This is a genomic window from Desulfotomaculum defluvii (assembly GCF_054657375.1).
In genome coordinates, this window is record NZ_BAAHYV010000006.1 from 575,993 (window position 1) to 691,335 (window position 115,343).

Sequence of the window (115,343 nt, forward strand, 5' to 3'; positions counted from 1 at the left end):
GTAATGTCAAAGTTAATAGGTAAAATCAAAATTGTAAATGGTAAGGTCCAATTGATTAGAATTGGTGAAGGTGAAAATAAAATTAAGATTGGCTGCTGCTACAAATTTTATGCGGCTTTAAGAAAAGCAAATGGAGCATAATACGATTATTAAGTTGGAAAATAGTTTCCAACTTTTTTATTTAGGAAGAAAGTTCAGTAGAAGAGAATGTCTGTTTTCTGAGAACAGCAGCGAAAGATATGTTACACAGACAAAAAGTAGCATACAGACATCTGTACGCATAGCATATTCTAATTAGATGATTGATAATTAAGAACCCGTCATTATGGGGGAGGGCTATGGGTGGAGCTATTATTTATCCGGAGATTATAGGAACGTTGGCGGATACCGTTTTTTTAGTGGTACCCGCCATTAAAAAAGAAATGGCGCGATATGCTGAACGTCGTGCAATGGGGGAGGAAGTGGAGTACCACTTAGAATGGAATTTGATCATTAACAAGGCTCTAGAAATATGTCTAATTACAATGGATATAACTTGGGATGATGGAAACATTACCGTAGTCGGTTTCCCATCTAAAGCATGGGAACAGGTAGCCCAGTTTATGCTTTATCGGAACTTAATGTTGCTCCCGGATAGAGGATTAATTGGTGATGATAATCAGCTAATAAGTCCCTTAGCAGCCCAAGAAGGTTTCTTATTGAAGGGAATTGATAAGGGATTAAAAAAACTGGCCAATAAAGCGGCAAATATACCACCTGATTTAAACGTACGAGGAATGATGAGCTATTTAAGTGATATATTAAATTTCAATCGAAAAGTGATAAAATACGGTCATTTTCTTAGCTAATGGAGGTGACATTAGGTTGTTTCAAATCTTGGTCGTTAGCTATAATATACGTCATGCCCAGGGGGTGAATGGAACAGTTGATATTCACCGAATTGCCAAAACCTTGGCTTATACAGGAGGACAGCTGATCGGTTTGCAAGAAGTGGATAAACATATGCCGCGCAGCCATTTTATGCATCAGGCAAAGGTACTGGGGCAACTATTAAGGAAACACTGGGTTTATGGACCCAATTTAAACTGGGGGGTTGCCCAGTACGGAAATGCCATTCTTTCTCATTGGCCAGTTCTCATGTACAGGCAGTATATGTTGCCTTGTAAAGGGGAACAAAGGGGTTTGCTAGAAGCAATTATTAATTTAAAACATAGAAAGATATGCATTTTTTGTACTCACCTAGGTTTAAATCGCGAAGAGCGGTTAGATCAGGTGAGGGAGATTTTAGATATCATTCAAAAATGTCCATATCCCCATATTTTAGTGGGGGATTTTAATAATGATCCTACATCTGAAGAGTACCTTTTACTTACCACTGTTCTAAGAGATGCTTCTGGGATGGAGGGGCTGAAAAAAACCTATCCTTCTCAAGATCCAAAGGAACAAATCGATTACATTTTTGTGTCTTCTGAATGGAGCGTTTTATCAGTAAAGGTTTTTCAAACGCTGGCCTCAGATCATTTGCCCTTAGAAGCAGCTCTTACATTACCTATGGAAAATGCGGAAACATATAAAAATATTCACTTTATGCAGAAATAAACACGCACTGGCAGAGTCAGTGCGTGTTGTAATTCTATTCATTTTAGTATTTTAATTGCTACTATTTAGCCATTGCATAAACCATTTTGCCATAATTAGCAGATACAGGTAGGGAAAGAAGGAAGGAATTGGTGGCTGAGCGATCAAAGAAATACAATGCACCGTTAGTAGGATCACTACCCTGTAATGCAGCTTGAGCAGCCTTTATGGCATTAGATGTGGCAGGTTTATTTATCCAATTGTTTCTAACTGGAGAGAATTGGTTTGGGGCATAGATTACGTCGCGAATAGTATTGGGAAAAATTGAACTTTGCACTCTGTTTATAACAACTGCTGCTACGCCGATCTGGGCTTCCAGTGGCTCTCCTCCTGCTTCAGCAGTGACAAGACGCGCTAATAGATCCAGATCTTGATCAGTGTAGGAAATAACTGGCCTTTGAGCACTGCGACTTACGGTAGCAGCCAGAGGTGTGTTACTCCTGGTATTTGCCCCGGGAATAGAAAGTTGATACCCAGGGTGTATAAGAGAATTACTAAGGCCATTGGCCTGCATTAACGAGGCTAAGCTTATACCAAATTTTTGGGCAATGGCATAAAGACTGTCACCAGCTTTTACAGTATAGCTCGTCCCAGTAGGTTTTGCCGGAGAGCTAGGGGCAACGACTGAGGTCTTATCACTTGGTATGGAGAGAACATATCCAGGGTCAAGGATATCGCTGGAAAGACCATTGGCAGACTTGATTTGGTCAACGCTAATGCCTACTTTTTCACTAATCGAATTAAGAGAGTCACCAGGTACTACTGTATACTGATAAGCTAAGGCTGTGGATGGCATGAGCAAAGCTAATAGGCCTATAGCTACAAGGCCCCGTTTAAAGCGGTCAGAAAACTTCATATGTACTTTTTGCCCTCCTTTGGCCTTCGAGGTTAGTTGACGGGTTCGGGTTGAGGGCACCCTACCGCATTTTTAAACACCTCCATAAAAATTGCGGATTCACCCCATAGATTTTATCCCCCGTACTCCGGAATATCGGAGATTCGGCCTAGTTAAATTTGTTACAAACTATTGTACATGTTTTCCAAGATTACGTCTATCCACAAAATTTGGAAAATAAAAGGGACATAGGTATTTACTTACTGGAGATACTAAACTACACGTAATAAGAATTTATCCAGAGGTGAATAATGGTGAAATTAAGTAAGGGAGCTAAAATAGCAATCATTGGTGCTGGGCTTGTAGGGTCATCTGCAGCATTTTCTATCATGTCCAGTGGGCTTGCCAGTGACCTTGTGTTGGTTGATATCAATCGAGCAAAGGCAGAGGGAGAGGCAATGGATCTAGGGGATGCTGCTGCCTTTATTAAGCCGACGAATGTATATGCAGGTTCTTTTGAAGATTGTCAGGATTCAAATATTATTGTATTTACAGCCGGAGCTAATCAAAAACCTGGTGAAACTCGATTGGATTTAGTACACAAGAATGTCAATATCTTAAAGGAAAGTTTGCCTCAGCTATTAAAATATTGTCCTAACGCCATTTATTTAATTGTGGCTAATCCGGTTGATGTTTTAACCTATGTAGCCTTAAAAATATCTGGTCTACCTTTTAACCAAATATTTGGCTCAGGTACAGTTTTAGATACCTCAAGATTTAGGGCAGAAGTGGCAGATTATTGTAATGTGGATCCGAGAAATGTTCATGCTTATATTGTCGGTGAGCATGGAGATTCGGAAGTACCCATATGGAGTACAGCTGATGTGGCAGGAATCCCATTAGAGCAATTTTCTAAGCTACGGGGTTTGAAGCCTATCTGTAGGAATGAAATAGCTAGGCGGGTGAGTACCGCAGCCTATGAGATTATTCAACGAAAGGGGGCCACTTATTATGCCATAGCGGTATCCATTAAAAGGATTTGTGAAACAATTTTAAGGGATGAAAATTCAATCTTAACGGTATCGGGGATGGTAAATGATGTCTATGGAATTCAAGATTGCTGTCTCAGTTTGCCTTCAATTGTAAGTGGTTTCGGGCGGGAAAAGGTACTTACCATAAGTATGACAGAGGAAGAGGAAGCAGCCTTAAGGAATTCTGCACAGGTACTAAAAGAAGTCATTAAACAGGCAGGTTTTTAATCTAACAGCATACCCGTTGCTAATTGCAGCGGGTAACTTTGATTTTATATGTATCTTTGGCACAGTGTTGTAATGTCTCCTATCAGTGTTTTATGCGCTGTTTATGGGTAGTTTTAATGAATTTATAACATGATCTTGAACAAACCGTAAAGTTATGATATTATTTAAAAGTTGTTGCTGATAATCATTTGCACTTGCAAAAAAACTTATAGTTGTTATAATATAAAAGCGTAATTGTTTATGCGCCTGTAGCTCAGGGGATAGAGCGCCGGCCTCCGGAGCCGGGTGCACAGGTTCGATTCCTGTCAGGCGCACCAATAAAGGTTTAATAAAAAAACCTGCAACCCTTGGAATATCTAGGTTTGCAGGTTTTTTGTATTTCAGGAGTGGAGCAAATTTTTATTAAAAGATGGCCCGAAATAGCCCTAATATTCCCTAAGTGTCAGACCAAACGTCAGACTAAACATTGGTTCTAAACATCAAGTTTTATAAGGTAGAAGAAATGTTGGTAAGCCGTTTTGCCTTTCCGTCTGGTAGATTATAAAGGTTTTTAAGAATAACATATTTGAAAACTTTCCCGGGTTACTGCCCGGGATTTTATTTTTTAAGAATGTACTATTTAGGTGCAATGGAAATGAGAATACCTAAGAGCCCTCCTTACCCATCCCAATAATATTTATCAAATAACCACAATTCCGAACTATCTGAAAAAGGATTTTATCTTGAGACGTTGAATCCACCTTTGTAAGAATGTTAAAGGTGGTTGTAGGTATATGAATATAAGAGATTGTGATAACATCACGATAAAGAAAGTAATAGTTCATGTCATTGACAGGCAAAATTCCGTCGCTGCGGAAAAAAGCCAAAGTGACATTGATGTTGCTTCATTGGAAGCTAAAGTAAGAGACTTTATTGAGAATCATATTCGTACGTCTATCACAAATAATGAAAGTAAAATGGCTTGTTTTGAACAAAGAAATACTAATGTTCAAGTACTTGTTAATGAAATGATTCAAGATCCTGACAGGAATTTTGTTAGTAATTCCCAAAGAATTGCGGATATTTTGTTTTCTGTGACACCGACCACTGCATCTATAGGATGTATTGTAGTTGTCTTGTATAATAATAATACGGAAGATCTATTAGCAATTATTAAACTGGATAAGAATGATTCCATAACATATGAACGGAATGATGTAGGAACATTTGTGTTTATTTTAAAAGGCACAGCGTTACCCGTACCGTCAAAAAAAAGTAAATTACATAAGTTTGCTGTTATTCGAAATACTGATGCAATCACTGATGATGAATGGAAAACGAAACCAGGATTAATTGTTCTAGATAAGCAAGTAACTGATTTCTCTTTGTTTTTTTATAGGGATTTCTTATTGGCTCAATTTTTGCTGACTGATGAACATAAATCTGAAAAACTCATGGAGGGTGTAAAACAATATTTAAGAGTAGTGCCCGAACTTCAGTTAAAAGATAAACATACAATTATCCAGAGTTTTGGAACTAAGTTAGAAAATGGTGAGGAATTTACAGTAGATGAAGCAGCCCGTCAAATTCTATCTCCTTATTACCAAGAGCCTGAATCGCTTGAGAATGCTGTTGAAGGACTAGAAAGAACTGTTTTGGAGCGTGGGATCGGAGATATTTCTCTCAGAGGGGTAATAACTCCAAAAATTGAAAAAGGGTTTAAGATTGTGAAGATAAATACCTTGGAAAACATATATATAAATATACCACAGGAACACTTCGAAACCAGAGTTGAAGTAAGGGATTCAGAATTTGGCCCAGGAAAAGATATTGTAATAAAAAATGTAAATATAAAATGTTAAAATGCATGTGACAATTATTCCGGGTTGGAGGTGAAACATTGATGAAGGATCTAAAGGAAGCAATTGAAAATATTATTTCTATTTTTAATTTTTCTCTAGATTCCTTTTATGAAGAACCTGAAAGATTTTATTTGTTTGATCCGGAATATGAACTAAAAGCATTGGATGAGGTTAATCTTACTAAGAATATCGCTGTTTTTGGGAATTGTATTAATATTACTATTAGGAATATAGATGCTATCTCTATTTCCGGTTCTTATACTAATGAGGATCTAGAAGCTTTTCATGATTGGGTTAAGGACAATGAATCTCAAAAGGTTCAATTATCAATAAGTCTCGAAAAGAAGCGCTATGTGTATCAAAAATATCAACAGTGTAATGTTGACCTTGTTTTATATATTAATCCAAACGCACTAGCTAAAAATATTTCCTATGAAGGACTAGAAAAGCATATCATAATTAGTAATAGACCTCATGTTATTTTAGTCCCTTTATGGGAAATAGATGTCATATCAAATAATTATTTAACCTTTATTGGTGGAAGTTTTGATGGTGTTATTAATGGCTATTTAGAAAGTTTGTCTATTGATTCAGAGACGATAGCCAATTCTATTCAGCAAAGGTATGAACTACAAAGGCTTTATTGCAATATGGGTAATAGATGGGGTAATATTTTACCCAATCATCTTTATTTTTCGGATGTTTCTTGTCAAGATCCTTATCTTATTATTAAACGGCTAAATCATTTTCTCTTTTTGATAAGTCTTCACTTCATTGCAAATGTCTCAACAGTAAATACTTTCTCCATACATGGTTATAAGAATGTTACAATATCTTTCGCAGACAAAGAATTTATTAACTTTGAACCGAAATATAGTAAAATTATATTTAAGTTATATGATAGTATTTATGAAAGTCAAACTCAGGATAAGCTTTTAATTACTAGAAACGTAATGTCTATTTATTTATCCCCGGAAACTTCTGAAAGTGAATTTGTAAATATACTGCCTGAGCTTTTTTCGTCGTATGATGCAAATTATGATAGCTATATTAAGGATAAAATTAAAGCCTTTTTTGATAAGAAAAAGGAATTGGAGAAATATGTTAGAGATACATCAGAAACATTAAGTAAACAAATCGCCTTAGTCTCCGAAAATGTTAGCAAAAGCCTGTTAACTGTAATTGGGGCATTAATTGTTGGAGCTATCACATACTCAGCGCGGGGTAATATGAAGGTCTTAGCAGTATTTTTCTTTCTGTTTGGATTTATATCTCTAATCACTATGAACTTTATTTTATCGACTGCAAATAGGGAAAAAGAATTGCAAGAAAAGTCCTTCAAACATTTCATTAATCTTATTGATGGAATAAATGAAACAGAAAAGAAAAAAATTATAGGTGATGTTATAGATAGTAAGTATGACTTGTTTAAAGGTATAATGTTTGAATCAAACCTTTATAAATATTTTATTTTTCTTCTATCAATAGTTCTAGCTATTATTACCTGGAATATTGGAATTAACATAAAATAAGAATTCATAAAAGTATATAGTAAATCCCGAATTCAAATGCCCGGTCATCCGGGTTTTTTGGCTTTTTATAAGGGAATAACACCTGGAAAATACCTTCGGGAAATATTTATAAAAGATTTCTTACAGGATATTACGACAGAGAACTTAAATTCTGTTTATCGTCATGTTGTATTCTTTCATCGGGTCATGGATATGGACACAAAGGATACCCTTAACGAACACTCTCAAGAATTACTTAATAATGTTCGTTAAGGGTATCTTTTTGTTTTATACACGTCCGTCAATTTCTAAGGTACTTTACGAACGGGGAGTGGTAAGTTGAAAATAGGATATTGTCGGGTAAGTACCCAAGAGCAAGATAATACCAGACAGATTTTAAAAATGCAGGAACTTGGAATAGAGGAAAGGTTCGTCTTTGTAGATGTGTATTCCGATCAAATAAGACCACCTTCACGGGCAAAGAGGGCCACCTTGACGGTAAGTGAAGGCCACTATCACGGTCGTCAAGGCCACCCTCTTTACACAGCGTTAGTTAATCAAATTACTATGTTTGATTCGGCATCTTAGGGGCCGTTGCTTTCAAACCATGTCTTTCGCGCATAGAGACTTGTCCATCAATAATGATCTCAAAAGCATTATGAATGATACGGTCAATGATTGCTTCGGAGATCGGTCCCTCATTGGACGGGCTGATGCGTTCATACCAGCCTTTAGGAGCATATTGAGCGCAGAGAATCAGAGAACCACGGTGAATCCTAGCTTCAATGATCTCTAAGAGGTCGTAGGATTCTTGCTGGGTGAGACAACGAATGAGCCATTCGTCAACAATAAGCAAATCGGGCTTTTGGTAAGATTTGATCACCTTTCGGAAAGTCCCTAGTCCTTTTGCCACATTCAACTCGGTCAGTAACTCTGGCATTCGAATGTAACGCACACTTTTGAATTTTCGACAGGCAGCAATTCCTAGGGCGCAAGCAATCCATGTCTTTCCGTTACCGGAGGCTCCTTCTAAAATTAGATGATGTCCTTGGTCAATGTAAGAACAGGTGGACAAGCGCAGCATCTGTACCTTATCGAGCTTGCGATCAGGATGGTACTCAATGCCTTCAATAGAAGCTTCGGGATTGGAGAATTGAGCACTTCTGATGTAACGATTCAACTTGTTGGCCTGCCGCTTACTCCACTCGGCGTCAACTAATAGGGCAAGACGTTCTTCAAAAGATAGTTTTACATACGTTTCATGATCCAATAGTTGTTCTTCCAGGGATTGGGCCATCGCTCCCATTCGCATTTGGCGAAGGGTTTCGACTGTAGATTGATTAATCATTCTTCTCACCTCCAAAGTAGGCCGCCCCTCTAGTAAAGCCATAACGGCTTCCCGGGTTGGTTTCGTTTGGCGATGATTGTTGATCTACTTTATCTTGACCGGTTCTAAGTATAGTGTTGATGATTTTAATGCTAGGTGCGGGAGTATAGGCCAATGCACGAGAGCAAGCTCTTTCAAGGCGTGCATGTCCATAACGATCAGCCAGCCTTGTTAGACTAGCACAGGCTTTAAATCCCTGCTCCACAACGGAGCCTGCGGCTAAAAACTGTTTGACTGTGAGAAGTGTACTTGAACCGATACTCGCAGACCATTCCAAAAACGCTGTTTCATTGTACATCAGATATTTCTTATGATTGTCTGGCATATGCTCCACTTTGACAATGGGTTCGCGATGCCGGACTGCTTCACGAGGAAAGGAAGCCACCCTGGATCCATTAAAGAATGCCTCTACGGTGCGACTCGTTAGACGAATATTGACCTCTTCGCCGATTAAATCGAAGGGAACGGAATATTTGTTTTTTCCGTCTGTTATGAGATAATCAGATTGAACTACGGCAGTGGACCATACTGCGAGTTCATACGGGGAAGCAGGCAGAGGCTTTAGAAATGGTTTCTCTTCATCCAAAAACGCCGACAGTCTGCTTCCCTCTCTTTTCTGGAATGGTTTTGCGTTGAATTCCTCCAGTTTAAGGAAGATGGCATCGTTTAATTCTTGAATGGTAAAGAATTTTTCATTTCTCAAAGCCGCACAAATCCACGTAGCTGTGTGATTCACGGTGCCTTCGACATTGGGTTTATCCTTCGGTCGTTCCACTCGGGTAGGTATAATCGCGGTATCATAATGCGCCGCCATTTCATTGTAACTTCGGTTTAAAACAGTCTCGAAACGGGTGTTTTTAATCACCCCGGTCTTTAAATTATCGGGAATAACAATCCGTGTAACACCACCAAAATAGTTGTATGCATGAACATGGGCGGTGATCCAGTTTTCGGTAACCATACTTGGAAAAGCTTCAACATAAGCGTAGCAACTACAGGGCAATACACCAACAAATATATAAGCCTCGCTTTGTTCACCGGTTACTTTATCATAGATTGACATGTTGTTTCCGGCCCAATCCACCTCAAAAGCATCACCTGGCTTCCGCTTAATCCTCATAGTGGCTTTTGTGGCCCGAGCCCACCGTCGATAGTTATCACAAAACTGAGTGTATTGGTAGTGTGTTGCATCTTCTGAATAACACTTTTCGCAATACTCAGCCCACAACAGTGTTAAAGTAACACCTGGTTTTGCCAATTCCTTATGCATCTGTGCGTAATCGGGAATTCGCTTGGCGTTTGAATCAAGCTGTGCCGGAAAAAACATCTCATAAATCATCTGATTGGACATTTCATCTGGCAATGGCCAAGAAAGACCGTGAATTGTCGCTAGCCTAAAGACTTGGCTAACCGTGTCTCGAGAGCTGCGCACGCTAGCTGCAATTTGACGTTGGCTGTAGTCTAAGCTTCGCAGTCTCAAGATCTCTCGATAATTAATCATAATTATCATACCTCCTATAACGTTGTCACACTCAAAGTGTGCACTTTTCATTATAGGCGAGATTCTTCCGTCAATATATAGTGGCCTTGTCGTTTCGTGATGGTGGCCTTCTTGCACCGTTTTACTGGCCTTATTTCTCCGTGATAGTGGCCTTATCTTATCGAAATATACAGTAGACAAAGCCACTGGGAAAAACTTTGACCGGCCGGAGTATCAGTCTATGAAAAAAATTATCCGGGAAGGGGATGTTATTTACTTTGATGCCTTGGACCGACTAGGTAGAAATTATGATGGCATCATAAAAGAATGGAAGTATATTACACGGGAATTAAAAGCCGATATAATCGTGCTGGAAAATGAAGCACTTTTTAATAGTCAAAAGTACCGGGATGAATAATATGACGAGATAGAGCCACCGTTTGAACTGTACCCCAAAAGTTAGACAGATTTATGTTTAAACTCAAACAGGTTTACTGACTGTTCCAGTTATTTAAGTATGCCAAAAGAGGCCCCTTAATTGGAGGATAAGTCTTCTATACACAAAACAAGTTCCCAAGGAAAATCATCATCATTAAGCCGTTTTCTGCAATCTGTATTCTATCGGACTCATGTAATTAAGTTTTTTCTTTATTCTTTTGGAATTATAGTAGTCTAGGTACGCATGGAGTTCCTGGACAAAGTGTTCTACAGAATTAAATTCCTGGTTATAAAGTAACTCAGATTTAAGGTGGCCAAAGAAGTTTTCCATTACGGCATTATCTAGGCAGGTAGCCTTGCGTGACATGCTCTGGCGGATTCCTTTTTTCTTTAAGGCTTCTTGGTAAGCTGCCATGCGATATTGCCATCCTTGATCCGAGTGTAGGATTAGTTCAGTACCATCGGGAATTCTTTCAAAAGCCCGGTTTAACATCGTCATAACTTGATGAAATCGTGGATGGTAAGAAATATCATAGCTGATAATTTCCCCATTATAGAGATCTAATATGGGGGATAGATATAGCTTCTGGCCATAGAGATGAAACTCTGTAACATCGGTAACCCACTTTTCATTGGGTTTTGTTGCTTCAAATTCTCGGTTTAATAGGTTGGGGGCAACTTTTCCGACATTACCTCGGTACGAGTTGTATTTTTTTATTCGTACGAAACAATGCAGATTTAATTCATTCATTAGCTTGAGTACAGTTTTATGGTTGATAGTTATACCTTTCTTTTTTAACTCAGCAGTTATTCTACGGTGACCGTAACGACCCTTATTTTCATTGAAGATCTGCACTATTAACGGCCGAACCGTTGCATACTTATCCGGTTTACATTGGTTTTTCGTGCAATAATAATAAGTGCTTCTTGGAATATCTGCTATTTTAATAAGCTCAGTAACTTTGTATTTATGCCTTAGCTCGTGTACTATTTGAGCTTTATCTTTGGCTGTGACTTTTCCTTTTTCCGGACTAAGGCGTTTAACTTTTTTAGATATTCGTTCTCCATTCTTAGCCTGTTGAGTTCTCTTTTGACTTCATCAGGCAATGAAGACTCGTCAACCTTGGAATTCTTTGATTTTCTTAATATAGCTATATCTTTAGGATCTGAGTCTTGTGGAGGTGGAATTTCACTAACTAGCTGGTCATTATGTTTAGATATATCTCTGTAAAGCGACTTCTTACCTTTTTCAAGATACAAACGCATCCAAGTTTGAATCATCTTATGGGTTACACCATATTTTCGAGCTGTCTCTCGTAGACCCATATGATTGATAAGCACTTCTTCAACAGCACTAACCTTAAAATCCCCTGAATACTGTTTTAGTTTACGGCCCTTTATCCCCATCTTTGGACTCCTTTCGTCTACAAAATGATTATATCATGGTGTCCAACTATTGGGGTTCAGTTCATAGTGGCTCTCAACAATCGGAACGGTGGCTCATTCCCATCATAATATTCACCGGGAAATGGGCGATATTGGAAAACTAATGGAAGATATGTTCCTTGCACTGCTTTCATATGTGGCTGAGCAAGAAATTAAAAAGCGTTATCAGCGACAAATGGAAGGTCAAGCAGTGGCAAGGGCCAAGGGCAAACACATGGGTAGGCCAAAATGTGAACCACCTCCAAATTTTATGGATGTTTACCAGCAATGGAGAAATAAGAAAATTACCGCCGTAGAAGCCATGCGTAGGACAGGGATGAAAAAGACAAGTTTTTATAAAATGGCTAAAGTTTTACCAGAAAGAGTAACTTAGACAAGTCAGGGAAGGGGGTGCTAAAAATTAATTATTATGATAAGCAGTATTGGTTCCGAATTCGGGATTATATACAAAGCAAAAGATCCAAAGATGAACAGACCCGGGAGAATAAAAACTTTGTTGCCAAGCCACAGATATAGTTACATCCCGTCTATCTAAGACGGTTTTTTATTTTACAGAATGCAATATAAGAAAAGGGGGAGGGGTTATGGGTCGCAGAAAAAAGCAGAATAAGCCAAAATCAAAGCGTAAACACATTAATGTAATGAAGCATCGTTCAAGAGTATATTTTCTATTTCCACTTTCCGAGGATTAAAAATATGACGAATACAGCCCGGGGAGATTAATAGTGCAAGCTGAAATTAGGTGAAAAGCATTTTTGGCCAAATAGGGGGTGGTGAGATTTAAAAGGAAATTCTTAATTCTAGTTACATTATTGACTCTATTAATAATTCCACCTAGTCCAGCCCTGGCAGCGTGGAATATCAATGGCGGTCTGATGAATATTTTTAATTTGCTTAAAATAATCAGGCATTAGACCTTGAGTGAACCGGTGAGATATAAACCCACCGGTTTTTTATTTTTAAAGGTATTTCAGGAGGAAACGACATGCCACAATTCCCCATTGCTGCATTCTATAAAAATATTATTTTTACGAAATCCGGCAGGGCCTTTGCCATGTATCGTATACCACCACGCTTATGGCGTTTTTTTTCGGCTGAGAGAAAAACTGCCACTGTAGGGTTTCTAAGTGAAATTTTATCCGGCTTTACCGGCCGAGGGCAGCTATTGCTCCTCTGGCAAGAATTAGCTATCGACGAAGGTGATCTAAAGGGATGCCTGGGACAAAATCCACTGGATTTAAAGTGCAGAGATGAGGCTATTAGGCATGCCAGATCGGCTAGAGCTGCACAATCCCGTGGGGCACGCATTAGAAGGCGGTTTATATTGTTTGAGTTATCATTAAAACAACATATTTCTGATTTACAAGACTTCCTGATGGTGGCACGGGATACTGCATTAAAAACGCTTCTCTCTATCCGTCCCATGCAAATTCCCGATTCGATTAAACTGGTGGCTGAAAACGCTGAGCAAGAACGTTATCTAAATATTCGTCAATATGGGTTAAGCAGAGCCACTTTTAATGATCTGGATTTTACCATCCGCAAAGTGGCAGATCGGATTGGAGTACTACCACCGCCTCTTCCTGAAAGGGATGGAGGGGTACTAACACCGGCTATGGCGGCTGCCTTTACAGATGGTGCTGTCTTAGATGAAAAATTAGATCATATTGTTGTAAGTAATGGAAATGTTGATAGGCATCTTCAATCTTTTGTATTCTTTGTAGATACACCAGAACAATTACCTCCCATTGGCAGAAATATTTTTGACCCTGGGGAAATAAGCTTTCCCTTTGATGTTTCTATTCACTTCGAAATTATTCCGGCCCACACCGCCGAGAGCAAGGTGGATAGCAAAAAGCGCATGCTAAAGGGTCAAATGGTAGAGGCTTTGGGTGCTGATGAATCTCCTGACTCCGATGAAGTGGATGGCATCCAAGACAGTAACAAACTTAAAAAGAAGCTTAAAACGGGATAACCATTAGGGCGTATGGCGGTCTGTCTAGGATTAGCTTCAAAGGAGTTAAAAGAATTAAGATCCCGTGGTGATAGGATTTGTCAGCACAAGGTCAAAAATACTACAAAGTCAATGACACTAAAACAGAAATGGACGCAGCAACCTTTATTGATAAAAGCAGGACTTATGTACCAGTGAGATTCTTGGGTAACTCCCTAGGGGTAGAAAACGAAAATATCTCCTATGACGGTTCAAACGTAGTTCTCATTAAAGATGTTAAATCCCTAGGATTAAAGATCGGTGATAACCAGTTAACTGTTGACGGTAAAGCTACTGCAAAAATGGATGTAGTACCGATTATTAAAGAAGGTCGAACTTACCTACCCGCACGGTTTGTGGCTGAGGCTTTTGGTTATCAAGTTGATTGGGATGCGGATACAGAGATGGTAAGGGTATTCTCCAATGGAGTACAGTTAAAGCCAGAGATTGTGTATCGGGTTGAAAAATACCTGGGTGCGGAAATGACGTATTATGTGGATAGTATGGACAGTAAATACAACCATTGGAAATATGGTTCAAGGAGAGACAATTTTATTATTAGCACGGGTGACAATGATAAAGAAGACATTTCTGAACTCTCTATTGGTGTTTTTGAATATGCTACAGAGGAAGATATTCTGAAATCCTATGCCGTTATGTGGGGATTATATCCAAACAACCCTGAGATAGTTCAAAAAACGCAGTCAATCTTAGTTAAAAAACGTCAACAAAATGATTATGACGAAAAGAATGAATTTGTTGTTAATAACCAAAGGATCTGGGTAAATACATGGTGGAATGATGACACCCAACTTTATGACATTATTATTTTTAAAAGGGGAAAGTAGGCACACAATTGCGTGTGTCTTTTATTTTTGAGGGGGAATGTAAAAAGTGAGAAAAAAGATTATTGCAATCTCATTAGTCTTAGTAATATCTGTTGGTATCGGGGTGGGGGTTAAGTATTACAAAAATACTGAATCTGTTCAAACAAAAGAAGAATCTACGGTTGTGTCCAACAAAAAGCAAGAATTAGAAATAATGAAATATCAAGGTGACGTATTAGATGTTAAGCCAAATCAAATCACAATCAAGACCAAAGATAAAGCAATCACCTATACAACAGATAAAAATACAATTATCCAAGAGGGAACCACCCTGCTTAGCAATCCCGATGGGAAAGGAAACATAGAAGTAGACCTTACAACCTGTTTAAAATTAGGAATGAAAGTAAACATATTAGCCCAAGAAGACAAAGTCTTTAATGTTCAATGGGAGCAACTGTCTTTACAAAAATCATAATCTCATAGAGAAGCCGAAGTAATAAAAAATCTCGGTTGATGGGAGTGGAAGTAGATACGATATATCTTAGAGCTATAAGCCGGGGATTCCCTGGATTTTGTCTTTAATGAACAAAAGCAAACATATTAGTCTTATAAAAATACTGTTTTAGCTCAATAGTAAAAATATTTAAAAAAATCACCTCTAATATATTGTAATTATTACCAATTTATTGTATAATACAATTAAAGGTACATATAAATGTACAATATAGAGGTGAATTACAATGGAGCCAAAACTACTTAATGTTTCTGAGATTAGAAAAAATTTTAAAGAAGTAATTTCAGAAGTAGTTGAAACCAAAATACCCATTCTCATTATTCAACGATCAAAACCGGTTGCTTATTTAGTTGATGCTGAAACCTTTAATAACTTAAAACAACAAAACAAAGGATAAAATATGCGTGGAATTAGGTTTTAAGGAAAGGAGTGATAGGATGCTTAAAAAATTAGCTATTGGAGCGTTGACTACGGCCCTGGTAATGTCCCCGGTACAGCCGGAACTAAAACTGATTAAACCGTCTGCTCAAGCAATACAGGCCCAAAACAAAGCGACATTTGTTGTTGGGGCAGCCTATTATTCAGTGAACGGGGAAACCCAACAAATGGATGCAAAAACCTATATTGATCCTGCTTCGGGCAGAACAATGGTTCCAGTTCGTTATCTAGCTAAGGCATGTGGGGTAAACGATACAAAGATTGCCTACATCAATGGGGCAATTGGATTAACCTTTGATGATACCTCAATTACCTTGGCGGCTGATAATAAGACCATTGTGGTCAATAACCAGTCAAAAGAAATGGACGTAGCCCCTGTAGTAAAGAATGGCAGAACCTACCTGCCAGCCCGATGGGTAGCAGAGGGTTTTGGTTACACGGTGGGTTTTGATAGCAAGAATCAAGCTGTGCTGGTATATCCACCCGGAACTGAGGCACCGACTGTTCCTCAAAAGCCAGTTATTGATTTGACTGATAAGGGAACGGAAAATGCCAAAGCTTTAGGTTTTACTTTTGTGGAAAGTTTGGTAAAGAAAAACATATCAGATTTAGATTCACAATCTTTTAAAATTAACAATGATACCATCACTAACATGGAAGTGACCGAAAAAGGTATTTTCGTATCGCAGATTAATGACGATGGTGTAGCACCAGGTGGTGTAGGTGTACGGTTAATTCAACACGATAACTCAACAAAGGACGACACATATTGGGGAATAAATTCCTTTGCACCACCTTCTACCGAGGTACGAAAGATGTGGTACCCTTTATACCTTAGTAATAACCCTGTAGCAGAACACCTAGATGATATTCGTAAAATAAAATACATTTGGATAGAAGACAATGTCCAGGTTATTCAATTTGATAACCCACTCTATAGGGGGTATTAATATAATGAGAAAAATTAATAGGTTGTTAATGAGGAGTATAAGTTTACTTCTCATTTTTTCTTTTTTCCTTAATTTGACTCAGTTCGTACCCAGTGCTGAAGCCACCCAGGAAAAAGTAATATGTACTTACATCGGATCTGGCTATTCTGCCACATGGAAAGTCGATGGTCAGTTTTATGCCGATTTTGGTCAAGGGATTGCCAAAGTAACTCTTGGGGGCAATTACCATAGCTCTCCCTTTACCTTTGCGGCACCGGTTCCATCATCTACATTCAGCCAGTATTATAAAGTACGTGCTGTTGCCATGACGCTTAGTGACAGCGACATGAAAACATATATGAATGCACTCAGTGATAACCAAACACACGGTTTCACTAAAGTAATTAAGAATCTTAATAACTACCAAAATTATTATAATTATTATTTAGGATTTGAAGCTGATAACTGTAATACGATGCCTACTCAGACTGTGATGAATAGTGACTATAGCGTAACAACCCAGTGGCAATTTGATCTTGGACCAATGGGTAATATGAGTGGGGGAAATAAAAAAGCTATCGACTTAATAACTAACAACACTGGCTTTAATGTTAAAAATTACTACACCCCTACGTGGGAGAGTGCCGCGAACTATGCTGAGGCAACCGAAGCCTATTTATGGTCTTTGCCGATTGTTATAACCTGGTATGGCACCCCTAAGAGTAAACATGACTTGCAATTTACCGAAAACAAGCCGCAGCTTTCAGGTGGCATAGTTCCTGGAAAAACGGTAACAGGCAGTATAGGCATTAAAAACCTCTCAAGTTGGCCAACAATTTCGGAATATACAAAGTTAAGAGTATATACCTGGCAGGAAGGAGCGAGTAAACCAGATTTTCACAACACATATCCTGTCTCCCTAGACGGTCTTAGTGAAGATCGTTTTAATTTTAGCTTTCAAGTACCACCTAAGCCTTTTAAGTTAATCCTTACTGCGAATATTGATATGGCCTCTGGTAGCCAAGTAAACGAATTTTTACAGGTTACTACCGACAGTGGCCCCTTATCTAAACCAGAAGAAGAATACATTCTTAACAAAGTCGAGGTTCCTCTAGCACCAGTAGATGAAAATGACAATACTCAACCAGCTAACCTGGCAGTAACATCAGTCCAACTATATAACTCTTCGGGTTCCCCAGTCTCTGGAACAATAAAAGAAGGTCAAAGCTACAAAGTTAAAGTCACTTATAGTTCCTCTTTTGATGTCTCTGGTTATGCTGAACTTGGCCTTTACTACAAAGACAGCTTGGGGAATGTGAAACGGATCGGGGACAACCCCTTGCGGCAGTTTTCCCCTAACGGAGTAGAAGAAAAAGAGTGGAGCTTTAATGCCAGTTCAGGTAAGGGAAAATTAATAGCTGTTATAAATTTAAAATGGCTGGAAGGAGAAAAGTTTGAAAATCAATTATTTGAGGGACAGACTGAGACTACATACTCTGACAATATAAAGGAGGTATCCACCACAGTATCAGACGGTCCCCTTGAGCCACCTCCACCAGGGAGTATCAATCAACCATTGTACTACCATCCAGTTGTAACAAAAATGTTTCCGGTGTACAAAACAGTTACAGAAACAACCTTCATCCCAGAGGTAAAAAAAGTACGGTTTATTAAAGACAAAGAAAAATACCAAGTAAGGACCCGCATTATTCGTTAAAGGGGGTTTAAAAGAATGAAGCAACCTAGGATAATACTCCTTTTTATTATCTTTATATTGCTTTTTATATTTACTTCAACAGCTTCTGGTGATGAAGAGGAAAAGCAATGGGCCACTCTAGTTGATAACACACAAGTTTATGGGTATTGGAAGGATATTGATGGATCTTGGATATTAATAGAATGTAACCCTGCTGATAATAAGGAAACAGGCTATGCTTTTATAAACTCTGGTAGATATGAGACAACAGAAAAAGAAGTAGTTGACAGTTATGAATATGTAACAAAGGAAGATTTCGAACAGGTTACAAAGCTTGCACCTGTAAATGTAGATAAGGTTTTTGCACCAAATATGCCAATAGGACATAAATTTGACTCTCAATATTATGCTGAGACAGCGGAAGTAAGAAATATAACCACCTCTCAGGTTACATGGCCTGGTAGTAAATTAGCCCAGATTGTTCCCACAGATGATCCAAAACGCTGGTTAATAGTGGCCAGCGTTACCAACCCTAATCCATTTTCAGTAAAGGCTCAGGTTGAAGTAAATATAAATACTGGTAGAAGTTCCTCTATAGGATTTAATAAAGAAATAACATTTCAAGCAAACGAAACTAGATATATAAAGTTAAACGATAAAACTCAAACTGAATTATTTGAACGGAAGGGAAAATGGGATGATGGTTGGCATGATGGTTGGTCGAATGCTTGGATATCTACCTCTATTAAAGAGAATTTAGATCCACGATTGCCAAAAGATCTAAAGCCTAACTATGGGTGGCTAGATGATTGGTATGGATTAGACTATAATCTTAACGATCCAGTTGTATTTAATGCTAATTCGCAATATAGGTTTGAGGTTTTTCATTCTGCTGGTAAGGTGGATAACTGGTGGCGAATGAAAGGATTAGTAAAATACACCGAGGATGGTTGGCAGGTTATATGTAAGGAAATTGACAAGCCAGAGTATGAAACGACCGCCATTAATACAATGAAAAGTTGGGTAGAATCTGTATCACCCGATTTTCCTACTTTAAGGGATGATGACGACAATCCTCTTCTAATTGATGGGACATATGAGTGGCAAGGTACGTATACCCAGTTAGAGAGATTTTATCCCGATGGAGCTATGTTATCCAACAATTCATCAACATGGGAGTGGGATCAGACAGGACCTGTCATAGTTGGATATAACTACAATTACACAAATCTTGATCAATACGAGCAAAGTTGGGATGATCGACCTAGCCCTGTTTTAGATGATCCAAGCATTGTTGGTTGGCATAAGGACAGATTACCAATAATTGAGAAAGAACCGATATTTATTCCAATATATGATTTTATCTCCCAAGAAGATCCTGATATTGGGTACTTAGAAAAAAACTACCTGCCGGGCTATTTCATTACGGATGATGATGTTCCGGTACCTAAATTTAACCACACTGTTTCATACGTAGGCTGTAATATTTCTGGCAACACATATACTTTTACCTATGATGTCAAAATTGAGGGGGTTAATAACTCTCCTTATGATTGCGTATTTAGTTCTACTACCGACAATAATCTAAAATTTTATTTACCAACTGTTAGTTACTTAAAGAATTATATGCAAGAACATAATAATACCTACCAGAAAAATGGGGTTCACTATTACAATGAGCCTGAGATTAGTGACCCAAGTTATGATGTAGTTGATACAGGTATCACTTCCGTAGAGATACCCAAGAACTCCATTGTTACGGTTTATAATCAACGAAGAACAGTTACCTTTATATTAAATGAGGCAAATTCTACTGGGCTAGATAACGAGAATTTTAGTCACTTTTTTACTGATTCCCGTGAAGCTTCATTTGTGTCTAACTTGTACGAATTTATGTTTATACCAGATGAAAATCTTCTAGGTATTGCAAAGTCTGCCATGGGATATGAAAAATTTATGTGGGACAACGGTAGTTATAAGGGAGATAATAGCTCTTACTATGGAAGCAGCTATGGCATACCTGTAATATCAGCAATACACAGGGGATTTTCAATGCTTCCAACAGATCAACTATATGGTCTTATTACTCAATCGACCAAAAGACATTCTATATACTTTCCAAACTCAGATACAAATGTCATCAATAGTAATTTCTGGCCAGTGGCATCTGGATTTGATACAAAGGATGTTGGATCGAGTAATATGAACTATAAGGATTTGTACTATAATGAGTATTTCATATCTTATCATCGTGACTGGTCAGATAGGTTATAAGTTGACAAGGCTTCCGCAAACAGCGGAGGCTTTCAACTTTTTCAGTATACCCCTAGGTTAAATTCTTAAAATAAATGGAGGAGATATGATTATGGTAAAAATCATAAGAAACACGGTATTATTATTTTCTGTCCTTTTGTTTATATTTTTTGCAAAGGTTAACGACTCCGAAGCCGTTGTGATACCCGTAGGATCTGAAACAATAGATTCAAATTATTATGTATCTACATATTGGGAAGATTTACCTATATATACTTATAATGCACCAGATGGTTGTAATATAAAAGAATTTCATATAACAGTTTCTACTGTGGATAGGGAATCGGCAGATATTGATTATATGTATGTGTATGCTAATGGAATTTATATTGGTCAGATTGGTGATTGTTCTGACGATAATATCGGTACAGTTGTCTATTTTCCCCGAACGTTTAATTATTCTTGTATATCTCCAGTAACATCAATACAAATAATTGCAAACACTGGTCGCGGAAATTATTTTAGATTTTCGGGAAGTATAACTCTTAGTGCCGATATTGCAGATCAATTAACTGTTACCCAAGCAAAGGACGCAGCGGATGCAGCATATTGGCAAGCAGCTTGGGCATCAGGGGTTGTAACAAATGGAGTAGATGGAAATGGTAAATCTTTATCAGCAACATATGACCTAGCATACTCTGCTAATACAAATGCATCCGTCGCTAAAACCTCTGCTGATGGGGCTAAAACTTCTGCTGATGCAGCCAAAACGCAGGCTATCACCGCAGTTAACGAGTTACAGAATACCACCTACGGGTTAAGTAAGATCAAAACCGATACTGCGAGTGCCGTTACACAGGCTACCTCCGCTAACACCCAGGCAACTTCAGCAAATACGCAGGCTACGACCGCAGCCAGTAAAGCTACCACAGCAGTTAATGAACTCCAGGGCACAACGTATGGGTTGAACAAAATTAAAACCGATACTGCTTCTGCTGTTACTCAGGCAACCGCAGCTAATACTAATGCCAGCAATGCGATTACAGCGGCCAACAACGCTAAAGCTAGTGCGGATACTGCTTCAACCAGGACTCAAACGGCAATAAATGAGCTTCAGAGCACCACCTATGGGTTGAACAAAATTAAAACCGATACAGCTAGTGCCGTTACACAAGCCACATCTGCCAACACCAATGCTAGTAATGCAGCAACTAGGTCATTGAATAACTACAACATATTAAATGACAGTACAAAGGGCCTAACCAAAACCTACGATATAGCTAATAATGCCAATACAAATGCTTCCACTGCTGCTGTCAGAGTCTGGGATGCTACCGAGAATAAGTCTGCAGCTACCATAGCTAAAGAAGCTAGGGATAAAGCTAACACAGCAGTTACTCAAACTTTATTTAACGGTAAATCCGCCGCAGAATGGGCTGCCATTGCAGCAACCAACACCGGGGATAACCTTGCACCGGATTTAGAGTGTTCTTGGCAGGGGGGTGCTACAATAACTAATGCTTCCCGTCAAGCTACCTTGATGGTTTCTGTTTCGGATAATATATCTGCTCCAGCAAATATAACTCGGGCCTACTCTTTAGATGGAACAACTTACACCATTTTTACAGGCAACACGGTAACGATCACATTTCCGATGAGCCCGAAATACAGGACAGTTTATGTAAAGGCCACTGATGAAGCCGGTAAAGAAACGGTAAAAACGCTAAATATATTTGTTCAATAACCGTTTAAACCCGATTTGAGGAATTTAAGAAGTAACCATAGTTCAGATTGGTGATATTTATTGGTTTAAGGTATATTATCCAGCAACAGGTGAAACTAAAACCCGACCAGTTGTGATTATTGACATAGAAGATGGACAAGTTATACTGCAGCAATCACAGGATCTTCTATAAGAAAGCTTTGATGATCGGTACGACAAATGGCAAGTACCGATTTTTCATTGGGCTGCTGCAGGACTTTTAAAGCCATCCTATGTTAAGGCCAACTGCTTAGCTAAAGTCGATGTCACAGCTTTTAAGAGACTTTTCCAATATCAAAAAACAAATAGAAGAATTCCTTGATTCAGATGAAAACCCTTGGTAGGTAACTATTTTCTTTTTGTTCTAATGTAAAAAGAAGTGGGAACAAAATTATGAAAGTCATGTCCACCCTTTAGGTTGGGCTTTTTTTCTGCCTAAGTGCTTAGGACTTGTCAATTACGGTGATAGCTTGTGAGGAACCACGCAGGTAGCCGTTACTTTGACTGAATGGTTTTCCCAAAGGAGAGATATTGTATTGAGGTACGAAGTGTTGAAGTGCTTTATTTATGCTTTTGCAGTAAGCGTAATTATTATGGGTGGTTTTTCATTATACAAATCGACCCTATTAACGATTAACCAAAACAATAATTTTTATTACCCATCAATTTTTTCTGGGGTATTAATCCTAACAGGCATCTACTTGTTGTATATGAAAAAAACTAAAGTGCTATTTTGTATAGTAATAGTACATTTGTTTTTAACTTTAGTTACATTTATGGTTGTAAGAACAGGATTAGTAAATAGCCTTTCCCCGGGGATTAGTTTTATGACAATATTTATTTCGTTAACATATTTGTTAATTCTTGTAATAACGTTACCAATTGGTTTGGTGTTATATGGTTTTAAAAATATTATTAATAGGTAAAATTAGACACGGAAATATTGATCAAATCTGTAAAAAGAGACATTAAATATTTGAGTAAGGGTAGAATAACAGTAGTATTAGCCATACATAGAGAAATAGAAAGGGCTATTGATGCATATCTATTCTTTAGAAAAAAGGATAATATAAAATTCAGGAAACTTAATAATGAAATTAATATATTAATATCCCTAGACCATGATTGAGACATAGTTGCATTTGATAAGTTCCATAAATTTAACAGCAGTTGTAATAAATCGGAAGGAATGGACAGCAGTTCTAGAAGTGAACCATGAAAAATACTTCGATAAAAATCAGGTGCAGGTAAATTCAATTGTGGATTCAGATTTATCAATACTGAATAATATATTTCAGCCAAATCCTGTAGAATAAGACCAAAAAAATTGACGTATAGAAAAACAGCAAAAGAAATTATAATGGATTTAAGGTTACTAACTGTTTCAGAAACGTGGTTATGGTACATAATTAAAATCTCCTTGTCCCTAAAAATAATACAAAATATTAGGCATTGTTTTTCAAATACCTTTATCAAATGAACCCAGCACTGCCCTCTGCGGCAGTGCTATTTTTTTATAACGAAATTCCAAAACCCTCTGGAGGTGATTTTAAATTAATACTGCAGTACTAAAGAAGATCCCACTTAAAACCATATTTGTTGCCTTGGTGGGCATAGGGGTAACGGTAGGATCCATAGGGCAGTTGCAAACATGGGTGGACACCCATCAAGAAAAGGTAAAAGTCCCTGTGGTAATGCAAAAGGTCCCCCAATATTCCATCATAGGACCAGGTATGATCGAAATGCAGGATAAGCTAAAACTAGCTACCGATCCTTATGCAATAAAAACTCTACAGGAAATTGAGGGGAAAGTAGCTGTAACTGATCTTATCCCCGGGGAACAAATTCGCTCGGATAAGCTGGCTAATACAGATATTCTTTTACAGCCAGGGGAGGCATTTGTAACGGTTAGAATTGAAAAACCGGAACAGGCTTTGGCAGGACAGATAAGAGCAAACTCAATAGTAAATGTAATGTGGACAGCAGGACCCAATAGTCCATCATCCATATTAGCTGAAAAAGCCCGGGTAATGACCTTACTTGATGAAGGATTAAAGCCGGTACATACTGCTAGCATATTTCAAGGCGTAGTGACCAATGCCGCCGAACAGGCTCCTATAGCTAAGTATGTCATGCTTAAGGTGAAGGAAAGGGAGAGTTACGAATTTACAAGACCCCTAACCGGAGGTTTTATCCTGCTTTCTGAAGTCTCCAAGGGGGTGCAAACACCTATTTCGTCTGCACCAAACGGTGAGAATTCCTCAACCCAACAAGGGAACCAACCGACTGACAGCCAGAATAACAGTCCTGGGATAAATCCAAATATTAGTAACCAGTCCAACAAGTGCTATTATCTACCCGTTTAGTCCCGGATGCTATGAAATATATAACGGATAGCACTGGTGATTTTCTTGTTCTTCTCTGCTTTTTATCAATGATTATTAATATTGTCACGGATAAACTTTGGAGTTCTGTGGAGGGTTAGATATGGTAGAGATAGGAAAGGTGCTATTAGTCACTGGTTCATTAGGCCTTGGTATTGCTGCAGTTGCAGTCTCTTCTGAGGTAGCAAATGTAGCAGAACGTATCTATGAAAAACTCAATGGACATATTCATTTGAAAAAACTTAGAAGGATTGAACAACAGCGTGCGGACCCCATCAAATACTTGCAGGGTTTGAAAGATAAAGCTTTAAAGCAACGTGAGACAATACAGGTTTTTACTGTAGCTATGGCTTTAGGTATATTTGGCCTTTGGATTGCCCCCATGTTTAAGTCACTGGGTCTGCAGGGGGGACAAGCCTGGGCTTTTTATTATACTCCTGGTATATAAAGCAACACGAGAAGGGGGTGAGATTAAAGTAGAGAATGCCTATTTAAAAAAGTTGAGAGCCTTAGTCCAGGAATAAAAAACGCATCTAAAGCAGTTAAGGCAGTAGCTGTCTATGGGCTAAGGCACCAATTCAAAATAACTCATTTGTGCAAAATTACAGGTATTTCCAAATAAACATTTTACTACCAATTAAAACATAACAGCATGGACAAGTATAAAATTGCTAAAAAACGTATTCAAGCCATTTATGCTAAGCATAAAGGCAGATATGGCTATCGAAGAATTACAGCAGCTCTACATAGTGAAGGATTAAACATCAACCATAAGACCGTGTATCGGCTTATGAAGGAAATGGAACTAATGTCAAACGTTCGGATAAAAAAGTATCGTTCCTATAAAGGCTCCGTCGGAAAAATTGCTCCTAATCTGCTCGAACGCAACTTCCAGGCCGATCGCCCCAGTCATAAGTGGGTCACCGATGTTACAGAGTTCAAAATCCATGGTCATAAAATATATCTATCGCCTATTCTTGACCTGTTCAACGGTGAAATTATCAGTTATTCCATTTATGAACGACCTGTCATGCAGATGGTGACAACTATGTTGGAAGACGCTTTAAATGGTCTTCCTGATAATACGGGGATTATCTTGCACTCTGACCAAGGCTGGCACTACCAGATGCCACAATATCGTAAGATGTTGCTCGATAAAGGTATTCATCAAAGTATGGTAAAGGTAACTGTCTTGATAATGCTGTCATGGAGAATTTCTTTGGCCATCTAAAGTCAGAATTGCTATACAACAATTTCTTTTTGTCCAAGGAGGACTTCATTGAATCATTACAAGAGTATTTAAACTATTACAATAATGAACGGATTAAGAAAAAGCTAGGTTATTTAAGTCCTGTTGATTACAGAAACCGGTTTGAAGCGGCTTAATAGTTTACCACCAAAAAATATTTCTAAAAAATGGGGCAAATTCAAAGTGGTCAACTTTTATGTTAGCACTACTAATTATTTCGGTTATTGAAAAGAAGCAGTTTTACCTCAATTTGTCCATACCAGTTATGCACTATTTTTTTACCAGCATGCTTTAAAATAAGTCTTTCAAAAGAAGTCGCTTATCTGCAGATTATCAAAATCAAACAACCCAACCCAATATTACCTATCCCAGTAAAACAGATGAATTTGTTTGGAAAATTAATTATTTGTAAGTTCTGACGATGAATGTATAATTGAGTGGAAGGAATATTTTAATAAAAAAATATTCAGAGATTTTATCTTATGTCTTTATAGTAATTAGAACTGACTGGTATTTAATTCCCGTATCACTATATATACAACCTTAAGAACAATAATGTTAGTAAAATCGAAACGATTGATAAATCTTATGTATCATTTGGCTAAATGTTTTTTGATAAGGCAATATTTTTTATCTCAGAATTTCAGTTTGTATTAATTATAGGGGGAGTAATATGGGTGAGTTTGTTGAAAATGGAGAAGTAAATTATTTTAACCTGTGCCTTGAGTTAAAGGAGACAGGATTGTTCTATGATATGTTTGAGCATGATGGTGTTGAAATTTTTTATAAAGGTCAATCTGATGAACAAATAAAAAAAGAATTATTTAACCAGATTGATGACTACATGAAGATATGTATTGAAGCCTCAAAAGAAACTGATGATCTAGATGTCGTTTATTTTGCTTCTGTTAGTCTTATTTATATTTGCTGTAATACATACCCGGGTGGTGATCAAAAATATATCAAGTTTGATGAATTATATGAATATTTAGTTTGTTTGCTAAAACGAAATGATATTCAAATAGATGAATTGGCTCTTAGGTTGTTAAGTAATGGTATGTTCGATTGCTTAAGTTATGATTGGTTTAAATATAATAATGGGGTTAGCCTGCATTATAATGCTTTAGAAAGTTGTCCTTCAACTTGGGTTACAAAACTAGTAAAACTTTTTTATAATTTAAATGGACTATTTGGTTATGGAATTCCAAGTTTTCATGAATTAGAAAATGGTATAAATTCATGGTATTTGTTAATGTATAACTATTTAGATTCCTTGCCACATAGTCTTTATCGATATATTTGGCATTACTCTGAGGAATTGGCCGATAGGAAGGAACGTGTAGTTGGATTTCAAAAGGACGATACAATGGTGCAAATGGATTCTTCCATCGGTATGCTAGGGGTTAGAGATATTCATGTAATACCAATGTTAACTAAATATACAGATCATGTATATCGAGATGACATGAGGGAGTATAGATTTTTTACTGATTATAAGGGATTTGCACAGTACTATAACCTTTTAATAGAACAAATTAACCAAAGATATTGTCTAAATTTAGAGAATGGTAAAGAAAATTTTGAAAGAATTATAAAGCAAATTAACCCCCAGTATGGTGAAAAATTATGTACCTTTATTGAAAAATTAGAGAACTCAAATACTAAAGATTACAAAGAAGTTCCATATCGTGTGAGGTCATACTTTTACTCTGCGGAATCTCTCTATCAAGTTATGAAAGAGGCCAATATAAAATCAGATATAGAAGTATCTTTTATGTGTATAAACTACATTAAAGGTATAGAAACATTTTTGGCTGACTCTATCAAAGTAATTTTAGATTCTCAAAACATTGATTTTACTGATCTTAAATATAGTCGAGGTTCAATTAAAAGTTTAGAGAAACTTGAATGTGCTTCATTAGTATACCTAATCACTGAAAATAAAGACGATCTTACAAATGTACATAATGATTGGGGTTATATTAAACATTATAATAACAATTCAAAGCTTGGTGGGTTTGCCGGAGAGTTTAATAGGGAATGGGTTCAGAAAATTAGGAACGGAAAAATGCATAAATCCCCCGTCTTAGTTAATTACCCAATTAAAGATGCACCTGAGGGTGTTAGAATAGCTACTTATAAATATCTAACTGAAATTTTTTCAAAATTAAAAATAAATGTTTAAAACAATTAGCGGAACTTACAATGCCTTGGGCACAATATCTTACTTTAATAAGCTCAAAAAATAAGAAAGAGCATTTTATGTTTTATAAAGTTATCCATCTTTATTAAAGGTATTGTGTTATAACGGTGATGTAGAGACATTACGCAGAATAATGACTATCAAGTTGTGCTTTGCACTTGTTCAGCATAAGTTAGATATAGGAGAGCTATAATGCGTTAGCATTAACTTTAGGTACTAATTTGGGTTAGTGTTTAAAGAAAGCTTGTGTTAGAAAATAACATTATCAAATAACTAATATAGGATGATTATTTTGGTAGAACAGGACTATATCTCTTGTATACCCTTTCTTATTGGGGCCTTTCTTTATATAATAAAAAAAATGAGTGGGCATTTTTATTAATGGGAGCTTCAGCGGCCATTTCTATTAGAACATATTATCTTCTAGGAGACAAAGTGGACTTGGTAATTAACATAGTTTTTGTTGTCCTCTTTTGTTTTTGCTTTGTCTTCCAACCTTTATATGGTGATCAAGACTGAAAACTCGCAATACCCTTTGAATAGCACCTGATACAGCTATGACAAGTCCGGATTCGATTCATGTCAGGCCGCACCAGTATAATCTAAACCCGTGATGCCTTGATACAATTGGCCTCACGGGTTTAAATTATTGTGGAGGCGAAGCAAAGTAAGCGTCAAATAACATAGTGGATAGAAAAAGAGCAAAAACTCGTGTAAACTGAGTTTTTGCTCTATCGGCAGGTTTTCTGAACTACTAGACTCCACGGAAGGTAATCTTCAAGGAATTCCGGATGCTGGCCGAACTGTACCCCCGGTAATTCGCTGAAGATGAAATACAGATATTTATACGGATTAAGACCATTTGCCTTAGCACTTTCGATGATGCTGTAAACGGTGGCACTTGCTGAAGCTCCTTTTGGGCTTCCGCTGAACAGCCAATTTTTGCGTCCAAAGGGGCGGATACAATTTTCGGCGAGGTTGTTGGAAATTGAGCAGTTGCCATCCTCAAGATAGTTCATTAACTCTTTCTTATGGTTCAGAGCATAAGCCAAAGCCTCACTCAGTTTAGATTTTGGTAGTATTTTACCTCTGGTGAATCTATCCACGCCCAAAAAGCATCTAAAACGGGCTTTTCCAGTTTTAGACGCTCAGATTTACGTTGTTCGCTCGAAAGGTTTTCGAGAGTCTTTTCAATCTCGAAGAGTTTGTTACAGAATATAATGCTCTGGCTTGGAAGGGTTGCTTCCGGGCTATGTATATCCTTTGGAAGGGCATCTACGAAGTTCCTTCGAAGATGCGTCCAACAGAGGCACCTTATGATTTCTGGAATCTTTTTGTACCCAGAGTATGCATCTGAGTGAAGGTATCCTTTAAACCCTTTTAGAAATTCCTGAGGGTATTTTCCACTCCTGCCAGGTTGATACTCGAAAATTCGGATAGGGTGTTTGCAATGCTGGCCGGTGCTGTATACCCACATGTAGGAATCGGTAGTATTTTTCCGTCCCTCTTCATTCATAACCTGGACGGTCGTCTCATCAGAATGCAGATGTTTTTCTTGCAAGAGCTTCTGATGCATTAGATCTATCAATGGCATCAACCAGTCGCGGGAGGCAGCCAAAATCCAATTGGCCATAGTAGCACGACTTAGATTTACACCCATTGTCCGCCACTCCTTTTCCTGACGGTAAAGTGGAAGGGCGTTGACGAACTTTTGATGCATGACCCAGGCCACAGTGGAAGGAGAAGCCATGGAATGCTGAATCACCGGATAAGGCATTGGTGATTTCTCCATGTAGGGTTCCCCATTCTTGCGACAAGTACGGCACTCGAATGTTTCGCGGTAATAATCGATGACCCTAACTTTTGCGGGAATGAACTCAATTTCAGTACGGATGAATTCTTCACCTACAGATACAAGGGCGGTGTTGCATACTTCGCAAAAGCGGTCTCGTTCATCAAGGGTACAGAGACGTTTGACGTGAGGAATATCATTCAATAGTTCCATCCGCTGACCTTTAAATTTCTTTTTTCGGTAACCTTGTACCTCCTTAAGGTCAGGTTCCGGCGCCATCGGATCAGCTTGGATTTCTGCTTCATCAAAAAGAGACATCTGCCCCAAGGAAAGGGACGATGTCTTCTCGGTACTTCTGCCGAAGAGCTTGCGGGTCAGATATTCAACGGAATCGTGGAGCCGTTTGTTTTCTAGCTCCAGTTCGCATATGCGTTTTTCGAGTATTTTTACCTACTCTGCTGCGTTCATAAAATACAGTTCCTTCACTGTTCTCTACTGTATCTATTATAGCAGAAAAAAGCCAAAAATCCCAGTAATTACGCATATTCACGGGGTTTTTGACGTTAAAGGCAGGACATAATATTGAGCTTTTTCACCGCCTTAGGTTGGTCTATGGAAAGCCCTTCTAGAAGTCATCGAAATTCCTGATATGTAATGGCGCGAACGGCCTCAGCATTCATTGGCCGTTGAAAACTTCCACTTTCCAGTCGTTTGTAAAGAAGAACGAATCCATCTCCCTCCCAATAAAGTGCTTTCATCCGATCGCGACGCCGACCACAAAATAGAAATAAACTGTTCTGAAAAGGGTTCAACTGAAAGTTCTGTTGGACAACGGCAGCAAGACCATCAATGGACTTTCGCATGTCGGTATAACCACAAGCGATATAGATTTTCTCTGCTTTTGAAATATCACCGAACATTTTGCAGTGCCCTCAGGGTGTTTTCGATCAATATTGCGGATGCATTGTTGCTAATCTCCAGTGTTACAGCACCAAAACGCATTATAATATCTGACGATGATTTTTGGTCTGTGGGATCGGTATCAGTTGTGGGGCCTGAAATGTTTAGTGGCACGATTGAGTTGTTTTGGGAACAGATTGATGGAAGGGATTCGCAGGCAGCCGTGCGAATACGTTTTAGCCAATAATAGTAACTCGCTGGACTAATGCCATTATTAGCACACCATGCAGAGACAGTTTGTCCACTACTGCGGCATTCTCGGACAATATCAATCCACTTATTTAATCGATACTGGTTGGTCACTTCCCGGGTATCCAACTCTAAACCTCCTTGGAGTTTTTCTAGTGAACTCGAAAAACTCTATAAACTCTAATTTAGAGAATTATCCCACTGAATTAGGGAAGTTTCTATACACCGACTTACTAGACGCTTACGGTGTATGAAGAAGCTAGGCAAAAACATCCTGAAAGATGGTCTCGCTCAACCAGAGACTGGACTCTTGAAGACACCGTTTGGCTCAATCCCGAGCGTGTGGATAAATCTAAATCAGAAGATAATTACTCTGCCTAATTGATATATTTTTTAGAGGTTTGACGACAACTTTATTGGCAAACGCCGATTTTTACCAATCATTTCTAGTTGATATGGTTCACTAGGCACAAAATGACACCAACCATAGACAAATGATTGGTGTCGAGATTTTTATTTTTTCCGCTGTCTACTTGACAGAGGGCAGTTCAAATTGGCACCACGGGTTTTTATTTTTGTGGAGGCGAAGCAAGATGTATTTTAGGTAGCCTTAATAACCGTTAATCACCCTTAGAGTCCGAAATGAGTCCGACAGAACATTGGCTAAAAACTACAAGGCGATACCTCTATTCATTTTTTTCTCCAACTTTTTCTGAAAGAAGCCTAAAATAGACGTGATCAACCAATAAATAAGCAAAATATCCACAAATGCTTCAAAATAACGAAAGCTAGAGGCTGCTTCCAACTGAGCCGAAGCAGTGATTTCTTTAACACCGATGGTAAAAGCTAGGGAACTATCTTTGATAATATTGATAAAACTATTTGATAAAGCTGGTAGGGCCACTCGGAAGGCTTGTGGGAGGATAATTCTTCGCATTGCCTGCAAATAAGACATACCTAAGGATAAGGCCGCCTCCATTTGTCCCTTATCAACAGAAGAAATGGCGCCCCGTAATGATTCTGACATATAGGCCGCAGAATTTAATGACATGACAATGAAAGCAGCGTTAAAGGAAGACAAGTTAGATAGCGAAGGGAATGCTTGGACCAACCCAAAGTATACTAGGAAAAGCTGGGCCAATAGGGGAGTGCCCCGAAAAAAAGACACATAGATTTTTAAAATTCGATACATTATAGGGACTCTGGCATTAATAATTAACGTGATAATAAAGGCAAGAATTAGCCCCGCCGCTATACTGGCCAGCGACAGGGCTAAAGTCACCTCTATATACTTAAACATAATGGGTAATAAGTTTAAGGAGAATTGCAAGTCAAAGAACTTATTCAAGCTAACACCTCAATATAATTATTGTGGTTTTACTGTGGTATCTAGGACAAACCATTTTTCGGATATATTTTTGAGGGTGCCATCTTCATGCATAGCTTTAATAGTGGAGGTTATTTCTGCTGCTAATTTTTCCCCTGCTTCACCTTTTACAAAGGGGTAAGCGTTTGTTTCGTAAATAGGTTTTAGGCCCATCATTTTTAACTGTAAGTTGTTATCTTTAATGGTGGACAAGGTTTTGATTTCTCCCTGCCAAGCAGCTGCAAGTCTACCCAACTCCACCTCTTTTTCTATGGGTGCTCCATCGTAGGTTACAATATCAAGGTTTAATTTATTATCCTGATTTAACTTACGAAGAGTCTTTTCACCGTTACCACCTAACCAACAGCCAACCTTTTGACCTTTTAGGTCTTCCAGAGTTTTGAGCTGGCTATCATTTTTTATTGCAAAGTCATAATAACTGTAGGCGTAGGGTTCGGAGAAAGCATATTTGTCTAATCTTTCAGGGGTAATAGACATTTGGTGAGCAATGGTATCAATTTGTTTGGCGTCCAGCATACCAACTAAACCACTAAATTTGGAAAGTTTAAAATCTAGCTTATAATTATTTCTTTTGGCAATCTCATTCCAAACATCAATCTCAAAGCCTTGTAGTTTATCATCTTTTTGGAAGGCCCAGGGGTAGTAGGAAGCGGAAGTACCAACAGTAATCGTTTTTTGTTCAGCCTTGGCTATAGTTTCCTTTTTAGGTTCCTCTGATCCTCCGCAACCAGTTAGTGAGAATAGAAGAAGAAAGGAAACCACACACAATAACAGTTTTTTCATTTACACAGCCATCCTTTTATCTTATTTTTTAAAGGCATTGGTAAGCCTTAACAAACCTTCTTTCAGCAATGGTAGTGGACAAGCATAATTTAAACGGAAAAAATTCTCATATCCTTTGCCAAAGTGCACCCCCGGATTTAGAATAATTTTTCCTTTATAAAACAAGATTCTTTTTAACTCTTCCGGAGGGAAGTTATAATTACTAAAATCCAACCAGGCCAGATAAGTACCTTCAGGTCTATTAAATTTAATCTCGGGGAGGTGCAGTTTAAGATATTCTTGTAAAAAATTAAGATTATCCTCTAGTTGCCTTAGTAAAAGGACTAACCAATCTGCCCCTTGCTCATAGGCGGAGATCACCCCCACGGTGGCAAATATGTTGGGCTTGTTAATGCCATCCTTCTGTAGGGCTATCTTATATTTTTCTCTTAGTTCGGGGTTAGAGATAATCAAATTGGAAACCTGCAAACCAGCTAGATTAAATGTCTTGTGGGGAGAAGTGCATACAATGCAGTTTTCCTGGGCTAATTCGGATAGCTTAGCAAAAATTGTATGTTTGTGGCCATTGTAGACAATATCTGAATGTGCCTCATCCGAAATGATCAGTACCCCATTGTGTACACAAATATTTACTAGCCTTTGTAGTTCTTCCTTTGACCATACCCTGCCCACCGGGTTATGGGGACTACAAAGGATGAGTAGTTTCGTTTTTTTATCAATAGATTTTTCCAAACCTTCGTAATCCATCATATATTGCTTGTCTTGCTTGATCAGAGGATTTAAGATCAGTTCTCTATTGCTATTAGTTACTGCATCATAGAAGGGAGGGTATACCGGTGGTTGAACAATAACTTTTTCTCCCGGTTGTGTAAAATTCCTTACTATTCTGTTAAGACTAGCCACAATAGTATCACTAGCCACAAACCAATCCACTTTTGTTAGGAAATCGTGACGTTTATCGTACCAGCGCTGCAAAGCGGCATAGTAACGGTCTTGGTAACCACCGGTATATCCAAAAATGCCGTGGGTTGCCCGTTTTATTAGGGCATCTGTAACACAGTCTGGTGACTTAAAATCCATATCTGCCACCCAGAAAGGTAATAAATCAGGGTCTGTTAAACCATAACGCTCCTTCAAACCATCCCACTTCAAAGAGTATGTTCCCTTTCTGTCAATCAATTGGTCAAATTTTGTCAAATTTACACCCTCTTATTGTAGATAAAATACGGGCATCAACCAAAAAAATTATAATAGTAATTGCCTTAAAAATCCAATCACTCTTACTTATATGTGTAATACAAAGCATAACTTATGGTTATGGATTATTAATTTCCTCTAATCTATGACCCATCAAAATCCTCAAAAATAAATAATTAGATATCTAGATTTATTTCAAAAAATTTTCACCAATCTATAACCCTTATTTGATACTTAATTCAGGACTTAACAATACTAATCTAAATCAGGGTTATTCCTGGTTATTATTAGATTTAATTTGCAATTTAAAACTTTATTTATCTTTAATATAAATTGTGGTTATAAGTTGTTGGATATTTATAACAATAATTTAGTTATTTAACATAGGATAAATATAATATTTTATCGAAGAAGGTTCTTAGCAAAATTGTCTGAATTGCTCGAACGATAGGGGGTTATAAGCTGGGAAACTGGAAGTAGAAAGTCTTAAAATAGCCCGGGATCTAAAGGATCGGGGAACTAAAGTGGTAGGAGTTTATTGTGCCTTTATACCAAAGGAACTAAGCATAGCTGCAGGTGGTATTCCTGTATCGAAGGTAGTATCAGCTATTAAAATATCTGCTAAGTCAAAATAAGGACAGGTATTAGTATGTGCGAAGCGTAGCTGGATTTTATAAGGGGACATATTTTCTTGGTAGATTTTTTTCTGCTGCCGGTATCGAATCATTAGATGCACCACAGTGCTCAAGCGGGTGTAACAGGTAGATTATCAACTTGGCCAGTGCCCGTTGGTGTATTTTTCCCTGAATTCTCCGTTGAAGTGGCCAAAGGAATGATTGAAGGCAAAATAGATAAACCTGGTGTAGATCAACTAAAGCCAATAGCAAAAGAAGTTGCAGGTGTTGAAGTTCAATTTAACAAGATGAAGCCTGAATTGGATAACTACTATTTAATCATTATGGATTCAATTATTTATTAGATAAGTAAATAGATCAGGTACAGGTACTCCTGTGCCTGATTTTTTCCTGTTGATATTTAAAGAAATAAGCCAACAAGGGGTTATTCAAACATGTTAAAGCTATGCAATATATCGAAAATTTTTGGCAATAATCAAGCTTTGAATTTTGTAAATCTAGAGCTCGAGGCAGGGGAAATTCACGGCCTGGTAGGTGAAAACGGGGCAGGTAAAAGCACTCTATTAAATATTTTATTTGGCAGCAAAAACGTTAGGGACACCGGAGGGTATTCTGGTGAGATTAAAGTTAATGGCGAAAAAGTAGACATCGTTAATGCGTGTGATGCCGTAAGGTACGGGATTGGAATGGTACACCAGGAATTTGTCTTGCTACCCGGTATGACTGTTGCGGAGAATATAAAACTTACAAGAGAAATTGTAAACCCTATCACAGCTAAATTATTTGGCAATAACTTAGCTTATATAAATAAGAAAGAGAACGAAGATGAAGTAAATAGGGTTTTCAAAGAAGAGTTGGGTTTATCCATTAATCCTAGAATCAAAGTGAAAGACCTTTCTGTTAACATCAAACAATTGGTTGAGTTCTTATGTGAATATTGCAAAGAGAATTTGAAGGTACTTATTTTGGATGAACCAACCGCTGCGCTGGGTAAAGACGATGCAAATAAAATGATGTGTTTATTAGAGAAGCTATCACAAAAGGGCATAGCTATACTTTTTGTATCTCATAGAATAGAGGAGATTGTATCTATTTGCCATAAAGTTACTATACTTCGTGACGGCAAGGTGGTGGCCAAATACAAAAGAGACCAATTTAATATTAATGATATCGCCCAAAGCATGGTTGGTAAGGAAGTTGTAGAAGTAAAGCGGCAAAAGAGAACCAAGTCTCAAACTACTATTTTGCGCTTAGACAACTTTTCTGTGAATATGCCTGGGGAAAGCGTTAGTAATGTTAATTTAGATATTTACCAAGGAGAAATCCTCGGTTTAGCAGGCCTTTCCGGTCATGGGAAGTTAGCTTTAGGCAATGGAGTGATGGGACTTTTCCCCTCAACTGGGCAGGCTTGTTTTGAAGGTACAACTTTGGATTTATCAAAAACGGAGGGTGTTATTGCTAACGGTATCTTTTTAGTTCCTGATGAGCGTCGCCAATCTGGCTTATTGATGCATCAATCTATTCTAAATAATATTATTTTTACAGCTTTACAAAGGAAAAATAAATTTCTTAAGTCTGGAATCTGGAAAGCTCTTAGCTTTGTTAATAAAAAACACGCTTCACAGTATGTAGAACAAAGCATTAAAGACCTGGATATTCGCTGTAAGTGTATAGGACAAAGTGTAAAACATCTAAGTGGGGGTAACCAACAAAAAGTTTGTTTAGCAAGGGCCTTAGCCCTAGAGCCAAAGTTACTATTTATATCAGAGCCCACTCGTGGCATTGATATTGGTGCCAAGGAGTTAATCTTACAAGAGATTCTAAAAATAAATCAAGATTTAGGAACCACAGTAGTAGTTGCTTCTAGTGAATTAGCAGAGTTAAAGAGAATAGCTGATAGGATAGCTGTTTTTTTTGAAGGAAAGTTATTATTTTGATTGGTGGAAGTACGGGTAAGGGAGCATCCCTTATGCAAGTTATTGTTGGTACCTATTTATTTCAATCTATCTATGTGGTTTCAGGCCCTATTACAAACCAATTACTAATACCCGAGGTGTCAGAAATTTTTAGAATGATAGTTACAAATGGAATTATTTTATATGCGTTACTTTATGAAGGGGGGAGAGTTAGAAATGCTCAGAATTAACTTCGTCCCACTTGTATTTATTCTCCTCTTTTTGGTTAGTTGGCACCTTTCAGGTATGTCGATCACTTTTGTAATAAACGAAGTTATAACTAGATTTATCCGTGACGGGATACTAGTTTTAGCTCTATTAGTTCCTATTGCTGCGGGTATGGGGCTTAATTTTGCAATCACAATAGGAGCAATCTGTGCCCAAGTTGGATTGCTATTAGTCATTGACTGGCAAATTGGAGATGTAGGAGGCTTACTGGGTGCAACCTTAATGGCACTATTATTATCTGTCATACTAGGTTACATCATCGGGTATGGATTAAATAAAGTGAAGGGAAAAGAGATGATAACCACCATTATTGCTGGTTTTCTCGGTACAGCAATCTACCAACTTGTGTTTCTGGTTGGTTATGGGACTATCATAAAACCCAACAACTCAGAGATTATCCTTTCAAGGGGTATTGGTATTAGAAATATGGTGGATTTGCAACCCTTTAGGAATATTCTAGATAATTTATTTGTTATTGAAATTGCTAATATTAAGGTTCCCGTATTCATGATTTCGCTGGTATTATTTTTTTGCTTTATCATCTTCTATTTTATGAATACAAGATTAGGTCAACAGATTAAGGTTGTTGGGGAGGATATGGAGAAAGCATACTCACTTGGCATAGATGTAGACAGAATTCGCATTAAGGCAGTGATTATTTCTACTGTAATTGCCTGTTTCGGTCAAATTATTTATTTGCAGAATATAGGCATGCTAAACGTTTATACCGCTCACTTAAATTCTGATATATTTTCTGCGGCTGCTATACTTGCCGGTGGCGCAACAATTAAAAAAGCTAAGGTTAGGCATGTATTAATGGGAATCTTCTTGTTTCACTCATTATTTATTGTTTCGCCTCAAGCTGGTCAAAACTTCTTTGGTAATGCTGCACTAGGAGAGTATTTTAGGAGCTTTGTGGCCTATGCTACAATAGCTTTTGCTCTGATTATGAATATGAAGCAAGATAATAAGTTGCCAGCCAATATAAGATTAAATAATAAGACCATGAAGACAAGAACGTAAAGATCTTTTAAGGTATCCGTGGACAATATTAACATAAAAACTATAATTTTTAGGTTGAAAAGAACAAAAAAACTATGGTAAGATAACAAATGTCGCTGGTGCTGACCAGTGAACATACGATTCAGCTTGGTAGAGCACCTGAAGTCGCGGGATGGATCACCAATAAATGGCCCCTTGGTCAAGCGGCCTAAGACACCGCCCTTTCACGGCGGTAACACGGGTTCGAATCCCGTAGGGGTCACCATATTTATTGTCGCGGGGTAGAGCAGCTGGTAGCTCGTCGGGCTCATAACCCGAAGGTCGCAGGTTCAAGTCCTGCTCCCGCAACCAACAAAGTTATTAATGCGGGTGTAGCTTAATGGTAAAGCTCTAGCCTTCCAAGCTAGCTACGTGGGTTCGATTCCCATCACCCGCTCCAAAATGTGCCCGTGGCTCAATTGGATAGAGCACCTGACTACGGATCAGGAGGTTAGGGGTTCGAGTCCCTTCGGGCACGCCATAACATTATCAATTGCCGAAGTGGCGGAACTGGCAGACGCACTGGACTCAAAATCCAGCGGTGTAACAACCGTGCGGGTTCGACTCCCGCCTTCGGCACCAATATAACAACACCCTACAGTATAATGAACTGTAGGGTGTTGTTATATTGGTTAAGGGTATTAAATGTCTTATTTGTTAGATAAATCCTGTTTGTTCTCGAAAACAAACTAGGCAGTTTTATTCTCTATAGCAATATATTTTTCTCTACAAGTCCAACTGCAAAAGTAATGTTTTTCATTTTCCTTAGCCAGAATATATGCCTTTGATTTCGGTAGAGTACAGCCGCAGATACTATCAGTAACCAATTCTACCTTTTCCTCAACAGCGGGTACTTTCTGGACTGTTTTTTGTTCAGGGTTATTTTCAAGTTGTTGTTGAACTCTTTTCCTAACCTGAATAAGGTTAAATATATTAATTACACCCCTTAAGATTAAGTATATAAATAATATATTTAGAAAACTTTCAACGAAGCTCATTAGCTAGCCTCCTTTTAATAAAAGTGTTTACCCTTGGTTCCTTTGGCATATTTATTCCTTTTTTAGTAATTTTTTAAAGATTTCACAGACTGTATCCAATTCATCCTCCCTTAAACTCTCAAACTGCTTTACCAAAAGTTGAATTCTCTTAACCTCAATTTCCGAAAGTATCTTTCTGCCATTGTCAGTTAGTGTGAGCCATACTATACGACGATCCTTTTCTGATCTATTTTTCTCAATCCAACCATTCTTATATAGCCTATCTAATATAGTGGTGGCAGCAGAAGGAGAAATATCTAATACATGAGCAATATCAGCTGCCTTGCAAGTATTTTGTAAAGCCATTAGTTTAAGCAAAAAATATTGGGTTGGGGTGATTAGGTCTTTTAATAAATCTTTTAGCTGACAACCGTTGTTTTGTACTAACTCATGAACCAGCATGTCAAACTGTAATATCTTTTCTCTCTTATTCAAGGTAACTATACCCCTTTATCCCTTGATAGTTTACATTATAAACTTCATTAATAGTTATGTCCATTAATATTTAATAGTGTTAATAAGGTTACTATCAATATATATCTGGCTAATAAAATATTTAAATTGTTTTACTTTTATGACAGTAAGTTCAAACAAGTTCATTTATGCTCAAAAAAATGAACAAAATGTGTCATATAAGTGAATCAATGCAACCAAAAAATACACAGCATAAACAAAATGCTAATACTTAAATACACCAATTTATTAGTTAAATTAGTCAATATATATAAATAATGTGTTTGCGACAAAAAAGTATAGTCATATTTCGCATTCTAAATATGTCGTGTTGGCGACAAAATGTTTGTCGGAACAGTGCTATAAAGTAATTAGCTTGCAAGTTAAAAGTATAACAAGTGACAGTTTTTTCTTAGTTATTTAATTGTAGCTACATAATGTAAATTAATTTTAGGCTTAAAAATAAACCTAGCGCTGGGTCAATTTTTAATACAAGCCTAGAAAAAACTGTTAACAGTCACATTACCAAGGAGGCATAAACATGGCAGATACTAAACCTACTGGAGGTTGGTCTGATCTTTATAAGAAAGAAGACTGGTGGGCTGTATGGCTAGGATTAGCACTAACCATAGTAGCAATCTTGCTCTGGAACGCAGGTAGTTCCATTAAGGGGATTGCGGTGAGTGTTCCAGAATGGTCTGAATTTAGTAAGGTTTCCACTCATTTTAGTGAAAAGATAGGTTCTTATATGGCCTTATTTATTGTATTCTTAGGTTTGTTTAGTATTTCCTTAAAAGTTATGGGTCATAAAATTAGCAGTTTTATCCCTGGTTTTACATTTGTTTTTATTAGTAGTGTTATCATTTCCATTATTGGTGGTTGGGATTTAGCACAAAAATATAACATTGAAGCCCCCTTACTGGCTCTGGGTTTAGGGATGATTATTAGCAATACTTTACCTATTCCCCAATGGCTCGAAGGTGCTCTTAAGACTGAGTTCTACGTTAAGCTGGGTATAGTGCTGCTGGGTGCCACACTACCCTTCACATTAATTGTTCAAGCTGGGCCAATGGCCTTTGGACAGGCTACTTTGATTGCGGTAACTACCTTTGTAACGATTTATATGGCTGGTACTCGCCTATTTGGTCTAGACAGAAGGTTTGCCGCAACCCTTGGTGCTGGTGGTTCCATTTGCGGTGTGTCTGCTTCCATTGCTATCGGTGGTGCAGTAAAGGCTGATAAGCAACACGTTTCTGTAGCTATCTCACTGGTAGTTGTTTGGGCTATTATTATGATTTATGCGCTACCTATCTTCATTAAAGTCTTTGGTATCCCTGCCGGTCCTGCCGGTGCCTGGATTGGTACTTCTGAGTTTGCTGATGCTGCTGGTATTGCCGCAGCAGCTGCTATTAACGAACAAGCCATTGCTACCTTTACATTGATGAAGGTTGTTGGTCGCGATATGTTCGTTGGTATCTGGTGTTTCCTACTGGCTCTGATTTCCATTACCAAGTGGGAGAAGAGAGAAGACGGAACCAAGCCAGATGCAAAAGAGATTTGGTACCGCTTCCCTAAATTCGTTTTCGGTTTCTTTGTAGCATCTGCTTTGGTAACTTTAGTTCTCACTTCTATAGATGCTGATTCTGCTAAAGCAATGACAGATAGTGTAATAAAGCCTTTGAAAACTTTAAGAACCTGGGCCTTTATTTTCTGCTTCTTTGCCATCGGTTTAACCACCCGCTTTAAAGAATTAACTTCCGTAGGTTGGAAACCATTTGCTGCCTTCACCACTGGTGTACTAGTTAACGTACCCTTAGGTTACATTCTGTCTGTAATAGTATTTGGCAGCTACTGGGCAAGCGTAGGTTTAAAATAAACACATATCAAAAAGTCTCTGGTTAATTAAATAACCAGAGACTTTTTATTTTCAAGGATAATATCTTAAATGAAAGAAGAGCCAAGGTTGTGTGATCTGTGAGACTAGTAAACTCAGCCGCTCTTAGGCAAAAGAAAGAGATTTTTCTAAGGTATCTGTAACTTCGTTAATTTTACTCCAGTTTTTTGCGGGGGTACTGATGGTTACCACATAACTATCACCTTCATAACAATAGAAGTATTGTTTTAGGTGTAGTTCGATCTGAGGAGACGCAAGGATATATTCCAGTACAAATATGCCATCCTTTAAAATTTTGTCCCTGGTGATGAATTCAACTTTGCCCAATTGTTTAATCTCATTGATGCTGGATTTAATAAATTCATCAGTGTCCATTTTCTGAGTCTGTATTTTTTTAACCACATTAATGATAACAAGCTCCTGAAGATCGTAATAGGATAAATTATTTAAGCTTTCTTCAGGGTTGAGGTTGGTAGCTGTAAATAATACACTGCCATTGGAAAGATTCTTCTCATAGAGGTAACCAGGATACTGAAATGTTAGAGACTCAGATGTAAATTTCTTTGACGGTAGTGGTTGGGTAATTGGTTTGTCTGAGTCAGGGAATAGGATGTGATTAGGGGAACAACCCATTAAGAATAAACATAGGCTTAAGCAAAATAATAGTTTAGCCAAAGTAATCACCCCAAATGGCTTTATCCCATTATAAATGCTATGTAAACTAAATTACAATGTCTATTTAGCTTACAGCATACCCCATTTTCTGTCATACTCAACTTTTAGGATATATTCGTCATCACTAAAGCCATGGTCTTTTAATAATTTAATGGCATCGTTAAAATCTAAAGATTGTGTTTCCATAATAATTAAGTCCTTTTTTCCGGTAACCGCCCAATCATTGTGAGCAGTCATTAATAGATCCATCATAGAAGCAATTCGATCTATTCGGTTACCTAAAAATTCCCCTAATTTGCGCACTGCTTGGGGGGAGATTTCTTTAGTCTTGATGATATTCTTAAGAGGTGGCTCCTCATCTGGTAGCCACTCTCTTTTTTCATAGAAATCAAAAAAGAAGCGGGCACGTTGAATACAAGTAATGTTATCTTTATGCATAACCTATCTCCTTTACCTTGTCTAGATAGATTTATTTTATCATTTATTAATTAGACAAGGCAAATAAGGTAGACGACATTCGCTAAATGTTTTCCAAAAATACATAGCCGCATCATTCAAATGTATACTTGAATGATGCGGGTGGTATGGTATAATATATTCAAATAAATGTTTGAATGATAGAAAAGGAGTAGTCATGAGTAAGCTTGATACCTGTGAGATTTATTGTTTTAACGAGGAAAAGGTAAATAGTATTAAAGGGGAGTTAGAGAAAGAAGATATATCTAGCATTGCCCAATTATTTAAAGCCCTTGCCGATGACAATAGGGCAAAAATTGCTTATTCCCTTAGTCTAAATGGTGAGTTATGTGTGTGTGACCTTGCAAATATCATTGGATCATCGGTTGCCACAGCATCCCACCATTTGCGAACTCTTCATAAGCAAGGAGTTGTGAAGTATCGGAAAGAAGGGAAAATGGCGTTTTATTCGCTGGATGATGAACATATTAAACAATTAATTATTATTGCCCTAGAACATAAAAAAGAGGTGAAAGTCAATGCCTGAGCAACAGATGATTAAAACTTATCGCATCCAAGGATTTTCCTGAGCCAGCTGTGCAAAAAAGTTCGAAACGAACGTAAAACACCTGGATGGTGTTACAGATGCAAAAGTAAACTTTGGTGCCTCTAAATTAACTGTCTATGGTACTACAACCATTGAAGCACTGGAAAAGGCAGGGTCCTTTGAAAACTTGAAGGTTCGTAATGAAAAAGAAAAGATGGTAGAAAGGGAACCCTTTTGGAAACAGAAAGAGAACTATAAAGTTTATATCTCAGCAATATTACTTATTGTCAGTTGGTTTTTCAGCAGGCAGTACGGGCAAGATCATCTATTCCCGACTATTGGTTATGCTGTAGCTATCTTAGTTGGCGGTTATTCTCTATTTATAAAAGGCTTAAAAAACTTATATAAGCTATATTTTGATATGCACACGCTAATGACTGTAGCTATCTTGGGGGCTGCTGTGATTGGTGAATGGGGAGAAGGAGCTACTGTAGTAATTTTATTTGCTGTCAGTGAAGCTTTAGAGCGTTACTCAATAGATAAAGCTCGTCAATCTATTGAATCCCTAATTAATATTGCTCCCAAGGAAGCCTTAATTCGTCGTGGGACAGAAGAAATAATGGTTCATGTTGAAGATATTCAGGTGAACGACATTATGGTGGTCAAGCCCGGGCAGAAATTGGCCATGGATGGAAAAGTATGCAAAGGGACATCTACGATCAACCAAGCAGCTATTACAGGAGAAAGTATACCAGTAGTAAAAACAATTGGTGATGAGGTTTTTGCTGGAACACTTAATAAAGAAGGGTTATTAGAGGTAAGAGTAACTAAAAGAGTGGAGGATACAACTCTCGCCAAAATAATTCATTTAGTGGAAGAAGCTCAAGCTGAAAAAGCACCTTCCCAGGCCTTTGTTGATAGATTTGCCCAGTATTACACACCAGCTATTATCGTCCTAGCTTGCATAATTGCTGTTGTTCCCCCGTTACTGTTTGGAGGAGATTGGGCTAAGTGGATTTATCAGGGGTTGGCGGTCCTAGTGGTTGGTTGTCCTTGTGCCTTGGTTATTTCAACACCAGTTGCAGTAGTTACTGCCATTGGCAATGCAGCCAGAAACGGTGTGTTAATTAAAGGGGGCATCCATTTAGAAGAGACAGGAGCCTTAAAAGTTATTGCCTTTGACAAAACGGGTACATTGACTATGGGTGTTCCCGTGGTGACAGATGTTATAACATATGGCGGTAATGAAAAAGAATTAATGACTATAACAGCAGCCATTGAGAAAGCATCACAGCATCCATTGGCTTCAGCCATTATGAGAAATGCAGTAGAAAATGGATTGAAATTTAATGATGTGTCAGTCGAAGCATTCCAATCTATTACAGGTAAAGGTGTAAAAGCAATAGTAAATAATAAAATGTATTATATAGGAAGTCCGAATTTATTTGAAGAATTGCATCCCCAAATTGAACCTAGGATAAAAGAAAACATTACAGGTATGCAAAAAGAAGGAAAAACCGTAATGCTTTTAGGAACAGAAAAGGAAATTCTTTTGTTAATCGCAGTGGCTGATGAGATCAGAGAATCTTCAAAAGAAGTTATCTGTAAGCTTCATCAAGTTGGAATTAAAAAAACAGTGATGCTTACAGGTGATAATCAACGGACGGCAGAGGCCATTGGCAAAGAAGTGGGAGTCACAGAAATTAAAGCAGAATTACTGCCAGAAGATAAATTGAATTTCATTAAAAAATTACGGGCAAATCATGAAAGTGTCGCGATGGTGGGGGATGGCGTAAATGACGCACCAGCCCTAGCAGCTTCAACAGTTGGTGTGGCAATGGGTGGCGCTGGTACAGATACAGCCTTAGAAACAGCAGATATTGCTTTAATGTCTGACGATTTAAGTAAATTGCCCTATACTATTAATTTAAGTAGGAAGGCTATGGCTATAATTAAGCAAAATATTACCTTTTCTTTAGCTATTAAAGCAATGGCTTTACTGTTAGTGGTCCCAGGTCAGCTAACACTATGGATAGCTATATTTGCTGATATGGGGGCAACTATAATTGTAACCTTAAATAGCTTGCGTTTATTAAAAGTCAAATAGTAAAAAGGTGTCGTTTGTTGCATAGTTCAACAAACGACATCTTTGTATTCGAGGGGCTATTGAACTTTTTTTATAGTAAATAAAAGGGTTTACTAATACATATATAGAAAGTAACCATTTGCTATATTTAACGAAAGTTCAGGTGTTGTGTCCATGCGAAAAATCTCAATCTATTTTGTAAAAGGATTATTGGTGTTATTACCGCTCCTTGGAACCTTTTATATTTTAGCCTTTATTTATGACAAAATTTCTGGGGTGGGTAGTGCCATCCTTTACCCTTTGGTGGGGCGGGATTTGCCGGGGATTGATTTTGTCTTTGTGATTTTAATGGTTACATTACTAGGTATGGTTGCTAACTGGTGGATATCGAAAAAAATATTAGCTCTCATCGAGGGTTTTATCTGTAGTATGCCTGGGGTTAAGAATATTTATAATACCCTGAAGGATGCCTTAAAATCCCTTGCAGGTGACAGTAAGAAATTTGATACTGTTGCCCTGGTAAAACTTAACGAAACTACACATAGGTTAGGCTTTTTGACTGTAAAGGAATCACCATTAAAAGATACGACTGGCAGGGAACTGTTGGGGGTTTATTTTCCTCAAACTTTACAGGTAGCAGGAGATATGTACTGGGTTCCCAAGGAAACTGTGACCATCGTGGATATACCCGTTGATCAGGCACTAAGGTTAATTATCTCTGGGGGGGCCACAGGTTCTGACCTTGAGATAAGAAGTAATCAATGGCAAGTAATATCCAAAGGAATCAGTAAGAAAACCATGTAAAATATTATTTTTTGTCAAAGAAGAGATACTTTTCTGACCCTTTGCTGAATATCTTAGTAGCAAAGGAGGGCAGAGGATGAAAATTAAGAATAAATATTTGCTTACTTTTTGTATGCTAGCATTATTAATAACAACTTTCATAGTTCCAGCACAGGCAGGTTATGACTATATAGATATTGTAATCAGGGGCGATTATTTGTTTACCGATGTTCCCCCGGTTATGTATGAGAACAGGGTTTTTGTTCCCATGCGAGCAATATTTGAGGCCTCAGGGGTTTCGGTCCAATGGAATCCGCATCTGGGAGAAATAACAGCGACAGATGGGCAAAACGTATTAATTATGTATATGGGAGCTTATGATGCCTACATTAATGGAGAGATTATCTATTTAGATGTACCCCCAGTGGTCATTTATGGTCGTACAATGGTACCCATTAGATTTATTGGAGAAACCCTTGGTTACCATGTCCAATGGGATGATTACACCCAGACAGTTTATTTAGACTAATTGGAAAAAACAATGACTAGGGTAAACCCCAGGTCATTGTTTTTTTAACAGGAAATATTTTCTGTAATATTATTTCGTAGTTTGACACTAATTGGTCAATGAATTAAAATATTATTAATTTTATATTAAGAACTCATAGCTTTTTACAAAAAGCGATTTATTTGCGCCTTAAATTTGTGATTTTTTTTTCAAGTTGATATAGAAAGGTGGGAGGTATATGTCCTGGCAATCAGCTCTATTAAGTATGGTCGGTGGAATGGGTCTGTTATTATATGGTATGTATGTTCTCAGTGAGGGTTTGCAAAAAATTGCTGGGAAAAAACTCCGGGAAGCCTTAACCAGTTTAACTAAAAATAGAATTATTGCCATGGGATTAGGGTCTCTGGTTACAATTTTATTTCAAAGTAGTACGGCAACCACAGTTATCTTGGTAAGTCTAACCAGTGCCTCTATTATTAGTTTAAGGCAAACTTTAGCCGTTATCTTAGGTTCAGATATTGGAACCACTGTAACAGCCCAATTAATTGCTCTTAAGGCAACAGAGATCTCTTTGCCCATCGTTGGAATTGGTGCCACCATTATTTTCTTTTCTAAGAAACATAAGCATAAGCGCATTGGTCAGGTATTAATTGGCTTTGGTTTACTATTTTTGGGTCTTAAAATAATGTCGGATACTATGTATCCCTTAAGAAACGACCCAGCCTTTGAAAAGTTACTATTACAGATGAGCGATAGGCCAATGTTGGCTATGGCTTTGGCTGCGGTATTTACCTTTTTGGTTCACAGTAGCGCAGCAACAATTGGTATTATTATGTTGCTGGCTATGCAACATATGATCACTTTAGAGCCTGCCATTTATATGCTATTTGGTGCAAACATAGGAACGGCCTTTACAGCTATTCTATCCAGCCTAGGTTCTTCGAGAGAATCTCAGCGGGTTGCAACAGCCCACCTGTTGTTTAAGGTGATAGGTGTATTGCTATTTATGCCCTTTGTTTCCCCGCTTGCAGTATTAATGACAAAGATTACAGCCAATGCAGGCTTTCAGGTAGCAAACGTTCATACCTTTTTTAATATTGCCATTGCAGTATTATTTGTACCCTTTATTTCCCAGTTTGCAAAGTTTTTGGAATATATTGTTCCTGATAAGAAAGAAGCTGGAGCGGAAGTTAAACCCAAGTATCTGGATGAGAGTCTATTTGGCAGTCCTGAACTGGCCATTGGTATGGCTACTAAAGAAATTATGCACATATCAGATCATGTAACTGATATGATGAAGGATATTTACCCACTTCTTAGAAACTTTGATCAAGATCTGGCTGAAAAATTACATCAGAAGGAACATCATATCGACGTCCTATCCACAGCCAGCAATAAATACCTAACACATTTGTTGCGTCAGCAGCTTTCTAAGGATGAGTTCAATAAAACAATGGGGCTGGTTCATATTGTTCGGGATTATGAATATATTGGAGATATTATTGAGAAGAATTTAATGTCCAAGGCGGCGAGCAAATATTTAAATAACTTGGATTTTTCCGAGGAAGGACACAAAGATATTCGAACCATGCATGATAAAATTCTAGAATTACTACATCTAGTGAATACATGCTTTGCTACCAATAGCTGTCAGCTGGCTGAAAAGGCTAGGGCACTGCAGGAAGAGGACATTGTTGATCTGGAGTTTCGTCTTAGGATGACCCATATTGCCCGGATGCAGAGAGGAGCTCAAGAGACCGAAAACACCAGTTTTATCCATATGGATGTCATCAATGCCTACCTGAGAATTAGTGAGCATCTAAAGAACATTGCCATGGCTTTGACCGATGAGGTATCTTGTACTTGGCATGATGAGGCACTAATATTAACCCCACCTTCAGAAATGTGGTCTAGCAGCGGTAATCACAATTCTGTAGAAAGGTAATATTTTATTAGAGTCAGCAACAAACCCTGTGTTAGGCGGCACAGGGTTTTGTTTTATATGTAAGACAATTTCTTTATAGTATTTTGTCATAGTTGTTAAAAGGTTAATATTAAGGTTTGAAGAATAATAAGACATATCAATTTAAAGGTGGGGGTATTAAGTGAAAACCAAAATTGATAAAACAAAACCACCTACTTCAGGCTTATCCCAAAAGTTAGCCATAAAACTGGGGAATCAAAAAATATTCTACCTGCTGCGGGAGAGTAATCGGGCAAAGAACGTCAACTTGAAAATTACTTTAGAACGAGGATTAGAGGTTGTGGTTCCTGCTCGTTATCCCTTGGAGTATATTGAGTCACTTCTCCGGGACAAGGAAGAATGGATATTACAAAAACTTTCTTTAATGTCCCAAAGGATTCAACAGAAAAAGGGAAACAGCCTGGAAGTAAGGCAGGCTGTAAGCTTCTTAGGCAACTCCTATCGTTTGGTTATGGTTTTTCAACAGGGTCGACCGGAGGTAGAATTGGTCAAAGATAAAATAATTGTTTTGCTACCTCAGGATCAGCAAGATAAAGTTGCCCAAATTCTGGAGAATTGGCTAAGGTATCAAGCTCGGAAAATTATTTTGCAAAGACTAGAAATAGCCGCAAAGAAGTTAGGCATTAAATATAATCAGGTGTTTATTAAAGATCAAAAAACCCGCTGGGGAAGTTGTTCCAGTAAGAGAAATTTGAATTTTAATTATAGACTGGTCATGGCACCTCTACCAGTTATCGATTACATAGTGGCCCACGAAATATGCCACCTAGTAGAGATGAATCATTCCAAAAAGTTTTGGACCCTGGTAGAGCGTATTTGTTCCGATTACAAGGTTCATCGAAAATGGTTAAAAGAACATGGCTCAGAATTAACCCTTTAATTTTACCTCAGCCAAGGGCTTATCTCTAGAGTCACAAAGGGTTTGTGTGGTTGCTTTATATTGACCCTGATCCATTTTATAGGTGGTTTTTAGTAACCCAATGGTGTCGGCATGGGATATGCCAATAACCCTTTGAATGGTAATTATTTCCTTGTTACCGTCATCATTATAATCTACCAGGCTATAATCTACTATAGGATCAACCCAAGTAGCAATGTTAGGTAACATATTTTCCATACCGCTGTACTGATCAGGGTCTAATTCAATGACAGATTTAAGGCCCGTTTCCTTATCTTCAAACTTCACATAAAAATCATCCATGTACTTAACCACAAATCTTTGAGCACTAGGCTCAAACTCATTATTATTGGCAAATATCTGCTGTAATTTTCTCTCGGATATTTTATATACATTCAGTCCTGTAGCCCCGGCACTACCACTGGACTGACGGTAAAAAAGGATTTCTTCCCTTTGGTCATTATCAATATCTGCAAATGCTATCTTTGCAAAGGAGAATAGGCCATCCTCATGGAAAAGCTTGATTTTTTCAACGCCTTCTATTACTAAGGACCAAGACTTAGGCATACCCTCTGGGGTCTCCTCAACATACAAAATAATTTTTTCTAGAGTCTTATCCCCGAAGATGTTTTTTTCTATGGTTTGTAATATATGAGTATTGGGTGTAGGAACAAAGGTAGCCTCCTTCGTCACTTGTTTTACCGGCTTAACTTCGGTATTTTGAAGGGAACAACCAGTCATTAAGATAATTTGAGCTACAATTAAAAACATCAAGGCGATTTTCTTCATTTCATTCTCCTATAATAAAAAGTCATATAAATATTTCATAGTCTAAGACGTAGCACTTACGAAAATGTTTCACTGGGAAATGGTGGATAAAGAGGCAAATCTACAATTATCTGAAATATTTAATAAACCTAGTACAACTTAAATGGATATATTAAAATATTGAAAGCGGAGTAGTAAAGAAAAAACTAATCGGCATTTGAGGAAGGACAATGTATGGTACAAGCTGAAAATGATAAAGCACAGTTATCTGGAAGAGAAGGTTTTGGAACTACATTAGGTGTCATAGCTGCAACCCTAGGCTCTGCAGTAGGACTTGGTAATATTTGGAAATTTCCTTATATTGCGGGTGAAAATGGTGGAGCCGCTTTTATTCTAATTTATCTTGCTTGTGTTTGTTTTATTGGCTTACCCGTTATGATTTCGGAATTTATTATTGGCCGAAGGGCTAACGCAACAAGTGTAGGGGCTTTTAAAAAATTAACACCAGGCACTCCCTGGTTTCTAACGGGATTGTCTGGTGTGATTTGCGCTTTCTTTATAATGTTTTACTATACCTCAGTGGCCGGTTGGGTTTTTGCTTACATTTTTAAAGCCCTTAACGGAAATATTGTAACTGGTGATCCTAAAATCGCCGAACAGATCTTTTCAGGATTTATTACCAGTGTTTGGCCGCCCTTAATCTGGCAGTGGATTGTGCTGTTTGTTACTGGGGCTATCATTTTAGCCGGAGTTAAAAATGGTATCGAACGAATAACCAAGACGCTATTACCCATTCTCTTTATTTTATTAATTATTTGTGTAGTACGAGCCCTAACTCTGCCTGGTGCTGCCGAAGGGATAGTTTTTTTATTTCGACCTGATTTTTCGAAAATTACCGAGGTAACTATTTTAGCAGCCATGGGTTTAGCTTTTTTTAAGCTTTCTGTTGGGTTAGGTGTTATGACCACCTATGGTAGCTATATTGGAAAAAGTGAAAATTTGATAGGGACTGGGATAAAGGTTGTTTTGGCAGATACACTTGTTTCCGTGCTGGCAGGCATGGCAATTTTTCCGGCAGTTTTTGCCTTCGGATTTAGTCCTGCTATGGGACCTTCTTTACTTTTTATTACTATTCCAATGGTTTTTAACTCCATGCCCTTTGGTCAGCTATTTTTAATTGTTTTCTTTGTTCTGGCCTCCATCGCTGCTATGGGCGCAATGATTTCTCTTTATAATTCCCCTGTGGCTTACCTAACAGAAGAAAGAGGTTGGTCTAGAATAACAGCAACTATATTTACAGGATTACTCATGGCAACGGTTGGGGGTACGGCGACCCTTTCCAATAGTCTGTTGGCCGATGTAAAGATATTTAACATGAACTTATTTAATTTTTATGGCTATCTAACTGATAATTTGATGATGCCTATTACTGGTTTGTTCATTGCTATTTTTGCAGGCTGGAAACTTACTAGGAGGGCGGTATTTGATGAAGTCACGAATTCTGGAAGTCTAAATAATAGATCAACCATAAGTTTTTACCTTTCTGCCATCCGCTATGTTTCCCCCATAGCCATTGTAATCATTATTCTAAATGGCTTAGGGTTTATTAAAATATAGTATTTTTCTCAAAATCCTCACCTTAACTAGGTGAGGATTTTTTTATACTTTGAAAATAAAATTCAAGAAATCCTGCGGTGACCCGTTGAGCCCGTTGCAGCAAAATCCCTGCAACCCTTTCAACTGGCACTTTTCCCTTGTGCTGAACTAATTCGGGTAGGTAATGGGAGGAGATCCTGGCATTTTCCTTTACCCAGCCACAGGCATGGGTTGAAACGTGATAAATGCCTTCTAACCTAACCACAAAGTCGTGGTAGTTTTCCCGGGACCAATCTTCAAAAAATTTATGACCACTAAGTACCAGACCACAGGCATGATGGGGCACACACAAGTCCTGCAAAATATGGCAGGCAGCACCTAAATAAAAAATAGATTTTTCCGGGCAGCCGGATCGCCAATATCTAATAGCACGTTCAAAGTAATACTGACATTCTGTCGGAGCATCAGGTCCATGCCAGAGCCCAGTATTCTTGGCATGAATGTAATAATGACTAATATTTTTAAAGCCCTGATCACTCCATTGGGATCCTCTGTTTAATATCTCCAAATGGGATTGCAACAATCGTCCTTCACTGTTCAAGCCGTCTTTCTTTAATATTTCAATGGCTTGTTGATTGCAAAAATCATGGGTATTGCGTGGCCTATCTGTTTTTATAATGACCTGAAAAGGTAAGGTTAAGGATAGCATGACCTTGGCACAATTCCAGGTGGCATGGGTTAAAGTCATAAAGTGTTCACCTGATTAAAGTTAATGAATAATATAAATGCTCAAAAACATTATTTCCATTCTTAAGGTAAAATATGAAAATAGTGGTGAACAGTAGGCGGGACTTAAGACTCAATCAGTCATTTTGACAAAAAAGTATTAACTTTTGGCAGGAAACTGGAAACATTCGCCGAATTTGTTAATAAAATATGAAAAACGCCTAATTTCATTGAAAACGGGGGAACCGTTCTAGTGGGGTGAACTACCTTTGGTAGCGGGTGAACTTTCTACCCGAATCCGTCAGCTAACTCCGTAGGCGTAGAAAGTGGGGATAACATCATTGTCGTTGCTTAAAAAGATGGTAGTTCTGGCCGCCTCTGTGTGCCTGGCCACAGTGGTCTGGACTGGTGCTGCAGATGCAGCCCAGGTGACTGTACAAAAGGGTGATACCTTGTGGACCATAGCTAATCGTAACGGAACATCGGTGGAGAACGTTAAACAACTGAATAAATTGAGTAGTGATAATTTACAAATTGGTCAGGTCTTAGAGGTCCCTGATCCATCAACTAATCAAGCAGTGAGACCTCGCACAGAAGAATCCCAGACTTCTTCTAGGGGTGTTGTAGACCGTGCCATAGCTGTTTTGGATTATGCCAAGCAGTATATCGGTGTAGGATACCGTTCTGGTGGAGAAAGCCCTGCAGGCTTTGATTGCTCGGGTTATGTACGTTATGTCTTTAAAAACTTCGGTTTTGATTTAGTTCATACCGCTGCAGGTCAATATAATGCAGGTATGGCCATTAGTAAAGGTAATTTACGTCCTGGTGATCTAGTGTTCTTTAATACTGGTGGGTATGGGATTAACCATTCTGGTATTTATATAGGGAACAGTCAATTTATTCATGCATCTTCCTCCCGCGGTATTCGTATCGATTCTTTGTCCGATAAATACTGGTCTCCCAAGTATCGCGGTGCCAACAGAATATTAAAGTAAATAGGAAAAGCCCTGGATGTGGTGATCCGGGGCTTTTTTATGGTAAATTTAGTTTTCAGCCACCAGCCTTCAGTTATAAGAGAACCTTGGTAAGAGTGTGCCATGAACCATGGCCAGTCGAAACGAAAAGGCACCCCACAGGGTGCCTTTGTCAGTTTAATCTTCAAAAGTAAATTCTATGGCGTCATCTTCCTCAATTTCGAAGCCCTTAACGATATCTTCTTCAAACCAGACAGTGTATTCTTCACCATCTTCTAAGCTGTCATCATTGTCCAGGGTAAGGGTTAACTTACTGCCGCTGATACTGGCAGCATCAATATCCAGTTCGGTATTCCCATCCATTACATGAATTCCGTCACCATTGGTGGAGAAATCAGTACCCTTATTAATTGTCTGGTTAAATTTAATAACAACTGTGGTATCATTGGATGCTGATACCTCATCTACATCTAATTCAACAGCCTCGGAGATAAAGGACCATTCTCCTTTTTTAATTCCATCGAAGGTATTGTCATCTTCATCAGCTTCTACAAGAATACCGCTATTAAAGGTAATACAATACCTAGTGTTGGCATCAAGTTCCTCATTGTCATCCAATTTAACCACCAGTTCGTCCTCATTTTTGGTGAAGACAACGGCGTATTCTAGATCAGCATCAACCCATCTACCATTACTATACTCATAAATGTTCACTGCATCAGCTAAATCCTCGAGGTCTTTGCCATCTGCATAGTCCATATCTTCTTCAAAGTTAATGGTGAACTCTTTGGTATCAACATCAATCTTAGCATTATGGGCAGGGGTTAACTTATCAATGTAGTCCTTAGTTTGTTCTTCTTCATCAGTGACATCGTCTAGATCAGAGACGTCAATAAAACGACTGACCATAACCGCGAACTCACCTCTGGAAATGGGCTTAAAGGGATTTAGGTAGCCATCGGGGGTACCTTTCATAATGCCTTTGTTATACATGGCAGCGGCATAATATAATTCGTCTTTGTTTAGTTGGTTAGCATCCTTAGCAAAGGCAAGTAGCTCATTAAGAGAGACATTCTCATCACCGGAAGCGCGGCTTAACCACATGGCTACTTCTATGCGAGTGGCTGGTTTATTGCCAATCCATTTAGATAATTCCCAATCTGCAAGGATACCAGCATCGTAGGCTTGCAGCGGAGCCACACCCATCCAACTGGGGAAGAGTTTCTTAATTAATTCTGCTTTGTCAGTATTAGTTTCTTTATGGTCTACCACTCTCATAATAATGGCTATTGCTTCGTTTTTTGATACAGATTGCTGAGGTTTAAAGTTATTATCCTCATAACCCTTCATAATTCCCTTTAATTGTAGTTCTTCAATTTCACACTGGGCCCAGTGGTTCTTCACATCTTTAAAATTGGAGGTGTAGGTGTATTGCACGAGCTTCTTTTGTAAGCCAGGTGGTACTTTATTTCCCTTTTTTCCATTGTCAGCCCACGCGGCCCCAGATAATAGTGTTGAACACATACAAATAGTAAGTAAAGTAGCTGTAAATTTAGTAATCTTTTTCAAAACGATTCTCCTTTCAACGGTCCTTTTCAGTGAACCATTATTGGGGCGCCTCCAATAACTGGTGTTCTCTTTGTTTTATAATACGAGATAGACTATTATAAATTAGGGGGTACCTGTTAAAAACATTAAGTTCATGTGACAAAACTGAGGGCCCATCGTCATATCTATAAAAGAGGTCAGTATAGATCTTTTTACTGGTATTTTTATGAACAGTATGTTAAACTTTGACTGATTTGCAAACTATTTAGTAGGGAGGCAAACATATGAAGAGAACTGTTTTTTATTTGATGCTCATCCTGTCTTTGATCTTCACGGGTTGCGCTAGTAATACAAAGGACCAGCAGCCTCAAAATCAAATCGGGACCCAATCCCAAGCTCCGGCAAAGGAAAAAGTAAAAGTTACCTTATATTTTGCCAATGACAATGCTGATGCTTTAGTACCAGTGGAACGGGAAATTGATAAACCCAGTGACATGGTAGTTGCTCTAGTCAACGAGCTTAAAAAACCGGATAAATATGCAGCAGTTCTTCCCCAGGGAACTGAACTTATCGGCTACAAAGCCGAAGGAGACACCTTGATCCTTAACTTTAATCAGTCCTTTGTCAATTTACAGGGTTCCACCGGAGAGTTTATTACAGTAAATTCACTGGTAAACACTCTGACGGAATTGCAGCAATACAAAAAAGTAAAATTGCTGGTTGAGCAAAAGCCCCTGGAAACTGGTCATGCTATCTACGATCAGCCTCTATCGAGAAATGAAAGTATCATCCAGAAATAAAACTAACAACCTGTTATATTGTGTTAACAGCAGAAGAATCACTGTCAATAACATGGTGATTCTTCTTTGTTATCTAACAGGTAATAATTATATTAAAATCGTCTAAGTAGAAAGAAGTGTAAGGATTGTTTAGTTATAAAACTGTTGGCCAAGAAGCAACTGTGGAAACGGTTATTAAAAAATCAAGGTTCATTGCCCATGTTCAGTCAATACAGGCTGAAGAAGAAGCAAATGAATTTATTCGTAGTGTGAGCAAGGTACATCGGGAGGCTACCCATAATGTATATGCATATCGCCTTTCCGACCAGGCTGAGAAATGCAGTGACGATGGGGAACCAAGCGGAACCGCAGGAAAACCAGTTTTGAGTGTGCTAAAGGGAGCAGAATTATATCGGGTAGTGGTTGTGGTTACCCGTTATTATGGAGGTACTTTACTTGGGGCCGGTGGTTTAGTCAGAGCCTATACCCAATCTGCCAGTCAGGGAATTGCTGAGGCAGGTGTGGTAACAAGAATATTGTGCCAGCGTTTACAGGTAGAATTTGAGATGCCTTTGTTTGGCTTAATTAAAAAGGTGATTGAACAGTCAAGTGCTAAGATTTTGCAGATAGCTGTTACGGATAGGGCTATGATTGTGGCTCGGCTACCCTTAACTGAAGTGGAAAGGCTAGAGACCCAGTTAATAGAGGTCTCAGCGGGGAAAGTCATTGTGAAGAAAATGGAACAGGAATATGTGTAATAAAAATTAAGGCCTGATGCTTAGCGTAAGCACCGGGCCTTAATTTTTAACCATTTTCCAGCAAATTGATGTAAAGCACCTGTTTTTAAACGTAGGAATTATTAAAGTGTTGATAATACTGCCATATCATGTTGGGTTGATTGAGGTAATCTTTGATCAAAAAAAGTAAAAAGAAAGGTATAATTCTCTTTTGCTTCTATATTTTAAAAAGAGGGGGTGTTTTTATGTTGTCTCCCAGCTTGGAAGATTATCTGGAAGAAATTTACCGTCTTAGTCAAAATGGTCAAGCAGTACGGGTTACAGATATTGCAGCCTGCCTTACTGTCAGCTTGCCTTCCGTCACTAGGGCCTTGCAGAAGCTAAATGAAAGCCAATACATTCATTATCGTCCCTACAAGGACATTGTCCTTACAAACAAAGGCAAAGAATTAGGTCATTTTTTAGTGGAACGAAATAGGATCATACGAGAATTTTTACGCTTAATTGGATCCCAGTGCGATGTTGCCGCGGAGGCTGAGGCAATGGAGCACTACCTTTCCTTACCCACCTTAACGGCTATAGTTAACTTTGTTAAATTTACCGAACAACATCCTTCCTGGTTAGACAATTTTAAAGAATTCAGCAGTGGAACTTATTAAACCTAACTCAGTAACCTAGCCAACTGAGCAACTGAAAAACATACTGTGCAAGCAATGGAAAGAGGGATGATGGTGGCCAGTACAGTCCATTTAATACTGCCAGATTCACGCCAGATGGTCCAGATTGTTGTGCTACAGGGATAGTGCAATAATGAGAAGAGCATCATGCAAATCACAGTGAGCCAGGTCCAACCGTGTTCAACCACAAACAATTGATGTAAAGCTGAAAGACTGTTTAATTCAATCATAGAACCTGTAGCCATATAACTCATAATAAGAATAGGCAGAACAATTTCATTGGCAGTTATGCCAAGAACAAAAGCTGCTAAAATATAACCGTCCAAGCCAATGAGTTGGCCAAAGGGATTTAGGAAATTGGCACCGTGGGTAAGGATACTAGATTCCCCCACATTGATATTTGCCAGTAGCCAGGTAATGGCTCCAGCTGGGGCAGCTACAGCAACCGCCCTTCCCAGTACAAATAAAGTTCGATCAAAGATGGAGCGGATAATAATCCGACCCAGTTGAGGTTTACGGTAGGGAGGTAGTTCCAGAGTAAAGGTCGAAGGAACTCCCTTTAAAAGGGTGCGGGACAGCCCCCAGGATACCAGTAGGGTCATAAATATTCCTAACAACACTACACCTACTACAATGGATGTGGCACCGAATGAGGTATGAGTGCCCAAAACCAGTAGACTGGCTAGGGCGATTAAGGTTGGAAAACGGCCGTTGCAGGGAACAAAATTATTGGTTAATATAGCAATTAACCGTTCCCGGGGAGATTCAATAATTCTGCAGGCAATAATGCCCGCAGCATTACAACCAAATCCCATACTCATGGTCAGTGCTTGCTTTCCATGGGCTCCAGCCATTTTAAAAAAACGATCTAAATTAAAAGCAATACGAGGTAAGTAGCCAGTATCCTCCAGGAAAGTAAAACAGGGAAAAAAGATGGCCATGGGGGGAAGAATAACTGCAATAACCCAAGCCATACATCGATAGACACCCTCTACAAAGAGTCCATTAACCCAGCTAGGTGCACCTAGATAGTTGCATAAAATAGTTAATTTAGTCTGACCCCAGAAAAGCATCGAAGCAATAACTTCCGATGGATAATTTGCCCCGGTTACCGTGAGCCAAAAAATAAGACATAACAATAAAAGCATAGAAGGAAAGCCCCAGGTCCGAGAGGTTAGCACATCATCCAATTTTTGATCCCAATCTACACCGCTGTTTTTGGCCTGGGAAACTACACGTTGACAGATTATTTCAGCTTGACAATAAATCTGGCTAACAACAGTATCTGAGATGTTTAATGACCTTTTTGGGTTTAAGGAATTAACTTCTTGTAAGATTTGTTCCAGCTTCTTAGACAAAGGCAATTGGTTCATGAAGAATAGCTCCTTCCCCTGGTAAAGAGTCTTTTTGAAGCACCCAGTTATATAAGGTATTAATCACGGTTTGGTCCTGTTCTAGCAAACGAAGTGCCAGCCAGCGGGTATTGAATTCTTGACCAACTAGATCAATAATAGCAGGCTCAAGTTTTTTGATGCTTTCTTCAATTAAGGGAGTATATTGAACGATATAGGGTGTAGGCACAATCATACCCCTGACAATTTTAGACATTACATCTAATAGTTGTGGTATTCCAATACCGTCCCGGGCGATCGTAGGAACTACAGGGACTCCTAATTCGGAGGACAACATATCAATGTTGACATAAATGTTTTTTCGTTTTGCTTCATCTATCAAATTTACACAGACCACCACATTGGAAGTGATTTCAAGAATTTGTAAAGCCAAGTTCATATTTCGCTCTAAACAGGTAGCATCCAGTACAATTACAGTGGCGTCCGGTTTACCAAAACATAGATATTCTCTTGCCACTTGTTCCTCAGGTGAATTAGCTAACAGGGAGTAGATACCAGGCAAATCAATTAAATTATACTTTAGGCCATCGTGTAGAAATTTTCCTTCAGACCGCAATACAGTTTTACCAGGCCAATTGCCCGTATGCTGTTTTAACCCAGTTAGTCTGTTAAAAAGGGTGGTTTTGCCCGTGTTTGGATTGCCAGCTAGAGCTATTTCGTATTGAAACCTAGCTTTGGCTTCACGCAAATCTTTTTTTATGCTGGTACCACAGGATTGATAAGTTAATCCCATTGTTACTCCTCCTTAATATGGACCAAAATTTTTGAACCCTCCTCCTGACGGAATGCAATAACTGCTCCTCGAATCTTATAAGCTCTCGGATCACCCGAAGGGCTAACCCGAAGGGCTGCCACCGTCGTTCCAGGAACTAACCCTAGATCCATCATTCTACGACGGATCAAGCCGTCTGCAAGAATAGAGTTAACAATGGCTTCTTTACCAATAGGTAAATCATGAAGACAAATAATATTTGGCTCAGAAAAATTGGGAGGGGTATTGTTCATGGTTAATTCCTCCTAACATTGTTGTTAGATGTGATTAACTAAATTAGCTCTGGCTAACAATTGGACAAAGAAAAGAATAATGCAGATTCTTTCTCAACCATATAGTTAGGTGTGACTAACTTATCTCAAGATCTATCATCATGCTATGTGGCTTAGTAGAGATGTGTTACAAAACAATACATAATGAATAATGAAAAAAAGTCTGGTCTTGTCTCTAGCGAATTAGTGCAAATTTTAGCCATTCCTGTTACTTCTCTCAGCCGGTATTTTATTTACAAAGGTGAAGATTAAACAAACTTCTTCAAAAGGAAACGCAAAACCCTTTCATTAAGGAGTTTTGCGTTTCCCTTTTCTCGGATATTTTCCGAGGTAGATATAGCCGATAACTGCCACTAGTAGAAAAATTAGGCTGACCATCTGGGCGGCCCTTAGAGGGCCAAACATTAAACTATCTGTTCGTAGAGCTTCGATAAAGAAGCGGCCTACGGAATACAGGCCAAGATAGATCATAAACAATTGTCCGTAGGCAGTGGTCTTTTTTCGTCGGAATATTAAAATGATAAAAACCAGCAGGTTCCAGAGGGATTCGTATAAAAAAGTGGGATGTCGGTAGGCTCCGTCAATGTACATAGCCCAGGGTAGATCTGTGGGGTAGCCGTAGGCCTCCTGGTTAAAAAAGTTACCCCAGCGGCCGATGGCTTGTCCCAGCGGAAAACTGGGAGCAACAATATCTGCAATTTGCCAAAAGTGCAAGCCACGTATCCGGGTAAAAAGGTAACCTGTAATGATAGCAGTGATTAGCCCACCGTGGATAGCTAAACCACCGTGCCATATTTTGAGGATTTCACTGAGGTTTTGTCCGTAGTAGTCCCATTCAAAAATAACATAATACAGCCTAGCACCCAGCCAGGAGAGGGGTGCACAGATTAATACCATATCAAGGATATCATCTTCTTTAACCCCTACCCGTTGAGCCTCACGAATCGCTAGCCAAGTACCAAGCAATACTGCTATCATCATTAAAACCCCATACCAACGAATTGTGATGGGTCCCCAAGCAAAAAAGATGGGGTCTACTGCTAAATGGGTCAAGTTTTGGTCATCCTTTCCGAAAATCTAAACAATGCCATTATTATACCCGCAATTTTTGTTTTCGTAAATTTTTATAGAAAATTGTTTATCCTTGTATTACTGGGACTCTTATACTATAATTTTTCTGTTAGCCATTTAGCTAAATCTTATGGCAAAATGCTAAAGACTAAGGGGGACTGGCATGCAAAAGGGCGTGCTTATATTAGGACATGGGAGTCGATTTCCAGAAGCAAACCAGGAGATTTTCGGTATAACCCAGCTGGTTAAGGCCGAAGGAATAGATGCTATAGTAGAGACTTGTTTTCTGCAGTTTGGTGAACCAACCTTGTCTCAAATGGTAAAGGAAATGAATCGACAAGGGGTGAGGGAGATCATAGTTGTACCCTTGCTATTAACAGTGGGAAGCCATATCCAACAGGATCTACCAGAAAGATTACAAGAACAAAAAAAGCTATTCCCCCATATTACCTTTCAATTGGCACCCCACTTAGGGGTAGATAGGAGAATTGCAGAGGTTGTTTTGGATCGCGTAAACCAAAGTAAGGAAATAGGGTTGGGAAATTAAAGATAAATTAAAGACATTATCAATATTCTATTGTATGTGATCATATTAGTGATAAAATTAACAAAGGTAATTTTTTAAAAGATGGACAAGATTTAGGTACCCCGGAATAAAAAGTTGACATAATTAGGTGGCATGACAGGTGGCACCTACGGAGCTTTAGGGAGATGATTGAACGTGGGTGGTAATGTTTATCCCAACAAGTTGGAAAGCAAAAATTCTATGGTTTTTCGCGGGTCAGCTGCTGCTCCAGGAACCTGTGGCGAGTTGGTACAGGGCACTATAAAAGGTGAATCTTATCTTATTACTTGTCCCATTGATCTTTGGAGTGAAGTTGTAGTTGAGCTTAGTGAAAACGGAGACTATCATGGAGAGCTGGATAAATCCTGTCGTGCATTTAAGATGACCTTAGAATACCTAGGGAAAAAGCATTCTCTGGTGTCCATCAAAAGAAATTCTTTGCTACCTGAAAGTAAAGGTATGGGGAGTAGTACAGCAGATATTGCTGCCACTTGCCTTGCTACGGCTAGGGCCTTTGGCAGTGAACTGGAACCGAGCATCATTGCTAAAATTGCCACAGCAATCGAACCTAGTGATGGACAGATGTACCCGGGAATCACCATTTTTAATCAATTAACAGGTGAAGCAAAAAAGTATTTAGGTCAAGCACCCCCACTGAAATTGGTAATTGCAGATCCTGGTGGGACCGTTGATACAATTCTCTTTCACAACCGTAATGATTTAGCCAGTAAAAACTTTCAAAAGGAACCAATGGTGAGACAGGCAGTGGAATTAGTAACCAGAGGTATATTAACAGAAGATTGGGAAATGATGGGCCGAGGGGCCAGTATCAGTGCCCAAGCAAATCAGGTGGTTATGCCTAAACCTTATTTAGCCCAGTGGAGACAATGGGCCTCGGAGATGAAAGCCCTTGGAGTATTAGTGGCCCATAACGGGACAGTAATGGGAATGATTATGCGTCCAGGTGGGGTGACAGCAGAAGAAGTGGCGGACTACATTCGGAGTAAAAAACCAGAATGGAATGTTTGGCATACCTCTATGATTAGTGGTGGATTAAAATAAAAATGTCTTCTGAACAAGACTTTTGCTAAAGTTATCTTTTAAGCTGAAGGAGAATTTTTTATACTGTAATATCTGAAATCATACAAACTCAGGGACAACCAGAGTTTGTATTTTTTTTATAAAAAGGGAAGAGGAATTAACAGTGTAGTGTTTAAATATTATGCAAATAAAAGATATATATGGTTTGAAGAAGGTGTTAAGTTGAAATTTACATCACCTCATAAAATCTTTTTAGTATCGTTTTTAGCTATGACAATTGCTATGGCCACATTGGCCTATGCGACCTACCAAGCATGCTATAATATCTTGGTCAAAGACCTAGGCTTACGGGCCCAATTTACGGCTCAGATGGCGGCTAATCTTGTGGAGGTTGATCAAAAACTTGTCCGAGATATGATGATTTTAGATATACTCAGTTCTCGTAACCATATTCAAGCCCTTGAATTTAAAAGAAAGGTCAGACCTCTGTTAAAGTATAATGATATTAAGTCTATATATGTTGAAACCAAGTTAAAGGGCAATCAAATAAGATATTTTGTCAATCCGGAGGAGGAGAAGGTATTTCGTCAGCCACCGGGTACACCAATGGAATATTTTTATGTCCTGACCAGTGATGATGAGAGTACCTATCGAAATCGAGATCGTTATGATGTTGGTGGTCCTATTAGAGATAAAGCCTATGAAGAGAAGATTCCTACCTATGGTCCTCCCAATCAAAGCAAATGGGGTAGTGTAATAACTGGTTATCAACCATTATACGATGCTCAAAATCAGTTTATCGGGTTGTTGGGAGTTGATATTGCTGGGGATTATTTTGACCAATCAATTTGGTACGTAAAAAACATTATTATGGTCAGTTTTGGTATTATTGTGATGCTAGGCGGTGTAATTCTCTATCAATGCTCTAAAACCTTGAGTAGACCCTTGTACATGGATCAATTAACTGCGTTATTTAACCGGGAATATTTAAAAATTCGTTTAGAAAGTGAAATAAGTCGGGCCCGGCGGAATAGGAAACTACTTAGCCTACTTATGTTGGATTTAGACCATTTTAAAAAGGTTAATGACATGTACGGTCACCAAAATGGTGATATGGTGTTGAAAAAAGTAGCAGAGGTAATTTTGATATCCATCAGAGAAGAAGATATTGCCTGTCGCTATGGTGGTGAAGAAATTGCCATCATATTACCAGAAACCGGGTTAACTGAGGCATCTATTGTGGCCGAAAGACTTCGCAAAACCATTGAAACGATATGCTTCTTTGTTGATGACCAGGAGCAGCCATTTCATACAACAACCAGTATTGGTGTTGCTGAATGGACAGAGGATGATACTCAGGAAAGTCTGATTAAAAAGACTGATGATGCCCTGTACCTAGCTAAGAAAAAGGGCCGGAATCAATATCAATGTTCTTGTGAATTGAAAAATTAACTCCGGAAATAAGGCCCCGGGGTTTTTTTTTATAATAGTAGTGGGTATCATAGGCATGAGAACATTGGCTAAAACCTCAGGCTATGATAAAGTTTATGTGCAGAAAAAAATGTTAACGATGATACCGGGGAGTGTTCTGAATGGTTGTAAAAGACAAGGAACAGCTTAAAACCTCTATCCTTCAAGAGCTACCCGAGGATAAACCGATACCTCTGTTGGATTTAGTGCTTAAGTTAAAGTTAAAACCCCAGCTTCTTCTCGCTGCATTGCAGTCTTTGGTGGCAAATCATCATTTAAAAGTTGCCAGACTAAGAGGCAAGGGTGAAGAAGCCGAAGCGGTGTGGGTGGCAAGAAATGAAGTACCGCAACAAGAATTAGCTACCGCAGGGGAGGGGGATTGGAGTTATAGTCCTCAATTGGTGGCCGTTCGCCAACGAAAATTAGCAGCTCTTTTGGGCGACGATACCAGGGGAAGGGTATTAAGACTATTAAGAGACGGACAACCAAGAAACTTAATGCAGATTAAACTTGAAGTTGGTGATGAAGATTTACCCTCACTCCGCAACATGGACCAGGTTGTTGAATTACCTGATGGTACATTTACCCTTAGGGATACAACATTAGGTCAAGCAGAGCTAGAAAGACGTTATCGAGAGCTAAAACTGCTTAAAGAAAAACAAAGTTTTCAGGAGAAAAAACTCAAGGATATTTTTTCCAATGGAGATGCCCTGACTAGGGAAGAACTGATAGAAGCTTTGGGAGGAGAGTTGCTACCGAAGGTAAGGTATCCTGTCATAAGATTACTCAGTGGTCATTATGCAGCGGCAGATAGTCCAGCGGCTTGGGCAGACACTGCTAATTATGTTACACGAACTGGCCCACTAACCCTAGAAGATTTCATTCGAAAGTTTCGTATCCATGGTACTCTGGTGGCTTCCCTCAGGGCTGGCCGGGAAATATCCCCCTTTATTATTTTACCAAATGAAAGAATTACCACTGCTGCAACCCCTGAGGGAGAGGCTGAATTGGCCCGTCGTGAGATAGGGAAGGGTTTAAAAGAAAAACTTCGTGGTATTTATCAGCAGCAGCCCTTCTTTACCCTAGGGCAGATTCTTGAGTTACCTGAGCAACGGGAAGTTGCCACCAATATGATCCAGGCAGACGGAGCTTATCGGATTCATATTAATGGAGTAGGTCTATGGACATCACCTTATCCCCACAATCCTAAGGTGATTGTCCAGGAATTAAAAAGAATAACTGGTGTCCATTTGGATGCCAACGAAGGTCAAGATACCCCACCTCTGACTTGGCTGGCTGCTCGATCCATGACAATGCCAGAAGCAGCAGACCGTTTGAGATTAGGTGAAGAAGATATTTTGAACCTATGTGAGTTGGAGGAACTAGGTTCTTTCCGCCTGGGTAATAATACTCGACTCTGGCGGGACGAGGTTAAGTCCATTAAATACCGTCCAGATTTACATAAAGTTGTCAAAAGAGCCACTAAGTTAACCACTTTGGAAGCGGCAGATTTACTTGATACTACACCGGAGCGGGTTCGTAGGCTGGTGCGGGAGGGTTATATTAATCCTGTGGGCGAGATTGAAGCAGAAAATGGCCGCATGGGTATTCTTGTTCGCCGGGGTGATATTCAAGCCATCAAAGAAAGATTTGCCGGTATTGAACATGAATGGTCTCTGGCGGCAAAACAACAGAAGAAAGAAGCTGCCCAGTCCACAACCATTCGTAAAGAGAAAGCACCATTGGGTAAAAAACGGCCTCGTAGGGCGGTAACACCACCCCCTCCAGCGGGACCAGTTTCTTTGGATCCATTCCAGGAACAAGCCGTTCAGGCAGCTCTGGCGGGACGCAATGTGCTGGTGGCTGCCCCCACCGGAACAGGCAAGACGGTGATTGCCGAACGTTTAATCGAAGCGGTTATGGCAAAGGGTAAATCAGCGGTTTATACATCACCTTTAAAGGCTTTGAGTAATCAAAAGTTTGTGGATTTCCGCAATGTTTTTGGTCAGGATCAGGTGGGGTTGGTTACTGGTGACATCTCAATTAATCCCTATGCACCCCTTTTGATTATGACCACAGAAATCTTTCGTAACCGTTGCTTCTCTGAACCAGAAGGCTTGTCTGATGTGGCCTGTGTGGTCTTTGACGAAATTCATTATTTAGACGATCCAGACAGAGGAACGGCTTGGGAGGAAAGTATCATTTTTGCTCCGCCCCACGTCAAGTTCCTGGGTCTATCGGCTACGGTACCAAATCTACAGGAAATTTCAGATTGGATGAGTGAAGTCCGGGGGGAATCGGTGGAGGTTGTGGTAGAAACCAACCGTGCTGTACCATTGTCCATAAATTGGCTTAATTCAGAGGGAGTAATTCTAGATGAAGATGAAGCCAGAGAATATATTGAAGAAGCAGTTCGCAAGCGGTCCCAAGAGCGCAAAGCAGAAAGGGCTGCCCGGGAGTTGGCTAGGGAGCTAGCCAGAATAGAAAATGAAGACACAGGAAATGGGAGGTGGAAGAAACGTGGAGCGAACCGAAGCAGAAAACCCTTCCATCGCCATTGAGTCAGTGCAGGATAACTTGCCTGCGTTATATTTCGTTTTTGGTCGGGCACGTACCGAAGAATTGGCATCGGAAGTTGGACGAGAATGGGACTTCTTATTCCCTGACGAAAAAAATCAAGTTTTACAAGCCATTACAGATACAGAAAAGGATCATCCTGAGATATTTCAAAGAGGACATAGGAAGGTTCTTCGTAAACTTTTACAACAAGGAATTGGCTATCATCATGCAGGGCTCTCACCAATTTTAAAAAACCTGGTGGAAAGGCTCTATGAGAATCGTCTTCTTTGGGTTTTATTCTGTACCGAAACCTTTGCTGCAGGGGTGAATTTTCCTGCAGCCACGACGTTGTTTCATTCCTGCCGTAAATGGGACGGTAAAGAATTTCGCACACTAATGAACCGCGAATTTTTTCAAATGGCGGGCCGGGCTGGACGCCGGGGTTTTGACCGGGTGGGTCATGTATACATTCGTATAGATGACAAATTTCCAGATCAGACAGGCTTCTTTGATGAAGCGGAGGTTGAATCAGTTTATGGTCGTCTAACGATCTCTCCTAATACCGTGCTTAGTTTATTAAAATGGAAAAACGACCAAGAAATCGACCAGTTCTTAACCCAAAATTTTTCCGCCTATCAAGAGAGACGATCTGAGCGAGAAATAAAAGTTCTGCTAAGTGATATTGACCGTCAGGTAGAGGAAGCAAAGGGATATTTCTGTGAATTTAGGGAAGACGCCACTTGCCCTTTGCAACGTCGTAAATTGATTCGGGAACAGAAAAGACTGAGCTCATCAAGATATAAAAATCGGCCAGGCTCCCAAGAAAGACTTTATGAAATAAAAAAAATTCTAAGCAATCAAAAAACCCAACGTTGTTTACATGAGATCTGTGTTGATGCCAGAGATCAGGTGGATGCTTTAGGGTACCAACGTGCTGGTCTGGTGGGCCAATTGAATGTCATTAAACAGCAAGCAAACAAATATATCAATGAATATCATTCTGTTAAAAGTATTTTAGAAAGTCTAGGTTATATTAAGGAGAGGGAGTTCTATCCCCGGGGCAATTTTGCCCTGGAACTGCATGTGCAGGAGATTTTAGTAACAGAATTGGCCTTTTCGGGCTTACTGGAGGATTTGCCCGCAGAGGTAGTGGCAGGTATATTGGCAGGTATTGATTATATACCAGGTCGTCGTGAATTCGTGCCTGCTCCTCCCTATGATCCGACGCCTGTCCAGGAAATTGTCGAAGAACTACTTAATGCCGGTGTACCACCTCAGTTTGCAGTTTGGTCCAACACACCCGGCTTTGTTGCTCATGCCTGGTATACCGGACAAGGATTGGATTTCCTGTTGGAGAACACTAGTCTGCAGGAAGGTGATATTGTCTCCATCATTCGAAGATTGATCGATTTACTGCGTCAAATTGATGATGCCAGCCATAGTAACCCGTCCCTCAGAGAGCGAATTCGAGAAATGCGCCGAGCTATCGACAGAGACGAAGTGGCTGTGGTTTTCTAAATCTAATAAAAAAATGCGACAGCGGGGACGGTTCTCGCTGTCGCATTTTTTTGTTTTTGCGACAGTGAGAACCGTCCCCGCTGTCGCATTCCTGTATTAGCCATCTGTCAGTTATTTAACGAATTGGACAAGATGGTTTTTCAAGTCCAGGTTATTTTGTTATTATACGGAATGAACTGGAATACAGTAATTTGTCAGGTAGCATACCTTCAAGTTACTATAATAGAGTCCACTTAATATAGTAATAATTTATAAAGCGAAAGGGGATATTCATGAAAAAGTCAATCAAATTGTTTTCTAGTATGATTTTAGGTGTAGTTGCGTTTGTTCTTGCAGTAGCAGCTCCTGGCGCTGGCTCTGCAGAAGCCTATGTAAGTTATAACAATACCCAGAGTAGTAGTCCGAACTACAAGGTCTACAACACCAGTTATCAAGGCTATAATTACAGCTATAAACAACCTACCACTAGTCAGCCCACTTACAACAAACCAAGTTATAATTACAGCCAACCTAATTACAACCAATATAATTATACAAAACCCTCGTACAATACTGGGGCTAACACAGGATCAAACACAGGATCTAATCAAACACCTGGCAGTGGTGTAGTTGCCTCCGAAGAACAAGCTATGTTAAATCTGATTAACAAAGAACGTGCTGCTGCGGGGCTAAAGCCGCTGACCATGGATGCGGCATTGACCCAAATTGCTCGGACCAAAGCCAAAGATATGGTTGACAATAACTATTTTTCCCATACTTCACCCACCTATGGTTCTCCCTTTGATATGATGAAAAATAGCGGTGTGGTTTATCACTATGCCGGCGAAAACTTAGCCGGTGCAGCAGATGTGAATACCGCACACACCAATTTAATGAATTCTCCTGGTCACAGGGCTAACATCTTAAAACCTGAATACACCAAGGTAGGAATTGGTGTTGTCAGTGGTAGTAAGTATGGCAAAATCTACGTACAAGAATTTAACGGTTAGTCATTAATTAGTTATAATACAAACAGGAAGCCACCAGTAATCATTCATGCTGGTGGCCCTTTTATTTTACATTAATAACCGCTTAACCGCCCATGACTATCAGTCACACAGTTGGTCATGGACCCTGTGCCTTGGGACATGAGCTAAAGACACTTAAGCAGAACATGCACAAAAGCCCAAGGCCCTTATCAAACTATCTTAAAGCCGGAAGGCTATTCCTCTAGATAACATTTTGTTCTTTATTCGCCAGCTTTAAGAGATATGCCGCAGCCACCATTTTAGCATTTATCACATCGGGACTTTGTGAAGGTAGGATTTTCATTTGATCATGCAAGGTACAACCTTCTTTGGCGCAGCGAAATAATTCTTCACTAATTACTTGCATGCTCTCCTGCTTTTCTGAATAACTAATGGCTGAGGACAAGACATCTTTCAGCACATTACTTTGAGTTTTTTTATCCAGATCCACTGGTACATTTACCCTTAAACCCCGGCAAATATCAATAAGAGCCACAAGTATATATTGTTCTGGTGTTGGAAACTGTGTGTTTGTATCACTCATTTTATCCACTCCCGAAATATTTTTCTTCAGTTTATCATACTTTGTCCTGAGGTGAACAGCTTAGACTGTTTTAAGTATCATTGTTTTTTGAAAAAAAATAAAGTTTTAACAATAATTTTATTTTTATTTAAATGGACAAAGGGAAGAATAAAAAGAATCAATAAAAAGGGGGTTTTTAAAATATGACATTACCCCAGGGTATGCGTTCAATCCTTGCTTATTTTCCTTCCAGTACCAAAGCAGAAGCTGCTGTGCAGGAATTGAAGCAAATGGGAATTAATGAGGTATCCCTAGACCGAATTTCTCGCTATGGGGTTAGTAATGATGCCGCAATAAATAACGGGTTAAATGCTGAGACCTTAACAGGTTTAACCATTTTTTCCGCTAATACCAGTCGCCTTGAAAATAACGATAGCAGAGTGTTAATGGGGGCTGATCCATCCAACTCCGGTATTGCTGCAGAAAATTATGGTGTTGCCGGTGGTAAAGCTTTTTTAGTCACTGTAGTGACAACTGATGAACTGGGTGACCGGGCTTTCCAAGTATTAAAGGAACACGGCGGTTCGCTCTAATCCTTCTCAATAAATGGAGGTGTTCTGAAATGGAAAGACAAGTTAAAGATCTGGTAGAAGTGATGGCACCCAAGGAGGGTTCTGCCAACAGCACCTTTACTGATGCACAATTAGCAACTTTCCAGTCAGATTATGTTGATAGTTATGATGAGACGTTGGAACTGTTGGAAAAACATGATTTTACCCTCACAAGAAGCAATAACAAGGGTAAATACAAATGGAAGAGAAGATACTAACAGCCATCAGTCGATGGCTGTTAGTATTTGAAAATGGCTATGTGGCCCTGGGTTTTTATTAGGGAAATCATTGGCAAGATTGCAAAATGCTTGGCACTGTTGGAACAAAGATAAAGTTTGTGTAAGGTTTTACCTTTATTTGGTTAAAATAATGGTAAGATATGTTTCTGGAGGGACTACATTGAAGAAGGTTGTTAGTGTTAGTTTAGGGTCTTCTAAGAGAAATCATATGGCCCAGATTGAACTTTTAGGTGAGCAGTTTGAAATTAGCAGGGTAGGAACTGATGGAAATATGGATAAAGCCATCTCCATCCTACGGGAGTTGGACGGCAAGGTGGACGCCATTGGTTTAGGTGGTATTGATGTTTATCTATACGCTGGAAAAGATCGCTACGTTTTACAGGATGGCCTACGCCTATTGGAAACAGTTAATAAAACTCCAGTTGTGGACGGTAGCGGCTTAAAGAACACCCTAGAGCGTCAAACTGTGGCATACATGAGAGAATGGGGAATAATCAGAAAAGATACAAAGGTATTATTAGTTAGCGCTATGGATCGCTTTGGTATGGCAGAGGCATTGACTGATAGTGGCTGTCAACTAACCATCGGTGACTTAATATTTGCTCTGGGTATTCCCATTCCCATTTATCGTTTGGACAAATTATATCAAATTGCTGCAAAACTAATGCCTATTATTTCAAGGCTACCATTTAAGCTGTTATATCCCACTGGCCAGAGACAGGATAAACAACAGAAGACTAATAACAAATATGGCAAATACTATGATCAGGCCCAAGTAATAGCAGGAGATTATCATTTTATCCGTAAACACCTGCCTGAGAAACTAAATGGACAAGTTATTTTAACCAATACCACTACCCGGGAAGATGTAGAAGAACTGATGGATCGGGGAGCTGGTATGTTGATAACCACCACTCCAGAAATTCAGGGACGTACCTTTGGTACCAATGTCATGGAGGCGGTATTCTTAACACTCTTAAATAAAACCTGGGAAGAAGTTACAGTGGAAGATTATGCACGTCTGCTTAAGGAATTAAACTGGCAACCCTGTGTTATCCAGTTTAGAAAAGATACCGGTGAAGGAATGCAGCAGCTTGGGGAAATTGGTTAATTTTAATAGTCCTTGCCAGCAGCCTTAAGGGTTAATAGTAAAAGAACCCGGTGTAAGTACACCGGGTTCTTTTATAATCCTAGGGATTTATACATATTACTATCTACACAATTATCCATCCGTAGATTATTTGCTTTGCGATATTTTTTAATGGCTGCTTCTAGACCGTAGCCAAAAATCCCATCTAGCTGCATTTCATAATAACCTAGTCTTTTTAATGTACGCTGCACTTCATATACATCCGCACCCCTGTCCCCGCGTACCAATTTGCGATGTCCCTGACCTGGAACACCAAAGGGACTACCGATTAAGTACACTGGTGTACCCTGAGGAATCCAGGGGTAAAGCTGCTCTACACTGGAATTGTGCATACGAATACAGCCATGGCTAGCATAGCTGCCAATGGAAAATGGTTTGTTAGTACCATGAATACCAAATTTCCCCCAGGGAACATTTAATCCCAACCAGCGGGTGCCAAAGCCAGTACCCCAATTAGTAGCCTTATGAACCACCTGCCAGTTACCCACCGGTGAAGGAGTTTTAGGTTTGCCGCAGGCAATATTAAACTGCTTAAAGGGCTTGCCATCTGATAGTACGGTAAGTTTACGGGTGGTTGTATCCACAATAATTGCAATTTTACCGGTAGGGGGTAGAATTTTTTCTGCTTTGGTCACTGGTTGCTCCAGCTTTAGAGCTAAACAATGCCAAGTATCCCAATTTACTACTCCGTCATTGTTTAAATCGTGTCCCTGCTGAAAATTACGCAGGGCATTTTGGGTTAGGGAGTCATATACACCATTTATTGGTCCTTTGTAATAGTTTAAAGACTGCAATTCTTTCTGTAGCGTTTTTACATCATCGCCACGCATCGGAGGGTTAGTAGGGATCAGTATACGGTCAATATCTTCATTAACAGGGCAAATATTTTGACTTGTTTCGCATACATTGGCAGCACACACACTGGGTTGTATGAACATGAGTGCAAGCAATAGTCCAATTGAAGTAATGATTTTAATCATAGAAACCCTCCAGACAAATATTCGTTAATCTAAATTTTTTACCTGATTTCCTACCCTTATACCTACTGTTAAATATTTAGCAATGCACAATTTTAACTAATAATTCCTTAAATTACCGTAAGTCCTGTAACAAAAATAAGAGGTTATTCGTCAAATAAATAGAAAATGATCTATGCTATATAATTTTCCATAAATAGAAAAGCCTATGGTGTTAATATGTAATTTTCCTAAAGGAAGGTAGATATGATTAGATTGAAAATAAATAGATTTTACCGCTGTGCCCTTTGGCTGGGGCTTGGTTTAACCCTGTTTTTTAATCCCCTTGGGGGAACAAAGCCAGCCGACGCGGCTCAGATGGCTATAGTTAACGTAGACAAGCTTAATTTAAGAAGCGGCCCGGGAACTAATACCGCTTTAGTAGGACAGGTCACCAAGGGAAATCAATTAACTGTTCTAGCTAAAAGTGGGGATTGGTATAAAGTACAGGCTGGGGGGAAGGAGGCCTGGGCCGCAGGGTGGTTAGTTAGTTTAAAAACTACAAGTCCTATTGACAATACTACAAACGGTAGTACTCCAACCACGGGCCAGACTAGTACAAAGATTGCTGTGGTGACAGGTGATACTCTTAATGTTCGTAGCGGTCCAGGAACAACGAACAGCATTGTAGGAACAATGAAAAAAGGGGACCGTTTAACCCTATTGGGGCAGAGTGGTGATTGGTACAAAATACAAGGTACAACTACAACTGGTTGGGTAGCCAGTTGGTTAGTTGCAATTCAGAATAAAACAGTTACCTCAAACCCTGCACCTACTTCACAAGTGGAGCCTCCTTCTACTGATAAAACTGCTAGCAGTAATCAAGTGGCGATAATCAATGCAGACAATTTGAATTTGCGTAGTGGTCCAGGAACCAGTCACAATGTAGCCGGGCAAGTAAGTAGAGGTATTAGGTTACCAGTGATCAGTCGTTCAGGTCAGTGGGTACAGGTACAGCAGAGTAATGGATCCACAGCCTGGGTGGCAGGTTGGTTGGTGTCTGTGGTGAATCAACCAGAACCAGCACAGCCGGAACCACCTCAACCGCAACCAACCCAACCCAATACCGGGGGTTATGCCTGGTTACCTAGCTTCGCGACAGTTGATAGTAGTGAAACCAAGGATGATACTGTAAAAGATAATACTGTAAAATCTGAGACAAAGGACCAGCAGCATGTACCGGGAGCAAAACTGTTAGATGTGCAGGTGGATGAAAAAGAAGACCATACCTATATCAAGATAATTAGTGATAAAAACATAAATTATAATACCTTTACATTATCCGATCCCTATCGTTACGTGGTTAATTTAAATGATGTTTCCTTGAATGGTAAGCCTTCAACTATCTCTGCCGATACAGAATTGGTGAACCAAATCAGAACTGGTTATAATGAAGATCCCTATTATTCCCGTCTGGTCCTAGACCTAAAAGAACGGGCCAAAGTAAAGGTGAGTCTGGCTGAGGATAAAAAGTCCTTAACCTTGGATATTAGTAAAATCTCTTACAGTGATGGCTTAGCTGGTAAGACTATATTCTTGGATGCCGGGCACGGTGGCAAGGACCAAGGAGCCTCTGGTCAAGGGGGCTTAAAAGAAAAGGATGTAAACCTCGATATTACCTTAAGGGTTGCTGAACTTTTAAGAAAGCAAGGTGCCAGTGTCATTTTTAGCCGTGCCGATGATCAATATGTGGATCTTTACGAAAGAACCCGCTTGGCCAATGAGCAAAGTGCCGATATTTTTGTTAGTATCCACAGTAATGCCAACACCAACCGAGCCGTTGGTGGAACTTCTACATATTATTATGCACCTAATACCATACCCAGTCTGTATGAACAAAAGGACGATCGTAATCGATTGGCACAGGATATTCAAAGTGAGTTGGTGGAAGCCTTGGGTAGACGTAATATTGGTGTTTTACAGTCAAACTTTGCGGTACTGCGTACCAGCATGATGCCAAGTATTCTGATTGAAACTGCCTTCGTATCCAATCCGGAGGAAGAAGTTTTGTTGGGTGCCGTAGAATTTAGGGATAAAGCTGCAAATGCTATCGTAAAGGGTATCACTGCATATTTCTATGGAGAATAAAAGCAAAAAAGGAACTCAGTTGCAATCACTGAGTTCCTTTTTTGCTTTTAGCATGCATAAAAAATTAGTAGAAATTAATCCTTAAAATAGGAGGAAGAATTTCTAATATGGGAGAAACTATGAAAAATCTGTATATATTATCGTACTGTTAATTTAGGGGGTCTGCAGTTTTGGTTGAGGAGAAAAAACAATTAACTTTAATTCTAGGCGTAATTGGGGCAGACGTACACGCAGTAGGAAATCGAATTCTTGAATACGCTTTCACGGAAGCTGGTTTTAAAGTAGTGAATATTGGTGTCATGGCGTCCCAGGAAGAATTCATCAATGCTGCAGTGGAAACCAATGCGGATGCAATTCTAGTTTCTTCGCTCTATGGCCACGGCGAAATTGACTGCCGGGGTCTCAGGGAGAAAACCATAGAAGCAGGTATCGGCAACATCAGACTATATGTAGGAGGCAACCTGGTGGTTGGCAAACAAGATTGGCAAGAAGTGGAGAAGAAATTCCTCGGCATGGGTTTTGACCGAGCCTATCCCCCAGGAACCATGCCCCAGGAAGCCATTGATGATTTAGTAAAGGATTTTGGCTTGAACCAAAAATGTTAAGGGGGTACGGTATGGAGCTGGCCCTATTAATTGACTTTGGAAGTACCTATACAAAGGTTACGGCAGTAAATGTAGAGACAGCCGAGGTTATGGCCACAGCCAAAGGACTAACCACTGTGGAGACCAACATTCTAGAGGGTCTCAATATAGCCCTTGAGGAAATAAAACCTTATTTTGCAGGTGAATTGCCCGAATTTCAGTATCGTTTAGCCTGTAGCAGTGCCGCTGGTGGATTACGTATGGTGGCCATTGGGCTGGTCAAGGAACTGACGGTGGAGGCCGCAAGACAGGCGGCCTTGGGTGCAGGTGCAAGGATATTGGGGGTCTACGCCCATCAATTAACTATGAATGAGATTGAACAAATAGATAGTCATCGTCCGGATATTATCCTATTAGCTGGTGGTACCGATGGAGGTAACAAGGAAACAATTCTTCATAATGCCAATATGCTAGCCAAAGCCCATAGTGTTGCTACCATCGTTGTGGCCGGCAATAAATCTGCTGCAGAAGAAGTACGGGAGGTTTTATTGGCAGCCGGTAAGGATGTTAGAATAACAGCCAATGTTTTGCCAGAATTAAATAAACTAAATGTAGAACCAGCCCGTGAAGCCATTAGGGCCACTTTTTTAGAAAAAATTGTTGAAGCAAAGGGTCTACGTAAGGCTGAAAGCTATATTCAGGGAGTTCTAATGCCCACACCAGCTGCGGTTTTGAACGCTGCAAAATTATTGGCCACCGGAACTGAAGACGAAGCTGGCTTGGGAGAATTACTGATCGTTGATATTGGTGGCGCCACCACAGACATTCACTCGGTGGCTGATGGGCATCCCACCCGTTCTGGGGTTACCTATAAAGGTTTACCAGAACCTTTTACTAAGCGAACTGTAGAAGGAGATTTAGGTATGCGGGTCAGTGCCAGTTCACTCCTGGAATCTGTAGGGGCTCGTCGACTGGCTGCTGCAGCGGGCCTGTCCGAAAATGAAGTAGTAGACTATATCCAGCAAGTCCATGACCGTGTAGAGCTGTTACCGGACAATGAAGAACAATGGAAAATTGATACCGCAATGGCCAGGTTGGCCACAGATCTGGCCATGGCAAGGCATGCCGGGATGCTGGAACAGGCCTGGACACCAATGGGGGCAATGTATATCCAACATGGTAAGGATTTGACAGAGATACCCTATTTGATTGGCACAGGTGGAGTCATCGTACAGCACCCCAACCCCAGAGAGATCTTGGAGGGTGCCCTTTACAAGGAGGCTGAACCAACAATTCTTAGACCGAAGAAGCCAAAGTTAATGTTGGATAAAGAATACATCTTGGCCGCCGTGGGTCTTCTGGCCGAAGTAAAACCCACCCCAGCCCTAAGATTGGCCAAGAAGTATATGGCTGAGCTTAAGGGATAGGTCTTTTGGGTCTAGCTATTAGCTGTTAGCCATTAGTTAAAGGCAATAGTCAAAAACCTAAGTTAAATTCCCAAGTCCCAAGTCTGAAAACCTTGCTATAAATAGTATTTTAGAAAACATACGCTAGAGTCAAAAAGCTAAAAGCTAAAAGCTAAAAGCTAAAGGCTAAAGGCTAAAAGGAGTGTGAGATTCTTGCAAATAACCAATAAGAAGTTGGATTGGGATAAATTCTTGGAAATTCGTAAGGAAGTACTGAACAGTTGGCCCACAGGGCAAGAGGTTGACTTAGAAGAGGCCATTGCCTATCAATCCCAAATTCCCGCCAGCCGCCGTTTTGCGGAGAAATTGGCAGCAGCTAAAAAAGAAGGCATTACCTTAGCCCAGCCCAGGGCTGGCGTTGCATTGGTGAATGAGCATATTGAGCTTTTACGCTATCTTGAAACAGAAGGGGAAGCTGACTTACTACCTACTACCATTGATAGTTATACCAGGCAGAATCGCTATAACGAGGCCCAGGCTGGTATCGATGAAAGCCGTTCGGTAGGACGTTCAATGTTAAATGGTTTTCCGGCTGTCAACCATGGAGTACTGGCCTGTCGCCAAGTTGTCGAAGCGTTAAATTCTCCGGTACAGGTTCGACACGGCACTCCCGACGCTCGATTACTAACAGAGATTTCTTTGGCAGGAGGTTTTACAGCCTATGAAGGAGGCGGTATCTCCTACAATATTCCTTATGCTAAGGAAGTTCCGCTGGAGCGTTCAATTCGGGATTGGCAGTATGCTGATAGATTGGTGGGATATTATGAAGAGAGAGGAATATCCATCAATCGTGAGCCCTTTGGTCCCCTAACTGGCACGTTGGTACCACCTAGTATTTCCCACAGTGTTGCCATTATAGAAGCACTACTGGCTGCGGAACAGGGTGTGAAGAGTTTAACCCTTGGCTATGGTCAGTGCGGTAACTTGATCCAGGATGTGGCAGCCATCCGCTCTTTGGAGGAATTGGCTGATGAATATCTCTCTCGGTTTGGTTATCAAGATACAGTCATTACAACGGTTTTCCACCAATGGATGGGTGGTTTCCCTCAGGATGAAAGCAAAGCCTTTGGGGTAATTAGTTGGGGTGCGGCCACCGCTGCCTTGGCCAAGGCTACTAAAGTCATCGTTAAAACACCCCATGAAGCAATGGGCATTCCCACTAAAGAAGCAAATGCTTCGGGTATTAAAGCCACCAAGCAGGTTTTAAATATGTTAAAGGATCAGCCCTTAATGGACTCTCAGGACCTTAATAATGAAAAGGAACTAATTAAAGCTGAGACAAGGGCTATTTTAGAGAAACTCTTAGATTTTGGCCAGGGAGATATTGCTGTGGGTACAGTACGGGGTTTCCAAGCAGAACTGATCGATGTGCCCTTTGCTCCCAGTCGGTTCAATGCGGGTAAGCTGTTGCCGGCAAGGGATAGCTTTGGTGCGGTGCGCTTGCTGGACTTTGGTAACTTACCCTTTGATGAAGCTATCAAGGATATGCACCGGGGAAAAATTGCTACCAGAGGGAAGCTCGAGGGTAGGGAACCCAGCTTCCAAATGGTCATTGACGATATCTATGCCATTGGTAAGGGTATGCTAGTGGGTAAGGCGAGGTAAGACAGCAAAACTAATACGGAGGAAAGAAACTATGAAAATAACCAAAGCAGTTGCTTCGTCGGGCTTAACTGGTTTTTACTTTGATGATCAAAAGGCCATCAAGATGGGACGAGATCACGATGGTTTTGCCTACTTAGGTGAGCCTGTTACTCCTGGTTTTTCAAAGGTTCGCCAGCGAGGAGAGGCCATTTCAGTGATGTTGCTTTTAGAAAATGGCGCAGTTGCCTATGGTGATTGTGCTGCTGTACAATATTCTGGGGCTGGTGGAAGAGATCCTTTATTTTTAGCCAGTGACTTTATACCTGTACTGGAGCAGGAAATCTTCCCTAGACTGATTGGACGAGATGTTACAGGCTTTCGGATATTGGCAGAGGAGTTTGATCAGCTAACGCGTACCGATGGTAGCCGCTATCATACTGCCCTTCGTTATGGAATAACCCAGGCATTATTGGATGCCGCTGCCAAGGTAGCCCAATGCACAATGGCTGAGGTAGTGGCCAGGGAATACAATTGCAAGTTGAACGGGACTAGCATACCAATTTTTTGCCAAACTGGTGATGAACGGTATGACAATGCAGACAAAATTATTATTAAAAGAGCGGCAGTTCTGCCCCATGGTTTAATCAATAACGTAGAAGAAAAACTTGGTCGCAATGGCGAGAAATTGTTAGCTTATGTCGAATGGCTAAGGGAACGTGCCCACAAGTTGGCAGGGGAGGACTATAATCCTATTTTACATATCGATGTTTATGGTACCATTGGACAGGCTTTTCAGGAAAATCCCGACCGCATGGCGGACTACTTAGCACAGTTGGAGTTAGCTGCTTCTCCCTTGAAACTGCGCATCGAGGGGCCAATGGATCGTGGCAGTAAGCCTGTGCAAATCCAAGCACTGGCAGAGTTACGACAGATATTAGAGCAGAGGCAGATTAATGTAGAAATTGTGGCTGATGAATGGTGCAATACCCTGGAAGACATCCAGGAGTTTGTGGATGCCAAGGCAGGACATATGGTGCAGATCAAAACACCGGACCTAGGTGGCATTAATAATACCATTGAGGCCATATTATATGCCAAGGAGCGGGGTATTGGAGCTTACCTGGGAGGTACTTGTAATGAGACCGACCGTTCAGCACAGGTTTGTGTCCATATTGGCATAGCTACTCAACCGGATCAAATGCTAGCCAAGCCGGGAATGGGTGTAGATGAAGGTTTGATGATCGTCTACAATGAGATGAGCCGTTCCCTTGCCCTGCTCAGGGCTAAGGGGGTTATTTAGTAGTGCGGAAGGTAGGTATGACCACCACCATTCCAGCTGAGGTGGTTTATGCCGCCGGTTTAATACCGGTGGATCTTAATAATATATTTGTTACCCATGAAAATCCACAGTCATTGGTGGAAGAGGCAGAGGTGGCAGGTTACCCCCGTAACCTTTGTGCCTGGATTAAAGGTCTTTATTCTACCACCATGCAGAATGAAGATATTCAAACGATTATAGCCGTAACCCAGGGAGATTGCAGTAATACCCACGCCCTAATGGAAACCCTTGAAATGGCTGGGGTAAACGTAATCCCCTTTGCTTTTCCCTTTGATCGTGATTATGACTTGTTGAAGATGCAAATTGAGAAACTAATGGCAGCCTTGGGCACCACCTGGGAAAAGGTTTATCAAGCTAAGAAGAGAATGGATGCCGTTCGAAGCAAGGTTCATGAACTAGATCGATTAACCTGGCAGGGAGATCGGGTTCGGGGCTGGGAAAACCATTTGTTCCAAGTTTGTTGTAGTGATTTGGAAGGAGATCCAGAGGATTTTGGCCACCGGGTGGATCAGTTTCTATCAGAGTTGCCTGCCAAAGATCCTATCAATGCTAAGGTAAGACTGGCCTATATTGGGGTACCTCCCATTATGGATGATTTGTATGACTACGTGGAAGAGCGGGGAGCCAGAGTGGTATTCAACGAGGTGCAGAGGCAGTTTTCTATGCCCTTTGCCATCGATGATATTGTAGAGCAATACAGGCTTTACAGTTACCCCTATGGAATTTTCTATCGGTTAGAGGATATTAGTAGGGAATTGGAAAAAAGACAGGTAGATGGGGTTATTCACTATGCCCAGAGTTTTTGCTATCGACAGATCGAAGACTTAATCGTTAGGAAGAAGTTGAAATACCCCATCCTAACACTGGAAGGGGATAAACCTAATAAATTGGATGCTCGCACTCGTATGCGGCTAGATGCCTTCTTGGATATGCTGAGGTGATAACTTGATTTGTGGTATTGATTTAGGAAGTCGAAATGTGAAAGTAGCCCTCCAGGAAGAGGATGGAAACTTTAATTTTTATAGATTTGATACAGTGTCTTTTTATCGGGAACATGGCAAAAGCGTGGATGGAGAATTACAGGTAAACTTTGAGGCCCTGGGCTTAGGGATACCAGAGCAAATTGTGGCCACCGGCTATGGCCGACAGACCATTAACCTAAAGGGTGCAGAAATAGTTCCAGAGATAAAAGCCCATGTGCTGGGTGCTATTCACCAAACCGGACTTCAGGAATTTACCCTGCTTGATCTAGGAGGTCAAGATAGTAAGGTGGTTCTCGTTTCCCGGGGCAAGATGATGGATTTTCAAACTAACGATAAATGTGCTGCCAGTACCGGCCGTTATCTGGAAAACATGGCAGCAGTGCTGGATATCAAGATGGAGGAGCTAGCCAACTATTCCGAGAACCCGGTGAATTTAAATTCAACCTGTGCTATTTTCGGCGAAACCGAGTTAATCGGTAAGGTGGTGGAGGGGCATCCCATTGCTCACCTAGGAGCAGGGGTTAATTACACCATTTTCAAAAGAATTAAACCTATGCTAACAAAGCTCCTGACTGACACCATAGTTTTCACCGGTGGGGTTGCCCATAACCAAGCACTGGTTAAGATACTGGAGAGAGAAATGAAAGTACCGGTTATAGTACCCAAGCACCCCCAGTACAACGGAGCCATTGGGTGTATAGCCTTTGCTATTAGTCGTTAGCCGTTAGCTTTTAGCTGTTAGCCAATAGGTTTTTGGTTTCCTTTGGTAACAGTTCTATTTGCTGGCCTTGGGCCATGAGCCATGGGAGTCAAGGGCCTAAGCACTAGCCATACATGTACTACCCTTAAGGTATTACCACAACACTAAAGGCGCAAAAAGCTAATAGCAAATGGCTCACGGCCCAAGGCCCATGGCCAGCTAAGGAACAGCGAACAAGCCTTTCGACAAAGACTAAGAAAACGACTATATGTTAAAACTGCGAGGTGTCACCAAATTTGAAACTTACCGTTCTAGGCTGTTGGGCGCCTTACCCTCGGGTCAGTGGTGCCTGCTCAGGCTATTTATTACAGGATATGGGGCGAAATTTGCTTATTGATGCAGGTAATGGAGTACTTAGTAAAATGCTGCAGCATATTAACATCGAAGAACTCGATGGTGTGCTTCTGAGCCACCTACACCCGGATCATATTATGGATATCTACTGCCTGAGACATGCCATCGAGTCGGCCAACCGGGAGGGGCGTATAAATCGGACAGTACCCTTATACATGCCTACAGGTCCGACGGAGGATTTTACAAGAATAAAAGGTTTTACCAAGGCCTTTGAAGTTCAGATCATCGATGAAATACCTGAACCCAAAAAAATAACCCTTGCAGGTTTAAAGATAAACTTCGTAGCGGGTAAACATAACTTGCCAGTCTACAGTATATCCTTTGAAGGAAGTAAGAAACTTGTTTACTCAGGGGATACTGCCTATAATGAAGATTTAATTAAACTAACAACCGAAGCGGACCTTCTTCTCTGTGAGGCCAGTGGCTTAGATAAAGATACTGATTATTTAAAAGAGAACCACCTGACAGCACGTCAGGCCGGGCAACTGGCTGCTGCAGCCGGTGCCAAGCGATTAATGATTACCCACTTTTACCCCGAATATGTTCTCTCCGAACTACAAAGACAGGCGGAGGAGGGTTTCGGACAGATCACGGAGCTGGCCAGGGAAGGAGCAACCATAGAGATTTAAAGGGGGGGGAACATTGCCAGTATCCATTATTCATGAGTACTTAATGCATGCGGTCTATTTTGCACCCAGGGGACGCTACCGCTTGCTGGCTTTGGGCGGCAGTTTAGCTCACCGCTACCTCAGCCCAGGGGATCACTTGATTGGTTTTGTGGGTGATGCCGGAGCAGGCAAGTCCTTACTTATTAGAGGGATGTTTCCAGGGCTGGAGTTGACCAATGATGATGATGGAATCAATGTACGCCCATTGCCACTTCTGGATGATTTTGAAAGAAAACATTTTCGTAATCGAACCTACCATTTGGATGTACGGTTTGAAATGGCCTTTACTCAGCCTTGGACCATCGTGGAAGCGATAAAAGAAGCCATCAAAAATGAGCGTAGGGTTATTATAGAACATTTTGATTTAATATATCCGATGCTGAAAAGAAATGCCCAAATACTGATTGGCATAGGTGAAGAAGTAATTGTAACTAGACCAAATATCTTTGGACCCGAACCCCAGGAAATCGTAGATATTGTCTATGAATCATTAATTTATCGAAAAATGGCCCACACTGCCGAGGATATAACAGGGTTGGTATTGGAGCATGAATTTGGTATTAAAAGTCCAAAGGTTCACAACGACATAAAGCATGGGTTTATCTTGGAATTTGATGAGATTCCCCCAATAGATCTAGATCTACTGGAAATGAGAGTAAAAGAAATTATTGATAAGGATTTCTGTATTTACTATCATGATGAGACAAATATTAAGGTGGGGGAAAATCTCATATTTCCTTGCACGGGTCCTCGGCTGCATGTAAAGAGAACAAGTGAGATTATTAACTTCCGACTGGTTAAAGAATTCTTCTGGGATCCCATTGATGAACTATACGATTTGGTGGGTTTAGTAGGTCCTGTGGACGAAGGGAATAGCCCTGCTACACCACCGGACCAATTCCATCTTATCCGAAGGGCTCGTAGTCGTTCTAAAGCAATTATATAAGGAGGCAAAAAATTGGATAGAGTTGATGGAAGAAAACATAATCAAATACGACCGGTGAATATGCAACCCAATTATAACAAATATGCCGAAGGCTCTGTTTTAATCGAAGTAGGAGATACTCGAGTTATTTGTACCGCCACGGTGGAAGAAAGGGTCCCGCCATTTTTAAAGGGGCAGGGTAAGGGCTGGGTAACTGCCGAATATTCCATGATTCCCCGGGCCACAGGTACCCGTACCATTAGGGAGGCAGCCAGGGGGAAATTGGGTGGTAGGACCATGGAAATACAGCGACTAATTGGCCGTGCCCTTCGCTCGGTGGTGGATTTGGAAGCTTTAGGAGAGCGAACCCTTACCCTGGATTGTGATGTTATTCAGGCCGATGGGGGTACCCGTACAGCATCTATTACCGGGGCCTATGTGGCTATGATTTTTGCCTTGAACAAATTAGTGGAACAGGGTATGCTAAAGAATATACCTGTGCAAGATTTTATTGCTGCCACCAGTGTAGGAATAGTTAATGGTATTCCTGTGATAGATTTGTGCTACGCAGAGGACTCCGCAGCAGAAGTGGATATGAATATAGTCATGACTGGTGCAGGTCGTTTTGTTGAAATTCAAGGTACTGGCGAGGAAGCTACCTTTTCCAGAGAAGAAATGAACCAACTGTTGGATTTAGCTACCGCTGGTATCCAAAGATTAAATGATATTCAGCGACAAGTACTGGGTGATATCGCTGCCAAGATAGGGTAGGTGTCGTTTTTGAAGCTAGTCTTAGCAACTAATAATCAAGGAAAAGTAAAAGAACTGGATGAAATGTTAAAGCCCCTTGGCTTTCAAGTAATACCTATTGGGGAATACCCTGGCTTTAGTGAGGTAGAGGAAGATGGCGAGACCTTTACCGACAACGCTGTGAAAAAGGCTCGAGCTGCTGCTGCATTCACAGGGGAATTATCCCTGGCAGATGATTCCGGTTTAGAGGTGGATGCGTTGGACGGTGCACCTGGGGTACACTCGGCTCGCTTTGCCGGCGAACCTAAGAACGATGCTGCTAACAACGACAAGTTATTACTACTACTACGGGATGTTCCTCAGGAGAAACGGACGGCTAGGTTTCGATGTGTCATTGCCATTGCCCAACCGGATGGCACAATCCACACAACAGATGGTACCTGCGAAGGGTTGATCTTAGGGGAATTAAAGGGTGTGGGTGGTTTTGGCTACGATCCACTGTTTTATGTACCAGAACACAAACAAACCTTTGCAGAATTGGATTTGGAAAATAAGAACTCCATTAGTCACCGAGGGAAAGCATTAAAAAAGGCAATGGAGCTACTGTACCGCCTTTATACTAATCAGGAGGGCTAAGATTTGCGTATTTTGGTTGTATCGGACACCCATGGGCAGTTGGATGCCATTTATCATATTAGTAAACATTTGGGTGAGGTAGATCTTATTCTCCACGCCGGCGATTACTATCGCGATTGTGATAAGCTGGCCTATACCCTGAAGGTGCCTGCCAGGGGTGTCCGGGGGAACTGCGATTATGCAGGTGATGGACCCTTGGAGGATATCCTTAATATAAATGGCCTAAAAATTTTTATCACCCACGGTCACCGCCATGGTGTAAAGTATGGGACCCAGTCAATTATTGAAAGGGCAAAGGAACTGGGGGCAAAGGTGGCTATTTACGGGCACACTCACGTTTCTGACTTTCGAGTGGTGGACAATATTATTGTCATGAATCCAGGCAGTCCGGTACAGCCAAGGGGCAGAAACAGGCCCTCTGTGGGACTCATAGACGTACAGGATGAAGACATTGATATAGAAATTTTCTTTATTGATTACTTTTATCCATAGAAAACAAATAACTCCAGGCTGTAATTTGGGCCTGGAGTTAAAAATGTTAGAAAATAAAAACTTTACTTTAAATGTTGACAAAAAGTTAAGATTTGATATAATAATATTCGTTCCAATGAAATGAAATAATGTACAATAAGCAATGCGGGTGTAGCTCAATGGTAGAGCGTCGGCCTTCCAAGCCGATTACGAGGGTTCGATTCCCTTCACCCGCTCCATTTATTTTATAAGAAATATAGCCGTAATTGTAAATGGAACCATAATTTGTCCGCTTTGGACATCTTATGGTTCCATTTTTATTTGGACAAGTTATGGTTCAAAAAATTTGGGGTAAATTGGTTGGCTTAGAAAAGGTCCAAATTTATTAGCTTAAAATAATTTATTAGCTAAAAACTATATAAATATCTTTAAGATACCTTTTAAAGTTAGGCCTGGGAACCTGTGTAATTTTGTGACTGTGTAGTAAAGTCGAATAAAATTATTGAGATGTTGTCGGTTTGAATAAAAGAGATGTAGATCTCATAACAAATGACAGTAGTTTACCAAATAAACCCTAATTAGTGCCCAAACCTTTACGATAAAATAGAGGTTGGGGCATTTTTTCTTAAGAGTTAGTAGTATACGTTTTATTAATGAAATGTTCAGCAATATCTTATAATTAAAGCATAATAATTAAAATGCTATATTTAAGTATTTTGTAAATTTTTCTAGGGCGAGAAGTATGTATAAATTATGAATTTATTACCAATGTGCGTGATATATGAAAGGAGATCGATGTTTTTGTGAAACCATACATTTCTCAAACTATAGAGAGTAATAGCTGCGGTGCACACTCCATTGCTTATTATCTATGGGAAACAAAAAAAGCTCAAAATATAAATGATAGAACTTTTGTTGCAAATATTCATAAAAATATACAGATTGGTCCAAACAATATAGGTATTCCTGAGCTTTATTCAAGTCCAGAAAAAATCTCCAATGAATTAAGTAACAGTTGGAATTCATATTCCTATTTTTGTATGTTACCAAATAGCCCACTTATGCCAATGGCAAAAAGTCTTAACATAGCCACTGAAAATATAAATTTAATTGATAAAGTTAAGTCAGGTGGTAATAAATATGCAATTATTATGTGCAGCATAGGGCATCTGACTCCCGCACTGCATTACATGCTTATCAAATATGAGGATAATACATTCAAACTTTTAGATTCACTATATAACCTAGACCATTCTACATTTAAACTTTTAGATTTAACCACCAATGGTATTGATCATGTGGTTTGGGAAAAATTTATTCTAGAGTCTAATAACGAGCTTACATTAGATCGAAGTTCTTCCTATTACTACATCGGAGCAGGAATTCTTATAGAGTAGATTCGTGGACAAGAAAAAACGAAATCCTTTCGATTTCAAATAGTCCATTCAGGGAATTATCTACCCGTCGCATTTTATAGCTACTACGGATTAATAACGGTAAGATAGTATGCTCTAAAGGTACGATTTTACTGGCACTTGTAATATAAGTTTTGCGGGTTTAATCTTATCGGTAAGCAAAATTTCCAAAGGAACAAAGCATAACCCAAAACAAAAAATCCTTAATATATCTAACTCCAGGGGTTTGGGGCTCCTTTTCAAGGATTATCCTCCTTGCACTGTTAGTGAATGTTGTTAATTAGACTTGTTTGACAAATCTGATTGCTTAATCAACCAGGTCGATCTAACTCATTTCTAAATTATTGTCTGCTCGAGAATTTAATGCACTTCAAATCTCAGCGACGAACAAATAGATGGACAGAAAAATAAAGCGTTTTGCAAACTGATTTTTTGTGCCGAACTAAATTCTTCATTCTTAAAACAATTTCGACAAATTACCCGAAGGAATGAAGAATTTAAAAATAGAACAAAAAGAATTGGTGGAAAAATTGTTATTATGTAACTTTATTGGTGAGGTGAAATTATGCCTGGATGGAAGAAATATTTGTATCGAGATTTAATACCATCAAAGAAAAATTTCAATAAAGGTGTATTTCAAGAGTTTAATCAAAAATTAGGGGATAATCACATGTTTAATTCATATGAAGATGTGTATTATTCAAAAAATATTTGAACTATCCCTTAATGGAGCATCTGATTGGAGATTCTCAGCTGTAAACGAGTCTGCCCACATTCAAACTAATAACAATATAGATATAAGAGTATAATTAAGCAACTTGTAACATATTCAGTTAATAACCAGTATAGTTAATTGTTAGAAAGAATATATTTGAAAGCCTTGATTCCAAGCCAATAATTTTCAAAAGAATGTGTAATTGGAAGTCGTGCTTATATAGGTAGACGACAAACATGTACTATAGAACAATATATTGATTATCTTGGTATTTAAAAATTGGGAATACCGAAGCAGGTATTTAAACATTGCTGAAGCTAGTCAAGATTTAGGTATTACAGAACGTGACTTATCCAAAAGCCCTTCTCTGGATAACTTACTAATGTTTTTTGAATTTGTGGAACTTTTAATAGTGCTCTAAACCGGGGGTGTAAATGGTGGACATAGAAGAAGATATTAGGTTAAAAGAAACAGAAATATTAGAAATTGCAACTTCTTTAGTGGGGGGGGCACTTACATTATTTATTGGGACTGGTTTTAGTAAGCATATGACCAATGATAGGGCACCAAGTTGGAGTAAAATGGACCCAATGGAATGAACACTTGAAAAAAGTGTTTTACCCATAGGGTTCTTTTTTTGTACAATCATAGCAACAGGAGGAAGGATAAAGTGAGCAAAATTATATTTTCATCCGATGACATCAAAAAACTGGAGACAAACCCCTATGTTGCTAAGGTTTCTGAACGTTCCATCACATACACCAATGATTTTAAACGTTTGTTCATTGACCAATACTTGAAGGGTAAGTTGCCTCGAGCTATATTTACGGATGCTGGATTCGATATTGATATTATTGGAGTAAAGCGATATGAGCAGGCTGCTTACAGATGGATTAGGTCCTATAATGAAGATGGAATCTTAGGACGCATTTGTTCATTCCGATCAAGGATGCCATTATACCAGTCCAACGTTCCAGAGGCTTCTCAAGAAATATGGTTTAGGCCAATCTATGTCTAGGCGTGGCAACTGTTGGGACAACGCTCCACAAGAATCCTTCTTTGGTCACATGAAGGATGAAATTGATTATCGAACCTGTAATACGTTTCAAGAAGTAGAAAAACTAATTGACCACTATATCAATTACTATAACAACCATAGATATCAATGGGGATTAAAAAAGCTGGCCCCTGTACAATACAGGAACCAGCTTTTAGCAGCCTAATTCTCTTTTTTAAACTGTCCTTGACATAGGGTCCACTTTATTTTAGACCTTTGGGTCACCCTCTTTTTATTTTCTAGCAAAGCGATTAGAAGGAAATCTTTTGTTGGGCGAAATAGTCATAAATGTGAAGTAGGCCATCGTGGATTTTCTTCTTATCCGTTCTGGAAACGCTAATTTTCAATATATTAATTTCCCTGCTTTTTTCTATGAAATTCTCACGGGTATCTTTAATAATAACCCCTTTTTTTGCCATCACAGGGATTATGTGATTAAAATTAATTCTTTTTTGTGTCTCCATAGATAAAAAGAATCCTGTGGGGGGAACATTCACTTTTAAGATTTCAGGGTCAAATTTACTGCAGATATGTTTAAGGTACTGCATGCGTTCCTTATATGTTCTTTGCAATAATAATTTTGATCTTTCAAATATGCCATTTTTGATATAAATGTCTAATGCCCCCTGGGGAAGGATTGACGTGTAAATATCGGACCATTGCTTAAATTTTAAAAATGATGCTACTAATTCTGCGGGCAAGACAATTGCGGCTATTCTTAAGCCGGGCAAAAGAACTTTTGAAAATGTTTTTAAAAAAATTACTCTGTCGGTGTCGTCAAATGAAAATATCGGAACGTTTTTTTTGTTTGTATCTAAATCAACAAGATAATCGTCTTCAACTATATAAACATCATATTTTTGGGCCAATTTAAGAATGGACTTTTTTACGTTATTAGAGTAACTGTTTCCAAGTGGATTGTGGAATCTGGGTATAGTATAAAAAAACTTTATAGGTTCTTCTTTAAAAAGTTGCTCTAATCTATTTAAATCAATTCCGTTAAAAGTTTTTTCTATACCGATTGTTCTTATTTTATTCATTTCAAGATTTTTAATAATCGGTTCATATGTCGGATTTTCAATCAAAACAGTACTTTTACCGTTTGGAAAATCTAATTTTACTAAAATATCTAATGCCTGTTGTGAGCCAGCAGTAATTGCTACGGCCGAGGGCTTACAAAATACTTGATAATCCTGTAATTGCTTGGTCATCGTTTGTATTAGGGAAGGTAATCCCTGGGCATTTCCATAAGATGATAGGTCTTCCTTATACATTTTCATTGCTCGGTCCTGGCAATGTTGAAACTCTTCGTAAGGGATTAAATCTATATCAGGTAAAACAGTAGAGAAGTCAATGATATTCCCTGGATCCTTTTGTTGACTGCCGTCTTTGGAAACTAGATAATATCCACTCTTGGGAACAGAATAGATAATATGCTGGTGTTCCAGTTCTTTCAACGCCCTTACAACAGTTAGTGTGCTGCATTGAAGCTTTCCTGCCAACTCCCTTACAGAAGGGAGTTTTTGACCGGTTTTTATTTTTTCACGCTCGACAAGATCTTTGATGAATTGTTCGATCATATTGTATTTATTCAATGTTATCACCCGGTTTTGTATTAACACACATGAACTTTTTCTGTGTTGAGATGCATCAGACGATTCATTTAAAATATATTTTGTGAAGGGGATAGTGGGGGGTGGATGCAGCCTAAGAGGAGTGGGCTCATCCCCCCCAAAATTATTATATCTTTAAGGTGGCAATTATCAAATGGATGAAAGATATTATGCTCTTTTTTAAGCGTCTTACATCAGAAGTGTACTGCATTGAAGTTTTCCTGCCAACTCCCTTACAGAATGGAGCTTTCTTTGATGAATTGTTCAATCATACTGTATTTTTTCAATGTTATCAACCTGTTCTGTATTAACACACATGAACTTTTTCTGTGTTGAGGTGAAACTGACGGTTCAATTATACTTTAAGTGTAACAGAAAGTGTAATCAATATTCTAAAAACCATGAACAATCTCTTTATAAGGAGAAAATTTCGTGACATTTCCATTGCCAGGGGAAAGCTCGAACACGTGTAATTAGTGAAACTGAAGTATCTCTTTTAAAAGATTTAGTTTTTCCTCATTAGCTAGTTTTATGTGTTAATACATGAACTGTATTTGAAGCTGTAACCGACTTTGCCAATAATTTTAGGATAGATTTTTAACTATCCTTTTTATAAAAAATGGAGGTGTACTTAATGACCGAAACCAAGAAGACTCCACTCTTGGACGAGCTTGAGAAAGGCCCCTGGCCCAGTTTTGTAAAAGAAATGAAAAGAGCCGCCGCAAACAATATTTCTGCCCAAGATTTACTGGGCCAGTTAGAGCTTTCCTATGAAGAAAAGAAAGCCCACTGGAAGCACGGTGGTCTGGTAGGTGTTATGGGTTATGGTGGAGGTGTAATCGGTCGTTACTCAGACGTACCAGAGAAGTTCCCAAATATTGAGCAGTTCCACACCCTACGGATCAACCATCCTTCTGGTTGGTATTACAACACCAAAGCTCTGCGTCAAGTATGTGATGTATGGGAAAAGTATGGCTCTGGCTTGACAAATCTACACGGTGCCACTGGTGACATGGTTCTGCTAGGTACCAAAACCGAACACATTCAAACAATCTTTGACGAAGTATCAAACTTCGAAGAGCATCCCATGGATTTAGGAGGTTCCGGTTCCAACCTACGGACTCCCAGTTGCTGTGCTGGTCCTGCCCGCTGTGAATTTGCGTTAATTGATGCTACTGATATGTGCCATTCCTTTACCAATGAGTATCAGGATTATCTGCATCGTCCAATGTGGCCTTATAAATCCAAAATTAAGATTTCTGGTTGCCCCAACGACTGCGTAGCGTCTATTGCTCGTTCTGACTTCTCTGTGCAGGGCACCTGGAGAGACGATATCAAGATCAACCAGGAGGCTGTTCGTAAATATGTTGCTGATGGTTTTGATATTGATGGCGTGGTTATTTCTAAGTGCCCCACTAAATGCATGTCTTGGGATGGTAACGAACTGACCATTGATAACTCTAACTGCACCCGTTGCATGCACTGCATCAACAAAATGTGCAAAGCATTGCGACCTGGAGATGATCGTGGTGCTACTATCTTAGTAGGCGGTAAAGCTCCCATGCTTCAAGGGGCTATGATGGGTTGGGTAATCGTTCCCTTTATGAAAGTTGAGCCACCCTATGATGAAATTAAAGAATTCTTTGAAGCCTGCTGGGAATGGTGGGATGAAAACGGTAAGACCCGTGAGCGCATTGGTGAGCTTATCCTGCGTCTGGGTATGCGTAATTTTCTGCGAGGTATTGGCAGAGAGCCTATTCCACAAATGGTATCTGCTCCACGTGCTAATCCCTTCTTTTTCTGGTGGCCTGAAGAAACTGTTCAGGACTAAGTTGAATAATATGCAAGCCCATGCTGCATAAATTAATGAAATTGGAGAGGTGAATTGTTTTGGCACAAGCAAGAACCGACATCGGACCGCCGCTTTATAAAGAGATGTTACCACCAATTATCAAAGAAAACTATGGTAAATGGCAGTACCACGAAATCGTAAAGCCTGGCGTTTTAGTACACGTATCTGAAACAGGAGCCAAGCTATACACTGTACGTGCTGGTTCTCCGCGTCTGATTAGTATATACTTCATTCGCGAAATCTGCGACTTGGCTGACAAATATTGCGATGGTTTCTTAAGATTCACTAGCCGTCACAATATTGAGTTCCTGCTAAGCGATGAAACCAAAATTGATGCCTTGATTGCCGATCTGAAAGAAGTGGGTATTCCTGTGGGTGGTACTGGTAACTCCATTACCAACATTGTACACACCCAAGGTTGGGTACACTGCCATACCCCTGCTACCGATGCATCTGGTATCGTAAAAGCAGTGATGGATGAGCTGTTCGAGTACTTCACCACCATGAAGCTGCCTGCTAAGATGAGAATTGCACTGGCTTGCTGCTTGAATATGTGTGGTGCTGTACACTGCTCTGACATCGCTATTCTGGGTATTCACAGAACTGTTCCCAAGATTGACCATGAAAACATCAGCAAACTGTGCGAAATTCCTACCCTGACTGCTAGCTGCCCCACCGCAGCTATCCGTCCGAACCCCAAATTGAAATCCATCGACATTAAAGCTGAGCGTTGCATGTATTGCGGTAACTGCTACACCATGTGTCCGTCTGTACAAATCATCGACGCTAAGAATGATGCCGTGTCGATCTGGGTTGGTGGTAAGATTTCCAACAGCCGTATCGGTCCCAGATTCTCTCGTCTAGCTATTCCTTTCTTGCCCAACAATCCCCCGCGCTGGCCAGAAGTTGTTGAGGCAGTTAAACATTTAGTTGAAGTATACGCTGAGAATGCTCAACCCGGCGAGCGTATGGCTGAGTGGATTGATCGTATTAGCTGGGAGAAGTTCTTCGAAGTTTCTGGTCTGCAGTTTACTGACAAGCATATTGACGACTTTACTTTGGCTCAGACTACTTTCAGAAGTACCACTCAGTTCAAGTGGTAAGTAGACTCTTAAACAGCAGTATAGTTTTTAGGCCGTCGTCGTAAGGCGACGGCATCTCAATATTTTTTACTCAATCATACGGTAGGAAAGGGCAGTGTAAACAATGGAAGAAGTTAAAGAGAAAATTTTAGCTTATCTCGCAGGCGTAAGCAAAGAAAAACCCCGTGTAGTTGCAGAAAAAATAGGTGTTAAAAAGAAAGAAGTGGATAAGGCTGTGGCAGAATTGGCTAGAGAAGGTAAAATTGAGTACCTTTACATAGGTACCTCTTATATAACCCTAGCTGGTAAAGACCATACTCCAGGCGTTGCCAAGGAAGAATAATTTAACATAATGCTAAACCCTAAAGAGCGGACAGTGTCCGCTCTTAATAAATTATGTATAATTATGACAAATTTACGCAACACCTTATATATCCGGACTGATGTTCTTGCATCGAAATTCATAAATCTATAGATCACATATTTATGAAGAATATTTGTAATAACCAACCATTACAGTAGTTTTTTCGGTCTCCTAGCTACTAAATAGGTATAAAACGCTATAGAACCTAAAGCAGAAGAATAGAGAAGAAGGTTGGAGATATTCCCCGCCAGCTGTGAAAAGGAAGATATTTCCTCACGCCTATGAAATCCTTTTCCTTTTCTAACATTTTGGTATTGTTCATTTTGACTCGTTTGGTTACCTTCAAAAATTTGCCGAGAATCCTCAGGCCTTTCAAAATGCTGCTTGCCCTGTTCATACCTTATAGCATTATTACTGAACATTGCTGGTGTAATAGAGACCATTTTGGATACTTGGCCAAATAAAACAAATGTCCCAACAATCAGTATAATAATTGATACCAATTTTAGAGCGGGCATATTAAAGGAAAACAGATTCGCCAAGTGAGGAACACGGCTTCCCATTTGCTTAATCCAGTTCCAATGTAACCCAATATGCACGCCAACTATTACTAGTCCCAAAGTGGATGAAAAGATATGAATCGGCATCCAATTTACAGAAGTAAATACCCGAAAAATCCGGAGTAACAATCTTAGATATTAATAATCCACTTAAGATGATAAAAAACATATCAATCAAAAGGATAAGGTTTAATGAATAGGAAAACCTGGTTTTCCAGTTCAGGTTCTTTGAGAATATTTTTTTGCTGATCCCAATGACCCAATCCTTGTTGAAAAAAAGGTGAAGGATTACTGCTCCACCTAACACAAGTCCGGCTATTTCATGAAATGCTAAACCAGTTGAATGGGTATTATATAGTAAACATAAAGTTATCATCATTGCTGCATCAAACCATAACTTAAATTTAGTATTCCTCATTTCAATTCCTCCGTAAGTCTTGTAAGTCAGGGGCCTAAGAGATGGTATGGCGCCCATACATATTTGAAGTCATCCTGCCTTGCAAAAATTTAATTAGAGCTTGATATTGATGCTCATCCATTAAATACTTTTCCTCATACCGTTGAAATACGTTCTGATATTGTGACAATCTAACACCTCCAATCGGTGTATTCTCCTCATGGACCATATCATACAAGCCCTAACTGAAATTAGTCTGAAAAACTGGTTTCAGACTAATTTCAGCTTTCTTTACTAAAAATAATTGCGACGAAAGCGCTTTCCATTTACGTCAGTTTTCTCTGTGGTACTTGATAAAAACAATAACATCGTTCATAGAACAGTTTACTATATAGAAGGATATATAAAGGTTTAGTAGAAATAAGTGGGAATAATTCTAAATATGTTATTCAAATATACAATAAAGGAAGGAGGTGAATATATGAAAACATTAGGTTCCACAGGTAGGTCCTGGTTAAAGGGTTTTCACATCTTTTTTGCCTGTCTGTGGATTGGTGCGGCGGCATCGATGATACTTCTTACCTTTGTCAGGGGACATATTATAGACGGTGATGAACTATGGGCAGTTCACGCATCAATAAAATTGATTGATGACTACATCATTATACCTTCCGCCATTGGGTGTTTAATGACAGGTATTTTATTTTCGTTGCTAACTAACTGGGGATTCTTCAAATTCAATTGGATTATAGTTAAATATATTATCAATATAGCAGCTATTTTATTTGGAACCTTCTTCCTTGGCCCCTGGGTTAATGGGATGGAGGCTATCTCTAAAGTTGATCGCTTATTAGCACTCCAAAATGATACGTATTTATATTATTTAACAATGAACAAATATTTTGGTTCTTTACAAGCTATTATCCTAATTATCGCAGCCTTTATTTCTGTGTTTAAGCCTTGGGGTAAAAGAGAAACTAATAAGAAAAAAGCAAAATCTAGTTTAAGTTAGTCCGAATTCTAAACACCGCTTCTATAAGTGACAAAGTGGTGTTTTTATTTTTGCCAAGGAAAAACCACCCATTTGACTGTATGTTTATCATGGGATATATTTAATCACATGGATAATATGGCCCATAATTCTATGAAGAGATTACAGCACTAACAACAAAGGGGTATGTCATGAGAGTTTGGTTTTTTGTCATATTAATTATTTATACATTCTTGAACTTACTAATTGGAAGACAACTATATGATTTATTAAAAATTAATAAATTGGCTTATTGGCCAATCTTTATTATTATCGCCCTTACCCCCCTAATAGGACGTATAAGCCCCGTAGGTATCTTTGAAAAGATCGGTAATTATTGGATCGTTTTCTTCTATTTTGCTACCTTTGTAGCCGTACTGGGCCTTCTTATTAAATATAAACCCTTTATCCTTGGCTGCTACTTATTAATCTTTTTAACAATTTTCTACGGCTCCCTACAGGCTAAGAATATAAAAGTGGAGCCCTATGATCTTGTCATACCCAAGCAGGCAGATGACCTGCGGGTAGTCATGCTCTCTGATATCCATATCGACAAACAAAAGAGCAACGACTATATTGCAAAAATGGTTCAAGATATCAATGCCTTAAACCCTGATATGGTATTTTTTGTAGGAGATATCTTTGATGATAAAGATATAAATTCTTTGAAGAAGGAGCAAGAGACCTTAAAGGGCATCAAAGCAAAATATGGCATATACGGTGTACTGGGAAACCATGAATACTACAGCGGCAACCTCGCTGAAAGTCTAGCAATCTTTAAGAAAGCAAATATAAAAATACTAAGGGATGAAGTTATTGAAGTGGCTGGAATATATATAGTTGGACGGGAAGATGCTTCTAGAGAACGAAAAAGTTTGCAGGCTATTTTACAGAATGTAAATAAGGAAAAACCTATTATATTACTGGATCATCAGCCAGTGGCTTTAGACGAAGCAAAGGATAATGGGGTTGATTTGCAACTTTCTGGGCATACCCACAGGGGACAATTCTTTCCTAATCAACTGATAACAAAAAGGATATATGAAGTTGATTATGGTTACCTAGCTAAGGATAATCTGCAAGTAATAGTTTCATCGGGCTATGGCATCTGGGGTCCACCTGTGCGCATTGGTACACAATCGGAAATCCTTGATATTAAAATTAATTTTGCTGAGAAAAACTGAAAGCTGGTAGTTAAAAATTTTTATTGATCAAGTCTGCTGTTTTGACTTGATCTTTTTTGCTTTTATATTAAGTGCAAGTCTAGAAGACAGCCTAAATATACTTTAAATTACTTTGGAAATTAGCTTGATAGCTACAGCAAGCTTTAAATAAAAATAACCCGGTAATTTTTAATTAACCGGGCAAACTTAATTTTAATCTCTCTAGTTGGAGTATTAGTCGTTCTCATTAGTTGTAGCAATTTGGTATAGGAACTGGATTGCCTGGGCGTAGTTAGCAGAAAGTGCTGTCTTTTGATAGTTCTCCACAATTTTACCCATGTATTTTTTTAGACCTGAGAAGTCAATTGAATGACTGCTTAATTCCTCCATCATTTCGTTTAACATCCAGTGATTATGGCCAATCCTTGCAAGTCTGATTTCTTTTCCCATGCTGTGATTATCTAGTTTGGCAAATAAGGGGTATGCTTTGGCAAGGGGACTTTCTTCTTCCAAATCATCATCCTTAACTTCTCGCTGATTTTCCTGGAACCAGGCAGTTCCTTTGTCATAGTCGAAGGGGTATTTTTTGATAAAATCTTGGCAAAATGGGCAGGGACAATCCCACTTTTCAATAAACCCATTGGCCAATTTAGTACTTAGACGATAATTTTTAACTTTCAAAAAACTTGGATGAGATATATACATTGTTCCTGAGAAAGCATCCTTTATTGGACTGGTTGCGTCAAAGGTAATGGTAGGTGTTTCCCAAGTAAAAAGTGACATTATCCCTAGCATGATCGGTACTCCCAGTCCTAAAAAATGAAATGCTTCAGGGGGTTTGCCTAAGAAACTGGTATAGCCATCCCAAAATCCCTTGGCAATGATTCCAGAACGAATATAGCTATTGGGTAATCGATCTTGAAATTCTGTCCTAATGCCTGCAATATCTACATAATCGGTTACTCTACGATCACTAAGATATGCTCCAAAGCCCATTGCAACTTTTGGTATGCCTGCTTTAGCAAATACCTCACCTGCATCATAGGCCGTATCATAAGACATGGCGGAGGCTACTGGATAATAATTTTTTGATAACTCTGCCGGGAGTTTCTCCATATGCCTCATGGCCTGACTGGTTACGCCAGTATTTAAATTTTTAAAAAAATTTCGGTCCAGATTCAGATAGTGCGGTTCAATGTTTAGTTTCAATAAAGCAGCTACCGTTAGATCCTCTGCGCCAATAAGGTGACTTGGAGTAAATTCCAATGGATCTTTGTTAGCAAGAGAGATCTTGTTTGCAGTCTTTTGTACCTCAAGGGCTAAGCTGGTACATTCGTTCAATAAGCTATCACTTAAGTCCCCAGGCCGTACTTTATGACCCAATCTTTTTTCTTCTTTGACTACCTTATCGATAAATGCATCAGAGCGGGCATCAAAATTAGTGGTAATATCATCAATGAAAGAGAAATTTCCGTTATCAGCTAGGATCATTGCTCCTGAATTATTAAACTCCTCGATGTTTTCTCGAACCCGACCCGTTGCATACTTGGGTGAAACTAAAAAACCCTTAGGTGAGAGAGGTTTTAGAATTTTGGGGTTTAATGTTTCGCTTCGTAAATTAAGTAAAAAGGAATAACTTGACATTTTTAACTCCTATTCACAACAATCCTCAAGGGGATACTCCATTTCATCTGGTTCTGGTATAGTGATTTCTGGTATCTCCGGTGGTTCCCCTAAATCAGCATGGAAGCTACCGTGTTCCAAATAAAAACAATAGATTTCTTCCAACCATTCCATGTACCACTCAGCATCTTCTCTGGCTTCCTCAGCCAGTTCCTCCTGTATAATAGCCCCCGAAGTTTGGACTCCTTCAGCTACGGCTGCAGCGGTAGCTGCTACACAAACGCCTGTTGCTAAACCCAAACTTGGTGCTTCTAAGCCAGCCCAACAAAGTGTAGCTGCTGCGCCTGCAGCCACGGTGGCTGCACCGTTACCCCACATGGCAATCTCCGCTGTAATTTCAGCACCTAAAGCTTTATTATATTCTTCAACAGCTTGTTCATAAGCTTCTCTAATAATTTCATAGTTATCGTCTCCCACGTTTTGAACTCCTTTCGTGCCTGCACCAGACACCGTATTTTAATGGATTTGCTGCACCATTTGAACCCTTTTGCCAACTCCACGTCCCAGCAATTTCATGGGGGATTCGTAAAAATATGGGTGCTATCTGATTGGTTAACCAGTCCCTGAAACTTTCTTTACCCAGTTTTGTATAGGGGATTCTATCTATTTCCAAGGCAGGTTCACCTAAAGCGTCCTTCGAAGAACCTTTCCAAGTGCCAGCTAGTCGGCACCAGGCACCGGGGACTAAGCCACCGGAGTCTAATTTAATAAAGGGTAAACTGACAGTTATATTACTGGTATCTCCAGCTACCAAGGCGGTTGATATAACCTTTCTTTCTTTCCCCTTATGCTCTATCTTTACTTCCTTTACTAACCCTTCGATAACAACATCTTGCCCTTCATAGCGTTGTGGGGAAGCTAACAGGGTGTCAATTGGAACAGGCTGTGGCCATTGATATTTGGTTTCATAACATGTTGCAGCTTGAGCAGCCTTTATCCATTCCTTAAGCACTTTTCCCTCAAGGTCAAGTGCCCAATTTAGTGTATCTGCTAATGCCTGTGCTTGTAATTGCCTGCGAGCGAGGTCGGCTATTTCAATTGCTAAATTGCCAAGGGAAGGGTCTTGGGGATTTTCCTTCCTAAGAGAAGCGATCAAGTCAAGTCGGGGAATTGTAAAAGAATGAATATCCTCTTCCGTCTGTTCCTTCAATAACCGAATTTTTTCTTGAAGGATTGTCTTGCCTTCTTTACTTTTTAAAGATAACCAGATTTCAGTTTCCACTTGGTTAATTATTGTTAATTTTTTTGAAATTTCTGCTGGCAAGGAGGGTAATAAAGAAGAGTCTGGAGTAGGTGTAGATACTAAGTTGAAGGAAGCAACCAGTTCGGCAAACCTAGAGCCCATCAACGCCCCTGTTCTGCGAAGCCAATCAAGGTGTAGACGCTCATACATGTTTACAACGATTCCCTCAATGTTTTTTAACTCTTTCTTTGGATCATAGGTATCGAGATATTTCAAACCCGTTTCGATCTTTTCTTTGTCTAGTCCTTTTTCTTCAGCTAGTTGATATATCCGTTGACGTTCTTGGGTCCAGTTAGGACGGGAAGAGGGAGCTACTGCTTTGCCAAAGGCAAATCGCAAATCCGGAAAATCATTATATAATTCTGTGACGGTCACTTGCTTTGCTGATAATTCCCCTAGGGCATGCAGATGGTCAGAAATTTCTTCTTTAGCGTTTGAATGCAGAGAAGACCAGCTTTCACTGTTTATTTGTTTCATATACGATACGTGATTTTCAAATTTTGATAACCGACCCCAGAGACGGCGTCCTTTCAGTTGTTTTGACTGATCTTTTTGGTACTCCTTGTGATAACGCAACTCCTTTTGAGCATGCTGAAAAACAACATGTATATACTGATGAACCCATTTTGCAAAACTAGTATCCATTTTTTCACCCCTATCAAATATAATGCCTATGATTGTTTTAACGCAGTTATTAAAGAAGATTAAATATATTCATTTTAACAATTTAAAGCTATAATTTTAAATAAGTAAAAAGTCTTAAAAAGGCCCGGGCCAGAATACCCAGGTCTTGCTAGTTCCTGGCAAAGTTCAGTCCATTATTTCAATTTTATTGTTAAATGGTTAATTTGCTTATAGATTATCGGGGGGAGAGTTGTTGCAAAACGGGGGCTATAAATTTAACTCAAAGTATCTAGAAATAGAAGGGTATAACATGCACTATTTGGATGAGGGGGACGGCGAGGTACTTTTGATGCTGCATGGCAATCCTACTTGGTGTTATCTCTATCGGCATTTTATTCCCGACTTGAGTTTGGCATACCGTTGTATTGCACCAGATTTTTTGGGCTTTGGCTGGTCCGATAAACCTGCAGGGGAGGACTATAGTCTTCAAGCCCAGGTGCAACGCCTAGCACTTTTTGTAGAAAAAATAGGACTGACTGAGATTACCCTGGTACTCCATGATATCGGAGGTATTATTGGCCTCGCCTGGGCTGCAGAGCACAAGCAGCTGGTTAAGCGCCTGATCATTTTAAACACCAGTGGTTCGGTACCAGCGGTTTGGGGTGATCAAAGGTATTTACCTCCCTGGTCCTACTTAGTCCTCTGGCCCTTACGTATTCCTGGGCTGGGGGAACTACTGGTGCAGGGTTTTAATTTTCTTCAGAGGGTGGTTATGCCCTTGGCTTTTTCGAATCGTCGTCTATTTACAAAGGAGGCCCGTCGGGGTTTTCGAGCGCCTTACCAGCGTAAGGCGGAACGAGGGGCCCAGCTTAGCACTGTAAGGCAAATTCCAATTCTTAAATCGGACCCTGTTTATCACATGCTGTTCAAAACCGGCCACAGTTTGCATGGCTGGCGAGTACCCACCCAGATCATCTGGGGTATGAAGGATCCCTCCTTCTCGCCAAAACTTATCAAAGATTTGGAACGCCTGTTGCCAAACCATCAGCCATCACTGCGACTGCCGGGGGCAGGACATTTCCTGACAGAGGAACAGCCCACGGCGGTCCTAGAAAAGATAAAAGAATTCCTATCCTACGAAATAGAAACTCAAGATCCTAGGAAGAGGCACATTAATTAATTTTGTGCAAGAACAATTCAGATGTATTTTGTGGAAGCTTAATAGTAGATTTAGCAGGAGCAAGTGATGCAGTAGCAAGATACCTTGAAATATAAACGGGATACAAATTTTCTTTAATTGGCTGGTTGACTTTAAAAATATTGTTACTAGTTAACCTTGATTGCAATATGGGACAAATTATTTGACTCATGAAAACACCTCCCTATTTCTTTTTATTTTCAAGATTGTGAAATTTATTACAAACAATGTATGATATATGAATAATTATGGCAAGTCATTTTTTGAATTTTTTTATAGAAAATAAATTAAAAGAGTAAAGTACCCTAGGGCAATGGCCAAGGTTATATAGCTAACACCTTGATGCCTTATTTGTGGGAGGATTTTATAGAGATAGTACAATGTCAGCAGCAGTCCAAAAATCATTAGAAAGGTCTGTAGAAAAGTTAAGGCATTGGTGGCGAATAGGTGCTGATTGCCGTTACCTACCAGTTGCATGGAAATTGTCTTAAGTTCATAAAATTTAGCCCCTAACTGGTAGGAAATATGGGCTGTTGAAATTAATGGTACGAAGCCTAAGGACATTCGCAGGTAAGGGGTAAAGTATTTTTTTGAAAGATGAGGTTTTATTAAAGGCACGGCTAGTGTCAGTAATAGGGCAAATAAAAGCCAGTAAAAAAGGTTAAACAACAGTTCCCACCGGAGAGGGTAATGGGCCTTGATACTTGTCAGGGTTAATGGAGGGATCAACATAAGGCCGAAGAAGATCACCAAAACCGCAAAACCTCCATGGACATTAGACAACTTCAAGATCTCCCTGCCCGGTGGTCTGAGACTAAACTTGATGGAATCATTGGGGCAGTTAGTGACGCATTTGAAGCAGAGCTTGCAGTTAATATTGCTGTCAATATACATGGCATGCTGCAGCATGGGGCAGCCAGTCCGGCTACTGCCTTTATAACAGTTATAGGTTTGGCAATTGTTTTGGCAAATGTCAGTTTTAGTACGCAGTTCAACCAGAGAAAGGGTTGAACAAAGGGCAAATATTGCCCCTAGGGGACACATGTAACGGCACCAAACATGACCCTTAAAAAGAAAACCGCAGGTAACTGCTGCAGCCGCGATAGTTACCAGTAGCCAACCAGTGAGATAGGGAGATTCTTTAATGCAAAAGTACTCTTCATACCAAAATATTATACTAAACAAGAAAATTATCGTAACGTAATAATACCGAGTCAAAAAAGGTGGTATTTGTTTCTCAAAACATTTTATATGCTGTGCCACTGAGGCCAACTGGGAAAAGGGGCAGATTGAACAAGACACTCTAGCCAGCACGTGGGAAGACATAATTATAATTGGTCCCATAACCTGCCAGGTTAATAGACTAACCCAGGAATTTTCATTACCTTCTAAAAAGCTAAACAGCAGGATAACTAAGAACAATATGGTTACTATCATTTGGGCCCTTTGGGGCCATATTTTTTGATCAATTAGCCCTTTAAATACCGATAAGTTAAAGAGATTATAGCCTGCGAGACTGCGGGTTACTTCTCCCAGAATGATACTGTCTGCTTCAATGACCTTGCCATCTGTCAATATTACTGCCCGGTCAATGATTTCCTCCAGTTCTTGAATGTTGGACTGTTGATAATCATGGGAGAGCAACTTCTCAACGGCATCTGGAGAGAGAGTCATCATCCCTTTTTTATACTTGCTACATTTCAACCCAACAAAGTGCTTCAATAACTCGGGAATGTCCCTTTTACGATTTCGCAGGGGTTCCAGGTAAAGTTTGTTACGAAATAACGAGTAACAGGTGATACCAGGAAATCGCTTTTCGAGATAATGACTGGGGTTATTAACTGTGGATGTCATGATGACTCTGACTTCCCTGGAGCGGTTGACATATTCCAGCAGTCTAAGTAAAGCTCCCTTGGACAGCAACTCGATATCATTTAAATAAAGAGTACCCCTCTGGGCAAGCTCAAGGTAACTAAACTGTTCAGGCAGGGCGCCAGTTTTTAACAAAGGACCTAGCAGCTTGTTACCCTCTTTATCCTGGGATAGTTCCTCGCAATCCACCACGATAAAGGGTAAATCCTTTCTGCTGCTTCGTTTATGGATTAAATTGGCCACCAAAAGCTTACCTGTTCCCTTTTCCCCTGTAATCAGCAAAGGCTCACTATGTTTGGCTAAATCGTCAATTTTGTGCCTAAGCATCTTAGAAAATTTACTTTGACCAACTAACTTATTTAAATAACTCCTAGATTCCAGTATAAAGGTAGCAAGGGCCAGTTGCTTATTTTTGGTGGCAGTATTCTCAAGGTTTACCTTCTGTAGTTGGGTAGATAGGGTTTTAATTATTTTACTATTTAGTTTTGGAAGCAATTGAATTAGCCTATGAAAGGCCGCATCGTCAAAGATTATAACCTGACTTTTTCTAAGTGCACTGATATTTACGGGCGATGGTTCACCGGTAAGTAAACAGATATCACCATAGTAGTCTCCGGTAAAAAGACGATCTAGAATTATTTTGTCTCCATTTTCATCGGTGGTATAAACCTCTAATTCACCAGAAGCGACTATAAAAAAGTTTTTCAGTATTTCCCATTGGTAAATCATAGGGTCTTGAACTCGTAGGACCTTTAATGTGCAATCATTACTAATGGCTTGTAAATGGTCAGGAGAAATTCCGTTAAACAGATTGAGGCCGTACAGTATTTGATAAATAAAATCTTTAGGGGTTTGCCATCCAGAAACCATTTTATCCCCCCTTACTGATATTGTTTTCAGCAAGTGACTAATTGGTTGTAGCATAATATATATTGATTATTCTAACAACATTTATTTAGCAATTATTAAACCTCCTAACTAAATCGGTAGGAGGTTTATGGAAAAAACTGTTTTAATGTCCTCCGTTAGGGCTCTGAAATGCTGGAGGATTGGGGTTTGACACACTAAAGGAGTTAGTACCGGGATTTGATAGATCAAAGTATAAGCGTGCATCTTGATCTACTCCCCAGTCCCTATTTGAACCAGTGTTTTGAATCTTGTTTAAAGCTTGACGAAATAAAGTGTTGTGAGCTTCTTCACGGTTTAAGAGGAAGTCAATGGTTTCACGGACATATTTATCGTTAATCTGACGATGCAAATATTCATATACTACCTTGGCCCTTTGTTCAGCTGCGATATTGGAGAGTAGGTCTGCTGCAAGATCTCCGGTAACATTGACGTAGGCCGCTGTCCAGGGAAATCCCGAAGCATTTACCAGCATAGGGGAGAGACCTGAAAGCACCTGTCCCTCAATATGTCCGGATTGAACAGTATCACCAGCAACATCGTGACCATTTAATAAATTTATTGTAGTTGCCACCATTTCCATATGGCTGAGTTCTTCTGCGGCGATATCCATAAACAAGTCTTTAATTTCTGGATCCTTGATTCGAAAACTCTGGGATATGTACTGCATTGCAGCCTTAAGTTCCCCCTGGGGACCGCCCAACTGTTCTGACATCATTGCAGCATAAGTTGGATTTGGTTTCTCTACCCTGACCATTTGTAATAACTTCTTATCATGTAAAAACAATACTATCATCCTTCCTGAGTTTTACTTCATTTGTTTTAATATGTCCTGCTATTATTCAGAATATGAAAAAGGATGGCTTAACCATCCATTCTAATAATGCTATACCTTTGTATCTTTTTCTTCGACTTTCCCAGTACTGATCAAATAATTATGAAAGAAGTATTCTCCCACCATCACTAATAAGGCAAAGGTAATATAAGCAGTACTGTTCAAACGAAGATCTACAGATATAAGATCCACAAGCCAAAGTAAGCCTAAAGATAAAATACCATCAGAAACAGCTGCAACTATATTTCCGTAATTGGGAAGGATAAATTTATCACCAAGTACGTAATTAACAGCAGTTCCAATAACCGCTATTAACAATGCCCAAGTCCAGCTATTACCTGCTATTAAAGAGACTGCAACCCATGAAGCCAAAAAGGTCATAACAAATTTAATTGCTAAGGCAGTTGTAACTTTACCCATATTTTTTCACCTCCCAATAAAATAATTCCCTGGCAGACCAAAAGTATACGGAATAGAAGGTTAAAAAGTCTTACTTAACTGGATATAATATGAAGTTTTTAGAGTTTCAAAAGTATCATATATATTTTTTTCTAATAAAAATCAGTCCGATAATGATGGAGAGTGTTAGACAAAAAACTATAATGGTGGAAAAGGCCTGGGGAACATCTTGCATGGGCAAGTAAACGTTCATACCGTAAAAACTGGCTATCATAGTAGGTACTGCCAGGATAATTGTAATGGAAGTTAAAAATTTCATGACGATGTTTACATTATTTGAAATTACAGAGGCAAAGGCGTCCATCATACCACTCAAAATATTGCTATAAATATGGGCCATTTCGATGGCTTGTTTATTTTCAATGATGGCATCTTCTAGGATCTCTTGATCATCCTCGTACATTTTAAGATAATTGCTTCGTAACATCTTTTCCATTACCTTTTCATTGGCCTTTAATGACGTCGTAAAATAAACCAGGCTTTTACTCAAACTTAATAGGGAATATAATTCCTGATTGCGCAGGGACTCATGGAGTGCTTCTTCAATTTTATTTGTTTTCTGGTTAATTTGTCTTAAATATTTTAGATAGTAGGTGGCTATGACATAAAGGATTTGCAAAACAAAGCGAGTTTTCTTAAAGGTATAAAGTCCCCGGACCTTTTTTTGCACAAATTCTTCGATGATATTGTTTTCCCGCAAAGTAATGGTTACAAAGTAATTCTCAGTTACAATAATGGTCAGGGGAATGGTATCATATAATAGGGAATTTCTTTGCTGGTGTACTTCCACTGGGATATCCACAATAATCCAGATATAATGATCTTCACGCTCGATTCTTGGTGTTTCGGCTTCATCTAAGGCGTCTGGAATAATTTCATGTTCAATGTTTAATAGGGTGAGAACCTGAGCAATTTCTTCCTCCTGGGGATTCACCAGACTGATCCAGGAGCCAATCTCGATATCTATAATTTCTTCTAATGTACCATCAGCTCTAGAAATGTAGGATTTTAGCATGTAGAATGTCTCCCGCTAATATTTTGCCATCTCTATTATGCCCGGGAATCTTTAAATAAAATATAATGCAGCACGTTGGACTATTTGAATAAAGGAGAGAGAATTATGTTTTGTCAATTGGATCATGTAAAAGAGATTTTAGATACTGCAGCCGCTGTACAAAGTGTGCTTGCAGAGGAACAATGTGAGGAGGAGGTTTTTGCCCAGAAGGCATGTTCCATGCTGTATGGGTTACTTTTGTTGCGGGACTATGATGTGTTTATCCAAAAGGGAGTCATTACTTTGGAGGGTAGGGAGTACCCCCACCAATGGATCGAAATGTATTTGGACGGACAAGCCTTTATCTTGGATATAAGCCTGGGGACTTTGTCTGAAATAATGAAGGATAAGCCAGAGCAGGTCTATTTCTCACTGGAGGAAGATGCAGTCATAGAATATGGTTATCAGGTGCATCAGGAATCATCCTGGCAAAAAGAGGATTGTCAGCGGCAAACATGGCAAAGGGTGATTGACCTATTGAAACTGCCAACCACCGTAGTTAAGTTGTTGGAAGAGATTGAGGAAAACAGTATATAAATAGGAGAGTGTTTACCTCAGGGGTAGACACTCTTTTTTGCCTTTCTAGTGACTCATAAATTTGGTTTTATGGGCCCAAAGTACAATAAAGTTAAGTATTATAACCTGGGGCATTCGGGCAAAGAACCAAATAAGATGGGGATGGGTTGTGGGATAGTTGTCTACCAGAAAAATTGTTACACTGGGAATAGTAATTAGCAATACTATGGAGGTCAAAACAGTTGAAATAATCACCTTGTAATTAAGCACCTTTGTAAAAGCAAAAACCAGAATAATGTTAACAACTAAATTGATAAAGACAGCACCCATGAAATCCATCACAAAGTTACTCTGATACAAGTCTTTGATAACTATTTTTGTCAACACCAGGGCCAAGAGAAGTTTCATAGAAAATTTAATTTCCGAAAAATATAAAACAAACAGAAATACTGAAAAGGCTTGCAGTACCATAAAGGTATAACGTAAAGACCAAGGTATTTCTGCGAAGAAGATGTCTGTCACCTTGTATCCTCCTAAATGGTTATGATAAAGGTTGTGCCGCTTTCGTTGTCACTTTCCACTGTGATACGGCCATGATACTTTTCAACAAGTTCTTTTACATTGTATAATCCTATACCAGATCCTAACTCTCCTTTGGTAGTGTAACCGTAGGTAAAGATAATATCAGTATCTTCTATATAGGTACTGGTGTTAAACACCTCAATAACTAGATGATTATCAAAATAATTAAATGATACTTCTACGATTTTTTCAACTGAGTTAGTCAATTTTTTTAACTCATAAAAGGCGTTGTCGATTAAATTAGATACTATACGAACTAAATCGGTTTGTTTTATGGCTATTTCAGATAAATCTGTTTCAAAATCAAAATTTAATTTGATGTTACTTTGGTTGGCTTCTGCCTTTTTTGTATAAAGTAAAACCGCTACTTCTGGCAACTGAATATTGCTGATTATACGAATATCTGAGAGTTCCTGATTAATGTTTTTAATATATTCCTCGGCCTTTGTAGTTTTGTTTAATTGGATATAGCCCAAAATTACTTGCAAATGATTTAAAAAATCGTGGCGATGACAACGCAGCAGGTGAATTGTATTTTGGGACAATTCATTTTTTAATTTTTCCTGTGCATATTCTTGTTCCAGATAACTAGCCTTAAAATAGTGCAAAAGTGAATATATAAAAATAGTTAATGTGGAAATGGTAATTATCAATGTCATCAGTTCTAAGTTTTTATAATGGGGTATATTAAAACCGAGATAGCGTTCTAGAATAGCATGATCCTTTAAAAATAAAAGCCAAACAAAGGCAAGGATATAGCCTAACTGAATAACGACTAGGGTAATAGCTAGATCCCTAAATTTACGTTGATTAGTCATAAGATGCCCCTTTGCTGTATTTGAACAAGTACTATTTTTCGACAAAAATTTCAAATTACCTTTATTATATTATGTATATTGCACACCTGTCCATTGGGGGTGTGCAAAAAAGGAAACCCAGGAAAATATCCCGGGTTTCCTTTGGGGAACGCCACCGATCTAAAAAACACACAACCTTTTTTAAACAATCTTCTAAAATCTTACCAATGGAACTACTTTTCCGAACTAGATACGAAATAGGGAACTACAACCGGACTTAACAAGCAAAACGTTCAGACCACAGCTTACTTCACATGGAACCTTGTGAAACTCTAAAACCGTGCCAGTTCTTACTGCTAAACCTTAAGCGCTCCCCTTGTTTTGATTATATTGAATATTTGAACACTTGTAAAGATGAATGGCTCGAATTATGTTAAGGTAATTTCACCCATCTAATCCTCATATTGTAATAAGCGCCGTTCACCCTTTAAAGCACGGATACCGGTTACATCTTGGCTTACCTCCATAGTGCCCAGATATTCACCCTGCTCATCCCTGAGTGCAAAATAACGAATATGAATAAATTTCCCACCCAATTCTAGCCAAAACTCTGCGGTACTGTGTTTTCCATTCTTAAAGTCTGACAGGATTTTTTCAACCATATGAACACTATCAGGCGGGTGGCAATTTTGAACCTTGCGTCCAATGATGGATTTAGTTCTTACAAAGATGCGTTCCCGGCCCTGGGAAAAATACCTGACCGTATCATCCTTATCCACAAAGGTAATATCGATAGGCACATTAGTAAGGATGGTATTAATTTCTTTAAGGGTTAAGAAGCCGGTATCAACAGGCATGGCGTCACCGTAAAGTTGGTTGGCCACAGGTTTTACTAGGTCCGCCTTGGGTTGCCAGAAGTCTCCGTGGGGTTTGGAAAAGACTACACCAAACTCTTCATCCTGCTGTTTGATTTCTGCCCATTCTTCCTCTGTTAAAGTTTCCAACAACATGGGGGTTAGGATATTTTCTTCTTTAAAGATCATTTCAGAAATTTTATTCTTCATGGTTTCATAGGAGGTTTTGATGGCTTCGGTATCACCATCCTTGATCCTACTCAAAACCAATTTAACCATATCCCTGATTTCATCATCTACCGACCACATTACTGAAGGTGGTCCAGTGATGTTGTGTCTCTCAAGGTAGGGGAAGATGATATTTTCTTTTTTGGAATAATGCTTGTCCAAATTTTCCCGGAAGAATGATAGGCGATCCTTTAGGGTATCCAACTGATCATTTCGGAAGTAGCTATCCATTTCCTCTAAGGTCTTATTGATTTCCTCATTCTCATGTTTCAAAGTATACAGGGGATGGCCAGGAATTAATTGTGGTTTTTCATTTTGCTCTAGGGCATCCCGAAATACCGCAGCATGTACATCACAGAGTTTGGTAATTTCCTCGGGATTCATCCCTTCTCTAATTAGGGCTTGTTCCATATTGGCTATTTCACTGGCATCAATATCTTTAATTAAGTTTTGAAAATTTGCTTTTACCTGGTTAAAATCCTTGCCATTGTGGAGATCCTTAATGATAGTTTTTAGCATTTCCTGCTTAGCTTCTCTACTTCCAAGGTATTCGCTCATAGGTGCCCTCCTTACAGAATATCTATAGTAAGTGATTCCCATTTTGAGCAAATTTATTATATAAAATAAACTCCCATCTTAAGGGAGTCTATTTTTATAGGCATTTACATTTCCCGCAGGAGGGACAAAGGGCGGTGCGACACTTCTTGCAGACACCCCTCTGATCTGGCTTAGCTGGACTGCCACATCTGGAACAACTAATTGGTTCATTGGGAACCAATTCAGCCAACCGGATGGAAAGGACCATACCATTATCGAACCTTGCGGAAACCAATTTACTACCTACACAACCACCCAGGGAGATGCAAGGCCGCTGGGAAGGCACATGAAACAAAGGTTGCTGAAAGGTTGGAAATTTATCCATCAAAAACACCTCCGATTACAGCATATGCCGAAGGGAGGGTGATGTTTCTTAGGGTAGGACTTTTTTGATACCGTCAAACTTGTTTAGATAAAAAATAAATAAATGACGAAAGATGCGACAATGACGAACGCTATTTTGTAATGTCGAGAAGGAATTTGACATAGCAATAGAGAAATTCTAATTTAGCAGAACGGCATTCGGCATTATCGTATATTAATAATTGGGGAGGTAGATAAATGGAAATTGTGCAAGGGAAAAAACAAACCTCTCAAATTCGTTCAATTGCTAAAGCTTTAACTATTATCGATATACTAACTTCCAGTCAAGAGGGCTTACCCCTGGCTAAAATTGCAAGTAAGTCAGGTAATGCTAAAAGTACAGTGCATGGTTTGTTATCGACATTAAGAGATTTTGGATATATAGAGCAGTGCCCATTTACTGGCAATTATAAATTAGGCATGCGTCTTTTTGAAATTGGTAGTATTGTGGCTAATTCCTGGGATGTAAGATCAGTTGCTGCGCCATACCTACAACAGTTAGTTAATAGAATTGGCGAGACTGTTCACCTCGTTGTGCTGGATAAAGGGGAAGTTCTATACATCGATAAACGCGAATCTACCAAAAATTTAAGGATTGTTTCAGAAGTAGGAATGCGTTTACCAGCCCACTGTACTGGGGTTGGTAAGGTTATGATGGCATATCTTACCGACGCTGAAGTAAAAAATATTGTAAAGGAGAAAGGACTCAAATCTTATACCCAAAATACGATCACAGATTTTACAGTGTTGATGAATGAACTGAAAAAGATACGGACACAAGGTTTTGCTTATGATATCGAAGAGATTATGGATAGTCTATGTTGCATAGCAGCACCAATATTTGATTATTACGGTAAGGTTTGTTCAGCTATCAGTATTTCTAGTACAGCGTCACTTTTTCACGGCGACCAGTTTGAGAATACGAAAAAAATGCTAACTAAAACAGCCAGGGAAATTTCTCAGTCTTTAGGTTGTAGATCAAGTGCTAGGGGTGAGTCGAATGGAACTTAGGGATTTCTTATTTGAACCTTTAAAAAACCAAGTATTTCAATTTGTAATAACTGCAAACCAAGAGGGTATTTTCTCAGGGGCAAATGAATTAAGAGAGTTGCTAAATAAACTTTCCGTTGACGTTGATTTTCTTGCCAATGAAGGAACTTTAATATCTAAGGGAAAGGTTGTTTTTCGCGGGCGTGGAGAAGCAGAAGAAGTAGTTCGAGCTGAAGAAATGCTACTGGGGGTCATTGGAAAACCTTCCGGTGTTGCATCCACAGCGGCAGAGTTTATAAGAAGAAGCGAAGGTAAAATTAAAATTGTCTGTGGTGCCTGGAAGAAGGTGACTCCTCCAATAAGACCTTCTTTGCGACAAGCCATTGCCACCGGCGGTGCCGGGGGTCGCATCACAGACAATCCTTTTATATATCTTGATAAAAACTATGTTCGAATGTTTGGTGGTGTCGGTCCTGCTGTAAGGCGGGCTAAGCAGTTTATTGAAGATAGGGAAGTATCTGTACAAATAAAGGGAGAAAGACAACCTATTGTCCAGGAGGCCCAAGAGGCCTATTTGGCTGGTGCTGGGATTTTAATGGTGGATACAGGGAATGTCGGAGATTTAAAAAACATTCTTGATACTGCTGCAAGGGAAGGCTGGCGAAGCAAAGTTAAATTAGCCTTTGGCGGTGGTGCAACATTGGATGAGTTACCAAAACTTATCTCCACTGGAGCAGATATCGTTGATGTTGGGCGAGGCATAATAGATGCACCAATGCTTGACTTTAGTTTAGATGTTACTTCCATGTAAAGGAGGCTGGTTCTGTGAAATGGGATCTCCTTGAAAAGACGACTTTTTGGATTGAAGGTATAGACCTAACAGAGATTAATCTTGGACAGGTAGCCGTCATAACGGCAGAGGCCCTGGGGATGAACAAGGATGACATCATGGTGGTTGATGTGCGCCCCGGCCTAATCGCCTTCGACATATTAAAAAGGCAGGTCGAGGCAGAAGCAATTGCCGGCAAAGAAAAAGAAATTTTAAACCGTTTAGGTGCCTTACCAGGTGTTAAGCTGGAACCTACAGCTACGGTCCATTCTGAAGGGGTACTGGGCTTAATTGCCCTAGGGGATCAAGAAGCACTAAAAGTTCTTAAGGAATCAAAACGTATGGTAGATGATATTAGTAAGGCAGTTGCCAAACGGGCAATAGTTTTTGCTTCTGGCAGTGAAGTGATAAGTGGCAAGATAGAGGATACCAATTCACCCTATATCATGAAGGTCTTGGAAGAGGCTGGTTTTAAGGTGAAATTTGGCGGCATTTTAGAGGATGATGATAAAATGGCCGCTGCCTATATTGAAGCTGCTTTGGAACAGGGATTTGGTCTAGTTATTACCACCGGAGGGGTGGGTGCAGAGGATAAAGATTTTAGTATAGAGGCTATCAAACGTATTGACCCTGAGGCTGCCACACCTTGGATTCTCAAATTTAAACCGGATTACCACAGACACCACAAAGAGGGTGTGCGTATTGCAGTGGGCCAGTCTGGTATTGCTAATATGATTGCTTTGCCAGGTCCCCATGAAGAAGCAAAACTGGGCAGTGGAAGATTAATCGAAGGCCTGCAAATGGGTTTAACAAAGCCAGAGTTGGCTGAGTATATTGCCGCAGCCATCAGACAGCGGTGGCACGATAAGATAAATAAAGGAGGGCATACGTATGAATCACAAAAACATAGCATCTGAACTACTAAAGGCTGAAAGAACACAAACCCCCATTGATGCACTTACAGCTACATATCCTGAACTAAAAATTGAGGATGCATACCAGATCCAACTGGAACAGGTAGCCATGCGTTTGGGAGAAGGACACAAGATTGTCGGCAAAAAGATAGGACTTACCAGCAAAGCTATGCAGCAATTGCTGGGGGTCAATGAGCCAGATTATGGTCACCTGTTCGATGACATGCTGCTCATGGAAGGGGAACCGTGCCGCAGGGATAAGCTGATTGCACCAAAGATTGAAGGAGAACTTGCCTTTGTTCTTAAGGAAAGATTAAAGGGACCCGGAGTAACCATTGCTGATGTATACCGTGCCACCGCTGGTATCCTGCCGTCTATTGAAATTGTAGATAGCCGCGTTCGTGACTGGAAAATCAAACTAGCCGATACCATCGCAGATAATGCATCTAGTTCCTTATTCGTCTTAGGTAGTCGGATGGTTCCCATTGAGCAAGTTGACTTGCGTCATGTGGGTATGATTTTGGAAAAGAATGGTGAGATGCTAAATAGCGGTGCTGGGGCAGCTGTTTGGGGCAATCCTGCTGCTGCAGTTGCTTGGTTAGCCAATAAGTTAGGCGCCTTTGATATTGCCCTGGAACCAGGGGAAATTATTCTTTCCGGTGCATTAACCGCGGCTGTGGAAGCCTCTGTCGGTGATGTATTCACCGTGTCCTTCCATACTTTAGGTTCATTAAATCTTAAGTTTATATAACATCAAACATCTAAAGGGAGTTGAGACTATGGAGAAAGTAAAAGTAGCTGTTATCGGACCAGGTAACATCGGTACTGACCTAATGTACAAAATATTTCGCAGTAAAAATTTGGAGATGTCCCTAATGACAGGGGTTGTAGAATCTGAAGGGATTAAAAGAGCACGTAATCTAGGGGTTAAGGCCTCCATCGATGGAGTAAATGCGGTTTTGGCAGAGAAAGATATTAAGATTGTTTTTGATGCTACAGGTGCAAAACCCCACCTAATGCATGCACCACAGCTAAAGGAAGCAGGTAAAATTGCCATTGATCTTACACCAGCTGCCGTTGGGCCCTACGTTGTGCCACCGGCAAACCTAGACAAGGTACAGGCGGAAACTAATTTAAACATGGTTACCTGTGGGGGACAAGCTACAGTTCCTATTGTGTATGCTATTAATAAGGCTGTGGGAGTAAATTACGCGGAAATTGTAGCCTGCATCTCCAGTAAGAGCGCCGGCCCAGGTACTAGACAAAACATAGATGAGTTCACCCAAACAACATCTAAGGCATTAAGGGTTGTGGGAGGTGCCAAGGAGAGCAAAGCCATTATTGTACTTAATCCTGCGGATCCAGCACTGATGATGTCAAATACAATCTATACGGAAGTGGAAAATCCCGATGAAAAAGCCATTACAGAAGCAGTAGATGCAATGGTTAAGGAAATTCAGGCTTATGTTCCTGGTTATCGTCTGCGGGTTCCTCCCATCATTGATGGCAACAAAGTGACTACTATTGTGGAAGTTGAAGGAGCTGGCGATTTTCTGCCTACCTACTCTGGTAATTTAGATATCATCACCTCCGCTGCTGTGGCTGTTGCTGAAAAAATTGCAGCAAAAATCTTAAACAAGGAAGTGGTAGCATGAGTCAATCAAAACATATCCACTTAATAGATACAACCCTACGGGATGGTAGCCATGCCATTAGTCACCAATATACAGCTGAGCAAATTGCCACCATTGCTGCCGGATTGGATCAGGCTGGTGTAGAATTTATCGAAGTATCCCATGGTGATGGGCTAGCAGGCTCATCAATTAACTATGGAAAATCCTTAATTAGTGAAAAGGAGATGCTGCAGGCTGCCAGCAGTGTCATTAAAAATGCAACTCTAACTGTTTTGTTAATCCCAGGGATTGGAACCCAAGAGGATTTGGAAATGGCAGTAGAAAATGGTGCTAGGGCAGTGCGGGTGGCAACCCACGTTACAGAAGCTGATGTAGCCCAGCAGCATATTCCCATGGCTAAAAAAATGGGACTAAAAGTCTTTGGTTTTTTAATGCTTTCCCATATGGTTCAGCCAGAGAAAGTAGTGGAACAAGCAAAATTGTTTGAATCCTACGGGGCAGATGTCATTTATGTTGCTGACTCAGCCGGTGCAATGTTGCCCGAGGATGTCAAGGCCCGCGTGAATGCTGTGGTTAATGCTGTTGGTGTGCCAGTAGGTTTTCACGCTCACAATAACCTGACTTTAGCCACGGCCAATTCACTGGCTGCTATTGATGCAGGTGCTACCTATATAGATGGTACCTGCCGGGGTCTTGGTGCTGGGGCT

At 39.5% G+C, this 115,343-nt stretch carries 112 protein-coding genes, 7 tRNA genes, 4 pseudogenes and 2 riboswitches (1 of these 125 cut by a window edge); of the genes and pseudogenes, 83 read left to right on the top strand and 40 right to left on the bottom strand.

What is annotated here, in order from left to right; all coding sequences use genetic code 11:
• The first annotated feature begins 3 nt into the window (after window positions 1–3).
• The 3 genes from ACYQ03_RS05460 to ACYQ03_RS05470 all read left to right on the top strand — a co-directional run bounded on the left by ACYQ03_RS05460 (window position 4) and on the right by ACYQ03_RS05470 (window position 1,599).
• Window positions 4–141: a hypothetical protein gene (locus ACYQ03_RS05460; RefSeq protein ID WP_459908207.1), complete on the top strand. Its 138-nt coding sequence runs from the start codon at window positions 4–6 to the stop codon at window positions 139–141.
• A gap of 197 nt (window positions 142–338) precedes the next feature.
• A complete protein-coding gene (locus ACYQ03_RS05465) occupies window positions 339–848 on the top strand; it encodes a hypothetical protein (RefSeq protein WP_459908209.1) in 510 nt (169 codons plus the stop codon).
• Window positions 849–864: 16 nt separating this feature from the next.
• The gene (locus ACYQ03_RS05470) at window positions 865–1,599 is read left to right on the top strand and encodes an endonuclease/exonuclease/phosphatase family protein (RefSeq protein WP_459908210.1); all 735 of its coding nucleotides are present in this window, start codon (window positions 865–867) and stop codon (window positions 1,597–1,599) included.
• 61 nt (window positions 1,600–1,660) lie between these two features.
• Here the strand turns inward: ACYQ03_RS05470 and ACYQ03_RS05475 are convergent, their stop codons facing one another.
• On the bottom strand, window positions 1,661–2,494 hold the full coding sequence (locus tag ACYQ03_RS05475) for a cell wall hydrolase (protein ID WP_459908212.1): 834 nt from the start codon (window positions 2,492–2,494) through the stop codon (window positions 1,661–1,663).
• Window positions 2,495–2,501: 7 nt separating this feature from the next.
• Window positions 2,502–2,653, bottom strand: a riboswitch (cyclic di-AMP (ydaO/yuaA leader).
• A gap of 131 nt (window positions 2,654–2,784) precedes the next feature.
• Between ACYQ03_RS05475 and ACYQ03_RS05480 the strand changes: the two genes are divergently transcribed.
• From ACYQ03_RS05480 to ACYQ03_RS05500, 5 genes are all read left to right on the top strand, one after another.
• The gene (locus tag ACYQ03_RS05480; RefSeq protein ID WP_459908214.1) at window positions 2,785–3,732 is read left to right on the top strand and encodes an L-lactate dehydrogenase; all 948 of its coding nucleotides are present in this window, start codon (window positions 2,785–2,787) and stop codon (window positions 3,730–3,732) included.
• A 242-nt stretch (window positions 3,733–3,974) separates the two neighbouring features.
• Window positions 3,975–4,049: transfer RNA gene (locus ACYQ03_RS05485), tRNA-Arg, on the top strand.
• 456 nt (window positions 4,050–4,505) lie between these two features.
• Window positions 4,506–5,573, top strand: a complete 1,068-nt coding sequence (locus ACYQ03_RS05490) for a nucleoid-associated protein (RefSeq protein WP_459908216.1) — start codon at window positions 4,506–4,508, stop codon at window positions 5,571–5,573.
• Window positions 5,574–5,611: 38 nt separating this feature from the next.
• Complete coding sequence (locus ACYQ03_RS05495; RefSeq protein ID WP_459908217.1) at window positions 5,612–7,105, top strand: hypothetical protein; 1,494 nt, start codon at window positions 5,612–5,614, stop codon at window positions 7,103–7,105.
• Between the two features lie 318 nt (window positions 7,106–7,423).
• Window positions 7,424–7,672 (top strand): recombinase family protein, encoded by a 249-nt coding sequence (locus tag ACYQ03_RS05500; protein WP_459908219.1) that lies wholly within the window; start codon window positions 7,424–7,426, stop codon window positions 7,670–7,672.
• On the opposite strand, the gene ACYQ03_RS05505 is transcribed toward ACYQ03_RS05500, so the two are convergent.
• A complete protein-coding gene (locus ACYQ03_RS05505) occupies window positions 7,650–8,432 on the bottom strand; it encodes an ATP-binding protein (RefSeq protein WP_459908221.1) in 783 nt (260 codons plus the stop codon). The two genes, ACYQ03_RS05500 and ACYQ03_RS05505, sit on opposite strands and share 23 nt — an antisense overlap.
• Window positions 8,425–9,972: an IS21 family transposase gene (gene istA / locus ACYQ03_RS05510; protein ID WP_459908223.1), complete on the bottom strand. Its 1,548-nt coding sequence runs from the start codon at window positions 9,970–9,972 to the stop codon at window positions 8,425–8,427. The genes ACYQ03_RS05505 and istA overlap by 8 nt, the downstream gene beginning before the upstream one ends.
• 154 nt (window positions 9,973–10,126) lie before the next feature.
• Here istA and ACYQ03_RS05515 point away from each other — a divergent pair, with 154 nt between their 5' ends.
• Window positions 10,127–10,369: a recombinase family protein gene (locus ACYQ03_RS05515; RefSeq protein ID WP_459908769.1), complete on the top strand. Its 243-nt coding sequence runs from the start codon at window positions 10,127–10,129 to the stop codon at window positions 10,367–10,369.
• A gap of 174 nt (window positions 10,370–10,543) precedes the next feature.
• On the opposite strand, the gene ACYQ03_RS05520 is transcribed toward ACYQ03_RS05515, so the two are convergent.
• Window positions 10,544–11,796, bottom strand: a protein-coding gene (locus ACYQ03_RS05520; protein ID WP_459908225.1) for an IS3 family transposase whose coding sequence is annotated in 2 segments (ribosomal slippage) — window positions 10,544–11,430 and window positions 11,430–11,796 — 1,254 coding nt in all. Because the reading frame shifts where the segments join, the coding sequence is not laid out codon by codon here.
• An 88-nt stretch (window positions 11,797–11,884) separates the two neighbouring features.
• On the opposite strand from ACYQ03_RS05520, the gene ACYQ03_RS05525 reads away from it, so the two are divergent.
• From ACYQ03_RS05525 to ACYQ03_RS05590, 14 genes and pseudogenes are all read left to right on the top strand, one after another.
• Window positions 11,885–12,208 carry a hypothetical protein gene (locus tag ACYQ03_RS05525; RefSeq protein ID WP_459908226.1) on the top strand — a complete coding sequence of 108 codons (324 nt, stop codon included), beginning with the start codon at window positions 11,885–11,887 and terminating at the stop codon, window positions 12,206–12,208.
• Between the two features lie 612 nt (window positions 12,209–12,820).
• Window positions 12,821–13,810, top strand: coding sequence for a hypothetical protein (locus ACYQ03_RS05530; RefSeq protein ID WP_459908228.1), 990 nt, complete (start codon window positions 12,821–12,823; stop codon window positions 13,808–13,810).
• Window positions 13,811–13,887: 77 nt separating this feature from the next.
• A complete protein-coding gene (locus ACYQ03_RS05535; protein WP_459908230.1) occupies window positions 13,888–14,676 on the top strand; it encodes a copper amine oxidase N-terminal domain-containing protein in 789 nt (262 codons plus the stop codon).
• A 46-nt stretch (window positions 14,677–14,722) separates the two neighbouring features.
• Window positions 14,723–15,130 carry a hypothetical protein gene (locus tag ACYQ03_RS05540; RefSeq protein ID WP_459908232.1) on the top strand — a complete coding sequence of 136 codons (408 nt, stop codon included), beginning with the start codon at window positions 14,723–14,725 and terminating at the stop codon, window positions 15,128–15,130.
• Between the two features lie 265 nt (window positions 15,131–15,395).
• Complete coding sequence (locus ACYQ03_RS05545; RefSeq protein WP_459908234.1) at window positions 15,396–15,566, top strand: type II toxin-antitoxin system Phd/YefM family antitoxin; 171 nt, start codon at window positions 15,396–15,398, stop codon at window positions 15,564–15,566.
• A 40-nt stretch (window positions 15,567–15,606) separates the two neighbouring features.
• The gene (locus ACYQ03_RS05550; protein ID WP_459908236.1) at window positions 15,607–16,557 is read left to right on the top strand and encodes a stalk domain-containing protein; all 951 of its coding nucleotides are present in this window, start codon (window positions 15,607–15,609) and stop codon (window positions 16,555–16,557) included.
• A 4-nt stretch (window positions 16,558–16,561) separates the two neighbouring features.
• A complete protein-coding gene (locus ACYQ03_RS05555) occupies window positions 16,562–18,253 on the top strand; it encodes a hypothetical protein (protein WP_459908237.1) in 1,692 nt (563 codons plus the stop codon).
• A gap of 15 nt (window positions 18,254–18,268) precedes the next feature.
• Window positions 18,269–20,506, top strand: a complete 2,238-nt coding sequence (locus tag ACYQ03_RS05560) for a hypothetical protein (protein WP_459908238.1) — start codon at window positions 18,269–18,271, stop codon at window positions 20,504–20,506.
• A 91-nt stretch (window positions 20,507–20,597) separates the two neighbouring features.
• Window positions 20,598–22,229, top strand: coding sequence for an autotransporter outer membrane beta-barrel domain-containing protein (locus ACYQ03_RS05565; protein ID WP_459908240.1), 1,632 nt, complete (start codon window positions 20,598–20,600; stop codon window positions 22,227–22,229).
• Between the two features lie 1,661 nt (window positions 22,230–23,890).
• Window positions 23,891–24,613, top strand: coding sequence for a CpaB family protein (locus tag ACYQ03_RS05570; RefSeq protein WP_459908242.1), 723 nt, complete (start codon window positions 23,891–23,893; stop codon window positions 24,611–24,613).
• Window positions 24,614–24,734: 121 nt separating this feature from the next.
• On the top strand, window positions 24,735–25,079 hold the full coding sequence (locus tag ACYQ03_RS05575; RefSeq protein WP_459908243.1) for a hypothetical protein: 345 nt from the start codon (window positions 24,735–24,737) through the stop codon (window positions 25,077–25,079).
• A 186-nt stretch (window positions 25,080–25,265) separates the two neighbouring features.
• Window positions 25,266–25,862, top strand: a pseudogene (locus ACYQ03_RS05580) (IS3 family transposase); the annotation flags it as partial.
• Window positions 25,838–26,017 (top strand): IS3 family transposase, encoded by a 180-nt coding sequence (locus ACYQ03_RS05585; RefSeq protein ID WP_459908245.1) that lies wholly within the window; start codon window positions 25,838–25,840, stop codon window positions 26,015–26,017. The pseudogene ACYQ03_RS05580 and the gene ACYQ03_RS05585, both read left to right, overlap by 25 nt.
• 536 nt (window positions 26,018–26,553) lie before the next feature.
• Window positions 26,554–28,065, top strand: a complete 1,512-nt coding sequence (locus ACYQ03_RS05590) for a hypothetical protein (protein ID WP_459908247.1) — start codon at window positions 26,554–26,556, stop codon at window positions 28,063–28,065.
• Window positions 28,066–28,814: 749 nt separating this feature from the next.
• Here ACYQ03_RS05590 and tnpC read toward each other — a convergent pair.
• The 7 genes and pseudogenes from tnpC to ACYQ03_RS05625 form a co-directional block, all read right to left on the bottom strand.
• A pseudogene (gene tnpC, locus ACYQ03_RS05595) lies at window positions 28,815–30,319 on the bottom strand (IS66 family transposase).
• 188 nt (window positions 30,320–30,507) lie between these two features.
• On the bottom strand, window positions 30,508–30,795 hold the full coding sequence (tnpB, locus tag ACYQ03_RS05600; RefSeq protein WP_459908248.1) for an IS66 family insertion sequence element accessory protein TnpB: 288 nt from the start codon (window positions 30,793–30,795) through the stop codon (window positions 30,508–30,510).
• Window positions 30,785–31,153 (bottom strand): IS66 family insertion sequence element accessory protein TnpA, encoded by a 369-nt coding sequence (tnpA, locus tag ACYQ03_RS05605; RefSeq protein WP_459908250.1) that lies wholly within the window; start codon window positions 31,151–31,153, stop codon window positions 30,785–30,787. The genes tnpB and tnpA overlap by 11 nt, the downstream gene beginning before the upstream one ends.
• Before the next feature lie 541 nt (window positions 31,154–31,694).
• Window positions 31,695–32,372, bottom strand: a complete 678-nt coding sequence (locus ACYQ03_RS05610; protein ID WP_459908252.1) for an amino acid ABC transporter permease — start codon at window positions 32,370–32,372, stop codon at window positions 31,695–31,697.
• An 18-nt stretch (window positions 32,373–32,390) separates the two neighbouring features.
• On the bottom strand, window positions 32,391–33,194 hold the full coding sequence (locus tag ACYQ03_RS05615; RefSeq protein ID WP_459908254.1) for a transporter substrate-binding domain-containing protein: 804 nt from the start codon (window positions 33,192–33,194) through the stop codon (window positions 32,391–32,393).
• A gap of 21 nt (window positions 33,195–33,215) precedes the next feature.
• Window positions 33,216–34,391, bottom strand: a complete 1,176-nt coding sequence (locus ACYQ03_RS05620; RefSeq protein WP_459908256.1) for a MalY/PatB family protein — start codon at window positions 34,389–34,391, stop codon at window positions 33,216–33,218.
• 535 nt (window positions 34,392–34,926) lie between these two features.
• Window positions 34,927–35,118: a hypothetical protein gene (locus ACYQ03_RS05625; RefSeq protein ID WP_459908257.1), complete on the bottom strand. Its 192-nt coding sequence runs from the start codon at window positions 35,116–35,118 to the stop codon at window positions 34,927–34,929.
• Window positions 35,119–35,121: 3 nt separating this feature from the next.
• Here ACYQ03_RS05625 and ACYQ03_RS05630 point away from each other — a divergent pair, with 3 nt between their 5' ends.
• The 8 genes from ACYQ03_RS05630 to ACYQ03_RS05665 all read left to right on the top strand — a co-directional run bounded on the left by ACYQ03_RS05630 (window position 35,122) and on the right by ACYQ03_RS05665 (window position 38,832).
• The gene (locus tag ACYQ03_RS05630; protein ID WP_459908259.1) at window positions 35,122–35,370 is read left to right on the top strand and encodes a hypothetical protein; all 249 of its coding nucleotides are present in this window, start codon (window positions 35,122–35,124) and stop codon (window positions 35,368–35,370) included.
• Window positions 35,371–35,460: 90 nt separating this feature from the next.
• Window positions 35,461–36,963, top strand: coding sequence for a sugar ABC transporter ATP-binding protein (locus ACYQ03_RS05635; protein ID WP_459908261.1), 1,503 nt, complete (start codon window positions 35,461–35,463; stop codon window positions 36,961–36,963).
• A gap of 195 nt (window positions 36,964–37,158) precedes the next feature.
• Window positions 37,159–38,232, top strand: a complete 1,074-nt coding sequence (locus tag ACYQ03_RS05640; protein ID WP_459908263.1) for an ABC transporter permease subunit — start codon at window positions 37,159–37,161, stop codon at window positions 38,230–38,232.
• A 168-nt stretch (window positions 38,233–38,400) separates the two neighbouring features.
• Window positions 38,401–38,476: transfer RNA gene (locus ACYQ03_RS05645), tRNA-Glu, on the top strand.
• 10 nt (window positions 38,477–38,486) lie between these two features.
• Window positions 38,487–38,562: transfer RNA gene (locus ACYQ03_RS05650), tRNA-Met, on the top strand.
• A gap of 14 nt (window positions 38,563–38,576) precedes the next feature.
• Window positions 38,577–38,650 (top strand) — tRNA-Gly (locus ACYQ03_RS05655).
• Window positions 38,651–38,654: 4 nt separating this feature from the next.
• Window positions 38,655–38,731: transfer RNA gene (locus ACYQ03_RS05660), tRNA-Arg, on the top strand.
• A gap of 14 nt (window positions 38,732–38,745) precedes the next feature.
• Window positions 38,746–38,832, top strand: a tRNA-Leu gene (locus ACYQ03_RS05665).
• A 107-nt stretch (window positions 38,833–38,939) separates the two neighbouring features.
• On the opposite strand, the gene ACYQ03_RS05670 is transcribed toward ACYQ03_RS05665, so the two are convergent.
• Both ACYQ03_RS05670 and ACYQ03_RS05675 read right to left on the bottom strand, forming a co-directional pair.
• The gene (locus ACYQ03_RS05670) at window positions 38,940–39,248 is read right to left on the bottom strand and encodes a transcriptional regulator (RefSeq protein WP_459908264.1); all 309 of its coding nucleotides are present in this window, start codon (window positions 39,246–39,248) and stop codon (window positions 38,940–38,942) included.
• Window positions 39,249–39,299: 51 nt separating this feature from the next.
• Window positions 39,300–39,722, bottom strand: coding sequence for a MarR family winged helix-turn-helix transcriptional regulator (locus ACYQ03_RS05675; RefSeq protein WP_459908265.1), 423 nt, complete (start codon window positions 39,720–39,722; stop codon window positions 39,300–39,302).
• Window positions 39,723–40,281: 559 nt separating this feature from the next.
• Here ACYQ03_RS05675 and ACYQ03_RS05680 point away from each other — a divergent pair.
• A complete protein-coding gene (locus tag ACYQ03_RS05680) occupies window positions 40,282–41,616 on the top strand; it encodes a YeiH family protein (protein ID WP_459908267.1) in 1,335 nt (444 codons plus the stop codon).
• A gap of 123 nt (window positions 41,617–41,739) precedes the next feature.
• On the opposite strand, the gene ACYQ03_RS05685 is transcribed toward ACYQ03_RS05680, so the two are convergent.
• Window positions 41,740–42,309, bottom strand: coding sequence for a hypothetical protein (locus ACYQ03_RS05685; RefSeq protein WP_459908269.1), 570 nt, complete (start codon window positions 42,307–42,309; stop codon window positions 41,740–41,742).
• A gap of 69 nt (window positions 42,310–42,378) precedes the next feature.
• The gene (locus tag ACYQ03_RS05690) at window positions 42,379–42,747 is read right to left on the bottom strand and encodes a hypothetical protein (RefSeq protein ID WP_459908271.1); all 369 of its coding nucleotides are present in this window, start codon (window positions 42,745–42,747) and stop codon (window positions 42,379–42,381) included.
• Between the two features lie 196 nt (window positions 42,748–42,943).
• Between ACYQ03_RS05690 and ACYQ03_RS05695 the strand changes: the two genes are divergently transcribed.
• From ACYQ03_RS05695 to ACYQ03_RS05720, 7 genes and pseudogenes are all read left to right on the top strand, one after another.
• The gene (locus tag ACYQ03_RS05695; protein WP_459908272.1) at window positions 42,944–43,312 is read left to right on the top strand and encodes an ArsR/SmtB family transcription factor; all 369 of its coding nucleotides are present in this window, start codon (window positions 42,944–42,946) and stop codon (window positions 43,310–43,312) included.
• 55 nt (window positions 43,313–43,367) lie between these two features.
• Window positions 43,368–43,469 (top strand): annotated as a pseudogene (locus tag ACYQ03_RS18395) (heavy-metal-associated domain-containing protein); the annotation flags it as partial.
• Between the two features lie 30 nt (window positions 43,470–43,499).
• On the top strand, window positions 43,500–45,419 hold the full coding sequence (locus ACYQ03_RS05700; RefSeq protein WP_488193069.1) for a heavy metal translocating P-type ATPase: 1,920 nt from the start codon (window positions 43,500–43,502) through the stop codon (window positions 45,417–45,419).
• A gap of 153 nt (window positions 45,420–45,572) precedes the next feature.
• On the top strand, window positions 45,573–46,202 hold the full coding sequence (locus tag ACYQ03_RS05705; RefSeq protein ID WP_459908276.1) for a DUF502 domain-containing protein: 630 nt from the start codon (window positions 45,573–45,575) through the stop codon (window positions 46,200–46,202).
• Window positions 46,203–46,278: 76 nt separating this feature from the next.
• Entirely contained in the window at window positions 46,279–46,710 is a 432-nt protein-coding gene (locus ACYQ03_RS05710) for a copper amine oxidase N-terminal domain-containing protein (RefSeq protein ID WP_459908278.1), read from the top strand.
• A gap of 217 nt (window positions 46,711–46,927) precedes the next feature.
• Window positions 46,928–48,634, top strand: a complete 1,707-nt coding sequence (locus tag ACYQ03_RS05715) for a Na/Pi cotransporter family protein (protein ID WP_459908279.1) — start codon at window positions 46,928–46,930, stop codon at window positions 48,632–48,634.
• 160 nt (window positions 48,635–48,794) lie between these two features.
• Entirely contained in the window at window positions 48,795–49,553 is a 759-nt protein-coding gene (locus ACYQ03_RS05720; RefSeq protein ID WP_459908280.1) for a M48 family metallopeptidase, read from the top strand.
• On the opposite strand, the gene ACYQ03_RS05725 is transcribed toward ACYQ03_RS05720, so the two are convergent.
• Complete coding sequence (locus ACYQ03_RS05725) at window positions 49,542–50,360, bottom strand: hypothetical protein (RefSeq protein ID WP_459908281.1); 819 nt, start codon at window positions 50,358–50,360, stop codon at window positions 49,542–49,544. The two genes, ACYQ03_RS05720 and ACYQ03_RS05725, sit on opposite strands and share 12 nt — an antisense overlap.
• 213 nt (window positions 50,361–50,573) lie before the next feature.
• Here ACYQ03_RS05725 and ACYQ03_RS05730 point away from each other — a divergent pair, with 213 nt between their 5' ends.
• Complete coding sequence (locus ACYQ03_RS05730) at window positions 50,574–51,956, top strand: sodium-dependent transporter (protein ID WP_459908283.1); 1,383 nt, start codon at window positions 50,574–50,576, stop codon at window positions 51,954–51,956.
• A gap of 22 nt (window positions 51,957–51,978) precedes the next feature.
• On the opposite strand, the gene ACYQ03_RS05735 is transcribed toward ACYQ03_RS05730, so the two are convergent.
• Window positions 51,979–52,683: a zinc dependent phospholipase C family protein gene (locus tag ACYQ03_RS05735; RefSeq protein WP_459908285.1), complete on the bottom strand. Its 705-nt coding sequence runs from the start codon at window positions 52,681–52,683 to the stop codon at window positions 51,979–51,981.
• A gap of 186 nt (window positions 52,684–52,869) precedes the next feature.
• A riboswitch (cyclic di-AMP (ydaO/yuaA leader) is annotated at window positions 52,870–52,997 on the top strand.
• A gap of 5 nt (window positions 52,998–53,002) precedes the next feature.
• On the opposite strand from ACYQ03_RS05735, the gene ACYQ03_RS05740 reads away from it, so the two are divergent.
• Entirely contained in the window at window positions 53,003–53,656 is a 654-nt protein-coding gene (locus tag ACYQ03_RS05740) for a C40 family peptidase (RefSeq protein ID WP_459908287.1), read from the top strand.
• Between the two features lie 156 nt (window positions 53,657–53,812).
• Here ACYQ03_RS05740 and ACYQ03_RS05745 read toward each other — a convergent pair whose 3' ends face one another.
• Window positions 53,813–55,204: an S-layer homology domain-containing protein gene (locus tag ACYQ03_RS05745; RefSeq protein WP_459908289.1), complete on the bottom strand. Its 1,392-nt coding sequence runs from the start codon at window positions 55,202–55,204 to the stop codon at window positions 53,813–53,815.
• 263 nt (window positions 55,205–55,467) lie between these two features.
• Between ACYQ03_RS05745 and ACYQ03_RS05750 the strand changes: the two genes are divergently transcribed.
• The 3 genes from ACYQ03_RS05750 (at window position 55,468) to ACYQ03_RS05760 (ending at window position 57,358) form a co-directional block, all read left to right on the top strand.
• A complete protein-coding gene (locus ACYQ03_RS05750) occupies window positions 55,468–55,983 on the top strand; it encodes a GerMN domain-containing protein (protein ID WP_459908291.1) in 516 nt (171 codons plus the stop codon).
• Between the two features lie 125 nt (window positions 55,984–56,108).
• A complete protein-coding gene (locus ACYQ03_RS05755) occupies window positions 56,109–56,720 on the top strand; it encodes a YigZ family protein (RefSeq protein ID WP_459908293.1) in 612 nt (203 codons plus the stop codon).
• 224 nt (window positions 56,721–56,944) lie between these two features.
• Window positions 56,945–57,358 carry a metal-dependent transcriptional regulator gene (locus tag ACYQ03_RS05760; protein ID WP_459908295.1) on the top strand — a complete coding sequence of 138 codons (414 nt, stop codon included), beginning with the start codon at window positions 56,945–56,947 and terminating at the stop codon, window positions 57,356–57,358.
• A 2-nt stretch (window positions 57,359–57,360) separates the two neighbouring features.
• Here ACYQ03_RS05760 and ACYQ03_RS05765 read toward each other — a convergent pair whose 3' ends face one another.
• The 4 genes from ACYQ03_RS05765 to lgt all read right to left on the bottom strand — a co-directional run bounded on the left by ACYQ03_RS05765 (window position 57,361) and on the right by lgt (window position 60,885).
• Window positions 57,361–58,749: a nucleoside recognition domain-containing protein gene (locus tag ACYQ03_RS05765; RefSeq protein ID WP_459908296.1), complete on the bottom strand. Its 1,389-nt coding sequence runs from the start codon at window positions 58,747–58,749 to the stop codon at window positions 57,361–57,363.
• Window positions 58,727–59,521: a FeoB small GTPase domain-containing protein gene (locus tag ACYQ03_RS05770; protein WP_459908298.1), complete on the bottom strand. Its 795-nt coding sequence runs from the start codon at window positions 59,519–59,521 to the stop codon at window positions 58,727–58,729. The genes ACYQ03_RS05765 and ACYQ03_RS05770 overlap by 23 nt, the downstream gene beginning before the upstream one ends.
• 2 nt (window positions 59,522–59,523) lie before the next feature.
• Window positions 59,524–59,793 (bottom strand): FeoA family protein, encoded by a 270-nt coding sequence (locus ACYQ03_RS05775; protein WP_459908300.1) that lies wholly within the window; start codon window positions 59,791–59,793, stop codon window positions 59,524–59,526.
• A gap of 327 nt (window positions 59,794–60,120) precedes the next feature.
• Entirely contained in the window at window positions 60,121–60,885 is a 765-nt protein-coding gene (gene lgt / locus ACYQ03_RS05780; protein ID WP_459908302.1) for a prolipoprotein diacylglyceryl transferase, read from the bottom strand.
• Between the two features lie 181 nt (window positions 60,886–61,066).
• On the opposite strand from lgt, the gene ACYQ03_RS05785 reads away from it, so the two are divergent.
• The 6 genes from ACYQ03_RS05785 to ACYQ03_RS05810 all read left to right on the top strand — a co-directional run bounded on the left by ACYQ03_RS05785 (window position 61,067) and on the right by ACYQ03_RS05810 (window position 69,045).
• Entirely contained in the window at window positions 61,067–61,450 is a 384-nt protein-coding gene (locus tag ACYQ03_RS05785; RefSeq protein WP_459908304.1) for a sirohydrochlorin chelatase, read from the top strand.
• Between the two features lie 174 nt (window positions 61,451–61,624).
• A complete protein-coding gene (locus ACYQ03_RS05790) occupies window positions 61,625–62,530 on the top strand; it encodes a GHMP family kinase ATP-binding protein (RefSeq protein WP_459908306.1) in 906 nt (301 codons plus the stop codon).
• Between the two features lie 201 nt (window positions 62,531–62,731).
• Window positions 62,732–63,961 (top strand): GGDEF domain-containing protein, encoded by a 1,230-nt coding sequence (locus tag ACYQ03_RS05795; protein WP_459908308.1) that lies wholly within the window; start codon window positions 62,732–62,734, stop codon window positions 63,959–63,961.
• Window positions 63,962–64,101: 140 nt separating this feature from the next.
• Window positions 64,102–66,540, top strand: a complete 2,439-nt coding sequence (locus ACYQ03_RS05800) for a DEAD/DEAH box helicase (RefSeq protein WP_459908309.1) — start codon at window positions 64,102–64,104, stop codon at window positions 66,538–66,540.
• Window positions 66,500–68,056, top strand: coding sequence for a helicase-related protein (locus ACYQ03_RS05805; RefSeq protein ID WP_459908311.1), 1,557 nt, complete (start codon window positions 66,500–66,502; stop codon window positions 68,054–68,056). Before ACYQ03_RS05800 ends, ACYQ03_RS05805 begins: the two co-directional genes overlap by 41 nt.
• 272 nt (window positions 68,057–68,328) lie before the next feature.
• The gene (locus ACYQ03_RS05810) at window positions 68,329–69,045 is read left to right on the top strand and encodes a CAP domain-containing protein (RefSeq protein WP_459908312.1); all 717 of its coding nucleotides are present in this window, start codon (window positions 68,329–68,331) and stop codon (window positions 69,043–69,045) included.
• Window positions 69,046–69,265: 220 nt separating this feature from the next.
• On the opposite strand, the gene ACYQ03_RS05815 is transcribed toward ACYQ03_RS05810, so the two are convergent.
• Window positions 69,266–69,607 (bottom strand): hypothetical protein, encoded by a 342-nt coding sequence (locus ACYQ03_RS05815; RefSeq protein WP_459908314.1) that lies wholly within the window; start codon window positions 69,605–69,607, stop codon window positions 69,266–69,268.
• Between the two features lie 182 nt (window positions 69,608–69,789).
• Here ACYQ03_RS05815 and ACYQ03_RS05820 point away from each other — a divergent pair, with 182 nt between their 5' ends.
• The 3 genes from ACYQ03_RS05820 (at window position 69,790) to ACYQ03_RS05830 (ending at window position 71,547) form a co-directional block, all read left to right on the top strand.
• Window positions 69,790–70,179, top strand: a complete 390-nt coding sequence (locus ACYQ03_RS05820) for a hypothetical protein (protein ID WP_459908316.1) — start codon at window positions 69,790–69,792, stop codon at window positions 70,177–70,179.
• 29 nt (window positions 70,180–70,208) lie between these two features.
• Window positions 70,209–70,415, top strand: coding sequence for a hypothetical protein (locus tag ACYQ03_RS05825; RefSeq protein ID WP_459908318.1), 207 nt, complete (start codon window positions 70,209–70,211; stop codon window positions 70,413–70,415).
• A gap of 181 nt (window positions 70,416–70,596) precedes the next feature.
• Complete coding sequence (locus ACYQ03_RS05830) at window positions 70,597–71,547, top strand: quinate 5-dehydrogenase (RefSeq protein ID WP_459908319.1); 951 nt, start codon at window positions 70,597–70,599, stop codon at window positions 71,545–71,547.
• A 71-nt stretch (window positions 71,548–71,618) separates the two neighbouring features.
• Here ACYQ03_RS05830 and ACYQ03_RS05835 read toward each other — a convergent pair whose 3' ends face one another.
• Window positions 71,619–72,566, bottom strand: coding sequence for a L,D-transpeptidase family protein (locus ACYQ03_RS05835; RefSeq protein ID WP_459908321.1), 948 nt, complete (start codon window positions 72,564–72,566; stop codon window positions 71,619–71,621).
• Between the two features lie 243 nt (window positions 72,567–72,809).
• On the opposite strand from ACYQ03_RS05835, the gene ACYQ03_RS05840 reads away from it, so the two are divergent.
• The 17 genes and pseudogenes from ACYQ03_RS05840 to ACYQ03_RS05920 form a co-directional block, all read left to right on the top strand.
• Window positions 72,810–74,690 (top strand): N-acetylmuramoyl-L-alanine amidase, encoded by a 1,881-nt coding sequence (locus tag ACYQ03_RS05840; RefSeq protein WP_459908322.1) that lies wholly within the window; start codon window positions 72,810–72,812, stop codon window positions 74,688–74,690.
• A gap of 170 nt (window positions 74,691–74,860) precedes the next feature.
• Entirely contained in the window at window positions 74,861–75,295 is a 435-nt protein-coding gene (gene glmS, locus ACYQ03_RS05845) for a methylaspartate mutase subunit S (protein ID WP_459908324.1), read from the top strand.
• Window positions 75,296–75,306: 11 nt separating this feature from the next.
• Window positions 75,307–76,701: a methylaspartate mutase accessory protein GlmL gene (gene glmL / locus ACYQ03_RS05850; RefSeq protein WP_459908326.1), complete on the top strand. Its 1,395-nt coding sequence runs from the start codon at window positions 75,307–75,309 to the stop codon at window positions 76,699–76,701.
• 192 nt (window positions 76,702–76,893) lie between these two features.
• Window positions 76,894–78,345 carry a methylaspartate mutase subunit E gene (locus tag ACYQ03_RS05855; RefSeq protein ID WP_459908327.1) on the top strand — a complete coding sequence of 484 codons (1,452 nt, stop codon included), beginning with the start codon at window positions 76,894–76,896 and terminating at the stop codon, window positions 78,343–78,345.
• 31 nt (window positions 78,346–78,376) lie between these two features.
• Window positions 78,377–79,624: a methylaspartate ammonia-lyase gene (locus ACYQ03_RS05860; RefSeq protein ID WP_459908328.1), complete on the top strand. Its 1,248-nt coding sequence runs from the start codon at window positions 78,377–78,379 to the stop codon at window positions 79,622–79,624.
• A 2-nt stretch (window positions 79,625–79,626) separates the two neighbouring features.
• The gene (locus ACYQ03_RS05865) at window positions 79,627–80,604 is read left to right on the top strand and encodes a 2-hydroxyacyl-CoA dehydratase family protein (RefSeq protein ID WP_459908330.1); all 978 of its coding nucleotides are present in this window, start codon (window positions 79,627–79,629) and stop codon (window positions 80,602–80,604) included.
• 4 nt (window positions 80,605–80,608) lie between these two features.
• Window positions 80,609–81,367, top strand: a complete 759-nt coding sequence (locus ACYQ03_RS05870; RefSeq protein WP_459908332.1) for an acyl-CoA dehydratase activase — start codon at window positions 80,609–80,611, stop codon at window positions 81,365–81,367.
• 275 nt (window positions 81,368–81,642) lie between these two features.
• Window positions 81,643–82,389: an MBL fold metallo-hydrolase gene (locus ACYQ03_RS05875; protein ID WP_459908334.1), complete on the top strand. Its 747-nt coding sequence runs from the start codon at window positions 81,643–81,645 to the stop codon at window positions 82,387–82,389.
• A 13-nt stretch (window positions 82,390–82,402) separates the two neighbouring features.
• A complete protein-coding gene (locus ACYQ03_RS05880; RefSeq protein ID WP_459908336.1) occupies window positions 82,403–83,374 on the top strand; it encodes an alanine-tRNA synthetase second additional domain-containing protein in 972 nt (323 codons plus the stop codon).
• Window positions 83,375–83,386: 12 nt separating this feature from the next.
• Window positions 83,387–84,124 carry a ribonuclease PH gene (rph, locus tag ACYQ03_RS05885; protein WP_459908337.1) on the top strand — a complete coding sequence of 246 codons (738 nt, stop codon included), beginning with the start codon at window positions 83,387–83,389 and terminating at the stop codon, window positions 84,122–84,124.
• Window positions 84,125–84,133: 9 nt separating this feature from the next.
• Window positions 84,134–84,739 (top strand): XTP/dITP diphosphatase, encoded by a 606-nt coding sequence (locus tag ACYQ03_RS05890; RefSeq protein WP_459908338.1) that lies wholly within the window; start codon window positions 84,134–84,136, stop codon window positions 84,737–84,739.
• A 3-nt stretch (window positions 84,740–84,742) separates the two neighbouring features.
• Window positions 84,743–85,231: a metallophosphoesterase gene (locus ACYQ03_RS05895; RefSeq protein WP_459908340.1), complete on the top strand. Its 489-nt coding sequence runs from the start codon at window positions 84,743–84,745 to the stop codon at window positions 85,229–85,231.
• A 144-nt stretch (window positions 85,232–85,375) separates the two neighbouring features.
• Window positions 85,376–85,449: transfer RNA gene (locus tag ACYQ03_RS05900), tRNA-Gly, on the top strand.
• 564 nt (window positions 85,450–86,013) lie between these two features.
• A complete protein-coding gene (locus ACYQ03_RS05905) occupies window positions 86,014–86,607 on the top strand; it encodes a hypothetical protein (RefSeq protein ID WP_459908342.1) in 594 nt (197 codons plus the stop codon).
• A 1,167-nt stretch (window positions 86,608–87,774) separates the two neighbouring features.
• On the top strand, window positions 87,775–87,939 hold the full coding sequence (locus tag ACYQ03_RS05910) for a hypothetical protein (RefSeq protein WP_459908344.1): 165 nt from the start codon (window positions 87,775–87,777) through the stop codon (window positions 87,937–87,939).
• A gap of 71 nt (window positions 87,940–88,010) precedes the next feature.
• Entirely contained in the window at window positions 88,011–88,358 is a 348-nt protein-coding gene (locus tag ACYQ03_RS05915; RefSeq protein ID WP_459908346.1) for an HTH domain-containing protein, read from the top strand.
• A pseudogene (locus tag ACYQ03_RS05920) lies at window positions 88,264–88,563 on the top strand (IS3 family transposase); the annotation flags it as partial. The gene ACYQ03_RS05915 and the pseudogene ACYQ03_RS05920, both read left to right, overlap by 95 nt.
• Window positions 88,564–88,648: 85 nt before the next feature.
• Here the strand turns inward: ACYQ03_RS05920 and ACYQ03_RS05925 are convergent.
• Window positions 88,649–89,992: an aminotransferase-like domain-containing protein gene (locus tag ACYQ03_RS05925; RefSeq protein ID WP_459908347.1), complete on the bottom strand. Its 1,344-nt coding sequence runs from the start codon at window positions 89,990–89,992 to the stop codon at window positions 88,649–88,651.
• 652 nt (window positions 89,993–90,644) lie between these two features.
• Between ACYQ03_RS05925 and dsrA the strand changes: the two genes are divergently transcribed.
• The 3 genes from dsrA to ACYQ03_RS05940 all read left to right on the top strand — a co-directional run bounded on the left by dsrA (window position 90,645) and on the right by ACYQ03_RS05940 (window position 93,287).
• Window positions 90,645–91,841, top strand: coding sequence for a dissimilatory-type sulfite reductase subunit alpha (dsrA, locus tag ACYQ03_RS05930; RefSeq protein ID WP_459908349.1), 1,197 nt, complete (start codon window positions 90,645–90,647; stop codon window positions 91,839–91,841).
• Window positions 91,842–91,900: 59 nt separating this feature from the next.
• Window positions 91,901–92,965, top strand: a complete 1,065-nt coding sequence (gene dsrB / locus ACYQ03_RS05935; RefSeq protein WP_459908350.1) for a dissimilatory-type sulfite reductase subunit beta — start codon at window positions 91,901–91,903, stop codon at window positions 92,963–92,965.
• A gap of 103 nt (window positions 92,966–93,068) precedes the next feature.
• Window positions 93,069–93,287 (top strand): hypothetical protein, encoded by a 219-nt coding sequence (locus ACYQ03_RS05940; protein ID WP_459908352.1) that lies wholly within the window; start codon window positions 93,069–93,071, stop codon window positions 93,285–93,287.
• Window positions 93,288–93,457: 170 nt separating this feature from the next.
• Here the strand turns inward: ACYQ03_RS05940 and ACYQ03_RS05945 are convergent, their stop codons facing one another.
• Genes ACYQ03_RS05945 through ACYQ03_RS05955 form a run of 3 tightly spaced genes read right to left on the bottom strand, consistent with a single transcriptional unit; the run spans window position 93,458 to window position 94,455 of the window.
• Complete coding sequence (locus ACYQ03_RS05945) at window positions 93,458–93,907, bottom strand: hypothetical protein (protein ID WP_459908353.1); 450 nt, start codon at window positions 93,905–93,907, stop codon at window positions 93,458–93,460.
• Window positions 93,876–94,286 carry a hypothetical protein gene (locus ACYQ03_RS05950; RefSeq protein ID WP_459908355.1) on the bottom strand — a complete coding sequence of 137 codons (411 nt, stop codon included), beginning with the start codon at window positions 94,284–94,286 and terminating at the stop codon, window positions 93,876–93,878. The genes ACYQ03_RS05945 and ACYQ03_RS05950 overlap by 32 nt, the downstream gene beginning before the upstream one ends.
• Before the next feature lie 34 nt (window positions 94,287–94,320).
• A complete protein-coding gene (locus ACYQ03_RS05955; protein WP_459908356.1) occupies window positions 94,321–94,455 on the bottom strand; it encodes a hypothetical protein in 135 nt (44 codons plus the stop codon).
• Window positions 94,456–94,746: 291 nt separating this feature from the next.
• Here ACYQ03_RS05955 and ACYQ03_RS05960 point away from each other — a divergent pair, with 291 nt between their 5' ends.
• Entirely contained in the window at window positions 94,747–95,277 is a 531-nt protein-coding gene (locus ACYQ03_RS05960) for a hypothetical protein (RefSeq protein ID WP_459908357.1), read from the top strand.
• A 170-nt stretch (window positions 95,278–95,447) separates the two neighbouring features.
• Complete coding sequence (locus tag ACYQ03_RS05965; RefSeq protein WP_459908358.1) at window positions 95,448–96,479, top strand: metallophosphoesterase; 1,032 nt, start codon at window positions 95,448–95,450, stop codon at window positions 96,477–96,479.
• A gap of 213 nt (window positions 96,480–96,692) precedes the next feature.
• Here ACYQ03_RS05965 and ACYQ03_RS05970 read toward each other — a convergent pair whose 3' ends face one another.
• The 3 genes from ACYQ03_RS05970 to ACYQ03_RS05980 are packed head-to-tail and all read right to left on the bottom strand — an operon-like array spanning window position 96,693 to window position 100,029.
• Entirely contained in the window at window positions 96,693–98,102 is a 1,410-nt protein-coding gene (locus tag ACYQ03_RS05970) for a hypothetical protein (protein WP_459908360.1), read from the bottom strand.
• A gap of 9 nt (window positions 98,103–98,111) precedes the next feature.
• The gene (locus ACYQ03_RS05975) at window positions 98,112–98,558 is read right to left on the bottom strand and encodes a hypothetical protein (protein WP_459908362.1); all 447 of its coding nucleotides are present in this window, start codon (window positions 98,556–98,558) and stop codon (window positions 98,112–98,114) included.
• Window positions 98,545–100,029, bottom strand: a complete 1,485-nt coding sequence (locus ACYQ03_RS05980; RefSeq protein ID WP_459908363.1) for a hypothetical protein — start codon at window positions 100,027–100,029, stop codon at window positions 98,545–98,547. The genes ACYQ03_RS05975 and ACYQ03_RS05980 overlap by 14 nt, the downstream gene beginning before the upstream one ends.
• Before the next feature lie 232 nt (window positions 100,030–100,261).
• Between ACYQ03_RS05980 and ACYQ03_RS05985 the strand changes: the two genes are divergently transcribed.
• Window positions 100,262–101,188, top strand: coding sequence for an alpha/beta fold hydrolase (locus ACYQ03_RS05985; RefSeq protein ID WP_459908364.1), 927 nt, complete (start codon window positions 100,262–100,264; stop codon window positions 101,186–101,188).
• On the opposite strand, the gene ACYQ03_RS05990 is transcribed toward ACYQ03_RS05985, so the two are convergent.
• From ACYQ03_RS05990 to ACYQ03_RS06010, 5 genes are all read right to left on the bottom strand, one after another.
• Complete coding sequence (locus ACYQ03_RS05990) at window positions 101,181–101,378, bottom strand: hypothetical protein (RefSeq protein WP_459908366.1); 198 nt, start codon at window positions 101,376–101,378, stop codon at window positions 101,181–101,183. The two genes, ACYQ03_RS05985 and ACYQ03_RS05990, sit on opposite strands and share 8 nt — an antisense overlap.
• A 101-nt stretch (window positions 101,379–101,479) precedes the next feature.
• Entirely contained in the window at window positions 101,480–103,948 is a 2,469-nt protein-coding gene (locus ACYQ03_RS05995; RefSeq protein ID WP_459908368.1) for a sigma 54-interacting transcriptional regulator, read from the bottom strand.
• 142 nt (window positions 103,949–104,090) lie between these two features.
• The gene (locus tag ACYQ03_RS06000) at window positions 104,091–104,771 is read right to left on the bottom strand and encodes a manganese catalase family protein (RefSeq protein ID WP_459908370.1); all 681 of its coding nucleotides are present in this window, start codon (window positions 104,769–104,771) and stop codon (window positions 104,091–104,093) included.
• 99 nt (window positions 104,772–104,870) lie between these two features.
• Window positions 104,871–105,239 (bottom strand): DUF2512 family protein, encoded by a 369-nt coding sequence (locus ACYQ03_RS06005; RefSeq protein WP_459908371.1) that lies wholly within the window; start codon window positions 105,237–105,239, stop codon window positions 104,871–104,873.
• Window positions 105,240–105,354: 115 nt separating this feature from the next.
• Complete coding sequence (locus tag ACYQ03_RS06010) at window positions 105,355–106,293, bottom strand: magnesium transporter CorA family protein (protein ID WP_459908373.1); 939 nt, start codon at window positions 106,291–106,293, stop codon at window positions 105,355–105,357.
• Between the two features lie 105 nt (window positions 106,294–106,398).
• Between ACYQ03_RS06010 and ACYQ03_RS06015 the strand changes: the two genes are divergently transcribed.
• Window positions 106,399–106,869 (top strand): hypothetical protein, encoded by a 471-nt coding sequence (locus ACYQ03_RS06015; protein ID WP_459908375.1) that lies wholly within the window; start codon window positions 106,399–106,401, stop codon window positions 106,867–106,869.
• Window positions 106,870–106,914: 45 nt separating this feature from the next.
• Here the strand turns inward: ACYQ03_RS06015 and ACYQ03_RS06020 are convergent, their stop codons facing one another.
• From ACYQ03_RS06020 to ACYQ03_RS06035, 4 genes are all read right to left on the bottom strand, one after another.
• On the bottom strand, window positions 106,915–107,370 hold the full coding sequence (locus ACYQ03_RS06020; RefSeq protein WP_459908377.1) for a hypothetical protein: 456 nt from the start codon (window positions 107,368–107,370) through the stop codon (window positions 106,915–106,917).
• An 11-nt stretch (window positions 107,371–107,381) separates the two neighbouring features.
• Window positions 107,382–108,248, bottom strand: a complete 867-nt coding sequence (locus ACYQ03_RS06025) for a sensor histidine kinase (protein WP_459908379.1) — start codon at window positions 108,246–108,248, stop codon at window positions 107,382–107,384.
• Between the two features lie 431 nt (window positions 108,249–108,679).
• The gene (locus ACYQ03_RS06030; RefSeq protein WP_459908381.1) at window positions 108,680–109,867 is read right to left on the bottom strand and encodes a DUF438 domain-containing protein; all 1,188 of its coding nucleotides are present in this window, start codon (window positions 109,865–109,867) and stop codon (window positions 108,680–108,682) included.
• A 94-nt stretch (window positions 109,868–109,961) separates the two neighbouring features.
• A complete protein-coding gene (locus ACYQ03_RS06035; protein ID WP_459908383.1) occupies window positions 109,962–110,231 on the bottom strand; it encodes a hypothetical protein in 270 nt (89 codons plus the stop codon).
• 236 nt (window positions 110,232–110,467) lie between these two features.
• Between ACYQ03_RS06035 and ACYQ03_RS06040 the strand changes: the two genes are divergently transcribed.
• The 6 genes in view from ACYQ03_RS06040 to dmpG are tightly spaced (at most 28 nt apart) and all read left to right on the top strand, a layout consistent with a single transcriptional unit that may run on beyond the window.
• The gene (locus ACYQ03_RS06040; RefSeq protein ID WP_459908385.1) at window positions 110,468–111,280 is read left to right on the top strand and encodes an IclR family transcriptional regulator; all 813 of its coding nucleotides are present in this window, start codon (window positions 110,468–110,470) and stop codon (window positions 111,278–111,280) included.
• Window positions 111,270–112,070 carry a nicotinate-nucleotide pyrophosphorylase gene (locus tag ACYQ03_RS06045; protein ID WP_459908387.1) on the top strand — a complete coding sequence of 267 codons (801 nt, stop codon included), beginning with the start codon at window positions 111,270–111,272 and terminating at the stop codon, window positions 112,068–112,070. The genes ACYQ03_RS06040 and ACYQ03_RS06045 overlap by 11 nt, the downstream gene beginning before the upstream one ends.
• Window positions 112,071–112,084: 14 nt before the next feature.
• A complete protein-coding gene (locus tag ACYQ03_RS06050) occupies window positions 112,085–113,005 on the top strand; it encodes a molybdopterin-binding protein (RefSeq protein WP_459908388.1) in 921 nt (306 codons plus the stop codon).
• Window positions 112,980–113,753, top strand: coding sequence for a 2-keto-4-pentenoate hydratase (locus ACYQ03_RS06055; RefSeq protein WP_459908390.1), 774 nt, complete (start codon window positions 112,980–112,982; stop codon window positions 113,751–113,753). The genes ACYQ03_RS06050 and ACYQ03_RS06055 overlap by 26 nt, the downstream gene beginning before the upstream one ends.
• Window positions 113,754–113,781: 28 nt before the next feature.
• The gene (locus ACYQ03_RS06060; RefSeq protein ID WP_459908392.1) at window positions 113,782–114,657 is read left to right on the top strand and encodes an acetaldehyde dehydrogenase (acetylating); all 876 of its coding nucleotides are present in this window, start codon (window positions 113,782–113,784) and stop codon (window positions 114,655–114,657) included.
• Window positions 114,654–115,343, top strand: partial view of a 4-hydroxy-2-oxovalerate aldolase gene (gene dmpG, locus ACYQ03_RS06065; protein WP_459908394.1) — the 5' portion only. 327 nt of this gene lie beyond the right edge of the window; 690 of the gene's 1,017 nt are visible here — the first part of the coding sequence; the start codon lies at window positions 114,654–114,656; the stop codon falls past the right edge of the window. Before ACYQ03_RS06060 ends, dmpG begins: the two co-directional genes overlap by 4 nt.

Excerpts from the sequence above, each read along its gene's own strand:
- glmL (WP_459908326.1), top strand. The coding sequence starts at position 75,307 with ATGGAGCTGGCCCTATTAATTGACTTTGGAAGTACCTATACAAAGGTT.
- ACYQ03_RS05770 (WP_459908298.1), bottom strand. The coding sequence starts at position 59,521 with ATGGGATTAACTTATCAATCCTGTGGTACCAGCATAAAAAAAGATTTG.
- ACYQ03_RS06040 (WP_459908385.1), top strand. The coding sequence starts at position 110,468 with ATGGAAATTGTGCAAGGGAAAAAACAAACCTCTCAAATTCGTTCAATT.
- ACYQ03_RS06035 (WP_459908383.1), bottom strand. The coding sequence starts at position 110,231 with ATGGATAAATTTCCAACCTTTCAGCAACCTTTGTTTCATGTGCCTTCC.
- ACYQ03_RS05705 (WP_459908276.1), top strand. The coding sequence starts at position 45,573 with ATGCGAAAAATCTCAATCTATTTTGTAAAAGGATTATTGGTGTTATTA.
- ACYQ03_RS05980 (WP_459908363.1), bottom strand. The coding sequence starts at position 100,029 with ATGGATACTAGTTTTGCAAAATGGGTTCATCAGTATATACATGTTGTT.
- ACYQ03_RS05460 (WP_459908207.1), top strand. The coding sequence starts at position 4 with ATGTCAAAGTTAATAGGTAAAATCAAAATTGTAAATGGTAAGGTCCAA.
- ACYQ03_RS05560 (WP_459908238.1), top strand. The coding sequence starts at position 18,269 with ATGAAGCAACCTAGGATAATACTCCTTTTTATTATCTTTATATTGCTT.
- ACYQ03_RS05475 (WP_459908212.1), bottom strand. The coding sequence starts at position 2,494 with ATGAAGTTTTCTGACCGCTTTAAACGGGGCCTTGTAGCTATAGGCCTA.
- ACYQ03_RS05990 (WP_459908366.1), bottom strand. The coding sequence starts at position 101,378 with ATGAGTCAAATAATTTGTCCCATATTGCAATCAAGGTTAACTAGTAAC.
- ACYQ03_RS05480 (WP_459908214.1), top strand. The coding sequence starts at position 2,785 with ATGGTGAAATTAAGTAAGGGAGCTAAAATAGCAATCATTGGTGCTGGG.
- ACYQ03_RS05840 (WP_459908322.1), top strand. The coding sequence starts at position 72,810 with ATGATTAGATTGAAAATAAATAGATTTTACCGCTGTGCCCTTTGGCTG.
- ACYQ03_RS05680 (WP_459908267.1), top strand. The coding sequence starts at position 40,282 with ATGGCAGATACTAAACCTACTGGAGGTTGGTCTGATCTTTATAAGAAA.
- ACYQ03_RS05735 (WP_459908285.1), bottom strand. The coding sequence starts at position 52,683 with ATGACTTTAACCCATGCCACCTGGAATTGTGCCAAGGTCATGCTATCC.
- ACYQ03_RS05555 (WP_459908237.1), top strand. The coding sequence starts at position 16,562 with ATGAGAAAAATTAATAGGTTGTTAATGAGGAGTATAAGTTTACTTCTC.
- ACYQ03_RS05970 (WP_459908360.1), bottom strand. The coding sequence starts at position 98,102 with ATGTCAAGTTATTCCTTTTTACTTAATTTACGAAGCGAAACATTAAAC.
- ACYQ03_RS05565 (WP_459908240.1), top strand. The coding sequence starts at position 20,598 with ATGGTAAAAATCATAAGAAACACGGTATTATTATTTTCTGTCCTTTTG.
- ACYQ03_RS05630 (WP_459908259.1), top strand. The coding sequence starts at position 35,122 with ATGCACCACAGTGCTCAAGCGGGTGTAACAGGTAGATTATCAACTTGG.
- ACYQ03_RS05690 (WP_459908271.1), bottom strand. The coding sequence starts at position 42,747 with ATGCATAAAGATAACATTACTTGTATTCAACGTGCCCGCTTCTTTTTT.
- ACYQ03_RS05960 (WP_459908357.1), top strand. The coding sequence starts at position 94,747 with ATGAAAACATTAGGTTCCACAGGTAGGTCCTGGTTAAAGGGTTTTCAC.
- ACYQ03_RS05965 (WP_459908358.1), top strand. The coding sequence starts at position 95,448 with ATGAGAGTTTGGTTTTTTGTCATATTAATTATTTATACATTCTTGAAC.
- ACYQ03_RS05785 (WP_459908304.1), top strand. The coding sequence starts at position 61,067 with ATGCAAAAGGGCGTGCTTATATTAGGACATGGGAGTCGATTTCCAGAA.
- ACYQ03_RS05815 (WP_459908314.1), bottom strand. The coding sequence starts at position 69,607 with ATGAGTGATACAAACACACAGTTTCCAACACCAGAACAATATATACTT.
- ACYQ03_RS05860 (WP_459908328.1), top strand. The coding sequence starts at position 78,377 with ATGAAAATAACCAAAGCAGTTGCTTCGTCGGGCTTAACTGGTTTTTAC.
- ACYQ03_RS05590 (WP_459908247.1), top strand. The coding sequence starts at position 26,554 with ATGGGTGAGTTTGTTGAAAATGGAGAAGTAAATTATTTTAACCTGTGC.
- ACYQ03_RS05910 (WP_459908344.1), top strand. The coding sequence starts at position 87,775 with ATGGTGGACATAGAAGAAGATATTAGGTTAAAAGAAACAGAAATATTA.
- ACYQ03_RS06055 (WP_459908390.1), top strand. The coding sequence starts at position 112,980 with ATGAATCACAAAAACATAGCATCTGAACTACTAAAGGCTGAAAGAACA.
- istA (WP_459908223.1), bottom strand. The coding sequence starts at position 9,972 with ATGATTAATTATCGAGAGATCTTGAGACTGCGAAGCTTAGACTACAGC.
- ACYQ03_RS06025 (WP_459908379.1), bottom strand. The coding sequence starts at position 108,248 with ATGACTAATCAACGTAAATTTAGGGATCTAGCTATTACCCTAGTCGTT.
- ACYQ03_RS05810 (WP_459908312.1), top strand. The coding sequence starts at position 68,329 with ATGAAAAAGTCAATCAAATTGTTTTCTAGTATGATTTTAGGTGTAGTT.
- ACYQ03_RS06045 (WP_459908387.1), top strand. The coding sequence starts at position 111,270 with ATGGAACTTAGGGATTTCTTATTTGAACCTTTAAAAAACCAAGTATTT.
- ACYQ03_RS05505 (WP_459908221.1), bottom strand. The coding sequence starts at position 8,432 with ATGATTAATCAATCTACAGTCGAAACCCTTCGCCAAATGCGAATGGGA.
- ACYQ03_RS06005 (WP_459908371.1), bottom strand. The coding sequence starts at position 105,239 with ATGGGTAAAGTTACAACTGCCTTAGCAATTAAATTTGTTATGACCTTT.
- ACYQ03_RS05695 (WP_459908272.1), top strand. The coding sequence starts at position 42,944 with ATGAGTAAGCTTGATACCTGTGAGATTTATTGTTTTAACGAGGAAAAG.
- ACYQ03_RS05615 (WP_459908254.1), bottom strand. The coding sequence starts at position 33,194 with ATGAAAAAACTGTTATTGTGTGTGGTTTCCTTTCTTCTTCTATTCTCA.
- ACYQ03_RS05760 (WP_459908295.1), top strand. The coding sequence starts at position 56,945 with ATGTTGTCTCCCAGCTTGGAAGATTATCTGGAAGAAATTTACCGTCTT.
- ACYQ03_RS06060 (WP_459908392.1), top strand. The coding sequence starts at position 113,782 with ATGGAGAAAGTAAAAGTAGCTGTTATCGGACCAGGTAACATCGGTACT.
- ACYQ03_RS05995 (WP_459908368.1), bottom strand. The coding sequence starts at position 103,948 with ATGGTTTCTGGATGGCAAACCCCTAAAGATTTTATTTATCAAATACTG.
- ACYQ03_RS05670 (WP_459908264.1), bottom strand. The coding sequence starts at position 39,248 with ATGAGCTTCGTTGAAAGTTTTCTAAATATATTATTTATATACTTAATC.
- ACYQ03_RS05545 (WP_459908234.1), top strand. The coding sequence starts at position 15,396 with ATGGAGCCAAAACTACTTAATGTTTCTGAGATTAGAAAAAATTTTAAA.
- ACYQ03_RS05715 (WP_459908279.1), top strand. The coding sequence starts at position 46,928 with ATGTCCTGGCAATCAGCTCTATTAAGTATGGTCGGTGGAATGGGTCTG.
- ACYQ03_RS06030 (WP_459908381.1), bottom strand. The coding sequence starts at position 109,867 with ATGAGCGAATACCTTGGAAGTAGAGAAGCTAAGCAGGAAATGCTAAAA.
- ACYQ03_RS05775 (WP_459908300.1), bottom strand. The coding sequence starts at position 59,793 with ATGAACAATACCCCTCCCAATTTTTCTGAGCCAAATATTATTTGTCTT.
- ACYQ03_RS05820 (WP_459908316.1), top strand. The coding sequence starts at position 69,790 with ATGACATTACCCCAGGGTATGCGTTCAATCCTTGCTTATTTTCCTTCC.
- ACYQ03_RS05465 (WP_459908209.1), top strand. The coding sequence starts at position 339 with ATGGGTGGAGCTATTATTTATCCGGAGATTATAGGAACGTTGGCGGAT.
- ACYQ03_RS05635 (WP_459908261.1), top strand. The coding sequence starts at position 35,461 with ATGTTAAAGCTATGCAATATATCGAAAATTTTTGGCAATAATCAAGCT.
- ACYQ03_RS05530 (WP_459908228.1), top strand. The coding sequence starts at position 12,821 with ATGCCACAATTCCCCATTGCTGCATTCTATAAAAATATTATTTTTACG.
- ACYQ03_RS06010 (WP_459908373.1), bottom strand. The coding sequence starts at position 106,293 with ATGCTAAAATCCTACATTTCTAGAGCTGATGGTACATTAGAAGAAATT.
- tnpB (WP_459908248.1), bottom strand. The coding sequence starts at position 30,795 with ATGTTCGGTGATATTTCAAAAGCAGAGAAAATCTATATCGCTTGTGGT.
- ACYQ03_RS05550 (WP_459908236.1), top strand. The coding sequence starts at position 15,607 with ATGCTTAAAAAATTAGCTATTGGAGCGTTGACTACGGCCCTGGTAATG.
- ACYQ03_RS05750 (WP_459908291.1), top strand. The coding sequence starts at position 55,468 with ATGAAGAGAACTGTTTTTTATTTGATGCTCATCCTGTCTTTGATCTTC.
- ACYQ03_RS05625 (WP_459908257.1), bottom strand. The coding sequence starts at position 35,118 with ATGATTCGATACCGGCAGCAGAAAAAAATCTACCAAGAAAATATGTCC.
- ACYQ03_RS05800 (WP_459908309.1), top strand. The coding sequence starts at position 64,102 with ATGGTTGTAAAAGACAAGGAACAGCTTAAAACCTCTATCCTTCAAGAG.
- ACYQ03_RS05950 (WP_459908355.1), bottom strand. The coding sequence starts at position 94,286 with ATGAGGAATACTAAATTTAAGTTATGGTTTGATGCAGCAATGATGATA.
- ACYQ03_RS05585 (WP_459908245.1), top strand. The coding sequence starts at position 25,838 with ATGGAGAATTTCTTTGGCCATCTAAAGTCAGAATTGCTATACAACAAT.
- ACYQ03_RS05725 (WP_459908281.1), bottom strand. The coding sequence starts at position 50,360 with ATGAAGAAAATCGCCTTGATGTTTTTAATTGTAGCTCAAATTATCTTA.
- ACYQ03_RS05710 (WP_459908278.1), top strand. The coding sequence starts at position 46,279 with ATGAAAATTAAGAATAAATATTTGCTTACTTTTTGTATGCTAGCATTA.
- dsrA (WP_459908349.1), top strand. The coding sequence starts at position 90,645 with ATGACCGAAACCAAGAAGACTCCACTCTTGGACGAGCTTGAGAAAGGC.
- ACYQ03_RS05640 (WP_459908263.1), top strand. The coding sequence starts at position 37,159 with ATGCTCAGAATTAACTTCGTCCCACTTGTATTTATTCTCCTCTTTTTG.
- ACYQ03_RS05765 (WP_459908296.1), bottom strand. The coding sequence starts at position 58,749 with ATGAACCAATTGCCTTTGTCTAAGAAGCTGGAACAAATCTTACAAGAA.
- ACYQ03_RS06015 (WP_459908375.1), top strand. The coding sequence starts at position 106,399 with ATGTTTTGTCAATTGGATCATGTAAAAGAGATTTTAGATACTGCAGCC.
- ACYQ03_RS05575 (WP_459908243.1), top strand. The coding sequence starts at position 24,735 with ATGGTAGAGATAGGAAAGGTGCTATTAGTCACTGGTTCATTAGGCCTT.
- ACYQ03_RS05940 (WP_459908352.1), top strand. The coding sequence starts at position 93,069 with ATGGAAGAAGTTAAAGAGAAAATTTTAGCTTATCTCGCAGGCGTAAGC.
- ACYQ03_RS05730 (WP_459908283.1), top strand. The coding sequence starts at position 50,574 with ATGGTACAAGCTGAAAATGATAAAGCACAGTTATCTGGAAGAGAAGGT.
- ACYQ03_RS05825 (WP_459908318.1), top strand. The coding sequence starts at position 70,209 with ATGGAAAGACAAGTTAAAGATCTGGTAGAAGTGATGGCACCCAAGGAG.
- ACYQ03_RS05835 (WP_459908321.1), bottom strand. The coding sequence starts at position 72,566 with ATGATTAAAATCATTACTTCAATTGGACTATTGCTTGCACTCATGTTC.
- ACYQ03_RS05490 (WP_459908216.1), top strand. The coding sequence starts at position 4,506 with ATGAATATAAGAGATTGTGATAACATCACGATAAAGAAAGTAATAGTT.